This is a genomic window from Iodobacter fluviatilis (assembly GCF_900451195.1).
In the GTDB taxonomy this organism is placed as follows: Bacteria; Pseudomonadota; Gammaproteobacteria; order Burkholderiales; family Chitinibacteraceae; genus Iodobacter; species Iodobacter fluviatilis.
The window spans coordinates 1,266,101-1,381,443 of record NZ_UGHR01000001.1 but is presented as its reverse complement, the minus strand read 5'-3'; the positions used below and the strand labels follow the sequence as shown (position 1 = coordinate 1,381,443).

The window sequence follows — 115,343 nt, the reverse complement described above, 5'->3', positions numbered from 1 at the left end:
ACTCTGCACGAAAATCGTCTGTTGAGATGCCCGCGACGCGAGAAGTCAAGCGGGACGCTGCAGAGCTGAAAACTGACAACACTCCTTTAACCACGAGAAAACTAGAGCTGCTCTGTCTGGCTGCAGTGTAAGCATCCAGCCGACCCACGTTGAATAGCGTTATCGTTCCTTGGGATGATCGTGTCCACGATAAACTTAGGTGGACACATGGACGCTATACTCCCACTTCAATCAACACCCCGCAGGTCTCGTCGCAAGCACAGCCCCGAGTTTAAGTCCGCTGTGCTGGCGGCTTGTCACCAACCCGGTGTTTCAGTCGCAGCCATCGCGCGCCAATATGACCTCAACGATAACATCGTGCATAAATGGTTGGCCGATGCGCGCCGCAGTACAGATCCAGAGTCTTCGTCGTTAACGAATTCTCGTGACGTATCTCCAGCCTCACCAGCATTGACCTTCATACCGATCCAAATCGCTGATACGCCAACGCCAGCATCTGCACCAATTCGTTTGCACCTTCGCCAAGGTCAACGCGATTTAAGCGTTGAATGGCCCGCCGATCAGGCGCAGGCCTGTCTGGCTTTAATTCAGGCTTTGTTGCGATGATTCAACCCGAACAGGTCTTCTTGCTGGTCACGCCCGTCGATATGCGCTGGAGTATCGAACGTCTGTCATTGCTGGTGCAACAAACGCTGGGGTGCTCACCCTGTGATGGCACTGCCTATGGGTTTACCAATCGATCCCATTCGCGACTGAAGTTATTAATCTGGGATGGCAATGGCGTCTGGCTCTGCCAGCGCCGTTTACACTCTGGGCGTTTCCACTGGCCGACTTTGGGTGAGGCTACTTTTACAATGCCCAGAGAACAATGGCATTGGCTCGTCAGCGGTGTGGATTGGCAACGTTTGTGCGCTACGCCGCCAAGTCATTGGCAGGTCTAGCTGGTATCGCTCGAGCCCAGTAAAATAAGGGTATGACACTCGCGCCCAATCATCCCACTATGGCTACAAATTCGCCCTCGCTGGCGGAGGCTCAGGCTTTGGTGGCGCAGCTGCAGGCGCAACTTGCAACTCGTGATCAGCACATTCAATCTCTGGAGCTAAAAAACCAGAAGCTGGTCATAGAACTGGCGCATTTAAAGCGCATCCGCTTTGGCACCAAGAGCGAAGCCCTGTCGGTCGAGCAAAGCAGCTGTTTGAAGATGATGCGGATCAGGATCTGGCCGCCATCACCGCTGAGCTGGATGAAACGCCAGCCAGCAACGATGCCCCCGTTTCCCGCCTAAAACCACGCCCACGTGCGGGTCGTCAGCCACTGCCCGAACATCTGGAGCGCGTCGAGGTTCGGCACGAACCCGAGCAATGCACTTGCGGGCAATGCCAAGCCAAATTGGTTAAGATCGGCGAAGACGTGAGCGAACAGCTGGACATCGAACCAGCCCGTTTCTTTGTGGTGCGCCACATCCGCCCGCAATATGCCTGCCGCCAGTGCGAAACCATCACCGCAGCGCCAGTCCCTCCCGCCGTGATTGATGGCGGAATGGCGACGCCGGGCTTATTAGCCTGGGTGGCGGTGAGCAAATACCTCGATCACTTACCGCTGTACCGCCTCGAACAAATTGCTGCGCGCCAACAAGTCATTCTGGCGCGTAGCACCTTGAGTGAATGGATCGGCCGGATTGGAGTGGCATTGCAACCACTCGCAGACCGCCTGAGTGAGAAACTGCGCCAGCAAACCAGCCTGCATGCGGACGAAACCCCGGTGCAGCAGCTGGATCCCGGTAAAGGCAAAACCAAACGTGCCTATTTATGGGCGTATCGCAGCAATGATTTGAGCGGCAGCCCACCGATAGTGGTGTTTGACTATCAAATCAGCCGTAGTGGGCAACACGCCGCCCATTATTTGCAGCATTGGCGCGGCACGCTGATGGTTGATGATTACAGTGGCTACAAAGCTTTGTTCGCCAATGGCGTGCGAGAACTCGGCTGCTGGGCACACGCTCGACGTAAATTCTTCGAGCTGCATGCTGCGGGCGGGCATCCGGTGGCGGCAGAAGCCTTGCAACGTATTGCGCGCCTGTACGCCATCGAAGAACAGGCCAAAGATCAAACCGCAGACCAACGCGCACAAAGCCGCGCCCTAAACAGTCAGTCCGAACTGCAATCTTTGCATGATTGGCTACTGAAACTGCGCCCGAATGTGGCCCATGGTGGCGGCTTGGCCAAAGCCATTGACTACACGCTACGCCGTTGGCCTGCTTTGATTCACTATGCCGGAACGGGCGATCTGCCGATTGACAACAATCCCATCGAGAACGCCATCCGCCCCATTGCGATTGGCAAGAAGAATTGGTTATTTGCCGGTAGCGAACGTGCAGGCAAACGCGCTGCAGCGATCCAAAGTTTGTTGGCCACAGCCAAGCTCAACGGGATAGAGCCATCGCAATGGCTGCAGGCTACCTTGGAAAAACTGCCCACCTGGCCCAATAGCCGAATTGATGAATTACTGCCGCTGCACGGCTAATCCAAATCGACGCGATCGACTAGGTGGACACGCTGGACGCATACGCTGCAGTAGATTCTCCTTTCCAGGAATTAAGGGGATTACATTTCCGTCTGCATGAAAACGGTCAGGAAAATACAGCATTCTCCTCTGACAGATCAAACCATTGGCAACATGGCAGCGCAATCAAGGATGCAGACTCAGGCAAATTCACTGAGATTAACTATGTCACATCCGATGATGAGACGGTGTCGTTTCAGGTGAAAATTCATAATGAATGGTGCGATGTTACGGGACCGGATGCATTCTTTCAGGCGTTACTTGCTGCTAAGCAGCAGGTCCATCCTTCCGAATTAGGCGCGAATGAAGCCAGCAACTTGCGCGGCAAGCTGGCTGACTATCTGGAGAAGCATGCTGCAAAACTGGGCCAGTCTAGGATTACGGCGAACAGCCAAGATTTGACGCTCGATGGCACATCGACTCAAGACCCGATTGATATAGTACTGCAGCGTGGCGCAGATCTGATGGAAAAGTGCACACTGCGACAGCAAGAACTCCAACGCAGGAACCAAGTTGCGTTGGTGCCCCCTATGGCAGCCACAGGAACAGTAATACTGAATCTTGTTAGCTTGACAAATCAATACCTTCCCAACTATCCACAGGCATTGCCATCTGTAAAGAGCAGTACATCGTCACCATCAAATACAATCGTTACTAATGCTGTTCCATTCTCCGCACCCCTAGCATTGCCCAGCATAGCAGCAATGAGTAAATCGCCCCAGATCTCGATGGAGCCACAAAGCACATTAACTCAGATAAGTAAGGCAGCCGACTGGGTGATTAGCTGGGTGCCTAATCTGCCAAGGGTTTTACCAGGAGCGGACGGAGCTCCTCTCCCCATCAAACTGGGTCTTCAGGGGAGTGATACCGATATGGATGGTATTCCTGATGCCTGGGAGAAAAATGGTTATACCGTAGCCATACAAAGTGACCAGAGTGGGATAAGACGAAATATTTTAGTGCAATGGGAGGATGCCATACATAAAAATCAAACAGATACATCGGGGCGGTTTTATATAAAGTACAAGTCCGATCCAGACCACTGGAGTAGCACACGAGATCCCTACAGTGATAGCGCAAAAGTTTTAGGGGACATTGATGCCACAGTTCATCGTGTTGCTCAGAATCCATTAGTCGCCACAATGCCAGTTCTACAGATGGAATTGGAAGATTTTTCTGTTGGCGCTGTTGATATCGTAAGAAACTCTAAGGAGACTGGGAGTACCCTCTATAAAGGCACCTCAAAACAAACCGGAATAAGTCAAACTACGGAATGGAATGTGCACGGGGGGCTATCGTTTGGCTTCGAAGGAAAAAACCCAAAAGCAGAAATTTCAATCGGAGGGTCGTATGGTGAATCTACTACAACTTTCAACATGATGGAAAAAACCGAGTCATCACAAACATCACAGGCGGCCTCTAATTCTATCGAGTGGAACACGGGAGCACGAGCAACAGCCTATGGCGCAGTGCGATACTTGAATATTGGTACCGCGTCAGCGCATAGGGTTATACCGACTGTTACCGTTAGTTTACCGATAAGCAAAAATTATCCGCAGATGCATGATGTTGTTGGGACACTCGCTGGTGAAGTAAATCAAGGACAAGGAGCGAACGTATTAGTTCTAGGCGAGGTTTACCCAGACAACAGTAAAGCGCCTGTGTTTTATAGTGACTTCAGTAATTCTCGAGTTGGTAGTATTACGTTACTAAAAAGTCAGTATGATCGTTTTATAAAAGATCAACAGCTACAATTTGACTTGCAACAGTACAAGGCGGAAGTTACATCATCAACAACTGAAGTGCTTCCTGATGGCAATAATTGGAATCATTATGTACCACAAATACTAAGTGTCACTGCTCAGCTGAAGTACCGTCTCCCCGCCAACAAAATGCCACAGGGGAACCAACCCTTACCGCGCAATCCAACCATGGATGAACTTGAAGTTCATGTATTGGCGACATCAAGAACACCTAACCGAGAGCTAAATCGACCGTTGTTGAGTGTGGGTGAGGCCATTGATCATTCATCACCTTTTGAGTTCAACAATGGTGTATACCGGCATGGTGATTTTTCGTTTTCTGAGATCGCTATTCATTTCGACAAAAATAGTTTACCGCAGAGTGAAAGAAAGAAAATCGAGGGCAGTCAAGGGGCGGTCGATCCGACCCTATTCCAGGGCATGAAGTTACTCATTACACCTAAAGGGTGGGTAAGCTCTCCCAGTACAATTTTTTTCTATAAAAATGGGCAGGCCTTAACTGGACAGCATCAATTACCTAGTCAGGATGATCCAAGTGTAATGAAGAGTTATACATTCGATGAGTACGGTAAAATTCTTACCAAGGAAACCACTGGAATGCGGATCGATACGTTTGGAAGAGAGAGCTACCTAGGTACTGGAGAGGATGGCACGGGGTTAGCATTGGGCGAAAAGGCAACAGGTTGGAAGACGATCAACGAAACGCAGTATTATTTTGGGACTTCAACGGACAGAACTCATTTACGCCAAGGAGAGCTTGCCAAAAATTGTGACTTGGAGCTAGGTGGGAAGAAATTTCAGTTTTCATCGACCGGTCTGCTTCTACCACCTACGGGAGAATGGAGTAAAAGTAAATATCAAGATGTTACTTATAAATTTACTAGCGGTCACCAACAGGGAGAGTACGCACGTGGTCAGGTCAAGATAGATGGGAAATCGTATGATTTTAGGGAAGTTAATCACTATCAACATCCATTGCCGTATATCTTTTCTAGCGATTCCCCGCTAGCAGAGATCTAGCTTCACTAACGCCATTGAATTAAAGTCTAGAAGTTCAGACACGATCTGACAGTCCCCATTTTGATTCGGGCCGGATTGTCAAATTAATTCAAATTGTCGACCTTCTCCTTCCTGAACGATTTCCATTTTCTGGTTTTTTTATTTATGCCTTTATACAAAATTAGTCCTCAACAAGTTGTCATCCCGCCGCAAAGTAAGCCTACTCAGGTCCAAAATAACGAATCTTGCGTAATTTCAAATCTGAGTAGTTTGTTAACCAATAAAGAGGAGGTGATAAGCCTTTCTGGTTTGGTTCCTCGTCATTGCATTGCTCTACAAAAAGTTGCTATTGAGAGTGGTTGTATTATTGCTTTCAGGCCTGTAGAACCAATTTCAACGCAGTTGATCGACGAAAATTACCCTACCAAGAATTTTCATATTAAAGGAAAAAGTTCAACGTGGGGACCTATGGCTGGTTTTATCACGGTTGATCAATTATTAAGTAAACAGGAAGGGAGTGATAAAATTGGATCTTCTAATCAAAAAGTGCAAGAGTGTCTGAAGGATGGATATGCGGTATCTGGCCACTTGGAAATTAGTGCTGAACGTCTGACATATCTGATAAATGAAGGTGTGTTGCAAAGGCAGGGTGATACTCTTTATGCCACTGGCCCGAGTGGTACAAAATATGAATTTAGCGTATGCGCCAATAAGGATAATGGCATGTTGGCTATTACGCACCGTGATGAACCAGTAATGGTACTTTGCGATCCAATAAGCAAAATGCCGTTAACTGCTGACTATGACCTGATGCTAATTGCAACACCATTAGAACAATATGGATCCAAGGATATTCCGCCAATTAGTGATGTCAGTCATCGCGTTTTTGTTAAAAGAGCAAATCTCTATAAAAAGCCACTTTCCCTTGAGTTGCAGGCGCAAAAAGATTCTCCTGCCCTGTTTTATGAAAAGGAAGACAAAGATTTAGGAAATATCAATCAACGGGTACGCGAACTTATCCCGCAGCTTAACAAGGCTATGGGTTGCCTACTGGGCAGAGAGGTTGTTCATCATAATATGGATGCAACTAGTCCAGCTGCCGATCCTAGTTCTAATTATCCAGTCACTTTATTTTTACCACGTAAATTGAATGGAATATCAGAAGTCATGATACTGGCCAGAAACAAGGAAGAATTGGCAGAAATAATTGTTTTGGCTAAATCTGAAGGTTTTTATGTGCCACTTAATCCATTATGGGAGCCAGAGATAAACAGCATTCTGCGACCTAACTTTGTGGAAGCTCGGCTATGTTTCGCTAACCATAAATTAAAATAGGAAGTACGATAACGGTAATTGTCAAAGTAGTTGAGATATTTTTACGATTTAGGCGGCCTTTAAATCCTCGCTTGTTTTAGGCTCCATGACCCGGTCCGGGTTGAGTTGCACTTCGTTTTGCCAGCCCCAGTTTCGCGTCGTGTTACGCCATCGTTCCGGCCGCGCTTGGCGGGCCGCTTGGTAGACGGCATGGCGTTTTGCTAATAGCGCTTTGTCTTGGCCCTGATGCCGTTGCGATGGCGTAACGAATTGAATGCCGCTGTGCCGGTGCGTATGGCTGTACCAATCCACAAAGCGCCTCACCCATTGCCTTGCTTCTTCCAGACTGGCAAAGCCTTTGTGCGGCCAGGACGGCCAGTATTTCAGCGTGCGGAACAATGATTCTGCATACGGATTGTCGTTGCTGACGCGGGGGCGGCTGAATGAGGAGGCGCTCCCCAGCATCTCCATCTTGGCTTTCAGGGTATAACTTTTCATCGGCGCACCATTATCTGAATGCAACACCAGCGGATTCATGCTGCAGCGCTGGCTGAGCACGCTGCGTTGTAATAACTAGGCAGCGAGCTCCCCTGTTTCTTCTGCGTGCACTTCCCAGCCCACTGGGGTAAGCCCCCAGCGCTCCCGTTCCATTGTGTCCTTTAAATCTGGCATCCTGCATTTTTTCAATGTGGGGCCGCATCATGACTCATCAGCAGCGTCGGGCACTTTGGCTTGAACGGGTTCGGGATTGGCGTGCTAGCGGTTTATCGATGGCGGAATTTTGCCGGCGGCACGATTTAAAACGCCCCACCTTGGCGGCTTGGGTTAAGCGGGATTTGCCGCACGCGGCCTGTGAGCCGAGCGACTTCATTGCGCCCACCTCTGCGCCTGTGTCATCGGCAACACAGGCCCCGTTAGTACAATGCGCCACAGCAAATCCTACTCGCATGGCCACAACTGTGGCTGGCGCGCCATCGCCGGCATTCACGCTGGTCGCTACCGAATTACCCTTAAACGCCCATTCCGCCTCGATGTGTTTACTGCTGCCCGGTGGTGCGCGTTTGACTTTGCCGATAACAACTTCGGCCGATTGGCTGGCTACGCTATTGCGGGGTTTGCCATGATGCCCGCTTTGAATTCGCTGCATTTGATCGTCGAGCCGGTCGATATGCGCTTGGGCATTGAGGGCTTGTCGGCAAAAGTGCACGCCGCCTTGCAACGATCCCCTTGTGATGGCGCGGCGTATGCGTTTCGCAATCAGCGTAGTAATCGACTCAAAGTGTTGCTGTGGGATGCCACAGGGGTGTGGCTGCTGCAGCGACGTTTGCATCAAGGGCGTTTTGTGTGGCCGCAAGCTAATGAGGCGGCATTTGTACTCGATGCAGCGCAGTGGCAATGGCTGACGATGGGGGTGGATTGGCAACGTTTATCACCCCCCGCTTTGGGCGTACGTTTGTATTGACGCTGGGTCAAATAGGGGGCGATGTGTTGCCTTGAAAGCCTTGATTGATATGGTTTACAGGGACATAAACAGGCAAAATAACGGCATGAATCTCGCTGCCGAACTCGCCCACTCCAACTTATCGCCCGCTGTCCGCGCGGCGATTTTGGCGCAGGCAGAATGGGTTCAAGCGCACACCGATTTGGCTGTCAAAACCGTCGCGCAGGCGGCGCTGATTCAAGCCAAATCCTTACTGATTGAGAAGCTGGAATTTGAACTGGCCTATTTGCGGCGCATGCAGTTCGGTGCCAAGACCGAGGCGATGAGCGCCGAGCAGCGTAGCTTATTTGATGAAGAGTTCGAAGTCAGTGCTGCGGCGCTCGAAGCACAACTCGCCGCAGCGCGCCCCGATGGCGACAGCACGCCGGTGCGCCAACCGCGCATGCGTGCCGGTCGCCAAGCCTTACCCGCCCACTTGCCACGCACCCTCGTTGTTCACGAACCGGAGTCATGCACTTGTGGCGCATGCGGCAACGATTTGCTCAAAGTCAGCGAAGATGTGAGCGAGCAATTGCACGTGCAACCAGCGGTATTTAGCGTCATTCGCCATATTCGCCCGCAATACGCCTGCCGTCGTTGCCAAACCATGACTGCCGCGCCCGTTGCGCCGAGCATCATCGACGGCGGCTTGCCCAGCAACGCCACTGTGGCGTGGGTGATGGTGAGTAAATACGTCGATCATCTGCCGCTGTATCGGATTCGGCAGATTGCCGAGCGCAGCGGAGTGAATTTAGCCGAATCGACACTGGGCAATTGGGTAGGAACGACGGGTTGGTGGCTGCAAATGCTGGCGGATCGGCTGGTTGAGCGATTGCGGCAGGAACCTACGCTGCACGCCGACGAAACCCCTATCAAACAGCTTGATCCGGGGAACGGCAAAACCAAAACCGCCTATTTATGGGCGTATCGCAGCACGCCATTGAGCAACTGCGCGCCGATGATCGTGTTCGATTACCAAATCAGCCGCGCGGGTCAGCACGCGCGCGATTTCCTGCAAGATTGGCAAGGACAATTGATGGTCGACGATTATGGCGGCTACAAGGCGCTGTTCAAAGCGGGCGTCACTGAGCTCGCGTGCTGGGCGCACGCGCGGCGCAAATTCGTTGATCTGCACAAAGCCAATCAAAGCCCGGTGGCGTTGGAGGCGATGCGGCGGATTGCGGAATTGTACGCCATTGAAGCGCAAGCCAAAGAGGAGACGGTTGCAGAACGGCATGCGCTACGCCAACAAGTAGCCAAACCTAAATTGACCGAATTGAAAGCGTGGCTCACTGAAACCTTGCCAAAAGTGGCCCCGAACGGCGCGATCGCCAAAGCGATCCTGTACAGTCAGCGGGCAGCGGCGATTCAAACGCTCTTGGGCACGGCCAAACTCAACGGGCTCGACCCGCAAGCGTGGCTGACCGACACCTTAGAAAAACTCCCCACCTGGCCCAACAGCCGCATCGACGAGCTCCTTCCCTTGCTGGCGCTAGCAGAAAAATAAGCCTAGCGTTAATGGGATGACTGGGGGTTTACGATGAAAGAGCTGGAGGATGAAAACAAGCGCCTTAAAAAGATGTATATCGAAGCTCAGATGCAAGCAGATATTATCAAGGAGGCCATGTCAGAAATCATTAGAAACATCTCAGCGTCGCGAGATGGCTCATCTGGGCCGTTGAAACCAAAGCCTTGTCTATTCGTGCGGCTTGCGCTAGTTTTGCGATTAGCACAACTTGCTATCGCTATATTCGTAAGCTGGATGCCGAAAACGCTCAAATCGCTGATTCATTGGTCCAGCTCACGGAAACACATCGTAACTGGGGCTTTGGCCTCTGCTTTTTGCATCTGCGCAACGTCAAGAAAAAACACTGGAATCATAAGCGGGTCTACAGGATTTACTGCGATTTAGAGTTAAACCTGCGGATTAAGCCTAAAAAGCGCTTAGAACGCGAAACGCCAGAGCCATTAGCAGTGCCAGAGGTAAAAAATGAAACTTGGTCGATGGATTTTATGCATGATCAATTGGCTGATGGCCGCAGCATTCGCTTATTCAATGTGATTGATGATTTTAATCGGGAAGGATTGGGCATTGAAGTCGATTTCTCTTTGCCAGCAGAGCGCGTCATACGCAGCCTGAATCAAATTATTGAATGGCGCGGTAAACCCAAACGAATCAGGTCTGACAATGGCCCTGAATACATTAGTCACATATTAAAAAATTGGGCAGAACAACAATCGATTGAATTGGCCTATATTCAGCCCGGCAACCCGCAGCAGAATGCGTATATTGAACGCTATAATCGCACTGTTCGATATGAATGGCTGGCTTGTGATGATTTTGAAAGTATTGCTGAAGTACAAGAAACCGCAACGCAATGGCTTTGGAGTTACAATAACGAACGCCCACATATGGGATTGGGTGGCATCACCTCAAAACAGAGACTGGCATTACATGCCTAGCCTCTACTTTTAAGTGAGCTTTACAATAATCTGACAGTCCGGCACTAATCGAAAAGGAGGACTGCCAGATTAAATCTTAACTTCTATTCAGCTTTACGCCGCTTCGCAAGCCTAGCTGCCAATTCTTCCTGCAGATTATTTTGACTGACGTTTTGGGGTTTCGCTAACTTTACATGGCGCTCTGCCTGATCTGGTTTATTTGCATTTACGATGCCCCAACTCTTCGCCGGACCACTTACTGTTAGTAGTGGTGGTAGTGGTAGTGGTGGTGGTGGTGGTGGTGGTATTGCGCCAGGTGCACTAACTTGCACCTTAATTGTTTCCTTACTCGCATCCGGCTTCTTAGTGTCGCTGTCGTGTTGCACCTGAGCTTGTTGCACCTGCACCTGAGCTTGTTTCTTCTCTTTATTTTCTACCACTTGCTGGTGTGGGGTTTTCACCCCACCAAATAGCGTTTCAAGATTAGAAAAATTATCCATCTTTAACTTGCCTGGTGTGCTTGGCTTCGAGATTGACGTCGCCTTTGTTTGAAAGATGCTGGTTGTGCTGGAGTCATTAGGTTTTACAGGTAAATTTTCAGCATCCGGCTTCTTAGTGTCGCTATCGTGTTGCACCTGAGCTTGTTTCTTCTCTTTATTTTCTTCCGCTTGCTGGTTTTGGGTTTTCACCTCACCTATTTTCTTTTCAAAAACAGAGATAGAAGCACCAATCTTTAGCTGGCCTGGTTTCGAGATTGACGTCGCCTTTGTTTGAACGATGCTGGTTGTGCTGGAGTCATTAGGTTTTACAGGTAAATTTTCACCCAACGCATCAGTGCCTAGCTGCAACTCCGCAGCAAGTTTATCTTTGCCTATGTTTTGAGAGATAGGCTCTGCAGCCCCTTGTACGCTTGTGGCTTGCTGTGGCAGCACAGTTTCATTAGCGTCTATCGATCTAGTGGGCGCAAGCTCGGTTTCATTCTTTACCGGCATATTTTTTTGCTCCTCAAGTTTCAAGGCTTGCGCAAATTTGCTCGTACATATTTCTAAAAAATACTTTTTAGAGGCTTTGGGGTCAAAATTATTATAAGCAACAATCTGAGACCCGTAATTTTTTTTATAACGTTTAGTTTCGCTTGGGTGTAATATAAAAGATCGCCCTTTGTAGAGTACAACTTTCCCCATTTTATCGAGGCCGACCTTGGCATTGGTGCCAAATCCACTCTCAGTTTTAAGTCGAGCCAGCTCAGCACTTGTACATTTAAAAATGCTGACGCCTGTTTCGTACCTATTAGCGGATGATAGCATGCTACATGCTCCTTAAAAATGAGGGCCTGCCAAGCAATGAGGGGTATGCCCAATAAGGCATCATCCCTCCATGGCAAAGCCCTAGTGGATAAATTAAATCGGTTTGGAGAAATGGCCGGGGGCGACGTCGGCGACAGCCAACCATTGCTCGGCATGCTGAATCAGGACGTCAAAAGCCTCGATCAGCGTCGGCAGCTCATTACCCTCTAAGGGAAGGCGTAACCAACAGCTCAAGTGGTCTTCGGGATCGAGCGCCCATACCGGTTGCCAACGCTGCGCCGCCATTTGATTGTAGCGCAATGCTTGCGCATAAAGCAGGCCGTCCCGTTCGGGATGGCTACTACCCAGTTCGGCCAGCAGGCACCAACTGGCTTGGTCTACCCATGCCAGGTGGACAGTAAATTGCTGTTCCACCGTCAGGCTGATGACTTCTTGCTCTGGGTGTATAGCACCGATGTCAAAGCCCAAATGGCTGAGTAATTCACCAACGACTTGGTGAAATGGCTGTAAATATGACATAAATTAGGGGCTCCTGATGTGTACTTTGTCGTGTCCGTTGACAAGCCATTTTTTCACTGGGGCATTAATTAACAACCACTCATGGCTTATTTTATCCCTAGGAATGAAGTGAAGCGTCCCCGTCATGCTTGCCATCATTTAGATGCTTGATAAATTATCGATTATGGCTCATCAGTTTTAATGGCTGAATCTGATCTGCGGGCATTCTCGGATAAATTGCAAGTACTCTTGAGGGGAAACTGATTTTCATGTCGATTTCCAAAAATAAAATTTTATAGCCTATGCAATTTTATAACTATCAAAAATCGCCTTTTTTAAATAGTTCAGCAAAATAAAACACCCCAGCTCTTCAAATACCCAAGCCATTAATCCGCTCTTGCAAATTGTATGTGTCCGGCGAGACCACCTAGTCGGGCGCTCTGATTTGAATTAGCCGCGCAGCAGCAATTCATCAATCCGGCAATTCGGCCAGATCGGCAGTTTTTCCAGCGTTTCTTTGAGCCACTGCGATGGCTCAATGCCGCTTCCTTAATGATGTCTGCCTGCATTTGGGCTTCGATATACATTTTTTAAGACGCTTATTTTCGCCCTCCAGCTCTTTCATGCGCGTCATCATGGAAACGTCCATGCTGCCAAATTTAGCACGCCATTTATAGGAAGAAGCCAAGCTCATACCGTGCTCGCGGCACAGATCGGGGACGGTTGAACCGGCTTCGGCTTGCTTTAAAATCGCCATAATCTGGCGTTATCAATTGCCCACGGCTTTCATGTAGAACTCCTCAAACACTGCGAAAAAATTCTACTTAAAAATGAGCTGAACTTGTCAGGGGGATTACCCCCTGTGTAACTTATTTGGGTTGCGGAACCAAGCGCAAATAAGGCTTAACGGCGATCCATTCATTAGCAAATAATTGCCGAGCCTCATCGTCTCCTACCGAAGGCACAATAATCACATGATCACCCAACACCCAATTGACTGGCGTTGCAACTTGGTGACGGCTGGTCAGCTGAATTGAATCAAGTGCGCGCAGAATTTCGTTGAAATTGCGCCCCGTTGTCATCGGATAAGTCATCATCATCTTGATTTTTTTATCCGGCCCGACAATATAAACCGTACGCACGGTGGCATTATCCGCAGCCTTACGCGCCCCCGCCAAACCATCCTCACACTCTGGCAACATTTGATACAGCTTGGCAACAGCTAAATTTTCATCCGCAATTAAGGGAAAATCGACCACGCAATTTTGAATGTCTTCAATGTCTTTTTTCCATAGCAGGTGATCGGCCAGCGAATCAACACTCACTCCAATTAATTTGCATTGGCGCGCAGCAAAATGAGGTAGCATTTGTGCGGCGGCGGCCAGCTCGGTGGTGCAAACTGGCGTAAAATCTTTGGGGTGAGAAAAAAGCACCGCCCAGCCTTCGCCAATCCAATTATGAAACTGAATTTCACCTTGCGTGCTTTCTGCACAAAAATCAGGGGCAAGCGAATTAATACGTAATGTCATGATACTATTCCTATAATTTAATGTTTAAATAAGACGGAATTGATTTCTTATGTGAATTAGCCCCCCCCCCCCCGACAAGACGCGAGAGTAGCATGGAGAAACGAAGCAATGCTGCGGAAAATTTTTACTTTACTAATTTCTTATTTGGACAGCACCCAAATGATTCAAAATAACCTGCAGCTTCCATGTAGAAGCCCCTCAAAGGCTACGAGGAAATTTTACTCAAAAACAAATGGGGTTTGTGGGGGGATTACCCTTTCCAAGTAATAAATTAGAAATAAAAAAAGACAAAGTACATTTACGTGATTTTAATTAATAGAAAAATTTATTACCTGAAAAATACTTTATTGTTTTCACTAAAAATCGTTTCCATCGCCACTCTGGAATTGTAATGATCGCCGTGGACGGGTGATCCAAGTGTATTTATGCCACTTTTAGCCAGAGCTACTCTCATTTTTTCACCTTCAGCCCCAAGCCCTTCATCATCTGTAATCAGCATGATATTTGCAGACGAGTCAATACCCTTCAGATTCTCTTGCACATCAAACTTACCATTAATTGATGATGAAATTAATCCGACCACACCTAATGGATTAAGCACCTCATGTGCAACAATTGCAGATCTCAACTTGGCATTGGCCTATCCAGTATTAATCCAGCTGTTTTTAAACCTGACGATTCCAAGTGCTTATATAGATTTGCCGCAACCGGCCCACCTAAGGAATAGCCGTGGATTAATATGTCACCCACTGGAATACCTAATGTTTGATGCACATAGTCAAACATTACTTGAGCATCGCTATACATTCCTTTCTCTGATGGCAAACCGTCACTTTTTCCATAACCTCTCATATTAACAGCCAGAACGTCATATCCATTATTGTTATAGGTCTCTGCTAGGCTGCTAGATTGCTTATCAGCTGATATATTTTGAGTTCCTCCATGGATGAAAATCACTGTTTTTTTATCTTCAAGATTGCCTGTTTTATATAGCCGGCCATTCAACTGGCCAGCGAAACCATCCAATGAAATTGGATCTGCATTTGCTGACAGATCACTTGATGTAGATCTACGGTCTTCTTCATCCCCAAAAAGCGCATTATTAAAAATTTTAGACACCACATTAGGCGTTCCGCCAAAATTAACAGGCTCACTTTTTTGAGAGTAATCTGAATTTAGCCTTTGACTGAGCTGTTTTGAAAAAGGGCTTGACCCTAGTACAGAAAAAAACCGCTTAGAAAACCCCTCAGTACTATAGTCTCTCTTAACAATGTATTTACCATCTTTATCGGTGCGAATGTTTACTACTTTTCCCGCGATCTTAAAGCAGGCAAAGCCATTTTTTTTATTTTCATTCAAAGTGGACTTAATTGAATTTACATCATTACGCAGGCACAATAATTCTTTGCCCCCCCTATTCCATTGAACATTTAATAGATCAATCACAGCAACACCTCAATGAAATAAAATAATCGATTCAATTTTATGAATCAATTATGACAACATCACATCAATAAAAAAACCAAATGATGCTACAAAAAGGATCGCACTTTGCGTACATAAGCCTGGGTCTCCGGATAAGGAGGAATCACGTTACCGTATTTACGAACAGCTCCTTCACCGGCATTATAAGCAGCCAAGACTAATGATAAATCAGCTAGAAAGGCATTATTTAGCCATTTAAGGTAGCGCGCTCCTGCACGCACATTCTCCCTCGGGTCGAATGCATCACTCGCGCCAAAACGACTGGCAGTGGCAGGAATTAACTGCATTAAGCCGAGCGCCCCTTTAGGTGAGCGAGCCCCTGGATCATACTGCGATTCAACCCGAATAACCGCATGCAATAAACGCGGATCCACCCCCTCTTCTTGTGCAATTGCATCAATAATGGGAAATAGCTGACGTTTCTGTTCAGAAAGCTTAATTACTTTAACAGAGGGTTTTGATTCCATAATACTTGAGCGGTAAGTCTTGTGAGGATTGAAGCGTTTAAACCTTGAATCTACCGCCTCAGCGTTAAGATTCAATTGCCCATTCTCATCCACATAAGCATAAATCCCCGCATGTACTAGCGAACTACCCCAAAACATCAAAACAAAAAAGATAACTTTACTGATAAAGAACAATATAAATTCTCCTGAAAAAGCACTTACCAATCAGATTCCAGCTTAATACCACCATTATCTTCATCCGGAAAAAAAGTCATATCAGAGAAACGGTCAAAAAAGTAAGCTGTCGCTGTTAATTGGGTACACACCCCTAGCAACAAACCTTCCAGCTGTGTCATAGGGGCTTTCTGCCCATCACCAGCCTTAGCACGCCCCTTACAAAAGGTAAATGCGCTCTGTAAATCCACCGTCCGTGGGAAGGCAAGTTGCCCATCAGGCCCCTGCATTGACTTTGCGAAGCTAATTATCTCGTTAAAGGTTAGCGGTCGCCCGAGCTTAGTTGCAGCAGCAAATTTGTTCTCTAATTCTGCATAAAGCTTCTCATATAAGATCTGCTTTGGCCCCTCTGGTGTAGTTGTGCTAAGCACATTGCTTATTTTGCCTGCTGCGCCAGCATGAATACGAGAAGGGGGCAGCTCCACATTTGCCAAACGAGCGGCCGCACGGGTAGCAAGGTCTTGAATACCGCTTGGCATCGCTTGCCTAGACGGAGGCTGCAAGTTTATAGGCATAACTTTAAATGCTGACATGAACATCACCTACCGCTAACTGCGAAGTTGCTTTATGCTCCTCTAACTGGCATAGCCAAGCTTGAGTCGATTTCACCCGAAGCTCTTCACAAAGCCCTGTTAAATTCAAAGCCTTTAAGGTTTGCTTAAGTTTATTATCCATCTCATTCAGCACATTTGAAGGTAAAAACTCCTGTACATGCTCACCATATTCAAGCATGAAACGCTCACCTGTATCGACTTGAATACAAGGCTCAAAACCCAGTACTTCCCTTACCCGCCGAGCCATTTGAAGAGCTTGAGCTTTGCCACGCTGCGGTAAAACAATACGGAGCGCGGTTACCCTAGGCGCTTTGCTGAGCCAATCTTCCAAAAGTTGCAAAAGCAAAGAAGGCACATCCAAAGCATCACTCAAAGCCTTACGCACATCATCTTTAATGCTGCTTTCAATGTGTGCTTGTAACTGAGCACTACCCTGCAAGTACCCATAAACCTCATCCAGACTCTGTGCCAAGCCCATACTAAATCCATCGGTATAGGCCACCTGATAAATTGCCTCCGCTTGTTCACTAGCCTCACGCAATATGCTTTTAGCACGTGACCGAGCCTCGCTTACGGTAGCATGGCTGCGTTCACTATCGACTAACTGGCGACGTCGTATAAGCACATCCTGTTGAATGTGACTATGTGGGTTAAGGGTAATTTGTCTTGGCATAATCGATGGCAAAATTCAGTAAAGTGTAGTTAGGCTCAAGGCCGGACGGCATCGCAATATTGAGCTGCTCTGGTGCAAATAGCAGCGGCAGCCTCTGCGCAAGCGGCAGGGGTAATTGGGGTACAAACAACAGCAAATAACTTGCCCCAAGTGCTTGCGCACGGGTTTGCGAGCAGCCTTGATCAGGAAGTGCGATTTGAGGAGTAATGATCGGCAATCCCAAGTAACGCTGCTGCATCAAGCTAAGCGAGGCCAATTGTCCACTGCGCACGAAATCAGCCCGCCCAAGCTTACAACCAAGCAAAGTAGCGGCTACTCTTAAATACCTCCAATTACTGACCAATGTACGCATTAATACACTGGTGGCCGCAGTGGGCAAATCACTACAGAGCCCAAAATGGGCTAATATATGCGAATTTAATAGCTGCTGCTGAACTGGCCCTTGTGGGCTACCTAGAGATTTAAAACGCTGTGGATGAATATAATCAACAGGCGCATAAAGCACACTTAATAACTGCTTCATCACTGCGCTTCCCGCTTCGACTGATATAAGCGCCGTCCGAATTTAATCCAGCACAGTGTCAGAACTACACTAATTAGACCGAGAAAAAGTACGCAAAGCCCCCCCAATAACCAAGGTGAAAGCGCTGTTTTCACCAAAGGTGAGGAATGTTGAGCAAGCGGCTTTTTAGCAAGTACCACAGAAATATCATCGTAATTTACAGTTTGAAAACTGTTTTTCAGAAATCGCTTAATTTCATTAATCAATAAGGATTCATTCACATCATTTTGGTAAATCACCAAGGCTGATAAATGCACTCCACCAGCTTGCTTACGTGTATCCGCCCCTTCCACGTCATAACTCAAATGCAGGCGCGCAGAAACAATCTCGGGCATCGTAAGCAAAGATTGCTCAAGACGCTGCTCAATGGCTGAATACAGACGCGCTTTTTCAGCCCGAGGGGAAGAAACAAGTGATTCGGCGGGGAATAACTGACTGATTTCAATACGTGCCCTTGATGGCAAATCTCGCGTTTTAAGCAGATCAACTGCAGCACTAAAATCTTTTTCATCGACCCAAATGGCATATCCAAGCTTGCCAGCATCTTTTTTATTTGCTGCTATATTGGCCTGCTGCAAGACAGCCAACACCTCATTGGCCTGGCGCTGATCCAGAGATTTTAATAGCTCTTGCTCACAGCCCGCCAACAATACACAACACGCCAGCAAGCAGGCACGTAAACAATTAAACATTACTGTGCCTTTATCAGCGTTTCAAGAGCACCCACCACCTTACGAGCCAGCACACTGGCAAGTGACATATCGAGAGTGTAATCAGCAATCGCCTTTTGCATTTCATAAAGTTGCGCGGGATCGGTCACAGCAGCACTATTGATGCCATCAGTCACTGCGCCACGACGCATATCAGCATTCACACTCATACGAGCAAAGGCTTGGCTGGCACGCTCAGCCAAACCCATACTGGGCTCAGCAATAGGCATACTACTATCAAGCGACATCGATACAGGCGAAATGGGTACTATATTCATTGTATTTTTTACTTATAAAATGGATGGGCCAACCTTGTCATCGATCTCCCCTCCACAGGTCATATAACTCACACTCCCCAGCAGAGAAACAGGGGAGTACGCAAATTTTCCTGTCGTTCAACGACATCCGTCATACATTAAAAACATTGTATTAACGGAAGTTTTGCACAGTACCCGCAGCGATATCCTTAAAAGCCTTAGAAGCATTGGATTGTGCATTACGATAAATCGTATATTCACTCAAAGACGATTGCACTTTCGCCAGCAAAGATGGGTCGGTCGGATTAGCTGTAAGCTCCTTGAGCGCCGAGCTGAGCGCTGCATTTAAATCCTTTACACCAGAATTAAACTCACCTGATAGCTGATCAACAAACCCAGCCCATTTGGCGCCATTGCCGGCATTAACACCTGCTTCAACATTGGAGACCAAGCCTGAATGGCCAAAATTAGGCATTGCCATGATTTTTCCTTAATTAATAATCAGAGAGATACCATGCTAGATAAATAGCAGGCATACACCACAACCGAACACTAGCGTAAGTTTTGCGCGGCAGAGGAGGCAATATCTTTAAAGGCCTTACTCATATTGGATTGCGAATTACGGTAAATGGTATATTCGCTCAGCGCAGATTGTACTTTGGCAAGTTTGGATGGGTCGGTAGGGTCATTTTGCAACCCGGCTGTCGCTGCAGATAGCGCTTTATTTAAACTTTGCACACCTTCATTAAAACCAGCAGACAGGGTATCAATAAAACCACTCCACTCGGCACCTTGAAAGGACAGTACATGTGTGCTTTTTACTGCCAATAACAACTCAGCATAACTAGGGTGACCTTTAGCAGCGGCCATACCTGCAGCTTCTGCTGCAGCGACTAGCGCAGGGCTAATGGGCTTACCAGCCAAGTGCGCATCATAAGCTTGTTTATATGTATCCTGACCTACCTGCGCTTCCAGCCTTTTCAGCTCTTTCAAAGCATCTTTTTCAAGTACCTTTTCATTTTTTGAAAAGTAGTCCGCCAATACACTACTTGGATTTTTGGCCATATTAAGACTCTCAGTAGCGACCTCTCTCATTGCTTGACTATTTGAAATCATTCCGCTGTGACCAAAATTAGGAATTGCCAATTTTTATTACTCCAATAAAATTAATAAGATGCGCCAAACAAGGGACGCTCAGAGAAAAGCCCGTTCTAATCGTTGAGCTGTACTGTATTTATGCCGGAAACCGCATTAGTAGCAACGATTTCTTCAGAGGTTTTCACTGCAGTAAAAAACTCAGAAACCATAGGGTCACCAAGTCTTAAACTTGCAAAGCGTTTCTTAATACGCTTTTTTAACGATTTTTTATATGTATCTTGAATTACCCTTTCTCTCTGCTCTTTCAAAGCTTCTGTTTCAAGGGTGACTACATTCTCTAGAAAAAAATTAGCCAATTCACTACTTGGATTTTCTGTCGTATTAATATTTTGAGCAGTGACCTCTACCATAGCATGTCTATTTAAAATCACTCTACGATGACCAAAGTTAGAAATTACTATTTCTATGACTCCAATGAAGTTAATAAGGCGAATAAAAAAAGGACGCTTACAGAGATAGATCCAGTTCATACGGACACAAGGCCAAATTTAAACCAATTATCTTAATAACACATGGAGGTAATTATTTTCGTAATTAGAAAACCATGTTTCTAACTTGAATAACCTACTGGCTCCCCAATTAGCCAGTGCGAAGGGCTCATACGCACATAACCCTCTTGGCCATATTTAAATGATTTATCTTTAAGCCAATCATCACGTAATTCAGCATTAAAATGAATATAGCGATCGCCCCAGGTAGCGTAAAACGCTTCAGTGACACGCTTAAACTCAGCCAGACGTACATCACCTGCATATACTGAACTAAACAAACCGACCTCTTTTTCACCCTGCTGCAGGTGATACTCAAGACCAATCCGTTTAAGGCTGTCTTGTGCAGCCTCAGCAACTACTAGGTCGCTATGCCACTCCATACTCACCTGCTCGGCATAAGGCATAACCTGCATAAGCAAACTACGAACTCGTGTTTGGGTACTGGAGTCATTACTCATACGAGTACTACTCAATAATATAGTGGGCTGCAGCGGAGCTTGAAAGCGCAGGGTAAAGAACACAATCCCTTCACGCTCTAGCAAAGGACTTAAACGCCTTCTTTCATCCGAAGCCGTAGTCACTCGCCAAGCAGTGTGCAAGCTACTGCGCATCAGAGCTTGGCGCGCCCATAATGCGTCACGTTCAGTCTGTGCAAACACAGTGTATATCTGATCACGTCCGAAACTCACCGTATAGGCATTGCTCGAACCATGTAAAATATTATAAATATTCTCCACTTTTGGGGAGGATAATTTGGCATTCCACGCTAGCGCACCACCACCCAACAACAACAGAATAAGCAATACAACCAAGCCCCAGCCAAACCCACCTAAACGCCGCACCCAAGCAGTCCTACCTGTTGTGGGCGAACAAGCAAGCTTGCTTGGCTGAGCTGCAGCAACCAGCAACTGCGGGCCTCTCCCTTGCAATACCTCATCACACCATGGCTCGTCGGAACGCTTGATAGCAAATTGCAAGCCCCCAACGGCCTGTATTTCATTGTGCTTAAGACGAATTTTTTCATGCTGAGCCGAGTAATACACCGTAACGCTAAAAGCATCCTCTGCGAGATCTTCATCCAAATGCAGCGTGAAATTAATTTGTGGTGCACTAGCTAGCACAAACAAGGTGCGCTCAGTCAGCGCCAGACTAGCAGCCAACTTAGCATCCCCCTCACCCTCGGCGCCAACACAAATACAGTAGGCCTCACGGCTAAGAGAAAACTCCACTCCATTAAGCGGACCAGACAAGGCTTTGAAAGTAAAACTCACGAATTACCCTAATTTATTAAGTTAATTAATTTCACATTAAACCCGATTGCCTATTACAACCAACGAGCTTATTAGCGGCCCCAAACATTAGCCTGTTACAACACAGCACACTCACAACGAGCACACATTGTGCCTTCCAAATTGAGCAAAACAAATCAGACAAGTACGAAACTCGTCAGGAACACACAGGATCCACTCTACATTTCAGTCAAATCGACGCCATTGGCGACGGTAATTGTCAAAGTAGTTGAGATGTTTTTACGATTTAAGCTGCCTTTAAATCCTCGCTTGTTTTAGGCTCAATGACTCGGTCCGGGTTGAGTTGTACTTCGTTTTGCCAGCTCCAGTTTCGCGTCGTATTACGCCACCGCTCTGGCCGCGCTTGGCGGGCCGCCTGGTAGACGGCATGGCGTTTTGCTAAAAGCGCTTTGTCTTGGCCCTGATGCCGTTGCGATGAATCCATAAAGCGCCTTGCTTCTTCCAGACTGGCAAAGCCTTTGTGCGGCTAGGACGGCCAGTATTTCAGCGTGCGGAACAATGATTCTGTATACGGATTGTCGTTGCTGACGCGGGGACGGCTGAATGAGGAGGCGCTCCCCAGCATCTCCATCTTGGCTTTCAGAGTATAACTTTTCATCGGCGCACCATTATCTGAATGCAACACCAGCGGATTCATGCTGCAGCGCTGGCTGAGCACGCTGCGTTGTAATAGCTCGGCAGCGAGCTCCCCTGTTTGTAAATCAGCGTGCAAAACTTTCCAGGTTTCCGGGGTAAACAGCGTCCAATAGTTTCCACCCCGGTTGTGTAACCATCCGGTATTTCGCCGGAGAAACCTGGGGTGTTATCCATGGACATCATTGCCGAAATCCGGCGTCGTCATTTCATTAGTCACGAAAGTATCAGCGCCATTGCCCGTGACCTTAAACTCTCCCGTCCTACCGTGCGCAAGCACCTTAAAACCACCGCATCTCCCGCCTACCAGCGTGCCCGGCAACCCCAGCCTAAACTCGGCCGGTTTCAATCCATCCTGGAGCAATGGCTGGAAACTGAACGGCACCTGCCCAAAACACAGCGCAGAACCGCTCAACGACTCTTTGAAGGCTTGCAAGCCGAGGGCTATGCCGGGGCCTACGACAGCATTCAGCGTTTCGTCAAACAGTGGAAGTCCAGCGCCGTCGCCCCCGGCAGCAAGCAGGCCTTTGTTCCCTTGGTCTTTGCGCCGGGCGAGGTGTGCCAGTTTGACTGGAGTCATGAACAGGTCGAAATCAATGGCGTCTTTCAGACCATTAAAGTGGCGCATTTCCGCCTGACAGCAGGCAATGCTTTGTGGTGGCCTATCCCCGGGAAACCCAGGAAATGGTCTTTGATGCGCATGACCGGGCCTTTGCCTTCTTCGGTGGCGTGCCATTGCGGATGGTGTATGACAATCTGAAGGCGGTTGTTGATGCGATTCTGGTCGGCAAAGAGCGGCAATTCAACCGGCGGTTTATGGTGCTGGCCAATCATTACCTGTTTGAGCCGGTGGCCTGCACACCCGCATCAGGCTGGGAGAAGGGGCAGGTTGAGAATCAGGTGGGCAATATCCGCGAATGGCTGTTTACGCCGCTGGCCCGGTTTGCCAGCTTTGCGGCACTGAATGCCTGGCTCAGCCAGCGCTGCCGGGAGTTAGGCGCTCGCCAGCATCCGGTTTACGAGGGCTCCATTGCCAGTCATTGGGAGTCCGAACGCACTGCTTTGCGCCCCATGTCGGCGGCATTTGATGGTTATGTCGAAGCCATGTTGCGTGTTTCCAGCACTTGCCTGGTGTGTGTGGACCGGAATCGTTACAGCGTCCCCGCTATCCATGCGGGCAAAGCGGTATCGGTGCGGATCCGGGCCACGCACATTGAGATGGTGGCGAACTCCATCCAGGTTGCTCAGCATGCGCGTTGCTTTGGCCGGGACCAGCTGATTTGTGATCCCTGGCATTATTTGCCCATTCTGGAAAAAAAGCCGGGTGCTTTGCGGCATGGTGCACCCTTTGTGCAATGGGAATTGCCGCCAGCGATACAGCAGGTACGGGATCGGATTCTCAAACAAGCAAAGGGGGACCGGGCCTTTGTTGAACTACTGCAAATGGCACGTACAACGGGGCTGGATATCTTGCAAGTGGCGTGTGAATTAGCACTGGAACATGGCGTGGTGACCGCAGCAGTGGTCTTGAATGAAATGCGCAGGCTGATAGCACCCGCCCAGCCGGCGGTACTGAATCTGCCGGATCAGCTGCAACTGAAGCATGCCCTGCAAGCCAACTGCGCCCGTTATGACGATCTGCGAGGTGGCCAACATGTCCTGCATTGATCGTAGTTTGCAGTTAAAGCAATTACAGCTCTACGGCATGGCTGCGGCCTGGACGGAATGGCAAGCCGAAAAGATCCGCAAACCCGCCACGATAGAAGCCTGGCTGGATCATTTGATTGCCGCGGAAGCGGTCGATCGGGAAGTGCGCAGTTTGCGCTATCAGCTCAAAGCAGCCCGCTTCCCGATTCACCGGGATCTGCTGGGCTTTGACTGGGCAGAAAGCCCCTTGGCCGCCTCCCAGATTGAGCAACTGGCCACTGCTGCGTTTATGGAGCATGCGCACAACCTGATTCTGGTTGGCGGCACCGGCACGGGCAAAACCCACCTTGCCACAGCACTGGGCGTTGCTGCAATTCACAAGGGCAAACGGGTGAGATTCTTCAATGCAGTGGATCTGGTGAATTTGCTGGAGAAAGAAAAGGCTTTGGGCAAAAGCGGCCATCTGGCAAGGCAGCTCAGCCAGATTGATGCGCTGATTCTGGACGAACTAGGCTATCTGCCCTTTCCTGCTTCGGGTGGCGCTTTATTGTTTCATTTGCTCAGCCAGCTGTATGAAAAAACGAGCCTGATCATCACGACCAACCTGTCATTTGGCGAATGGGTCACGGTATTTGGTGACGCAAAAATGACGACAGCACTGCTGGACCGAATCACACATCACTGTGAAATTCTGGAAACGGGCAATGATTCGTTCAGGTTTAAACAGCGTAAAAAGGGGCAGAAAACGGGCTGACAAACTGGAAACTTTTGGACGCTGACGGGTGGAAAGTATTGGACGCTGATTGACACCCCACCTGGCCCAACAGCCGCATCGACGAGCTCCTTCCCTTGCGGGCGCTAGCAGAAAAATAAGCCTAGCGTTAATGGGATGACTGGGGGTTTACAGCAGAACGCGGTAAGCATCCAGCCGACCCACGTTGAATAGCGTTATCGTTCCTTGGGATGATCGTGTCCACGATAAACTTAGGTGGACACATGGACGCTATACTCCCACTTCAATCAACACCCCGCAGGTCTCGTCGCAAGCACAGCCCCGAGTTTAAGTCCGCTGTGCTGGCGGCTTGTCACCAACCCGGTGTTTCAGTCGCAGCCATCGCGCGCCAATATGACCTCAACGATAACATCGTGCATAAATGGTTGGCCGATGCGCGCCGCAGTACAGATCCAGAGTCTTCGTCGTTAACGAATTCTCGTGACGTATCTCCAGCCTCACCAGCATTGACCTTCATACCGATCCAAATCGCTGATACGCCAACGCCAGCATCTGCACCAATTCGTTTGCACCTTCGCCAAGGTCAACGCGATTTAAGCGTTGAATGGCCCGCCGATCAGGCGCAGGCCTGTCTGGCTTTAATTCAGGCTTTGTTGCGATGATTCAACCCGAACAGGTCTTCTTGCTGGTCACGCCCGTCGATATGCGCTGGAGTATCGAACGTCTGTCATTGCTGGTGCAACAAACGCTGGGGTGCTCACCCTGTGATGGCACTGCCTATGGGTTTACCAATCGATCCCATTCGCGACTGAAGTTATTAATCTGGGATGGCAATGGCGTCTGGCTCTGCCAGCGCCGTTTACACTCTGGGCGTTTCCACTGGCCGACTTTGGGTGAGGCTACTTTTACAATGCCCAGAGAACAATGGCATTGGCTCGTCAGCGGTGTGGATTGGCAACGTTTGTGCGCTACGCCGCCAAGTCATTGGCAGGTCTAGCTGGTATCGCTCGAGCCCAGTAAAATAAGGGTATGACACTCGCGCCCAATCATCCCACTATGGCTACAAATTCGCCCTCGCTGGCGGAGGCTCAGGCTTTGGTGGCGCAGCTGCAGGCGCAACTTGCAACTCGTGATCAGCACATTCAATCTCTGGAGCTAAAAAACCAGAAGCTGGTCATAGAACTGGCGCATTTAAAGCGCATCCGCTTTGGCACCAAGAGCGAAGCCCTGTCGGTCGAGCAAAAGCAGCTGTTTGAAGATGATGCGGATCAGGATCTGGCCGCCATCACCGCTGAGCTGGATGAAACGCCAGCCAGCAACGATGCCCCCGTTTCCCGCCTAAAACCACGCCCACGTGCGGGTCGTCAGCCACTGCCCGAACATCTGGAGCGCGTCGAGGTTCGGCACGAACCCGAGCAATGCACTTGCGGGCAATGCCAAGCCAAATTGGTTAAGATCGGCGAAGACGTGAGCGAACAGCTGGACATCGAACCAGCCCGTTTCTTTGTGGTGCGCCACATCCGCCCGCAATATGCCTGCCGCCAGTGCGAAACCATCACCGCAGCGCCAGTCCCTCCCGCCGTGATTGATGGCGGAATGGCGACGCCGGGCTTATTAGCCTGGGTGGCGGTGAGCAAATACCTCGATCACTTACCGCTGTACCGCCTCGAACAAATTGCTGCGCGCCAACAAGTCATTCTGGCGCGTAGCACCTTGAGTGAATGGATCGGCCGGATTGGAGTGGCATTGCAACCACTCGCAGACCGCCTGAGTGAGAAACTGCGCCAGCAAACCAGCCTGCATGCGGACGAAACCCCGGTGCAGCAGCTGGATCCCGGTAAAGGCAAAACCAAACGTGCCTATTTATGGGCGTATCGCAGCAATGATTTGAGCGGCAGCCCACCGATAGTGGTGTTTGACTATCAAATCAGCCGTAGTGGGCAACACGCCGCCCATTATTTGCAGCATTGGCGCGGCACGCTGATGGTTGATGATTACAGTGGCTACAAAGCTTTGTTCGCCAATGGCGTGCGAGAACTCGGCTGCTGGGCACACGCTCGACGTAAATTCTTCGAGCTGCATGCTGCGGGCGGGCATCCGGTGGCGGCAGAAGCCTTGCAACGTATTGCGCGCCTGTACGCCATCGAAGAACAGGCCAAAGATCAAACCGCAGACCAACGCGCACAAAGCCGCGCCCTAAACAGTCAGTCCGAACTGCAATCTTTGCATGATTGGCTACTGAAACTGCGCCCGAATGTGGCCCATGGTGGCGGCTTGGCCAAAGCCATTGACTACACGCTACGCCGTTGGCCTGCTTTGATTCACTATGCCGGAACGGGCGATCTGCCGATTGACAACAATCCCATCGAGAACGCCATCCGCCCCATTGCGATTGGCAAGAAGAATTGGTTATTTGCCGGTAGCGAACGTGCAGGCAAACGCGCTGCAGCGATCCAAAGTTTGTTGGCCACAGCCAAGCTCAACGGGATAGAGCCATCGCAATGGCTGCAGGCTACCTTGGAAAAACTGCCCACCTGGCCCAATAGCCGAATTGATGAATTACTGCCGCTGCACGGCTAATCCAAATCGACGCGATCGACTAGGTGGACACGCTGGACGCATACAGAACGCGTAATACGCAGCCTGAATCAAATTATTGAATGGCGCGGTAAACCAAAACGAATCAGGTCTGATAATGGCCCTGAATACATTAGTCACATATTAAAAAATTGGGCAGAACAACAATCGATTGAATTGGCCTATATTCAGTCCAGCAACCCGCAGCAAAATGCGTATATTGAACGCTATAATCGCACCGTTCGATATGAATGGCTGGCTTGTGATGATTTTGAAAGTATTGCTGAAGTACAAGAAACCGCAACGCAATGGCTTTGGAGTTACAATAACGAACGCCCACATATGGGATTGGGCGGCATCACCCCGAAACAAAAACTGGCATTACATGCCTAGCCTCTACTTTTAAGTGAGCTTAAAAATGGGGGGATTACCCTCCACCGCCATTACAGCGGTTTCATCACTACTACGAGCTGCTCCGCCCCTTGGTGGCGCATCGCTACTATCAGCCTCGCCTTGTCGGCTTGTGCCTTTCGCTTGCCATCGCCACCGAAGGTTCCCGCAGTTCAACATAAGAGCCCGGATTACGCTGACGCTGCCTCTATGCCGGACACCGCTTGACCCGTAAGCAGGTAACGGCCAAGCTAATCCCGGAGCAACATCACTCCCCGGTTTTGATGTCATCTGAACACTTTCGACACTTGAACGGCAGTTCACGGTTGTTCGCCTTCATTAATCCATACCTGACGCCTCAACGGACGCCTTTTCCGTAACGCTCACGACACAAGCTTTTGACTTGTGCCGCTTACGGTGGTTTGCCACCTGCTCCTGCAAGCCGATGGCGAGGGGCCATACCCTCATCTCTTACGCCGCTTGCTGCGGCACACTGATGTCACTCACCCAGACTTGATTCGGGGCGGTGGCGGTGAAGCTGGTCGGCTTAGCTTTACGTACCGCTTTGGCAGCCCGGCCGCGATGCTGCAGCTGATGGGCTTGCCGCAGCACACGGTACATGGTTGATTCAGACGCTAAATAGCAGCCTTCATCGCTCAGAATCGGTACGATCTGGCTGGGCGGAACGCTGCTAAAACGCGGGCTATTACAGACCGATAAAATCATCTGCTGCTCCGTTTCACTCAGCTTGTTCGCCGGATCATTCCGCTTGACCAAGGGCCGCTGATCCGCAAGCACCTCGCCAGCAGCCTGCCAGCGATACCAGCTGTGCACCGAAATACCGATGGTTTCACAGGCACGATATAAGCGCGCACCGGCATGGCATGCCTGTCTGATCCACGAGGTTAGCCGCTCTCGTTGCTCCAGTGAGGTCAGTCTTCCTCGGGTTCGCCCCAAAGGGCGCGCAGCTTTTTTTGCAGAATCAGCAACGCGGCCGCCTCCGCCAGCGCCTTATCTTTACGCAGAATTTCCCGCTCCAGCTGCTTGTTTTGCTTGCGCAGCGTTTTGTTTTCTTGCGCCTGCTCCGGCGTGCTGGCTTCAGCCTGGCCCTGCGCCTGAATGGAGAGATCGCGCCATTGTTTGACCTGCTCTGGGAATAAACCCTTGGCCCGACAATATTCACTCAGCTCGATTTCTGACATGGCAAGGGTTTCGACAACCACGGCAAAACGGGTTTGAGCAGACCAATTTTGAGGATTGCGATGATGTTCGGGCACGGGGCGGCCCTCCTGACGAAGTTGATTGCGCCAATTGTACAGCGTGGCTTCGGAGAGGTTTTCTTGCAGAGCCAACTGGCGGATGCTGACCGGATGAGGTGCACGCATTTTGCTTAGGATGGCCTCTTTACGAGCCTTGGGAATACGCGACATGATGAGTAACCAGCCCCCTGAGTAAGTTGGAATCCCTGAAAAGGGAATATCTCAACTAGACACAGGGGGGCAGCCTAAATCGTAAAATATCTCAACTACTTTGACAATTACCTTTAAGGAGTTTACCCCGAAATAAACCTATCCACTCTCCGATAAGCATACTGATTTAATGTAAAAATTTTCGCACATCGCTCCATAAACAACGCCTCAAGATTTGAATCTTCTGGCATCAGCAAGGAGTTAGTGATAGTAAAGGCCTCAGAAACATTACTTGTGGTTACCGAGGCCTCAGAAATATTACTTGTGGTTGCCGAGGCCTCAGAAACAATCTCGTTCAATGCCATTTTCATACGAAGTTTAAACGCTTCTACTTGGGCATCTGACAAGTTCGGGTCCTGAACACCATAAAACCATTGATTTCTCTCTAAAAAATCATTGACGGATAGCTTTTTCAAAGCAAACAACATTACATCTTTGAAGTCCGGGTAATCCTCATCTACTCCATCCGCAGAACGACGGCTTCGTGAAAGATGCATTTTATAGAACATTAATAAATAATTCCAAAACTCATGCTTTCTGACATGCTCTCTACCCATACTCTCCAAGATTTCTTGATGATTATTTGTACTTGTAGGAACAGGCTTAAATTTAACTTTATTCAAAAAATCATCAGCAGTTGCAGCGCTATACCTCCAACGATAAGCAGTCACAGAGATGTCAAATTCATTAGCCAAAATTTGCCCTGTAGAATACCTCCCAAATGCCCCAAAGCAAGAGTTTAATTCAATATGCCGTACTTGATCCAGTCGGCTTTCTTTACTGATCATTAAACCTTTTATGATATTTGCAAGCTCTTTCGCATCCATATAATTGGTAATGCCAGGCGCACCATGAGCAGTAATAGTCAACGTATGCTCATTAAAATTAAAAGAAGCATCACGACCAAGTAATGAAGCCACCCTTAATTCATTATGCACATTAGCCTTGCCAAATAAAAATTCAGACTCCAGTGCAATATTACTAGATGAGATGATCTTTGTTTCTGGCACCCCCATATTCATCTTAAACGACAAAAATTTATCCCCCCCAAAGTAACTAATATTGATCTACTAGAGGTTTCTTTGACCAAAACAATGGTTCCTTGTGGGAGGTTTGCTAACCCTGCTTTTTGAATATTTTGCGGTTTATGAATTAGTGTTTTCCAAGCCTCCTCAGACTCAAAATGACCAGACATTAAGACAGACTTTATTCGCAACTGGAACGCAGCAGCTTGCTCTGATGAAAGCTCACCGGCCCCCTCCATAACGCTTATTAGTTTTCTCAATCCATCTTGCCTCGGAGAAAGAGCCATTTCTGTTTGCGCTATCGCTAAAATTGATGTGGTACTTGGAGTAGCACCGTTTGGGGCCCCTGCGTACACCTGTAGTTTTGAAGTGTTTATGGCCTTTTTCAAAGCCCTACTATCGTCCCACCGTTCTAGGCCAGTTTCACTGAAAGTGCCCAATTGCTCTGGAAGCACAACCTGTCTGGTACTGTCTAGAAACGGGCTTAGAATATTATTATTTGCTCCCACTAAACGACCATTACCCAAAGAAACCATGACATGGAGCAGCTTTCCATCTTGCATAAAGACCACCAACTCACCCGACGGTATCCGTAAAGCAGCATCAAGGCTTGTGATCAAACGGGATTTCGTAAATATTTTATTAACATCAGAAACGACCTCGGGCAACATTCTTTTGAATTCTTGGTTCAGACTGGAAGTTTGAGGCACATTAAGAATCTTTGCTTTTTGCAACATCTCCGTAGCATATTCATAACTCTTAGTCTGCTGACGAGAGAGTATGCTGCTTCTTACTGCCTGCTCTAAAGGGCTACGACGACCAAAAGCAACCGGCATCTTTAAAGGGGCCACAGGCGCACCTACGTATCGGGCACGATACCAGCTCGGTGCCACCAATATTTGCGTTCCACCCATCACCTCAAAAAGACTACTCTGCCCAGGAAGGGAAGCAGGAAACCTATTAGAAGCCTCATTTATGGTATTAAAATCCCCATACTTAATAAGCTTGCGTGTCCATGTAGTTTGGTAAAGTGCCTCCCATTTTCCCAAAGACAAAATTTGGGGCCCGTCAATGCCAGGAAATTGCCCTGCAGTCAGATCAAAAACATAGTCAGCCCCGTTTAAGCGCCCTATGACAACAAAGTGATTCATAGGCATTTCATCGCTACCATTGACCCACATATACAGTCCACGGTATTGAATACTCGTCATCCCTTTGCTCAACATAAAATCCGCAGTCGGTCTCAGAATTGCAAAACAATTCTCCTTAGGGCTTGCCATCATGGCACTGATCACTGGATTTTTACGCAAAGCCTCAAGAGAGTTTATGAGCGGCACAGGCAATACTGAAGATGAGCCGACACTAACAAGTTCCCGTATTGGCTCGTGAAGAACCACATTAGCAACTTGGGACGGCCTATTCGAAAAAAGTGGGTATGTTCTTTTATATTCAGTCATTAGTCTATTAGACTGATTCACCACACTGCGTTCTGATGATATATAGCCTAAAGATAAGGGTGAATGTAACTGATCGTTCAACAATCTTAAGGTACGATCTTTTCCAAGGATGCGAGAAAACGAAGTCACAGCAAAAGTATTCGTATTTAGTTTTGTATATTTTTCATGAAGGGTTGACGTTTGCCATAAAAACCCTCTTTGAATTGTTTTTTTCATTAGCATTGCCGTGGATTTTATAGTCAAAAATCCCCTCATCATTCGTGCAGGGTTTGTAAGTGTGTTTACAACACGAATACCAGGAATAAGACATAGTGGGGCTAATGCGACTGATCCAATTAAATTGGATGTTGCTTCATCACCGTTCGCGTTTATATAATCATCTACAGCAAACCCAATATGCCCTGCCGTAATGCCACCGCTAATAGCAGCAACCCCCATCACACCTACTAGGCCCAAAGGCAAGCAAGCGACTGCGGATACTGGAATAGCTAGCCCGCCTAAAATCACCTTCCCTATCACCACTCCACGGTAATGAAACTCTTCATTCGAAGTATAAAACAAAGTATCAACATTTAATTTAGTATATTCAATTAGAGTACTGGAAAACATTTCTGCTAGTGCATTTATATCAGTTACTTCTTTAAAACGTACTGGGCTAGAAACGTGTTTTCTAGGCGTTAGTAGGTTAAAACCACCCATATCAGTCATTTTGTAATGCAAATCCTTTTGTAAATCAGATTTATTTGGAAAAACTTCCTTCAAACTAAAACCACTAGAGTATTTTGTATACATACTAACAGGCAAACTTTCAGAGACCCATTCTTTGAACTCTTTGCCTGATAAAGTGGCCTCCAATGAATGGATATCTTTTATTAAAATAATTTTATTAAATTTCAAAGAAATTAAAATGCCTTCACTAAAATAATCATAAAAGTACACTCCATCTTTCATTTTTTCATGTTTGAAATCAATAGATCCTGAAGGAATAAAAAAAACATTATTGAGCACGGTATTGTCGACACTCACCTCCATGGGCTTAACCTCACCCTTTAATAATTTAGTTATTAATTTTTTTTCTTTATCATTTACTGATGAATCACCAATAAAACTTAGGCACTTATCAAATATCAACGACTTAAGAACCAACCGCAATGCAAGCATTCTATCAAAATTATTCTTATAATTATTTATTTCATTTATAAAATCATACTGTAAATTTCTTATTTTAGTACTTAATTTCGTAATTACTTCTGCATGATTATCATTAGAAACACTGAGCAATTGAAAATATGTTTCCCTTGCAAACGCCCCAGTCAACAATTGAAAAACAGATACAGTGTGCTCTCCCTCAACAAAATCCGATAGATTAGCGTGGGCTGTCTTAATTGTTAGCAAGCTATCAGCTGTTAAACCAGTTTTCACTACCTTATTTCTTTCTAATTTCCCAAGTTCATTATTTATGACATCTTTAATGTAAGTTACTGGTTCAAAAAAAGGGGAGTGTGCCAACGCCAATTGCTTTTTCAGGTAAACAGGGGCAATCGTCTCTAAGACATAATCGTCTCTCGACAATTTTACTCCATTAGACACATCATCAATAAGCTGCTGCAACAATAATACTTCTTCACTTTTATATAGCTGTAAATTATTTTGAAATTTGTAAAAAAATGGCACGTACATTCCGAAAGAAACATTAATTTTGGCTGGATTAATATATTCCCATATTGTGTCTACAATAGGTTTTTCTCCCGATAGGGTAAGCATCGGCGTGTACGGTTTTCCCTTTTGTGGGCCAGCAAAAATCCAATCACCCAACTCTGACTCATATCGTGGACACCCAGCTCGAGCTTTTGATTTGAATTCTTCATTTTTGGAGTAGTCAAATATATCCTGTGTATGATGCTTCACCCTAACATACCTATGCATATTGACGCTGTAACCATAAGTCCTAGTCGAATATGTATGCTGAGTCTTTGGAATGAAGGTATGCCAATCCTGAGATACACTAAATACAACAAGGCCACCTTGATACTCTATCGCAAATAGATCAACCATAAGGGCATTCCCTCTCCAAATAGTTACTCCGCCTTTATTTTCATAATAATATTTAGATACGGCATCTCTACGTTTCTGGTCCTGGTTTGTATCAGCCATGAAACGGTAACATTTTATTCTGATTAGCTCATAAAGCATATCTCGACTTAAATCCAAAGAAAATACCGAGGAACTTGTATCAACTACTTTACTTTCAGTATTTCGCATAGTCTCCTCAGTTTTTGAGACAGCTATTTCATTTTCAGTCGACCCCGTAATATTCTCGGCTCTAATGGCGGTGTTATTTGTTGTCACTCTCTCGGTAAGCGTACTTATCAACGACAGTGCCTGACTTTGAGTGCTGTAAGCTTGGAGGGGCAGTGCGTCAGTTATATAAGTTATATCTGTGCTCTTAGGGGGAAGTAGATACCCATCAGCGATAGGAAATACCCCCATCAAGCGACTCAACATATGGTCCATGTGCTTGACTGGCTTGCTTAGGTGCTCTTCCAACCAGTTATAACCCCACCCCCAGTAAGATGCCGCCTGTACTGCATTATTAGTCTCTACGAGCGGAGCAATCGGTGAGGAGTTGGCAGCAAAAATCTGCGTTGCTTGGTATTGGCGTGAAGAAAACTCGTCTGCTTGGCTGGGGCTACTCTTATAAACGGCGTATCCATTCCCGCAATCAGCGTTCCTACCACTAAAGGCTTCAATAGTCTTATCTGAATGGAGATATACCAACACTTCAAATGCTAGCTCTATATTCAGACTATTGAAGAAAGTGTCTGTTAACTTGGCAGAGAGCTCTCTCCCTTTGTTCAAGACTCCATGATAAGCCTCTGGTGTTTTTTCCAGACTCAATTCCAAATGATCAAGTGCGCTATTAAGGTCATTAATTAGTCGTTCTCGATTGATCGCTTTATTTATAAAGTTATATGCATACCTAAAATCATCCATAGGTTCCAAAGGCAGCACTGTCTTTTTCACCTCTGGAGGTGAGCCCAATACAGGCACTCCTTGGACATAACGATGCACGAACGGCATTCCGCTATCAATGAGCTTTACCAAGGGCTCTAACCAAGCCCGCGTGGGCATGGGTTGCCATTCAGTTATTTTTCTAACACTCTTTTCACGATCCTCTTTGCATTCCTTGTTATGTTTAGCCCAACGATTGTCATCCTCCTCTTCATTATCACTTTCATAATCACTCAGCTGCTCAGGCAAGGACGTTAAAGTAGAGGGCGGATTGCAGTCATGAGCATCGGCCGCACACAGCTGTTTATTTTCATTTTTTAATACTGAGAAGTCATCAGGGGGGCCTCCATTTTTCAGCATCCAAAATAATCTGCCAAAGACGTTTGCAGGGAAAGTTAATAGCGAGGAGTAATTAGCAAATCGAAATTCAGCAGCAACCCCTCTTAAGGCATCTGACCATGTATGTCCTGACCAAGAGGGAGAAACTCCACCTACTACATTCTGAACAGAGGTTAGGTTACTCATCGTTGTAAACCTGACAGTATCCACACCAGCATGGTTTAAATGTATTTTCACATCAGTTTTACCAAGCTGGTAGGGTGATAAATCAGTATTTAATGCGCGTATTTTTGTCATAAAAACCATAAAGTTAGATTAATTTTTAGTACTGGCGTAAGGCCTTAGTGCAGATGAGTTTTACGTATTGATCAGGCTCTCTAGCTGTCAAGTCTCGCTAGGTAATTCCCCCACAAAACCAGCTCATTTTTAACGTTGATTCAGCTCACTGAAACGAATCGAAACTGGGGCTTTGGCCTCTGCTTTTTACATCTGCGCAATAAAAAATGCTGAAACCATAAACGCATTTACCGGATTTACTGTGATTTAAAGTTAAATCTGCAGATAAAGCCTAAAAAATGCATATATCGTGAAACGCCAGCGCCATTAGCGGTGCCAGAGGCAAAAAATGAAACGTGGTCGATGGATTTTATGCACGATCAATGGGCCGATGGTCGCAGCATTCGCTTATTTGACGTAATTGATGATTTTAATCGGGAAGGATTAGGGATTGAAGTCGATTTCTCGCTGCCAGCAAAACGCGTCATACGCAGCCTGAATCAAATCATCGAATGGCACGGTAGCCTAAGCGAATTCGATCAGATAATGGATCTGAATATCTTAGTACCTCTTAAAGAATTGGTCAGAGCAAAAATCGATTAAATTGGCTGATATTCAGCCTAGCAATCCACAGCAAAACGCATATATTGAGCGCTATAATCGCAGCGTGCGTTATGAATGGCTGACCTGCGATGACTTTGAAAGCCTTGCTGAAGTGCAAGAAACTGCAACGCAATGGCTTTGGACTTACAATAGCGAGCGCCCGCATATGGGATTGGGCGGCATCACCCCAAAACAGAAACTGGCATTACATGCCTAACCTCTACTTTTAAGTGAGCTTAAAAATGGGGGGATTATCATAGATTACCCACCACTAATGGCGCTGACGCTTCACGGGCAAAAACTATCAGGACTGATTCCTGTGCAATACAGAACTCAGCCCTTAGCTTATTTATACCCACCTAATGGAGGTCAGCTTGGTTTTTTTATAGATGCGTTGAAAATTCTAAAGATTCTTCTAGCTTGATCTTCATTGCCTTAAGAAGCCCAATTCTATTAGCATCATCCCCTATTTCCCCCAAAAAGTTTTCAAGCGTAAGTTTAGAATAAGCATCGAAAGCACCAACTGAAAACGCTTCAAAAATAATTTTCAACTCTGCTTTTATTTTATTCGGCAATAAAATACCACTCTCTAAAAGAGACCCAATCGCATCGAGAGCAGCATTATTTTTTTCTATTTGTAGGGGATCAACTTTTAATTTTGATACAGTCATCATATGTTTTTTGAACTCTGCGTAACCATTAATATGACCTTCAGCGCCACCTGCACGTTTAGATGCTACTAGTGCTTTCTCCATTGGCTCAGCCATCGACAACACTTCTACATCAACATTAACTTGTTTAGGCTCAGTAGGGTTAATTTCAACACTCTTATTCAGAGCATTAGCCATTGTCAGTTTCTGCTCAACATCGATAATTTTCTCATTTATTAATTTTTTTATTTCGTCAAAATCAGATGTCATTTCTTCACGATTCTTCAACAAAGACACTGATCGCCATACTTCAGCCGTATAGGAGTCTCTCGTGAGAAATACGACATTCATTTCCTTTAAAAAGGTTATCCTTTCGCCTGCGACACGATCTTTTTCTACAAATACTCTCTCTGGCCCTTGGATGTTCAAATCGCCCTCAGGAAACCGAGACCGAGCAAATGCATCTATAGAGGTGAGTGTTTGTTTTAAATGTTCTATCTTACAATCTTCTTTAAAACGCATAGCATAAAATTTACTGACCCTAGTAGGCGTACCGCCCATACCCTCCATTTTTTTCTGTACTAACGCCTCCATACCCAAGCCCAATTCTAGGCGCTCTTCTCCTGAAAAGGAAGTATTTAGCGCGCATAGTGCATCCATTGTTGGGATGTGCTCCTCGGAAAATACCAATTCCATATTATTATGGAATACTATATCGTCGACGGGCTGAGGATTTGATAATACCGAGCGATTTATTAGGTTATCTTGAATGTACCTTAATGTCTTCGTCAAATCTTCTAGCTTACATTCAGGCTTAAATGACATATTCGCCAAAAGCCTCATCACCTTTAAATTCGGCTCACGCCTATCTATGAACTCATTCAACGCGACAGGAAAATTAAATCCGCGATCTGGACAGTCATGTGACACTTCGAAATTAAGAAATTTATAATCAAATCCAAAAGCTTTGTCATATGGCGACGCTTCGTTTTTAGCTTCAATAAATTCAAAAATTCCAACCCATGGGAAGCCATCAAAAGAACTAGCCATATTACTCAGCACATCGCTTGAAATTGAAGTTTCCCTTACCAAGGTATCATTTATTTTAAAACGAAGGACCAAGTCATCATTTTTTTCAACTCCTTTTTTTTCAACTTCTATCTTGACGCATGAACCAACTTTATCAGCGCTACCCGCTGATTGATACATCCCCTTTACCGCAACGTTCAAGTCATTGCTAAATATGTTGGGCCCTATATGAAATTTACACTCAGGTAGAATAGATTCTGCCAATCCAACACATTCACTTTCATCACCAGACAGAGGATATTCTGCAATACTATTATCGCCCACGAAAAATTTTAAATGATCGCCCTGAACCTCCATTCGAAATTTTTCAGGGCAAGCATACAATGACTTCAACTCATTGAAAATTTCTATTGCCTTTTCAGGGCTTGTGAAACTTGACTTATTTTCACAATAGTTAACCAATGAACGTAATCGTTCATCAGATGTTTTTAGTAGCGTAGATTTGACACCACCGCAAAAAAAATCTTTCACACTATCTAAGGGGGTCATTTTAGAATCTTCATCACTTTTATTAGCCATTAAGTGCTGCACTCGCCCAGCATTTAATTGTGGAGATCTACTAAATAAATTAACGGTCATAATAGCTATTCCTTCAGGATTTAAACAATAAAAAAATTAGTAATTGGATTTACTAGATACCTAGAAAAATATCGGCACAAGGCTGAATCCATAAAAAACAAACCCACAGCACACATAATCAGGTAAAAAAAGTGCATTATGTCGATACTTTTGGCATTTAGCTTTCAAAAAACGATCATTTAACCGAGGAGAGGGGTGCCATAAAATGGAAAAAAATTATTTATTTTTTTGATTGCACAGGCCTCAAAGAAATGAATGGTCTCCATTTAAAACTGGCGATTGCATTGAATCATTTCCTTATCAAATTTGGTGACCGCCTTAACGGCCACCAACAATCTCATTTGCAAATGTATTTGAACGGAAAGATTTACAGGTTTGCCTAGCCGTCTGCTAATGAATCAAAATAAGATTTACCAGATAAGTCTAAACTTCTAAAACTACTGAATCTCCATTCCTCGAACTCTACCTGTAAACTTTAATCTTTCTTCCTGCCACAGCAGGAATTGTCGCTCTATTAATTTTTCCAAGCATTCCTGTGCTAACTTACGATTATCTTGATTATCAAACTTCACAAAACTGAGCATATTATTGAAGAAATCTCGGGAAAAATGATCCTCTGAGCCTAGACTCTTATCTTGACTGCTGAGAAAAAATTTAACTTCATGATGGACCGCTGATTCTATGTTACATAAATTACTTGCCAATTTTAGAAACAAATCCTCACCAGTAGGTGACTTTTTATATAAGCATGTATTTGATAGAGCCGCCCACCTTGAACTTTCATCAATTGCTTTTAAATTGGTATAATGCATCATTGGTGCGCTGAGACTATTCTCCCCCCAGCGTTCTAAAAGCACATGGCTAGCCGCATTACTCAGCCGCCCCCCTATATCGATCATGAGGCCTGCAACGGGAGTAGGAATCGACACTGCACCCGCTAATTTAACACTCCGCTCCGTACTCACTCGAGTCAATTGCAGCTGATACCCTTTGGCCTTATCAGGAAATCCCTGTGCTTTCTGATAATTGGGTTGAAAAAATCGAAACATAACTTTCACACCGCCCTCTAACTCACACTGCAAGCTTCCTGATATTTTTCCAAGTTCGGCAATTAGTATATCGGCACTAATTCCTGGTAAATTAATTTGATTTGCCAGTTTTTCTGCAATTTTATTCAGACCACCAGCATCTAATAAGGTGCCTGTTAGTGTTAGCGTCAGATCCCGATAGCTCCCTGCACGATACATATTGGGATTACTCAAGCGAGCTTCTGTAAGCATTGCCTTGCCCTTAATCCCAAGAACAGGCATACCTGCAGCTAAGTTAAGCTCCACAATCCGTGAATATTTCTGTACTTTTAAAATATCAGTAAAGCTTGTTTGCTTAGAAAACACCTTTTTGTCAAAAGAAATAGGAGGCGAATATAATTGAGCGCCCATGCTCTTTAGCCGAGCCAACACAGCCTCATGCGAATCACACTTAACAACTTGATGAAGCAGAAGAGCATGCAGTTTACATAAATCAGCGAGCACATGTTCTCGGCAAGTCTTAAATTCACTGTCCCATATCGCCTCATACTCATCTTTTATTAACTTACGCTCACTTAAACATGCGGTGTCAATTGCGTGATCATATTTCTGCACTTTAAGGCAGAAACTATTGAATTGATCTTCAAGTACATTCGTTAAATTATTTAACTCAGCCTCAGAAACAGATTTGTTAGCAAAAAACCAAGATCTAAAAATGGGCCTTACGGCAGGAAACCTTTCATATGCAGCACTGTATGCAGACTCCAGTACAAGCTCTAGCCGTTCTTGCTCTAAATCCTTAGCTTGGCTTTCAATAATATTTTGCAGGGGCACCGGCACTTTTACTTCAGTGCTAGTTTCTTCGACAGCTCCACCCATACTTACACTAAATCCAGAAACCTCAACACCCAGCTTAGCTGCCAACTTAAATGTTCGCGAATTAGCCTCCACCGGGGGGGCTATAGAATTTTTTCCAATGATGGAGTCTGGACTCGAAGGAGAGAGCTCCAAGATAGTAGGCGAAGTAAGCCTGTTTATTTCCTGCTGCAAGCTTGGCGTCCAGCGAAAACCTTTTGGAAGCGTGCAACCGACAGGGGCAAGGGCCCTCCTACTAGGGTAGGAGGAACAGAAGAAATCAGTGCTATCCCTCAAAGGGGGCATGGCGGCTTTCTGATTGATGGCAGCCTGAATTATATCCGGATACTTATCCAACTCGTTTTTTTCAAAAAGACCTAAAAATGCCCTACTTTGCCCAGCACTCTTTTTACGCGAGCCGCAGATATTCTTGTTTAGGGCATAATGCTTACTGCTATTATATTCACGTGAATGAGTACCTTTTACTTCTCCTTCTACCCCTAGGCTCCCCACCCCAGCGATGCCCCCCACAGAAACTCCGAACGTGCGTCGCTCCCCTACTGAAACGCTACCATCATCATTACTTCCCATAAAATGAGCAAAGCCTCCCTTCACCCCTCCTTTCACTTTACCCCCTACTCCAGCCATTTCTAAGCCAAACCCTACCCCAACAACTAACTCCCCGCCCTTTTCTTTATATATGCCTGGTTGATCAAACTCATGATATTTTCTCTCAAGATGAGATTGCTGTTTTAGACAACATAACTCAGCCCACTTAGCCTTCATCTCCACCTCTAAATAACGACTCAATGAAATCAAATCTTTAGAGACTTCCTGATTACCACACTTCAAAAACTGTTTCTTTAATTCTTTAAACTTTAGCGAAAGCTCGGCATATTCCTTTTCTCCCAGTTCGAATTCTCCACTAACAAGAATTGTGTCAACCTCCTTGATAATTTGTAGGCATTTATCACTAGTTGCGGCCCCCATCTCCCCCTTTTGTTCTGTAAACTTGCTTTTTAGGCGGTCTAACAAATCAGCATTCTTTTGCACATCGTGACTAAAATTTTCACTTGGCAAAACCATCTTAACGCCAATTAGAGGCAGCCTTGACTTTGGGCGAAACACTAAAGGGGAGCAATGGCTCGGTGACACACTCTCCATTTTATTTGCAGATAAAAGTCTTTTAGGCATAAATAAGGTCCTTATTTTTACTATTTAATTATCAATTGACAATAATCTAATCTTCAATAAATCCTAAAAATCAATTATTAACATTTAAATAATACTTAATTTCTATATCTAGCGTAGTTCACCAGCCAGTTCAAGTTCAATTTACTGTAACTGGATTTGGTTAACATAATCCCCAGTAGCAATGGAATCAACAGTGCCAATGATTCCCCTGATAGATTATTATTTTTTATTTGATTATCCAAAAATAAAGCAATCAATGGAAATACCAAAAAACAGATAGAAGCCTTAAATGGCGTGGCTTTTTCATTCAACTTAAAATATGCCAAGATGCCCCCCACACCAGCCACTAGCCCAAGGTACGCAACTGCTCCACAAGAGCGGGCACTAAAGGCACTTACATCTGGCATTTCAATGAAAATGCTTGCCAAAATCAACAGCACAGCAGCCACCCCACTTGGAACAGCATTGTAGGTAATGACGTGAATTCCCTGACAGTATTGCCGCACAACCACGTAGAGCACCGCATGAATCACTACCGCCAATGCGAGAAACACGATGCCAATCCAATTTTGACCATCGGACAGCGCGGTTTCATTAAACAGGATTTTAATCAAACAGCCTATCGCGAGTAACAAACCTAAATACTGTAAAAAACTAAATCGTTCTTTTAGAAAAAGAATAGACGCAAGCATGACTGCGATAGGCATATTGGCAAATATGACGGCAGCCAAACCAGATGAAACATAGGCTTCGCCAAATATCATCAACCAAAACGGCACGGCAAAATACCCAATGGCGACCACTGGCAACAGCCAACGACGACCCAGAGGAAAACCTAGAGAAACTTTATTATAACGCGCGAGAAACACTAGCAAGGGGCAGGTCAACAGAAATCGTAAGCCAGTGGCAGCTAATGGTGGAATGGATTCTAAAGCGAGTGCCATTGCCATCCAAGTAGTACCCCAGATCAAGCAAACAGAAAAAAACAAAACGGGTATAGTGGTCAATAAAGGCATAGGAGTGTGAATTACCTTTTATTAGTAGATTTTCGGTCAATTGCCAAATTAAAAAATCGCTGCTTATTATCAAAGGCGCTCATTAAACACCAATCAGCCAACATATATCGGAGAACGGGCAACAAACAGCGCTACTTTGCCGTGCTGACTAATCTGCACCTCAGAGAAATGCCGTTTGAGCCCCTTGGTCAAGTTGTCCAGCGTATCTTCTTGATTTCCAAAAATACCCTTGTGATTATAAAAGCTCATCAATTTACGCCCTAAACAATTATGCTTAACTGAATCCCCTAAAATAGTTGCACCATAGAGTACGCCGCCTTCACTCAGATATTGTTTCAAATGCTCAAATACTCGCTCTTTGTCACGCATATTTCCCGGCAGGCAGTGTAGTAAATAAAACAGTGAAATCGAGTCATACTGTCGTTCATTCAATACAGTGAGCGGCTGCATCACATCGGCCACAAATAACTCTATATCTGCTGGCCCCATCCGCTGAGCGGCTTTATGCAAACTATGTTCATTCAAATCTAGTAATGACACCTCATGTTGCTCTGAAAATGTGCTATTTACGAGATAAAACCCCGTGCCCACCCCCACATCAAGATGACGTTTCCCTATATGCATATGATAAAACGGCAATAGGACACGACGGGTAGGGCATTGCCAAACCCAGCGATTAGAAAACCAGAGCACCCACATATCGTAAAGTTTGAGTACCGAAGGAGAGTAGACGGCTATACCGGCTTGGGTGTTTAGATTTGGAGGTGTAGATAAAGGCATGGTGTATAATTAGGGATACCTAGAGAAAGTTATTAAGAAACCTCTGCACGAATCAAAACCCCTTGATCGACGCACAATTAAATCAATCACTTACAATGGTCTAATGTACGAAAAAAGTATTCGTGCAGAGGTTCCTTAAGTAAATTTAACGTTAATAACGACCACCTGAGTCGTCGTCATTAACAATTTATAGTGCAGCTAATACTTGACTGTAATTAGGCTCTGATGTAATTTCAGCAACTAGTTGCACATGTTTTACTATGTTCATTTCGTCCAAAACGATCACTGCCCTTGTACATAATCCTATCAATGGGCCACTGACAATTTCCAAACCATAATCACGAGCAAAATTGCCAGAACGAAATGTAGATAATGTTTTTACATTTTCAATTCCTTCTGCAGCACAAAATCTCGCTTGTGCAAACGGCAAATCAGCAGAAATAGTCAACACAATAGTATCAGCGTGACTGACAGCAATCTCGTTAAATTTTCGTGTTGATGCAGCGCAAACTGGCGTATCAATACTCAAAAAGACATTGAGTATTTTTTTCTTTCCCACAAAATCTTGCAATGTAACCTGTGATAAATCATTAGCAGTTAATACAAAATAGGGAGCTGTGCTGCCAATAATCGGCAATTGACCAGCTAAACTTACCAGATCGCCATTCAATTTCACGTTATTCATATTGTTTTTCCTTAGTAAGGAGTTAATAACTCTATTTTTAAAAACACAAAAAAACACGGGTAAAACAGACCGCACGTACTCAGTAAAAACTGCACACGCGATGACCACAGCAGTAGCACCCAATAAACAAAATATAAATAAAAAACAGAAACTATCAGGTCAGATTTACTTAGGTAAACGCTGATATATTTATTCAGCTTCGCTATTCTCACCCAGTATTTATGCGGGATCTCCAATAAAAACTCAGGGATGACGCCTTATTTATATTATTCCAAGATCAATACTACGTGCAGTTTTCTTCAAAAAATAATATTGCACCAGCAATATATAATCCTAAACTCAAGCCAATCCACTCATAGCATATGCCCATCAATTAACAGGTCTATAGAAATTTCATTGCTTCATAATTTGTCTCAAATGGCACATATGGAGCACCAAACAAACTTAACTTCATCCCTTGCTCAGTTTTTTTAATTAACTCACATTGAACAAGATGAAAAGCAAGACCTATTGCCTGATAAGAATCCTCACCACAAACATGTAAATCATCAACAATTTTTCCATAGCTAATGTGAACAGGGCATCGCCAAGCATTGGCGCCAAGGGTAATGACATCATTTACAGGCAAACCAATTTCAATAGTGATTTTTTTGATGACGTCACCACATTGCACTTCAAATTCCCGCGAAGCGATACAAGTTGTAAATTGTGTCGATATAGGTGGCAATGAATTCATAATGTATATATTTCCCCCAAAGTAATGGCCTACATTCAGCCCAGCAATCCGTAGCAAGATGCGCATATTGAGCGCTATAATCGCACTGTGCGTTACAAATTACTGACCTATGATGATTTTTAGAGTATTAAAGAAGTACACTAAATCGTGGCGTAATCGCTTTGGAGCTACAGTCCCCTTTCTTCATGGCTTTCATATAACAACCAATTAGGGGTGGGTCAATTCTTTTCATTCGCGATCAGGGTTAACAGGCTTAATAAAAATTAAATGCTTATTAATACCCTGTGCCTCGTAACTTGCCACCCAAGCTCACATTCAAAACACCCTCAATACCAAATTCGAATATAGTTTTTACGGGCATCTGGATAGCTGGCAAATTCCTGAATGGCCAATCGCGAACCACTACTATCATTAAACTGATAAATCACGATGCTGCGCATGCCCACACCATCAGGCATCAGCATGCTATTACCATGGGCCATAAACTGGAGCTGAGCAGCTGAAAACCTTTCTGCCCCTAGAAGAGACTCACTAGAACCCCCATTGAAATGGTCGCCCCCCCCTCTGCATCAAAATTTAAATAGCGTGAATTACCAGAGCACGCATTAAATTCATGCCTTGGGCTCCGCAAAGTTCGATTAGCAAACAGCGATAAGCTCTCGCTAGATAGCGGCTTTGCATCAGCATTGATTAGAGAATAGCGCTGACTAGGACTACATAGGGCAATATAATCTCGAACCGCTACTATACTATTAGAATCACCAGCTCCAATCTCAGCCAGCGATTGACTATCAGAATATTCTATATAATTAACCCGATTACCATTTGAAGCTAACATGCTCCTTGATGTTTTATAAGAGTTTTCAATCCAAGGAACACCCGCACTAAATGCTAATTGCCCCCTTTCCACTGCCCTAGCCTGAAATTTTCGTTCTACCCCATCCAACATTACAGCCCCATCAACATGGGAAATAGAAACCTCTATAGGGTTATTCCCCGTTTCTGGCTTTGTTAATAAAAAACGTTTGGGGCCAATCCAAGGCTGTGGTGAAACGGGTGGTGGTTCCGGATTAACAATAGAATCATCACTACTGCCTCCCCCGCCACCACAAGCAGTCAATAACAATAAAGCAAAAAAAGTACTGCTACTTATAATCATTCTATTTAATGACATAGATTTCATTATCTTCATCCTTTACTCAAAATAATTTCAATTGCTATTAAAAAACAAGTACGAGTGCCATATAACGGCTTTAACCTACCCTCATGCCACTTAACTACTTATTGACACAAGCCAAACCGCTCCCCATAAAACATAGCTAACTATATTTCCACTAAAGATGCCCACTTTTTATTTGGTTTTGCTTTTAAGTACCAGAAGCTGTTAACACTCTCCAGCGACTAATTTGTCTGCAAAATCACTCAATAATTCCAGCTGCTCATACAAGCTATCATCACTGGCATGATCCAATAGCTGACGGCTCCATAATACCCAGTCATTGCTATGCGCATCCTGACTAAGAATGGGTTTTAAACAATTCTTATCAAATAGATTTAATTGCAATAGCGATAATGAATCGATAATTTTTGCACTATCTATACAACAAAACATTAAAACCATCTGCGAAGGCTGCGCAGTAATATGAATCGCGTGCTCTCCAATCGATAAATTAACAATATCGCTGTGCTGAACAGTACGTGGCAAATCAAGGCGAAGGCAAAGGCTATTAATAGCCTCATTAAAATTAGCAGGCATCACATATTTTCCAGAGTAAATCAATTAAAAAATCTTACAGTGCAATATTACTCACCACAACAAGTACTGGACTAAGGGCGCCCAATCAAACCGAAGCGCCCCTTTAAGCGCCTTGAAACTTAAATCAGCGGGCTTACTGCTACCGAGTTCAATAACATGGATAAAACGCCAGCAGCAATTTTATTGTTAGCGGAAAAAGTTTTCATAGCCTCAGTGCCCCCCCAAGATCAAGGGGCGGCATCTTCGCGAGCAAGCAAGAGGCAACGGCAGTATCAAAAACAGTCTTGTTGTACTTTCCTCCATTAGTAGGTGCTAGCGCATAGCATTGGGAAAATATATTTAAAAGCTTAGATGCCCTTTCAGTATCACCGCTATTACTCACAAACAACTGGACGGCAGATTTGGCATAAAGACGCTGCTTTTCTAAATCATTTTCTCCATCCATTTCTTTTTTTAAAGCAACAAGGCCATCAAACGTCTCCCTATTCGGTGCCAAAGATTTAAGCTCATCTTTTAAATGTGAAGTAATTTCATCGCGTATATCACCAGAAACCGTCCGCTTCCCCTCCGGGTTTTTGCTCAACACGCGCTCAAACTTCGCACGTCCTGTTTCCCCTGGAGAAAGCCTAAACAATCCAGCGTTGTTATCAGTCGCAGCTTCAACAACTACCTTCCCCATCTTTTCCAGCACAGAAAGTGGAACCAATGTCAATCCCTTAGTAGCATTCTTACCGCCATTACGATTCCTTAAGCCAGTCGCTCCTTTTTTTATGGAACTTACAAAACTAACCGCTTTATCTTTCAAAAATGAGCCCGCGCCCTTAACACCACTCGAGCAACGCTCAATCAGCCCACGAGCATCCTCACTAGCGGAACTTAATTTAGCCCCTTTCACCAAAGTATGATCATCTAGTCGCGTAGTATGAGAGAAAGACCTAAAACTGACATTAATTGCATTAAAAATTCTCATAATTGCAACCTATAGTTTGATATTAAAAATCAACTTGACGTACGAACAATTATAATAAAAATCTGAATAATAAAAATTAAATGCCATACATCAAATCAAGAAGAGTTTTAATTTTAAGTACATCAAACATACAACACCATAAGACATGTACTAAAAAAATCCAAAATTCACACGCCCAGTGCGAATCTAAAATTCAATTGCTAATCCCCCCACAAAACCAGCTCATTATTAAGTAGAATTTTCTCGCAGTCTTTAAGGAGTTCTACATGAAAGCCATAGGTAATTGATAACGCCAGATTATGGCGATTTTAAAGCAAGCCGAAGCCGATTCAACCATCCCCGATTTGTGCCGCGAGCACGGCATGAGCTCTGCCTCTTTTTATAAGTGGCGCGCCAAGTTTGGCGGCATGGACGCCTCGATGATGACGCGGATGAAAGAGCTGGAGGACGAAAACAAGCGCCTTAAAAAGATGTATATCGAAGCCCAAATGCAGGCGAATATCATCAAAGAGGCCATGTCAGAAATCCTCTTAAACATCTCAGTGTCGCGAGATGGCTTAATGGGCTATTGAAACTAAAGCATTGTTTATTCGACAAGCCCAAGCGAATCAGATCTGACAATGGTCCTGAATAAATTAGTCATCTATTCAAAAATTGGGCAGAACAACAATCGATTGAATTGGCCTATATTCAGCCCAGCCATCCGCAGCAGAATGCGTATATTGAGCGTTATAATCACACGGTGCGTTATGAATGGCTGGCTTGCGATGATTTTGAAAGTCTTACTGAAGTGCAAGAAACTGCAACGCAATGGCTTTGGACTTACAATAACGAGCGCCCGCATATGGGATTGGGCGGCATCACCCCGAAACAAAAATTTGCATTACATGCCTGACCTCTACTTTTAAGTGAGCTTAAAAATAGGGGGGATTACCATAATCAGCTAATGATAATTTTTTCACAATAGATAAAAAAACAATATTATTGTTACTGCAGAGAGTATTTATTTACATCGACACAATATAACATGCAAGTTGCCTCTCCATTTGGTTTTATAAGAAATTTGGCATTCATATTTAGTTTGCTTGGTGATAAGCCATTCTCTAAATATGTTTTAATTGCAGAGTGATCTAGATCAAGGTCATAATTAACATCGATGATTAAAGTGTATTGCCCATTACCATCATCATTGGCACTGATAATGTAGGATTGCTGACCACTACCAACAGTATCAATATTAAAGCATTCAAGCGTATCTAAGATGCCTTTTTGTGTTGAAAACTGCCCAAGCGATACAATCTGCGGGTTATCTCCCCCCGTAAAGTTATTATGAGATTTAATTTCCTTTAAGAAAGACGCCATTAAAGTTTTTTTATAATCATCAGGATGATCTCGATAGGGAATATTAAACTCCAAACCATTTAAGAATAGTTTATATTCACAGCCACTCGTATCGCGGAGCATTTGGTTCTCAGCCTGAGCCTGCGTTATTGCATGACTTTTAATACTACAGGTAAGCGCCTCAGGTTCACCAGCTGCGCATTCAAATTTCCCTGAATCTCTACAAAGGACAGAAAGCCCTTCATGCTTTTGTGCTGTGCTTTGAATTTCATTAGTGGGTACCAAGCTAGTGCCATTACCAACCAAGCGGGTGGACTGTAGCTAGGCTGACGAGTAAAGTATTTAAAAAATAATTTCATGCTTACATTGACTCCGAAATTTCACATGGAAGGTTTTAAAATCAATATTTTACCAAAAAAAAATTGTGCTCTTTCAAAAAACGACTATTCACTGTAAATCATAAGTTCACAAAATATGTGACCGATACTCTAATATAAGTAAGCTTATTATGGATTATTCAAAGACAACACTTATTTTGGTCTATTTCGTAATAAATACGCACCCAAAAAATCATTAATTGGCTCAGCTTTTCCAAAGAGCCAACCCTGCCCCCATTGCACGCCCAAATCTAGTAGCGCTTTATGCTGCTCTTTCGTCTCAATTCCTTCTGCAATAATAGTTAAGTCTAATTTATGTGCCATAGCGATAATATTGGGCGTCACACTGCGGCCGATTGCATCGCTACATAGCGTAGCCACAAAACTACGGTCAATTTTTAGCAGGTCAAGTGGCAATGCGTGCAGGTAGCTTAGGCTTGAGTAGCCCGTTCCAAAATCATCAATGGCCAAACGATAACCAGCACAACGCAATGCGTTCAATTGTGCCAACATCTCCTTATCCTTGGTGATGCCACGCTCAGTGAGTTCTAACTTAACTTCGGCAGGTCGCAAGCCATACTGTACTTCCAATTCCTGTAAAAAAACTAACAACCAATCATCTTGCAAATCCTGAGGAGCAACATTAATCGAAACACTAAAATCTTGAAAATTTTCCCGTAAAACGACCATATCTTTTGCCGATTTTGTTAGTACAAACCGGGTTATGTCACTGATTTTCCCCATTAATTCTGCTTGTGAAATAAAATAGTCAGTATTTATTAATTGGCCATCAAAATCCCAGCGTATTAATGCTTCTGCTCCTATTATACGTTCAGTTTTCAACTCAACGATCGGTTGATAAAGAACATGAAACTCATCATCTGGAAGCCCGCGGCTTATTAAATGATCTAAACTATATTGGCTTTGCACCCTAAAAAAAATATAAATAAACCCAATAAGAATGATTGCTAAATTAGCAGGCAAAAAATAAATCCAATAGCGCTTCCATGCTGATTTAAACTGAGCATTACTTATTCCCATTTCTACAAGATACTGGCCCGAAAAAATATTTTTTTCATAGTAAAAAGCGAGGTCTGCATAGGGTAGTGGCTCAGTGAAACCCACATAATACTCACCGTGCCTAATAGATAGCAAAGGCTTCAACTTCTGGTTTATATCAAGGGAACTTAAAATACTAAGTGGATTAAACTCAACAATATAAGCCCCCCGCCCAGCGACCAAGTGATTTAACCCATAAAGAGTAGCTGAGGGCCAATACCCCCAAATTCGCACTCCATTATCCATAGTAATGCTTGGGTCGGTAGGTATGCCGTAATTTTTTATTCCCTTGTTATTGCAAACAATATTCCCATCAACGACATATGAAATTGACATAACATGAGAGGATTTATATAACTGTTGATTAATATATTGCAGATGACTTTTTGAGCAAACTTCAAATTCTTCAGGGTGCGTCCCTAACTCTCTCATTACATTAAATGCACGTATCCCATTTAAATACAATTGATTGGAATAAGTATTCAGGTATTCTTTAAAGGTGTAATAAGTCCAGCCCCATGAACAAAAAAAGCTTAATAAAAAAACAGTAAAAAAACACAACATATTATATAATAAAACATTTTTAAATGCTTGCTGACGTCGACAGTTTGAGCTGACCATTTCCGAAAAAAATGGCCAATACATTTTTTCTTTCATATATTCTATGAGCTTTTTCAACATAAGCAGCATTGTAATTAAAATTATTTAAAAAAATACAAATACTTTAACCAACAAACAAATTATGATAATGCTGTTAATTTTAAAAAAATCAATTTATTGAGTTTTGATTAAATTTAGCACACTCATTTCTATCTGTGCTACTAGTTAAAGTGCTCAAGGAACAACAGTCTAAATCAATAATAAATTAAGAATAATTAACCTATTTTCTTAATTTATTGATCGGTCTAAAGTTAAGAGAAACGATACCACCGACAATACCTTGTACCACCTAAGGAGTTGGCATGATCACGCAACCACATCACTACAAAACAATAGAAAGAGGCATTCCATTATGAAATTAAGATGTAACTGCTTAGAGTAATTTACTTGGTGCGGCACCAAATATTTTTTTGATATCTTGAGAAAAGTGCGAGGCCGAATCGTAACCATTATCTGCTGCAATCTTTGTGCAAGCATCTTTGCCTGCCAAGGAGGAGAGCATGGAATCCATCGCACGCCAACTCATTAGCTCAGTTTTTACCCTCCCCCCCAAAGCTTTCTTACTCAATTTTCTAAAGTAGCTGCTTGATAAGCCATAAGATCGCTGCAATTCAACCATTTTGTGCTGACCATAGTTTTTAAATAAAAATCGCACCAGCTGATAAGCTTCAGATTTTCTTAGCAAAGCAGCCAACTGTAACTGCTCAGGCACTGCGTGTAGTACACCGGTAATAAACCATTGATCTAGTGCTTTACGTGAAGACAAACAATCAGCGGGCAAACTTATACATAGCCCGGCTGATGGAGCACTCACCATTTGAGCACTAAACCCTAAATCCAGAAAAACCAAGCATTTCGCCAACACATGCATCGGCAACAGAGCGTACTCTCCCCCCTGAATGCTTAGCTTGCTTATTCCATTATCAGGATACAGCTGCAAAAGAACGGTATTGGATGCTGCATCTTCTAGCGGCGGCAACAACTGTGCATTCAATAGCAACGGAGCTGGCGACTTTAAAGACCTCAACAAAATCATTTGAGTAGTATGGAGCATGACAGTAGTGCGCGGTAATGACTTCCATTGCAAATTTAAATCCATGTCACCTCCTAAGGAATATCTAAAACAAAACATTTAATCAGCTATTCCACCCTCAAATGACGCTGATATACAGATGAATTACATCCACATAATTTCAAGCAAACAAAACAAATATTTACTTATCGAGTCCACCCGTAGTAACAAGACCGACTTCTACCGCATATTTATATAAATCACCATCACGCTCGGTATTCAATTTGCGCATAGCACTATTTTTTTGTGAACTAATCGTTTGCTTGCTCCGATGTAACTGTGCGGCAATTTCATTTACCGACATCCCGCCTACGAATAGTCGTACAACTTCAACCTCTCTATCAGTCAGCACAGGCACTCTGTCAAAACTCGCTGTCTCATCATTAATTTCGTTCAAAACTCGGGCCACCGTTGTCGAGAAATGGCTACCACCACTATATGCCGCGTAAATAGCTGGAGCCAAATGAGATAAATCATCTGACTTACTCACAATGCAGCGCACTCCCTGAGAAAGCAAACTACGCAACACCAAACTACTGTTCACTGAAGTCATCACCACAATGCCCAATTTAGGATAGCGGCGCTTCAAAGTACTCAACATACTACTTCCATCGCCATAAGCACCACCCGGCATTGAGTAATCGCTCACCAAAACGCTACAGTCATGTAACTCAAGCAACTGAGCGATCTGGGTCGAATTACTGGCGCACCCTTGAACTCGGATGCTGGGTGCATCGCCCAAACTCGCGATTACGCCCATTAAAATGGCCGGATGATCATCTGCAATAATAATATCAATCCCAAACGTAGCCATGCCTACGCTCCTTGTAAAAATCGAGCACACATCAAGTGTCGTATATTTTTTATCAATTCCAGAACTAAGATCAGTAATTGGTAAAGCCAGCTTTAGCACGCTCAACAGCACCCAACTCCCACTCTAGCGTCAGAAAAATTTTTAAGTTTCCTGTCTAGCAATAGCTCGTTCATCTCAGCGTACAATTTATTCTTCTCCACAATCAATACTGTAATATTTCATAGCTTAGTTAAGATACAGGCAGAACGAACCCACATCTGTATTTCTGCGAGGATGTATGGCTCCCTTCGGGCTTGTGAATTAATCTAGCTCAGATTACTATCCTAGATAAAACAAAGAAAATAAGATCATACAAATTTTTCCTTACCATACAGCCCTGCTGTACTCACAATTGCTCCTAAGTCAACAAGCAATTTAAAAATCAAGTATATCGAATGATACGAGCAAAAAACACGGGACAAATCTTAAACAAAATTCAATTGGTACTGACTAGTACGAAGAGCAAATTTATATACTAAATATTAGTAAAAAATCATAAATGGGTTTATATTTTAAAAAAATATAATAAAGCCATCCATAATACTCCCTCTCCCAATGGAAATTAATAGTAACCCCCGTATTTTTAATTAAGGTTAAAAGTAGAGCGATGCAACAAACGCCGATTTCTATTCAATAATTTAGTACTGGCTGTGCACCACACGCCCTGCATGTAAAGAGAAATCAACTTCATTATCTAATTCTTCATAATTAAAATTATCAGTCACGTTGAATAAACGAATACTTTGCATCAGCATGGAAACGATGATGCAGCAAAACTTAGCACGCCACTTAGATGAAGAATGCGGAACTCAGGTAATCCCCCCACAAATCAGGCACCGTAGCATCGGCTTCGGCCTATTTTAAAATCGCCACAATCTGGCGTTATAAATTACCCGCGACTTTCATGCAGAGTTCCCCCAAAGAAGCAAGGAAATTCTATTTTAAAAATGGGCAGGTTCTTTCTGCAAGGGGCTTACCGAGAAGGGGCTACCACATAAACATTCCTGATTATGTCTCTTGCTCAGTCAAGAGCGCGTACCGCCATTACCTGGATTTAGTAAAGAGCGCACGGAATAATGGCGCACAACCAATTTACTCCCCCGAAGTAGCTACGTTGTGCTAACAGCTAAATCAAGGGTTCCGGAGCAAGAGACATAATCAAGTAAACATTTAAACTGGAAATTTAAGTAATTCAAACCAATACTACTGCATGATTACTATCTTGAGGCTTGGTCATGCTCACAAAAAAAAAACTCAGAGGGCGGGAAGCCATCCAATATATTCATCTATCACTCAGCTTTTTAATTATATGCACTGTAGGCCTTTTATTTTGGCAACACTATGGTATGAATAATTTTTTACGATTAGACCCTTTGAATTTTCATAAAGTAAAAGCAAATGATGACAGAGAAGATAACCAGCTAGGTAGAAGTATTGCCAAACTAACCACAACCCCTGATTATTGGAGATTAGACTGCCAGCTAAACCCTGGCCATCGCGTACCATATTGCTCAATAGACCTCGATCTCAGCCAAGGCAACCATGGTATTGATATCTCTAAATATGACAAGCTCACAATTCATTATCGTTATCAAGAAGTTCAAGAGCAAATTGTTTTACTTCTTATCAATTTTAACCCTGATTATAGTACAAGCAACGATTATCGTAGTCATAAATTTAATCAAGCTTTTCTTCCTGGAGCCATAGGCTGGAGCACTAATTCATTAGTAGGAAATCAATTTAATGTAGCATCATGGTGGATTACTGATAAAAAAATTCCACCTAAATGGACTCATAACGAATTTTCAAATATACGCGAAATACGTTTAACAACAGGACGACACCTTCCCCACGCTAACCGTCAAATCGATTTAGCTTATATCGAGCTTAGCGGAAAATATATCAATAAAGATACCCTACAACTATTACTACTCTTAGCATGGGGAGGCAGTGCTGCACTCTGGTTAGCAATTGAATTACGGCGGGCAATATGCGCTTTACAACGTAGCTCTGAACGGCAGCAACATTTAGAAAACGCTCAGAAAAAATTACAAGAAATAAATAGCTTACTTGCAGAACGAAACATGCACGACCCATTAACACTCGCGCTTAACAGAGAGGGACTTAATATATTACTCAGCAATATATTGCCACAAGCGCAACTCAGTATTATTTTTATTGATATTGACTATTTTAAAAAAATAAATGACACCTATGGCCATGGCATAGGGGATCAAGTTCTTTGTCAGCTTGTTGAGCAAGTTCAGCAACGGATTCGGCCTAACGACAAATTAATTCGTTTAGGAGGGGAAGAGTTCATTTTGCTCTGTCAGGGTAGCGGATTAACTCAAGCAGTAAAATTAGCAGAAAAACTACGCATATGGCTATACAGCAACCAAGCTTGGCCTGCCGGAATCACCTTTAGCTGTAGCTTCGGTGTCTCTGAACGACAAAATAATGAATTATTTGAACAAGCGCTACATCGAGCCGACAAAGCCCTTTACCGTGCAAAAACAAGTGGACGGAATCGCGTTGAAATTGCAGAGGAAGCCAATCAACAAAACATAAACTAAAGTAGTCAGAGTTTAGTGGGCACGCCAGTTTGGAAAAATTGAGCAAGGTAATCCTCCCATTTTTAAGCTCACTTAAAAGTAGAGGTCAGGCATGTAATGCCAGTTTTTGTTTCGGGGTGATGCCGCCTAACCCCATATGTGAGCGCTCGTTATTGTAAGTCCAAAGCCATTGCGTTGCAGTTTCTTGCACTTCAGCAAGACTTTCAAAATCATCGCAAGCCAGCCATTCATATCGAACGGTGCGATTATAGCGTTCAATATACGCATTTTGCTGCGGGTTGCCGGGTTGAATATAGGCCAATTCAATCGATTGTTGTTCTGCCCAATTTTTTAATATGTGACTAATGTATTCAGGGCCATTATCAGACCTGATTCGTTTTGGTTTACCACGCCATTCAATAATTTGATTCAGGCTGCGTATGACGCGTTCTGCTGGCAAAGAGAAATCGACTTCAATGCCCAATCCTTCCCGATTAAAATCATCAATCACATTGAATAAGCGAATGCTGCGGCCATCGGCTAATTGATCGTGCATAAAATCCATCGACCACGTTTCATTTTTTGCTGCTGGCACCGCTAATGGCTCTGGCATTTCGCGATCTAAACGTTTTTTAGGCTTAATCCGCAGATTTAACTCTAAATCGCAGTAAATCCTGTAGACCCGCTTATGATTCCAGTGTTTTTTCTTGACGTTGCGCAGATGCAAAAAGCAGAGGCCAAAGCCCCAGTTACGATGCGTTTCCGTGCGCTGGACCAATGAATCAGCGATTTGAGCGTTTTCGGCATCCAACTTACGAATATAGCGATAGCAAGTTGTGCTAATCGCAAAACTAGCGCAAGCCGCACGAATGGACACGGACTTGGTTTCAACGGCCCAGTGAGCCATCTCGCGACGCTGAGATGTTTCAGAGGATTTCTGACATGGCTTCCTTAATGATATCCGCCTGCATTTGGGCTTCGATATACATCTTTTTAAGGCGTTTGTTTTCGTCCTCCAGCTCCTTCATGCGCGTCATCATCGAAACATCCATGCCGCCAAATTTAGCCCGCCACTTATAGAAAGAGGCCGAACTCATGCCGTGCTCGCGGCACAGATCTGGGACGGTCGAGCCAGCTTCGGCTTGCTTTAAAATCGCCATAATCTGGCTGTCGGAATAGCGTGCTGCTTTCATGTAGAGCTCCTCAAACACTGCGAGAAAATTCTACTTAAAAATGAGCTGGTTTTGTGGGGGGATTACCGGGATTACAAGCCCCCTCACTCTTAATTCGCCGGAGAGATGGCTATATTTACCGCCCTCACTTCTGAGGCAAAGGAGTTGGGGAATACATATACTGCCAGCTTGTATTTTTTTTCTCAACGGCTGCCGGTGCACCTAATGCCCTAGGGTAGTAGGATTTAGCACGAGCCTGAACAAAGGGGCCCTGCGAATTACCACTTGCAGACATTAAATCGACAGCAGCTGCGCCAGTTTCCCCAAAAATATTAAAAGTTGATCTTTCTGCCGAAATCGAAAATGGTGCACTACCCCCCCCCTGCTGAGCCATGTTAGATTCTACACTCGCCAAGTTGGACACATCACTCTGCCGCAAGTCAATGTCATTTAGAGCCGATAAATCCTCAGCACTAACACTATGTTTTTTAGTGGCAACAACGGGTGAAGAGTCCGTAGACACACTAGAGCCTTTGCTAAAGGAAGCTCTAGCATCCTTTGTAATCTTAAGCTGATTTTCGCTAGCATTCACCTGCCAATTATTTCCAAGACCACGCACTTTCCGCAGCACAACCACATCCTCCTCCTTCGAGAGGACCAAGGAGGGCACGATAGAGCTCGATGCTGTTTCACTCGCACTATTAGCCACTGTACTGAAATCCAAAATTTCGACTATTGAAGACCCATGCTGGTCAGAGGAGGATGGCTTATCCTGCAAAGTCTCATTATCATGCTCGGCGATATAGGGAGAAGCTTCGCTTTCTTCCTTCTTAAGAACAGTGGCAGGACCCTCTTCAAGCATCACTTCATTCACTACCTCCCCGCCCTCTATTCCATTTGCATCTTTTTTTTCAGAAACAGGCAAATTAGCAGCGATCTCAGGCATCCAGACTGACACATTTTCGGATGCCAATGTCTCCACATCGGATACATGCTTATCCTCCCCCTTCTTGCGAACCATGACACCCCCCCCTGTCAGCAAGGAAGATGAAGTTTCGGCTGGAAGGTTATCCATCTTATCCAAGAGAGTTGTGTCTGAATTATATTGACTTATCAAAGATTCAGAACTCTCGGTAAAAACTTCATTATTATTCACCTGAGGGGAATTTGTATGTGCACCAGATTGATCTACCGAATCATCAGCAGAACTCTCAACACCCACCATGCGATCCACAAGATTAGACTGTTCTGCTGGCGCCTCTTCAACAAGCAAATCGGGGATATTGAGGGCTGCTTTCACCGCATCGGCCAAAAAAGTCAAACGATTAGAGCCACCCTGATCACCACACGAGCTCTTGATAGCCCCCCCAATGAGATTTTTTAACCATGGTGATTGATTTTTCTCCAAGTCATCAAGAGCATTGTAGCGCCTAGGCATGACATACGTACTCTCAGCCAATTTGATGAGACTAGTATGTTCTTTATACGATGCGCTTCCCTTACTAGGATCAATCAACTTAAGAAGAGCTAGATCAAGATTCTTGAGTTTAATAAAATTTTTACTATTTTTTGCAGAGTATGCTTGAAAACCGCTCGCCTTTGGGTTTTTAGAGTGTTCTTCAATAAGCGAGTAATACTGCTTCTCGAGTTTGTCAAGCTGAGCTAATGCCACACTATTGTCCGTCAATTTCTCTCTAGCTAGCATGCTAATCAAAAAGAAGTTTTTTGCACGCCCACAACCAAGGCCATCATTAGGCAATCGATTAAAGTCATCCGCTTTCAGCCCCCCTCCTTTAATGATCCGGTCAAGGCATTTTTTAACAACAACTGGACTCAAACTAGCCCCATTCCATTTTAGGAGCTTTGCCTGAGAAGAAGAGGGACTCGGCTCATTACTGACCGAAGTCAATGGCAACAAACTCGACCTCGTTTGCAGTGACGGTGTGACTCCAGCCACCAAAGGATCCAATCGGCCAGAATTAGAGGAAGCTACTCCGCCCGAAGTTGATGGCGTTACCACATATTTACCCGCCAGACTATGGAAATAATTTTTCACAACAGAAAAAGCTGAAATTATTGTCATATTTAATTTCCTTATTGGTAATGTAATTTAAATAATTGATAAGAAGGTGCCACTGTATATAAATCTCAATAAAAAACAATTCTTAACAAGATACGCTTTTCAATATACTATTTTTTTAGATAAACATATAAACTGTGCTATACAGCGCACTTAACAAAAGATATATATTGCTTGTAAAATTCAAGAGAGCCATAAATTTATCAACGAGCCTTCCTACCGCTCATATATTTTCTAGCACGCCTCACAAAACAATCACATTCCTGATTATGTCTCTTGCTCAGTTCATTGCCCACGCGGGCATGGTGTAGCTATTAGTAAGGCATGTAGCATGCGCGGAATAAGGGCGCATAAATCAAAACGCCGATTAAATCGATATTGCATCTCCGCCAAATAGCGGCCTGCATATTGACTGTATTTAAATGCATGATAAGTGCCAGATTGTGCCGTTTTTAAATTACCCAGCATCACATTCAGCCATTTAAATGCATCAATCTCTGTGCCAACCTTGCCTTTGGGCGCTTGAACAACTTGATGCTTAAATCCCAATTGCCGTACCACCTCAAAACCAAGCAGGCCGTCCGAAGTGACCGTACTCCCCAGTGCCAAAGCCTTTTCTGGCCATGGTTTGAGCGCTTCGAATGAAAAGCCTTGTACCGGATCAAAACGCAACCGATGAGGACGCCCATCTCGCATTTCAACCGCAGCCACAAAAGCGACCTTATTTTCAGATCCACGTCCACGCTTGCCACCGTGCCGCTCGCCGCCCAGATAAGCATCATCGATCCGAACATCACCACTCAAGGGTAGATTGACCTCTCGTTGTCTCATGGCCTCCATGAGCTTATGTTTCAGCAGCCATGCGGCTTTCCAGCTAATGCCCAGTTGCCGGCGCAGCGATAAAGCAGCGATATCTGTTTTTAATTGCGTCACCAGATAAATGGCCAGAAACCACTTAGTCAGGGGGAGTTGCGACTGGTGCATCATGGTTCCTGCTGTCAGGCTGGTTTGGTGCGCACAATGATCACAATCCCACAGCCGGGTTTTGCCTCGTATAAATGTGCAGGCATTCTGTCCATGGCACTTGGGGCAACGAAAGCCTTGTGGCCAGCGCGCTTTTTGCAATGCGGCTTCGCATTGTTGCTCTGTACCGTACAACTGGATGAACTCAGGCAAAGACAAGCCCTTTTGCATCTGGATACCATTGATTGACATGATCCACCCCCGCAAAGCAGAACGTTCGTTCACTTTACGCCGCACGAATAGCTAAATCAAGGGTTCCGGAGCAAGAGACATAATCAGGTTAGTAATTAAAAGCGCAAAGCATTTTTTGCAGCTTCCTCCAAAGAAGAAGTCATGCTACTCAATACTTTAACAATATTGTCGTATAGTGAATTAGCACGTCCAAATTTTTCAGCCAAAACTTGCACCGTACTTTGGATCTGTTCTTTTTGAGTGCTATGGGCCGTTTGCCAACTCTGAAAAATGGTATTATTTAATTTAGCTTCACGGGCATCCGCCCAACGTCCACTATTCATTGTATAAGCATCAGAACGAATAGCACCCGCCACACCATATTTCGGAGAAAGACTCATTGGAACCTTTGTACCGCTGTTATTGTAATTACTCGCCACAAGAATCTGCACCAAAGGCTCCAGATTAGGATACACACACCATTTTCTATCTTTCATCTTTACATATGCTGGACGTGAGCTCCCTAAAATATCTGCATCAGCAGCTAAACCCAACTCCTTAGCCCAATACTTTGCCTCTTGCTCTGTATCACAACTTACTAAGGCCTCGTTTTTGTGCTTTAACATAACGTCTAATAAATCATTTTGCAATGAATCAACATTAACAATCATATCAGTTGTATCTCTTGCTGAAAAATAACCAGCCAACTTGGTAATCGTTGTACTAAAATCTTTAAAAAAATCAGCATATTTACTAGTTGCATTCGCAAATATTTTTTGATAGTTTCCTTTTATATCGACCATATGGTCGCTAATCATCTCCAAAATTTCTCGATCACTCATCAACTTGAACATGCTGTCAGCGTTTGAGCGCAGCCCCCCCTCATGCTGCAATGCCCGCAACTCAGGCGGCAAATTATCGCGAAGGTAAGCGCTCTCAGCAGGCAGCTGGCTATACACTTCGCGAACATTCCTCTGCAGCACCTGTTCTGCGGAGGCTTGCTCCTCTAAGGCAACTTTTAGGCCTTCTGGCCGTACGGCGATATTGTGCAAAGCCTGCTCCACGCGAGCAACACTGCCCCCCCATGTTTCCACCCCGTCCAATTGCGCTAGCGGCGTATCGAAGACAGGATTTTCTATGTGCGTTTGCTGGCTTGAAAGTGAGGAGGCATTCCGCCTTAACTCCACAGCACTCATTATGGACATCATGTTTTCCATTTAAAATAAAAGCTGCACGGCACAAGAGAAAATTTCACTCCTTCTAGCCGTGCAAACCATAAAATCCGTACCTGACTTAAATTTTACTAGCCACCGCAGCAAACGCATCACGTTTACTTTGCACATAGTCACGCAACATGGCTTGCAATTGCTTCGCTAAATCTAAGCTGCCATTACCTACATCATCCGCATTTTTGCTCGCCTGATTGATTACATTCACACCTGCATCAACCATGGTGCGCAAGGCATCTTCATTCTTTTGTACAGTTTGTCCAGCCCCATCAACGAGAGTTCCTACTGGCAGAGTGGCAATCACTTGGGCTTGGCCAGACAACTTACCCGCACGACTTACTTCCAGTTGATGAGCCTCTTCATGGCTACGAACCATATGCATCTTAGACGCACTCTCCTTAGACAACGTTGCTTTAGTTCGAGGGGGCATTTCTGGATGCTGACTAAGACGCAATTGGTTTTTCTCTACCTCCAACTTCAGTCCATTCGCTTTCCCTTGATTATTTATCAGAGAATTTTTATGGGTCTGATGTGCTTTCACACCTTTGCCTAACGACACACCTGCAAAACCAATACTTACAGCAGCACTGCTAATGGCAGTTCCAAGTGCCGCACTACCAGACAAACGTTGCGAATCAGCCGATGCCTTAGAGCCATCAAAGCTCAATACGGTAAGCTTTCCCCCTAGATTACGTTCACTTGCACTTTGTTCCAATTGCAAAGCCTTCAGTTGTACAATTAAGGCGAGCAGTAAATCGCTATCCATAGGTACGCCGCGCATTTTGTCGCTGCTAAACAAGGTGTGTAGCGCAAAACTCTCATCTTGCGGGGCTTCCACTACGGCGTCTAAAGCGTCAAAAACTTGCTTAGTAGCCGCTCCATCCAGGCTCAACTCCGGCGCACGTAAATCAGGTGCACCTGCCATGATGCTGCTACGTGGAACGGCATGAGGTAACGCTGCAGCCTTTTCTTCAAATCCTGCACTCAGTTTCTTACCCTCGGCAGTCCCTTTTACATCAGCCACGCTTTTTAGTACTGCTGCGGAAGTAGAAAATACAGGGGAACTTTTAGCTGCTGAAATCGCTGTCGTCATACAATCACCTTTGAAGTAAATTACTGCTTAGGACAAAGCTGCCCTATTTCATTTAAAAAATATGCAAGGCTTAGGCCACACGTGTTCTTTGCGAAATAAATTGTGCAGTTGCAAGCTGCTGCTCACCCGCTATAGACATATGTTTCATCAAATCATCAACAACCGACATTTGCTCGCTCATTTGCTTAATCGCGTCAGTCATAGCCCGCTTGAATACATCTTGGCTAGCGCGGCTTAAAGTAATGTCAGCAAGCGCATCACTCGCATTATTTTTATGCACCCCAACGCCAATTTGACCGCCAGCCTGTATGCTCTGCTGAGCAAAACCACCGACTACTTGCGCCGTTTTTAAACGCGTGGCATTCAGCGCCACATCTCCAACGTTAATATGCGCGCGCTTAGCCAACGTCACTAAAGATTTCGTCACAGACTTACCTACCCCTTTAAGGCCTGCTTGGGCCGCTGCCGCAAACTGCTTAATGAGTGCAGGAATCATCTTGGAAATGGTATTTGATATTGCTGCACCAAATTTTTCAGCCACTTTTGCCGCCGCCCCCTTGCCAACTATCGCTACAAGAATCACCGCAAGTACCAAGACCGCCGCGGCAAGCACTGTTCCTACAATATCGGCAATCTTTTTATCCACTCCCAGACCCTGTAGAACGCCACTTATTAACTTAGTCAGCGCTTCCAACAAAGGCTTAATCACCGCATTCATCACCGGGTTTAACACTCGCTCAGTCAGGCTTTTTCCTGTAGTGTATTCAAGCACCGTGTCCAACACCATGAGTGCAACGCCAATTGCAGCCAATGCTAAACTGGCTCCACCAGTAAACAAGGCCCCCGCTACCGCAACAAGGGTCAATAGAGCCCCCAAAATTTTACCTACGCAGCCCATGACATAGTTAAGCTCCTCTGCTTTTCGCTGCTCGGCAGCAGCTTCCTCAGCTTTTTTTTCTAAATCCTTAACCACCTCAGCCTGACGCGCCTTCATTAATGCCAATTTATCTTGCATTTCTGTTTCGCTGGTTTGACCAATGATGTCCTGTAAGACACCCAATAGGAAAGTCAGCTCAGCCGCCCCAGTACGTAGCTGCCCCAAATTTTGCACAGCGCCCATACCCCCCTTCTCTTTGAATTGTGAATGCAAAGAAACAAGATCAGCCTGTGCCTGCTGTGCTTCAGAGCCCGCATTTAGCACCAACTGAAGCTGTTCTTTAGCGGTATTCCACGCTGCTTTAGCTTCACTCTCGACCTTTGTCAAGCCAAGCAAACCATTATCCAAAGCTTTAGAGGCATCGAGAATCATTGCTGCAGCTACAAGCGAATCTGGCTTACTTACATCACCCGAGAACGGCATAGCTTGGCCATATTTCTCAATAAAAGCCTTTTTAAGATTTTCCAGCGTATTTGAAAGCTCATTTTTTGCTTGCTCTCTATTCTCAACCGCAAGCTGCAAGTTAGCCTCAAATCGCTTTACTTGCTCCGCTGTTGGCTGGCGACTCGCCAGATCTTTTGCCTTCTCATGCAGCGTATCGGCCTTTGTTTGTGCCTCGCCAAGAGCCAAACCCATTGTCGCCAAAGCCGCTTCACGTGCATCCGCACTTTGTTTAAAAGCTTCCAATTTTGTCTTTAAGCCATTCACTGACATGTCTTGCATGATTTCCATTAATTGCGCCATTACCGCAACAAGTGACAAATCTGGCTCTGCTTGACGTTGCGCCACCGTCACACTTGGTGGCGTCAACTGTGGCGCTTTACTAGATCCAGTGGGTTTAGCCGCCCCCAAATCCATATCCGCACTTTGTGCCAGCAGCTCCATCTTCGCTAAAGAATCATGAATAGCACCTAACGCCTCCATCGGTCCATTGATCAAATCTGGACTGATCTTTAACGCCTCAGGATTCACGTTATAACGATTTGACTGAATCAGTATTTCGCTCATAATTGGAAAAACTCCTTCATTTCATTTTCAGCTTCATTTTCAGCTTCATTTTCAGCTTCATTTTCTGACTGCACATTTTGCATCGCCTTTAAATAAGCTTGTGCCCGTTCAGTTAATGGCCCCTTCGCCCCATGCAACAGCACCGTCTCAAAACACTGCTTTGCCTTACTTACCTTTTTCAAATGCAAATTACACTGACCCGCATAAAACATCGGGCGGTAATCATTTTTTCCTAAAGCAAAAGCAAGTGAATATGCACCAGCCGCCTTCAGATACTCTTTACGCATCTGAAAAATAGCCGCTAAGCCCATCGCATAGTCTGGGTCATACATATCGTACAAACACAAAAACCTAAAAAATGTTTCTGCTTCATCCAAGCGCCCCTGCTGATAAAACTCAAATGCATAGGCATAAATCCCCTCCATTACATTACTGGGAACACCCTGAATGTCTTTAAGTGCCGCACCATTGAGTATGGCTTCCCACAAGATCTCAGCAGCACCATCATCCATTAAGTCTTCATTCATACTATTCATCTTACTTTCCTTTAATCCGCCATTTGCAATAGGGCTGACGGTGCTAATTAAACCACGGAGGTATATTGCTCACTATTAAAAAACGACACTCCCCCTCTTCGGGAAAGTAGCTTAATAAACAACTACGTCCCCTTTTGCTTAAGGCGACGCTTAATACATACGAGGAGTTAATGTAAAAGACTATATTTCCTACTGACTAACATCTCATCTAGCAAACCTTCTTTAAACTAGCAAACACAGGTTGTAAGCTATACAAATCTATTTCACAAAATCACGAAATTTTCTCTGATTTACAGATGGTCTATTTAAATTGAAGAGTTAAACTGCAGACAGCAAAGCCCATATCCTTCATGTTTAACATGAGGTATCTGTTCTAATTTAAAACAATCAAAGTCTTTGAAATATATATTTTCATAAAAAAACGAAACCAAGAACAAAATCATCATCATTTAACGAGCGCTAGCGCCGAATGAACTTTGTTTTTTTGACCTGCAGATTTACATCTAGGAAGATGCCTTACATTGAATGAGGGATCTTGCTGAGCATATCCATACTTGCTCTCTTTTGTTTAGTCTCGATACCGTAGTAAGGGGACATTTATTTTTTACCTAGCTTTTACCATGCATAGTGGCACAGGTTTAAATTAAGGCAAATACCCCCTCATGCATGACCTTTATCATGAATCGAACGTAAGCGAATCCCCATTTCCTGCACGGGCCTTTTCGACTTCTAGTAACCAAAACAGCACCTTGTACACCTCTTCAACCAGCTCATAAGGCACAAAGGTATAACGCGTTGCCACTTTAAAAATGGCACGAGTTAAACGAATATCACGCACCACAGGTATCCCAATTTTTTCTGCATAAGCAATCACCGCACGCGCTTTTTGCTCTGTTTCCAGTACAGACACAAAGGGCAACGGTAGCGACTCCGTATCCATATACACACCAATTGCAATATGGGTCGGGTTAGCAAGCACAAACTGTGACTGCGCCACATCACTTTTTATTTGCTCGGACAACAACTCCTCATGCACCTCACGACGCCGTGACTTCACCTCCCTACTCACTTCAGCCTGCTTATGCTCTTGCTTTACCTCATGCTTTTCCATCTTGAGGTTTTTGATATACAGTAAGTAATCTACCCAGGCATCCATACCAATGATAAAAATAAATGCCGCCACACAATAGAACACAAGAATCACACCCGCTTTAACCCAAGCCGCCCCTGCCTCTGCAGTTGAAACATAGAGTTGAGCCAGCAGCATATGCCTTTGAAAAACCCAAAAGGCATAAGCCACTGTAATAGTTAGCAATAAATAGAAAACTGCCTTTACCAACTCTTTTACCGTTTTCATACTAAACAGCTTCTTAAAGCCAGAAACCGGATTCAAAGCACTAAAATCAATTTTGATTGCCTCAGTTGCAAACACAAGGCGGCTTTGCCATAGTGATGGCAATACAGTGGCAACTACGCAGGCCAAGATAATGGGCAAGGAGAGAGTTAAAAATGCAAAAACAAGCTCTCGTGCCGCATCCGCCGGAGGTGTTTTAAAACCCTTCTCAATAAAACCACAATACATTTCTACTACAGCATTAAAAGAGCGCGTTGCGGTAAAACCAACTCCTGCAACCAAAATACACAGCACGACCATGTCGCGGCTTTTATAAGATTGACCCTTTTTAGCCGAATCAAGTAGTTTTTTAGCCGTTGGCTTTTCAGTTTTTTCCCCGGCCATTAATGCCCACCCTTAACAAATAATTCATAACCAGCAAAGTCGCCCATCATCTTCATCATTTCACCCGGAAATACAGGACCGAAATAAATCATAAAAATAAAAAAGGCAATCATGCTCTTAATCGTGAGAGACACTGAAAAGGCATTCATTTGCGGAGTAAAGCGCGACAACAAACCCAGTAACACTTCAGACAAAATAAGCGTTAGCAATACAGGAGCCGCCAACATAAAACTATTTGCCACTAAGCGCCCTAAATAGGGGATCAAGGTTTCTAAACGGATTTCGATGCTATTGAGCAAACCGACTTGTTGATAACTATCTATTAACAGCGATAACAAGAGCTGCATACCGCCAGCCTCTAAAAAAATCACCCCTGCAAATAAGTTCAACAGATTGGAGGTTTCTGCCGACTCCAATCCATTCACCGGATCAATTGAACTACTGATAGTGGCCCCACGCGCCACATCGATATAAGCGCCAATCGCATGAAATACCCAAAATGGAAAAGCCACCATACAACCCAGAGCCAAACCAACTACAGCCTCTTTTAAAGCCAGTACCGCATAATCCCCCCCATTCACCTGAGATACATCTCCCCCCACTAAAGGCCACAATCCGAATATCAGCAGTAGAATCACCGCATTACGCGTTACCATATGTCCGAGTACGTTATTATTCAAAAAAGGCAAAAATAAAAAAATCACCGCAATCCGCGCGTAAATCAACGCGGCCGCCAACATATATTCTTGCCAGCGCGAAAATAACTCATACATCAACATAGGCTATGACAATCTGACCATATAAAATAATAGCTCAACATTTCCTTTACCCCTACCTCGCTAACAACAAATTAGTGACGTGGATCCAGGGCCAAATGCATCAATTCCACCGCATAGCTCAGTAGGTGCTCACCATACCAACCTGAAAACATAAATAGACACACAATCACGGCGATCAACTTTACCCCAAAAGGCAGCGTTTGCTCTTGCAATTGAGTTACGGTCTGAATCAAACCCACTAACAACCCCACCAACGTTGCCACTGCCACCGGAACCGCAGATAAAACGAGAGTCAAATACAGCGCCTTATTACCGGCATATACCAAATCATCCATATAACCTGTCCTTTATTTCTATTTCTGCTTTGGATTACCGGAAAGAAAAAACCTTTAACGTCAAGCTGCAAGATCGATATATTGCATGACCAGCCCCTTTACCAGCAGAGTCCAACCATCCATTGCCACAAATAGAATTAACTTTACGGGCACCGAAATCGTTACTGGACTCATCATCATCATGCCTAATGACAATAAAATGCTGGAAATCACTAAATCCACAACAATGAAAGGTAAATATAAATAAAAACCAATCTTAAATGCTTCCTTAATTTCAGTTAATGCATAAGCTGGCAACAGGGCAATAATGGCCGGCTCAGACTCTGGCTCTGCTATTTTTTGTGTATTTTTCTTAGCTTCGCCTAAGCGTCCTGCTTGTGCCTTTTGAAAAAAATCGACCAACTCCGGATCTGAATATTTTTTTAAATACGCACGATACCCACTCAGCCCACCATCCATGAAATTGACAACAGCCTCTACACTCTCCAGCTTCACATTTTCAGTTTTATAATAATCGTAGGCTTGCTGCCCTACTGGCATCATTACAAATACTGAAAGCAACAATGCAATGCCATTTAAAGTCATATTAGAGGGCACCTGCTGCACCCCCAACGCATTCCGAATCAATACAAATACAATCGAGAACTTAACGAAACAAGTGCCTGATGCCACTAAAAATGGGAACAAAGTAGCAAATGACAGCAGTGCAATAAGTGAAATATCATTCATTGAATCATGCCGAACGTATTAAGCGCTGAATTTCTACGCCCAAACGTCCATCGTCCAATTGCACTAATTCCCCACCTGCAAAGCACATGTTATTAATATAGATTTCAACATTTTTTTGTGCCTCTACCGGCAAATCAATCACATCACCTAAATCTATAGACTGCAATTGAGCCATGCTGAGCATTTTTTTGAATAATACAAAAGTCAATTCAACGGGTACTTTTTTTAAATCTAAGAGCTGATTTTCTGGCACAGGTACAACACCTATACTCTCCTCTTGTTCTGCGTAATCCTGCAACATTAACTTCTCCTCATAAAGCTCAAACGTAAATAGGGGATGAGTGCCACAACTCAATTGGCAATCGATTTCTTTAATTAATAAAACGTCTCCCAACACTAAAGTCGGGATGGTCTGATAGGCTAAGTAACTACGCCCTAAATTAGCGGCCAACTCAATTTTTACTGCGTTAAAATCAAAATTCGCACCAAGCGGGTGAGCTTCCTGCTCTAAAGCCTCCACAAATAAGCCCCCACTCAGCATGCTCACACAAGGTAGCGTATGCTCAACTAAAGGCGTACTAAGCAGCTCCAGTACCTCGATATGCGTTAAGTCAAGCCCATGCTCTGCACAAGTGAGTTGAGTTAATTCCTCGACCAATAAATTCCACAACAACTTTTCATCCACGCAGTGCCAAGCAATGCCAGCCAAGCTTGGCATACTGTGGCCCGCCCAAGCGTGCACATCCAACAGGGCAATCACGGATGCAACGCCAGCTAGGTCGCCTCGCAAGCGAATATAGCGCGCGGTGCCAAGCGGTAACAAAACAGCTTCGGTATAACCTGCACCACGCAAGCGAATCAGAACACGGCTTCGCTCTAAACTTGCAACATCTACCTTACGCAAACTACTCAATGGCATCATTCTTCATTTTCCTCTTCAGCTAATTGAGCACGTGCCTGTCTGCGTGGCATATCATCATCACGGCGCTCACTAGCCTCAATCCGCCAGTGCTGCGGCATATCATGATCCTCTCCATACGTTTGCAAGGTATGTTGAACCTTGACATCAGAGGGCACAAATCGCACATCACCAGCACTGAGCGTGTTAACGTTTACAAAGGCATCATTACCCCAACTTTTAAAATGATAGGTGAGCCCTTGCTGCTCCACAGGGCTAGGAATCACTTGCAGAACAGGAGCTGGCATAGGCCGTGCACCAGGATTACTAACAAACTCATAATGTGGGCCATTCAAATTTGGCTCCGGCAGCATCTGTAATGAGGCACTCGTCACAAGCTCTTGTGCACGAACAGGTCGCTCAGCCTGGCCCGCTTGTGATGTGCTCGCAGGCAGCTCGGAAGCAGAGTCATTTCCTACAAAAACAGGCAGAACCGCAGAAACCTTCGAGCCTCGTGCAAGCACAAGCGGCCCAACTATCTGCTCCTCCACTGAGGAAGGGGCCAGCATAGCCAGCTCTGACTGAGCGCCCACAGCAAGTGAACTATCAGGTACGCCCCCAACAACTGATGGCGTAAAGTGCTCCATAGCAGCTAAAACCATAGATTCAGAGCCAAGCTCTACTGAACTTGATGGACTATGCACACCAGACATCGTTACATTTAAAGCCGGACCGACACCTTTTGTCTCGTATGTGCCAGCCAAAGGCAGTGTAGGCGTAGAGGCCGCGGGCAATGCCGCAACAAAGTCCCTATCCCCTTCGCCAATAGACATCGGCACCTCAGTAGGTTCACTGAGTTGGTTTATGATTGGAAGAAAGGAGAATAGGCTTGATAACCCTCTTTCCTCTTGTTCTTGCAATCGACTGACTTTTCGCATTGATTGAGGCGTATTGTGCAATCGTTCCACGTCTAACCTCTTTGCCCCTACAACACTGGGCGGCACCACGGATGTCAATAAAGATAAAGTTTGAAGGGATACAAGTGCATCTTGTCCCCCAAGCGACTTCATTTCACCTTTAGCAAGAGGGTCTAAACTCAGGCATTTCCCACCGACATTCTGCTTTAGCTTATCTCCCAGCAAAGATGTTGATTCACCCACCCTTGCCTGAGGCAAACCCAGCACGCACAGAGAATCCAAGACTACAATTAGATTTGGAGCCCAAGAAAGGGGTAAAGCAACACCTAGATCTGCCGACGAATCCGTCTCAGACTGGGCATTGACACAATTAATCTGGCAATCTGGCGGTGCTAAATCCATGCCTAAGGTATCAAGTAACGGTGCTGGGTCTGTATCTTGCAACCCTTGAAGCATAATCTTCAAGGCATCGGCGTCGGCAAATTTAGCATGTGCATTGAACACTAGTTGCGCATGCGCACTCGCCAGAGCATCCCCAACGCCAGTACTCCGCTCTTCTAGACCTAGGTGTTTGCCACCAAGCGAGTGAATTTTCATTTACAGTGATTTCCTTACGATGAGCGCGACCCCCATCCTGTCCAATATCAAGCGAAAAATACCCAGTCAAACACCACACTTAAATGCAGAAAAATGATGCTTGGTCAGATCTCATTTGCACCAAACGGCACACCTCTAGAGACCACACTATTAAGGCCTAGATTATCTTCATCACCCCGGTTTAAATAAATGGGACAAGTACGATATCGTTACCTAAAAAAGGCATGACTCGTCAGTTTTATTACATAACCGAAGAACAACTGATGTAGGCTGCTAAATATGGACACCTTCAATGTAAGCCCCCAGCGCTCCCGTTCCATTGTGTACTTTAAATCTGGCATCCTGCATTTTTTCAATGTGGGGCCGCATCATGACTCATCAGCAGCGTCGGGCACTTTGGCTTGAACGGGTTCGGGATTGGCGTGCTAGCGGTTTATCGATGGCGGAATTTTGCCGGCGGCACGATTTAAAACGCCCCACCTTGGCGGCTTGGGTTAAGCGGGATTTGCCGCACGCGGCCTGTGAGCCGAGCGACTTCATTGCGCCCACCTCTGCGCCTGTGTCATCGGCAACACAGGCCCCGTTAGTACAATGCGCCACAGCAAATCCTACTCGCATGGCCACAACTGTGGCTGGCGCGCCATCGCCGGCATTCACGCTGGTCGCTACCGAATTACCCTTAAACGCCCATTCCGCCTCGATGTGTTTACTGCTGCCCGGTGGTGCGCGTTTGACTTTGCCGATAACAACTTCGGCCGATTGGCTGGCTACGCTATTGCGGGGTTTGCCATGATGCCCGCTTTGAATTCGCTGCATTTGATCGTCGAGCCGGTCGATATGCGCTTGGGCATTGAGGGCTTGTCGGCAAAAGTGCACGCCGCCTTGCAACGATCCCCTTGTGATGGCGCGGCGTATGCGTTTCGCAATCAGCGTAGTAATCGACTCAAAGTGTTGCTGTGGGATGCCACAGGGGTGTGGCTGCTGCAGCGACGTTTGCATCAAGGGCGTTTTGTGTGGCCGCAAGCTAATGAGGCGGCATTTGTACTCGATGCAGCGCAGTGGCAATGGCTGACGATGGGGGTGGATTGGCAACGTTTATCACCCCCCGCTTTGGGCGTACGTTTGTATTGACGCTGGGTCAAATAGGGGGCGATGTGTTGCCTTGAAAGCCTTGATTGATATGGTTTACAGGGACATAAACAGGCAAAATAACGGCATGAATCTCGCTGCCGAACTCGCCCACTCCAACTTATCGCCCGCTGTCCGCGCGGCGATTTTGGCGCAGGCAGAATGGGTTCAAGCGCACACCGATTTGGCTGTCAAAACCGTCGCGCAGGCGGCGCTGATTCAAGCCAAATCCTTACTGATTGAGAAGCTGGAATTTGAACTGGCCTATTTGCGGCGCATGCAGTTCGGTGCCAAGACCGAGGCGATGAGCGCCGAGCAGCGTAGCTTATTTGATGAAGAGTTCGAAGTCAGTGCTGCGGCGCTCGAAGCACAACTCGCCGCAGCGCGCCCCGATGGCGACAGCACGCCGGTGCGCCAACCGCGCATGCGTGCCGGTCGCCAAGCCTTACCCGCCCACTTGCCACGCACCCTCGTTGTTCACGAACCGGAGTCATGCACTTGTGGCGCATGCGGCAACGATTTGCTCAAAGTCAGCGAAGATGTGAGCGAGCAATTGCACGTGCAACCAGCGGTATTTAGCGTCATTCGCCATATTCGCCCGCAATACGCCTGCCGTCGTTGCCAAACCATGACTGCCGCGCCCGTTGCGCCGAGCATCATCGACGGCGGCTTGCCCAGCAACGCCACTGTGGCGTGGGTGATGGTGAGTAAATACGTCGATCATCTGCCGCTGTATCGGATTCGGCAGATTGCCGAGCGCAGCGGAGTGAATTTAGCCGAATCGACACTGGGCAATTGGGTAGGAACGACGGGTTGGTGGCTGCAAATGCTGGCGGATCGGCTGGTTGAGCGATTGCGGCAGGAACCTACGCTGCACGCCGACGAAACCCCTATCAAACAGCTTGATCCGGGGAACGGCAAAACCAAAACCGCCTATTTATGGGCGTATCGCAGCACGCCATTGAGCAACTGCGCGCCGATGATCGTGTTCGATTACCAAATCAGCCGCGCGGGTCAGCACGCGCGCGATTTCCTGCAAGATTGGCAAGGACAATTGATGGTCGACGATTATGGCGGCTACAAGGCGCTGTTCAAAGCGGGCGTCACTGAGCTCGCGTGCTGGGCGCACGCGCGGCGCAAATTCGTTGATCTGCACAAAGCCAATCAAAGCCCGGTGGCGTTGGAGGCGATGCGGCGGATTGCGGAATTGTACGCCATTGAAGCGCAAGCCAAAGAGGAGACGGTTGCAGAACGGCATGCGCTACGCCAACAAGTAGCCAAACCTAAATTGACCGAATTGAAAGCGTGGCTCACTGAAACCTTGCCAAAAGTGGCCCCGAACGGCGCGATCGCCAAAGCGATCCTGTACAGTCTGCGGCGCTGGGATGCGCTTGAGCGCTATGCCGACAGCGGCCTCGCGCCGATTGACAATAATCCCGTCGAAAACTGCATTCGGCCGATTGCGATTGGCAAGAAGAATTGGTTATTTACCGGCAGCGAGCGAGCGGGTCAGCGGGCAGCGGCGATTCAAACGCTCTTGGGCACGGCCAAACTCAACGGGCTCGACCCGCAAGCGTGGCTGACCGACACCTTAGAAAAACTCCCCACCTAGCCCAACAGCCGCATCGACGAGCTCCTTCCCTTGCGGGCGCTAGCAGAAAAATAAGCCTAGCGTTAATGGGATGACTGGGGGTTTACGCTGGACCGAATCACACATCACTGTGAAATTCTGGAAACGGGCAATGATTCGTTTAGGTTTAAACAGCGCAAAAAGGGACAAAAAACGGACTGACGAACTGGAAACATTTGGATGCTGACAGGTGGAAACTTTTGGATGCTGATTGACAGCCCTGGCTCTTCAGATCCAGCCAAGCGGCCGCCATCCCATGCAAGCGCAAGGCTTTGAGTTCAACACTCATCTCATGCATGGCTCGACTCCTCGTGGTCGCTGTCGAGCTCGCTCGCTGCACGCAAGCCGTCGTAACGCTGGGTGTTCGCCTGCGGTTCTTCTGCTAATTGCAGCTGCGTTTCAGCGCTAATAGCGGCCGGTGGGTCATTCAAGCGCGCCACCACATTCAGAATGTGTTCAATGCTGATGACACCTGACTCTAATACCAACTCAACTGCAACCAGTACCGCATCCAAACCCGCCACAGGAACCGTGGCCAGCACTTGCGCCATCACCTTGTCTCCCCCGTTACGTCGTAACAACCTTTCCTTAAGCTGCAATAAGGGCGCACCATTGCGTAAGGCACCCGGCTTACGGGCAAGAAGCGGAATATAGTGCAGCCAATCAAAGCTCACCTGCTGTTGCCCCGTCAGCCGCTGATGTCGGGCCATGATTTGATCATTCGCCACCACCACGACTTGCGTGGGATACAAGCGCACACTCACACGCTGCCGCGACCATTCACAAGGCACCGAGTAACGATTGCGCGCGACGGTGATTAAATAGGTACTGGAAACCCGAGCCAGATGCTCAACGTAACCATCAAACGGGGTCGGCATCGGCATCATTTCCAAACGCTCTTGCTCCAACATCTCGGCAATGCTCAGACCTTTGAATTCGGGATGCCTAAGCACTCCCCATAAGACGTGACAACGCTCGGCCAGCCACGCATTCAACGCTTCAAAGGTAGCAAACTTGATGCTTTGCGCCTCCAGCCAGATTCGCCGCCGACTATCTTGTACATTCTGTTCAACCACGCCCTTTTCCCTGCCAGAGGCCACATTGCAGAAGTCGGGATCAAACAAATAATGGGCGCACATCACCGAGAATCGGGCATTCACGATCCGACCTTTGCCTTTGAGCACCTTATCAACAGCGGTCTTCATATTGTCGTAAATGCCTCGGCGCGGCACACCCCCTAAAGCAGCAAAGGATCGGGTATGCGCATCGAACAACATTTCATGCCCTTGGCTGGGATAGGCCACTAACCAGAAGGCGCGACTGGCACACAATTTCAGATGGGAAACTTGAATGCGCCGATAAATACCACCAATAAGCAGATGCTCCTCACTCCAATCAAATTGAAAAGCTTCGCCCAAAGCAAATTGCAAGGGAACAAAACCCTGAGGGGTCTTACCGGCTTTGCCACGCCAAGCACGAACGAAATCAGTGACGCCACTGTAAGCCCCTGTATAACCCTCAGCCTGAATCTGCTCGAACAAGGCTTTGGCGGTGCGACGATTCTGCTTGGCGCGGAAGGAGTCAGCAGTCAGGGCTTGTTCTAGGGAGGCATGATAGGGAGCCAGTTTGCCAAGCTTACGCTGCCGTACGTATTGCGGCTCAGCCTCGGCAGCGGGTTTGCGAACCCAAGCACGAATGGTGTTTCGCGCCAGCCCCGTGCGCTTGGTGATTTCGTGCAGCGACAGATTATCGCGAAAATACATCCTACGGATTTTGCCCATCATTTCCATGGTGATCACCTTTTATCCTCTGCTCAAGAGTTAAGCAGAATAAGTAAAGCACCTAGGTCAATTTTGAATCGGCAGAACTAGCTGTAGTGGGTTAGTTTTCGGTCGGCGTCAACATGGCTGGCCTGCGATGATTTTGAAAGTCTTGCTGAAGTGCAAGAAACTGCAACGCAATGGCTTTGGACTTACAATAACGAACGCCCGCATATGGGATTAGGTGGCATCACCACGAAACAAAAACTGGCATTACATGCTTGACCTCTACTTTTAAGTGAGCTTAAAAATGGGGGATTACCCTGAGTAAGTTGGAATCCCTGAAACGGGAGTATCTCAACTATCCTGACACAGGGGGCAGCCCTCATTGTGGGGAATCACCTGTTTGGTGTGATCATCTGAATAACTGCAAAGCATCTGAGATGCGCTCACTCATGCTTGGCCAAGTTTGGCTAAAGGTTTTCAGATCACCTGCTTTTACGCAGATTTCCAGTTCTATACAAGTATTCAGAAGGGTATCTAACCCTGCCAATCCAAGACCGCCTTGGAGTTGATGTAATTCGAGTGCTAGCACAGTAGTATCCTCTCCTTGCAGGGCTGAATCTATTCGTTTAATTGATTTTAAGCTAGCTTCCTGCAACGCAACAAAAACATGAGGGGCAAGAGGCTGTCGCTCCGCAGGATCGTGAAGCTTGACTTGTTTGGGCATGTTCTTTGAAATGTGTTGGCGCATGGCCCGTGACAGACAGCTTAAGCTTAAAGGCTTTAGCAGCAAGGCATCTATTCCTGCTTTTAAGCAGGCTTGGTGTTCTTCTTCTCCGGCGTAGGCTGTCATGCCCACGATGGGGAGTTTGGCTCCTTGTTCCCGCAGACAGCGGGCCAAATCTAGTCCTCCCATTTCTGGCATGGATAAGTCAGTAAGGATTAAGTCGTAATGGGTTTCTGAATAAGCCGCCAAGGCTGCTCGCCCAGAAGCCACTATATCCGCAGCATAACCTAACATGCTTAGCTGGTCATACAGCAATGCCTGGCTAGCAGGATGATCTTCCGCTACCAAGATGCTCGACAATGGTGTTACAACTGACGTGGGTACCTGCCGTATCGGTTGCATTGCCTCTATATGAGTGGTGTTAAATGCCTCGCATGGAGGAGCATGTACACGTAAGCTAAATATACTTCCTTGCCCCAGTTCACTTTGTACGCATACCTCTCCCTTCATGAGCTGTGCTAGACGTAAGCATAGAGACAGACCTAGTCCGCTGCCGCCAAAGCTATGCTGAATGCTGGCATCTGCTTGTACAAAAGGATTGAATAGGATTTGTAGTTTATCGGCGGCAATGCCAATGCCAGTATCGGCCACACTCAATACATGTTGTTGAGTGTTTTCATCAAAATATAAAGTAGTAGTGATTTTGCCTGTGTGTGTAAATTTCAAAGCATTACTGAGTAAATTAGTAAGAATTTGGCGCACGCGCTCGCCATCAATCCAGTAATGGCCTAGTGCATTTGGTGCTATTTCATAGGCAAGTGCTATTTTTTTTGCGGTGGCCAGCGGTTCAAATAAATTTGTTAATTCTTGCACAATATTACTCAAGTCATAGCATTGAGGGGATAAATGCATTTGATGTGCTTCGGCTTTTGAGAAGTCAAGAACAGTATTTAATAAATCAAGTAGTGATTTGCTTGCATTACGACTCGCCGCTAATTGTTTTTGAGCCTCTTCAGGTAATGGCTGATAAGTCATCAATTCTAAATTACCCAATATTGCATTTAAGGGAGTCCTTATTTCATGACTTATGTTTGCTAAGAAATCTGATTTTAGCTTGCTGGCTTGCTCTGCATATTGCCTTGCTGCTTTCAGCCTAGCTTCAATTTCAAATTGCTCGGTAATGTCCTCCATGCAGCATAAAATAACATCTTCATTGTTATAACGTTGAAGATCAAAGGAGCACTTAAAATTTATTTTGTTATTGTTTAGTGATAGGCTGATGTAAATATTTTGTTTTGATGCAGTTATTTTTTCTTTCCATTTTGTAAATAGTACTTGCCACAGCTCTTCATTAGTAGAGCTGTTTGCATAGCTGGTAATACAATCATTAGCCATTATTAAACCACCAGTTTTTGCATGGATTAGACACAGTCCTATCGGTACATTTTGCATGATAACTTGAGATAGTTGTTGGCTTTCAGCGGCTTGCTTTGCACGATGATAAATTGGTTGTGTAAAACGCTTGTGGAGAAATAAAATAAAAAACCAAAAGCTGAATAATATAAATACCATATAAAAGAATAACTTAAGCAAAGTATCGCCACGGGCAATGAAAAAACTGCGCCAGTCATAGGAATATACTAGGCTCCATCCTTGATTCCCAATGGGGGTAGATAATTGAATTTGACCAAATTCACTATCTTCTTGTATTTCATTTTTATTTTTATGAGGTACTGGAGCCTTGTGATTTAATTTATCCCTCACTGCTGAAGTAGAGTTCTTTTCTGATTTTAATTCGTTTAGGACATCTCTTCCTTGTGAGTCAAGTAATTTGAAATTACCATCGTGCCTTTCCCATTGTAGGGTTTGTTTAAGTAAATCTATAGACATGATACGCCCCACTACTAAAAATACGTTGTCTTTTTCAAACGCAGGCATCCATAGCTCTAGCCCGCCAATAGGTAGAGATAAATTTCCTTCAAAGGGTATCCAAATACTCTCTCTGGATTTTTTTAGCTCTGTTTTTTTGGTTTTGTCACTTATTTGTGGCAATTGAGGGGCTAAGTGTTTAATTAGATCATAGGCTTTTATATTTGAAACTTTTCTTAGCTCTTGAGGTGAAGGAGCTGGCCAAGTGCCTAGAAAAGTAAAATCAGGTGAAAAAAATACACCGGTTGTTTCTGTGATTAATTGTGAGCTCGTAGTATGTACAGTTCCAGAATAAATAGATATATAGGTTAAAAAATCAAGCAAACCTTGATTTAATTCTTGAGTTTTATGATCTGCTATTACCCAAAGATTGCAGCCGTAAGCAAAGTCTGAATATATGACTGTGTTGCCTTTGCTATGGCATTTTACTTTTGTATTTAAAGGGAAAGGGGGGGAGACAGCAGCAAACCTCTCCGCCAACAATACATTGGTGAGTAGATTTGTTTCTCGGCGCTGAATCTCATATTGTAAAAGATGTTTTCCGTTAATTAGTGTTGAGCGGGCTTGGGCCATGTAATTGTCAGCAGTCCATTTCGTCTCAAGAATGACTAAAGTAAGTAGTAGTAAGCTAAAACAACCGCCACCAATAAAAATGGCAATGCGATAATACTGTCCCAGCAGTTTTAGTGCGACACTATTTTGTTGCCTGATATGTTTCCTTACGTTCAATTTAAGCTCCTTGCTGGGGTTTTTCTCTCTACTGGGGGGGAATGTCTTTTAATGGGATCCTCAAATACCTCGCGGAGCTCCTCTATTAAACTTGAACCTTACAAAAAATCCGGTTTATTGAGTGATTGCTTGTTGGTCTATGCAGAAGTTTGTGTTCTTTATTGAATTTCTCCACCCCTAGGTAACTTAAGCTCCTTTTGGGGCATCACAACGTCTAAAAGTTCATTTCCTTTAACTGGGCTAAATACTTCATCTGGAGCGCCATCATCTTTAGTGCGAAGCATTCGCTAATGCGGATTGCTGAGCTATAGCATCAAATGCATGCGAGTCTTGGTAAGCCGCTGATAGGGGGCTGACATTCAGACCGCTTTTGTTTTTTTGCCTTTATGTTGAATCGTTAGTGGCGACAATTGTTGGTGTTAAGGCACGCTCCGCACTCGAATACTGTGATGTTGCTTAGCCATATGGAGCGTTTGTCCATCGTGATCGGAAGCATGCAGCAATGGGCTACTCATGCCAAGTGACAGGTTTTGTTTTTTGTTGGCTGAACGGTGGTGCATATTGCTACCTTATAAGTTGTGTGCAGTTTAAGTCTAGATGACTGGCTTGCTTGGTTTTGATCAAGGACCTTTTTACCGAGGTGCACGATTTGACAGGTGTTTATGTTGTTGAACGGGGCTTGATGATTTGTAGTCTGAGTAAAATGTCATGTCTAGACGTTGATTGCGTTTCAATCCTATTTTGAAAATCTCTATAGTTTGGGGTGACTTAATGGGGTACCGGGCTCTCTTTATAGACGTTTCTTAACGCTTGCAAGAACGCCCACTTAGACTGGGCTGAGGAGTGAATGTAGCAAGATTTACGTGGTGTTGATAGCGTTGAATTTGGGACAAAACTTTACTGGAGTGGCCGCAAATCGTACTAGTCAGATTTTCCTGCTTAGGTGATGGCGTAATAATACAACTCAATCTTGTGGCGAATGGTTTTCCTACGAATTTAGATGGTATGGTGCAGCTGCTAATGGTCTTAAATAAATCTTGAGCAAGATTGTGTGGCTTAAATGAGTGAATACATTTTATTGGGTAGCACATTTTGCAGCAGTTATACAAAGAAATCGGTATTTTGCCGAGAGAGTTTTTGGAACGGAATGTGTTAATGAATAAGTTTAAAGTCTTTAGTATTGCATTTCTTTTGTGCGTAATGACGCTGGAATCGCAGGCTGATCCTCTAGTGAGTAAGGTGCAGGATAGTCGTGGGCGGATTGGATATGTTTCAAAAAATGAGAGTGTGCAATTGCTGCTTAATGCATTGGCAGCGGATATTAAAAAGCCATTTATATTAAGCCCCAAGGCCATGAAAAAGACGGTAACGGGGGAGTTTGATTTCTCGCAGCCGGTGCAGCTATTACATAAAATATCAAATCAAGTCGGTTTGATTTGGTATGACGATGGTGCGAGTTATTATGTTTATGATAACAGCGAGGTAAAAAATGCAGTGCTGTCTTTGCGTAATGCGTCGCTAAATAATCTTAGCGAATTTATGCGACGTACCGGCTTGCTTGATAAGCGCTATCCAATTCGTGGAGATGCAAAGAGCAACACGTTCTATATATCGGGACCGCCAGTATATGTTGATTTGGTCGCAAATGCAGCAGGTTATTTGGATGATTTATATAAGAATGTGGATCTTAATAAGCAAAAAATTGAGCTCATTCGGCTGCACAACACATTTGTAAATGACCGCTCTTTTGATTTGCGTAGTGAAAAAGTAACCCTACCTGGTATTGCTTCAGTGGTGGGGCTTATGCTGGCGGCCGATGGGGCTGAGCTCATTGAGCATCCCCGAGAAAAGCCCCCTGTAGGTGTTGAAGCCGCTCCATTAATTGCTGCTGGCCAAACTTTGGATGGCAAGACATTTAATACTTCGCAGGGGCAAGTGAAAATAGCTGCTTATGCTGAAACTAATAGTTTATTGGTAAAGGGGACCCGTGAGCAGGTAGATATTATTCATGGGTTGATTACGCAGCTGGATGTACCTAAGCGCCATATTGAATTGTCGTTGTGGATTATTGATATATCTAAAAGTAATCTGGATCAATTGGGCGTGAATTGGCAGGGAGCTATAAATCTAGGTAATCAAGTGGAGGTTGCCCTTAATGCGGGTAACATGCAATTAACTGGTGGAAATACATCTGTATTAGATGGGGCAAAATTTGTAGCGTCTATTATGGCATTGAGTCAGAAAGGTCAAGCGCAAATTGTTTCCCGCCCAATTGTATTGACTCAAGAGAATGTACCCGCCATTTTTGATAATAACAGTACTTTTTATACCAAACTTGAATCTGAGCGTGCAGTGGCTTTGGAGAGCGTCACCTACGGCACACTTATCAATGTCTTGCCAAGATTTAGTGAGGAAGGCGAAGAGGTTGAAATGATTCTAAATATTGAGGATGGTAGTGCAGCCTCACCTAGTAGTAATGGTCTAAATAATGTAAATGGCATGCCTGTAATTACACGCACTAAGATTAATACGGTAGCACGGGTGCCAAAAGATAAGAGTTTATTGATTGGTGGTTATAGTCTTGAGCATTATACAAAGACTGAAAGTAAGGTGCCATTATTGGGTGATTTGCCTTGGGTTGGTGGTGCGTTTCGCTCGACTAAAGAAGATGTAAAAAAAATGGTGCGGGTATTTTTAATTCAGCCACGACCTCTCGATACGGGGAGCACTTGGAATGCTCGACAGTTTATAGCCCCAAGTGTTTTGTTCCCTGATGCGGCTTTGGATGAAGTAGTTCAGTTGCTGAGACAATCCGTTGGAGATAAGTATGGCGGCCATTGATGGGGTTTCATTTCAACGTCATAGGTTTGAGCCAAGGCGGACGGAAGTTCAGGTAGAACCTGAGCAGGCGGAGGGACGTGAGCGGAGCGATCAAGAGTTGCTGCTGCTGATTCAGGACGATTTATCTGCTGTCCTGACTCAATTTAGGCGCCAGACAGCTTCTGATAAAAAATCTCAAAGAGTCTCCGAGCAATTTGAACGTATTTTAGAAGACGATGCAGAGCCCAAGGTAGCCAAGGTTTTTGCTTTATTGCGTAGCCAGGGGATGAGCCCCGAAGTGCTGCTGGCTTATGCACGTAGTTTATTTCCAGATGACAGTGATCTGGTTCTGGTCTTGCGCGAACTATTAAAAAAGCGTGCTCTTGAAACTGTGCACTCTGATATTTTGGAGCAGGCTCTTGAGCAGGCCTTGATGCACGCTGATCCGCAACGATGTCAGGCGGGGATTAATGTTGGATTAAAGGCAAAGTTGCACGGCGCACGTATGAATATCTGCCCAAAGGCGTTACGTGCAACCTATCGTGATTTCTTAGGTAGCGTAGAAAATGAGGTTGCGCAGTACGAGCAATGGGTGGAGCAATTTGGGTCACAAAAGCGTGGTTGGGTATTGGAATTTTTGGAGTCCGCTTTGATTTTTGATATTCAGGCACATGACCCAAGTTGCGCGAGAGAAGAGTTTGGGCGCTTGCTGCACCACACTGTGAAATTGAAGCGTGTGAAATCTAGCGAGTCTGAATTTATTGGTGCATTCAAAGGTCGGGATATCGCCACAAGGGCAGGGCTTGATGAGATGAGCTTATTGTCTTGGTGGTTTGATTTTGTGCGGCGGCCGTTTGAATTTGAGACCTCAGTCAGCCAAGCGATAGCAGCAAGTTTGTTGACATTTTCTATGGCAGATAAAGCACAATTGTTGCAAATGCTTTTAGCTTCAGTACGAAGTATTGATGAGCAATTATTTTTTGATCCTCAGAGCAAGCAGTTGATTCTAGATAAAATTTTAGACTGGGCCAGTGATCATTATGTTAGGGAGGTGCAGGTAGACCATCAAAAGCGTTTTCAAAATGGTTTGATTGCAGCTACTGAGTGATTTGAGGACATTTAATTGCTATGCATTGTCATAGGGGGCTGAACAAAGCTCTTCTTTTATCCACATTCTGCTTGTGCTGAGAAAGGTTGTGCTCCTAATGCATGGGGGATTGGGTTTGGTTTGTGTTTTAATTTTAAAAACATTTGGCCAAATCAATTAGAAAAGGTTAGGCATGTTAAAAAGAACTTGGGGGGCTTTGGCAACGCGGCCAGAGCTGATTATTTTGGCGTTGATCGTCATTATTATTGCAATGCTGATTGTCCCTTTACCGACAGTCTTGGTGGATTTACTCATTGGCGTCAATATTGTAATTTCATTATTGATTTTGCTGGGGTCGTTTTATATTGAAAGAGTTTTGAACTTCTCATCGTTCCCTTCATTGCTTTTGATTACAACGTTATTTCGCCTAGCTCTATCAATTAGCACAAGTCGCTTGATTTTATTGGACGCCGATGCTGGGCATATTGTGAGCACTTTTGGCGAGTATGTTATTGGCGATAGTTTGGTAGTGGGGTTTGTGGTGTTTGCAATTGTCACGGTGGTGCAGTTCATCGTGATTACCAAGGGGTCGGAACGGGTTGCCGAAGTGGCTGCCCGCTTTTCTTTGGATGGTATGCCTGGCAAGCAGATGAGTATTGATGCGGATTTGCGCGCTGGTATTTTAGATGCCGAAAGTGCAAAGGAGCGGCGTGCGACGGTTGAAAAAGAAAGTCAGCTTTACGGCTCGTTTGATGGGGCGATGAAGTTTATTAAAGGTGACGCCATCGCAGGTATTGTTATTATTTTTGTGAATTTTATTGGTGGTATTACCGTTGGTATGGTGCAACGTGGCACTTCGTTTTCTGATGCTTTGAGTGTTTATACCAAGTTGACCATTGGGGATGGCTTAGTTGCACAAATCCCCGCTTTGCTTATTTCGATTGCAGCAGGTTTTGTGGTGACCCGTGTCAATGGGGAAAGCAAGAACTTAGGGCATAGCATTGTAAGTCAATTATTTCAAAATCCATTCGTGATTTTAGTGACCGCTATTTTAACCCTTTCAATGGGAATGTTGCCGGGCTTTCCGCTTCCTGTGTTTATTGTTCTTTCGGGGGCGATGGCGTTTTTGTACTGGCGGCGAACTCAGGCAGCACAGGTACAAGCATCTTCAGAAGGGGGGGCGGCTACTTTCATTGATGAGCATGGTAATGTGGAAACCGATCAATCAACTCTTGATACGGGCAAGATGAGTGCCGAAACAGTGCCTCTTATTTTTGTGGTGGCGGAGCGCAATAAATCTTATTGGGTTAGTAAAAATATTTTACAAAATATAACAAATCGTTTTTTCCTAGATTATGGAATTCGTTTGCCTCAAGCGGTTGTGAGTTATTCGGCATCTGCTAATGAGGATAAGGTTGGGGTGTTTGTAAATGAAGTGAGGGCTGCCGAGTTTGATAGTCCATGTGGGCAATTTCATATTATGGATTATCGAGATGAATTAAGTCAGCTAGATATCAACGTAAAACTTATACAAGGTAGCGCACACTCCAGTGCTTGGGTGAGTGAAGCGGATGCGCCTCAGGTGGAAAAAATGGGCTATGCCCTGCGCAGTGATGTGGATGAGTTGTATCAAAATGTGGCGGGGCTGTTGGCTCGTAATGTGCAAGAGTATTTTGGTATTCAGGAAGCAAAAAATCTATTAGATGAGCTTGAAGGAAAATACCCGGAATTACTGAAAGAAACCTATCGACATGCTTCTGTACAAAAGATTTCAGAAGTATTGCAAAGGTTATTGCTGGAACGTATTTCTGTCCGGAATATGAAGTTGATTTTAGAGTCTCTGGCGAAGTGGGCTCCGAAAGAAAAGGATGTAATTACCTTGGTGGAACATATCCGCTCGTCTTTGGGGCGTTATATCTCGGATAAATTTGCTGCTCAGGGAAAAATCAGGGCCATTGTTGTGTCGCCAGGGGTGGAAGAGATGGTGCGCAATGGCGTGAGGCAAACCAATGCGGGAGTATTTTTAAACTTGGACCCAGCAGAGGCGGAAGAAATCATGGATTTATTTGCGGTGGGGCTAAATGGGCTCTCTATTGCGCATAAAGATATGGTGTTGCTGGCGTCGGTGGATATTCGACGTTTTGTGAAACGCTTGATTGAAAGTCAATATGGCGAATTAGAAGTATTATCGTTTGGCGAAATAAGCGATTCAATATCAATTGATGTTTTAAGGACGATTTAAGATGGATATGCAGAATTTAGATATTGCTACTTTGGTAAAGGCCGCGCTGCAGCATTTAGGTTTCCCTGGGGGCCTAGTTAAGGATATTGATGGACATTCGACCATCTGTTTTAATTTTGATAATGCACCAAGTATTTACTTGGTCAAGGATGAATATAGTGTGTGGTTATGGAGCAGGATCTCCGAATTTAATGAAAGTGCTATGGCCCAGTATGGTAGTGATTTACTAACACACTTAATGGAGCCACAAGCCTATTTGCAAATGAGGCAGCCTATGGTGGCTGAGCGGGATGGCTATTTGGAGTATCGCGGCACATTACATCAGGACTTTTTGCAATCTCCAGAATCTTTCGCCTTTTCCTTACAGAGTTTTTTTAATTCGATGTCTGATGCCCACGAGATTGTAAATCGATGAAATTTACATCGTTGTGGTGTCACTATGCGCATCCACATCACTTGCGCGGACCGATGATCGAGGCGCCTTTGCCTGATGTGTTTGTGGGGGAGCTGTGTGAGTTGCGCGACTCCCTTCTGGCTACTCAGGTCAGCGTTCGGGCCCGTGTGGTCGGTTTTAGCGGGGATCAGACCATGCTTAGTGTCCTTGGCTCTACAGCGGGCCTGTCGCGTCAGATGCTCGTAATGCCTACCCGTAAGAGCCAATGTATCGAAGTGAGCGATGTAATGCTGGGGGCGGTGCTTGATGCCAATGGCGACATTGTGGAGCGCCTCAGTCCTGAGCGTGTTTCTTGTGCATACACCCGTCAGATTGATGCTTTACCTCCGAGTTATTTGGAGCGGGCATCCATTGATGCCGTCTTACCAACAGGCATACGCGCTTTAGATAGCTTGCTTACTTGCGGCGTAGGACAGCGAGTGGGAATTTTTGCACCTGCCGGCTGCGGTAAGACCACCTTGATGAATATGCTTATTGAACACGCTGACGCAGATGTATTTGTGGTGGGGCTCGTTGGAGAGCGTGGACGAGAGGTCGCAGAATTTAGCGAATGGCTGCGAAATACTCAGCATAAAGACCGCACGGTTTTGGTGTACTCAACTTCAGATGCGGCCTCGGTAGATCGCTGTAATGCGGCACAGATCGCTACAACAATCGCTGAGCATTTTCGAGATGAAGGCAAAAAAGTCATCTTGCTTTTGGATTCATTAACTCGGTATGCACGTGCTTTGCGTGATCTCGCCTTGGCGGCAGGTGAAATGCCGGCTCGTCGCGGCTACCCTGCCTCAGTGTTTGATGCCTTACCTAAGTTATTAGAGCGTTCAGGCAAGACCCTGCATGGCAGTATCACGGCGTTTTACACCGTTTTATTAGAGTCGGAAGAAGAAGCTGACCCTATTGGAGATGAAATTCGCTCTATTTTGGACGGGCATATTTATTTGACTCAAAAATTGGCGGGGCAGGGACATTTCCCTGCGATTGACGTTTTACGCAGCAATAGTCGCTTGTTTGCACAGATCACTACACCAGCCCATCAGGCTCTGGCCGTGAAAGTGCGTACGCTTTTAACAAAGCTTGAAGAGATGCAGCTTTATGTAGATCTCGGCGAATATCGAGCAGGAGAAAATGTGGAAAATGACCGTGCATTTTCTTGTAAGCCTGCACTGTTAGATGTATTGCGTCAGCCTATGCAAGAGCACAGCGAGTTTGATCACACATTAAAGGCGTTACATGCCGCTGTGGCATAAGGGCCGAAAACTGCTGATGCTGTCTGAGCGAAAAACTCAAATACAGCAGCGTCTGTTGAGTTTGCAGAGGCAGGCGCTGGCCTCACAGGAAGCTCAACTGCTCGTTATTGAGGCTAGTTTGCAAAATGTGCAAACAACTCTAAGTGCTCAATATCTAAATGCGATTGCTGTGAGTAAAGCTCAATTGTTTGAGCAGCGTCGGCAACAGGCTGTGTTGCTCTGTGAAATCCAAAAATTACGCCTCGAGCATTTGCAATGCAAGCAGCAGTGTGAATTACTAAAAGAGCAACTGGGAACGATTCAAATCCGCTTGCGTGAGCTGGATCATAAGGCACTGAAGTTTGAACGTTGGACGAAAGGCGAAAAACAGCGTTGGAATCTGCAAGCGTTGAGTAGCGAGGAAGCAGAAGGGCAAGAAACAATGCCTTGGAGTGGGCGGTTGTATTAATTTAACAAGGTTCTGTTGCTAATTTGCAAGAGCGGATTAATGGCTTGGGTATTTGAAGAGCTGGGGTGTTTTATTTTGCTGAGCTATTTAAAAAAGGCGATTTTTGATAGTTATAAAATTGCATAGGCTATAAAATTTTATTTTTGGAAATCGACATGAAAATCAGTTTCCCCTCAAGAGTACTTGCAATTTATCCGAGAATACCCGCAGATCAGATTCAGCCATTAAAACGGATGAGCCATAATCGATAATTTATCAAGCATCTAAATGATGGCAAGCATGACGGGGACGCTTCACTTCATTCCTAGAGATAAAATAAGCCATGAGTGCTTATTAATTAATGCCCCAGTGAAAAAATGGCTTATCAACGGACACGACAAAGTACACATCAGGAGCCCCTAATTTATGTCATATTTACAGCCATTTCACCAAGTCGTTGGTGAATTACTCAGCCATTTGGGCTTTGACATCGGTGCTATACGCCCAGAGCAAGAAGTCATCAGCCTGACGGTGGAACAGCAATTTACTGTCCACCTGGCATGGGTAGACCAAGCCAGTTGGTGCCTGCTGGCCGAACTGGGTAGTAGCCATCCCGAACGGGACGGCCTGCTTTATGCGCAAGCATTGCGCCACAATCAAATGGCGGCGCAGCGTTGGCAACCGGTATGGGCGCTCGATCCCGAAGACCACTGGAGCTGTTGGTTACGCCTTCCCTTAGAGGGGAATGAGCTGCCGACGCTGATCGAGGCTTTTGACGTCCTGATTCAGCATGCCGAGCAATGGTTGGCCGTCGCCGACGTCGCCCCCAGTCATTTCTCCAAAGCGATTTAATTTATCTACTAGGGTTTTGCCATGGAGGGATGATGCCTTAATTGGGCATGCCCTCGTTTTTAAGGAGTATGTAACGTGCTATCATTTAATACGAAAATAAAGATTACTGAGTGTACAACTCAACAACTGAGTCAATTTAAATTAACTCACAATTTATCGCCCAATGCCAAGGTTGGCGTCGATAAATACCATAACGTTGTACTCTACAAAGGGCTATTTTATGCATTTCACCCAGTCCAAGCTTGTCGTGCTAAGATTTTAAACGCGAATAATCAAATTAAAGAAAATGATAATAGAAGATTAGTGCACGAGTCCCCTAGATTGCAACAGACAGCAGCACCCACTTTAACCAATGCAAACACATTTTCTCCGCAAGCCTTGAGTGTCGATAAGGGTAGTGACGATGTCACAAAAGTATTATCAAGTGTAGCCAATTTAAAATTTGTGTCTACCGCCCTGCAAGAAAATGCTAAAGAATTAGTGTCAAAAATTGATGACTGTATAAATAACATTCGTTCGGGTGCAGCAGGTGAGTTTATAAAGAATATAAGGTCATCTATGGCACCTTTTTTTGAGCAAGAGACAAACAGAAGATATGTTTTTCGTAAATTAAGTTTTTCAAGCAACACTGTGCAAGTGGCTATCTTGGAGGCAATAAAAACGCATATAGAAAACAATATTGATTCTCTATCTAAATCTAATCTAGTCGTGGGTGCTCCAGCATTACCAAATACTGGAAATAGCGCCCAAATTGCTCCGCAAGCCATAGTTGCGAATGTGCAAGAAAATAGATCATTAAATAATGAAGTCGTGCTTGCGACCACGGTATCAGCAGAGACTAATACAAAAGACATACCGCCACAGCAAGCCACAAGCGTATTAGAGACTGCATGGCCTAGCGCTCAAGGCCTAGATAAAAATGAATTTCTTGAGAAGATACACCTAGGTGTTGATGCGTATAGAAAAACATTTTATAACGGTATAAATTCTTCTTGCATAGCGGATGCATCCTATCTGGCGTATTATGCAAAATATAAAGAAGAACCCAAAGCATTGAGTACTGCAATTTCCGACTGGTATACAGTATATGGAGATAATCAGTTTGACTTAGATAATCACATTTTAATGAATAATATAGGAGAAGACGACCATAAAGTAGTTATTGATGAGGCGTATAGGCTAGAAGTGGATGTAGATATCAAGTCTTATCATGCCAAAAACGAGATGAAAGGTGTTAGAGAACAGCCGAAAGTAATATCAACCCAAGTAGCTATGTATGAATCTGACATTGGGAAATCATTTGAACATGTATCTTGTAATGCTAAGGTGGATGAAGTTGCTAAAATAAAGTTAGCACTAGATTCATACGAAGATGGATGTCTTGTATTAAGGAGAATGTCCCCAGATGCTCCAAATGGGCATTATAGTTTTTATCATAAAGATTGGGGGTTTATTACGGGTGGGATAAATGCATATAATGCCAGGCGTAGCGCTCTTAGTCTTGAAGAATTTATGCGTGATTTCCCTCGGGAATCTACCGGTCAAATTTTTATGTGGGATATGGATAAATTGGGTCTTCTTGCCGCATCGGCCCCTGCGGAAACCTCGGAACTAGCACAGGTAGTTGCACTTGCCCCTGCGGAAACCTCGGAACTAGCACGGGTAGTTGCACCTACCATCAAGAAAACCTTGCTACCACAGGCAGTTGCAGGCAAACCTTTTAAGCTAGATTTAAATAATGTACTGGGAAAGGACTCCGATGCTGTTAAGAAGTTAACAGAAATGCTGAATACGTACACATTTGAAACTGATGCTCAGTTAGATTTCTTTGTCAAACAAGGAGGCAAAATTGCTGATATAAAAGTTAGTGAATTGAATGATTTGTCTAAGAATAATATTGAACGAAAAATTGAGGTCATTAGAAATCTTTTAGGTGATGGTGGTGCTTATCTGAACAATTTCTATATTCTTGTTCACTAGAATGGAGACAGGGCTCACGCCATGTTCGCGGCCTAAATTGGGGGCGATTGAACTGGCTTCGGTTTGCTTTAAAATCGCAATAATCTGACGTTATCAATTTGCCCACGGCTTTCATGTAGAGCTCCTCAACCACTGCGAGAAAATTCTACCGGTAATTGTCAAAGTATTTGAGATGTTTTTACAACTTAGGCTACTTTCGGAAAAAACATACAGGACTATTGAATTTGTGTGGCTTAGGCACATTGAAGCTAGGTAGTAAAAAGTGAAAAGTTGCGTTAATTGTCAGATCAATGAGGGGTAGCATGTTGCTACTTATGGGCCTGTAGCTCAGTTGGTTAGAGCAGAGGACTCATAATCCTTTGGTCCACGGTTCAAGTCCGTGCAGGCCCACCAATAAAATCAACGGCTTACGCAATCTATGCGTAGGCCATTTGATTTTGTGGATCAGAAAAAGTACATTTTCAGTACAGTAACGATCCGCGAGACCCAAATGGCTACCTTTACGAAGACCCCTGCAGGGGTAATCCCCCCATTTTTAAGCTCACTTAAAAGTAGAGGCTAGGCATGTAATGCCAGTTTCTGTTTTGGGGTGATGCCACCCAATCCCATATGTGGGCGTTCGTTATTGTAACTCCAAAGCCATTGCGTTGCGGTTTCTTGTACTTCAGCAATACTTTCAAAATCATCACAAGCCAGCCATTCATATCGAACGGTGCGATTATAGCGTTCAATATACGCATTTTGCTGCGGGTTGCCGGGCTGAATATAGGCCAATTCAATCGATTGTTGTTCTGCCCAATTTTTTAATATGTAACTAATGTATTCAGGGCCATTATCAGACCTGATTCGTTTTGGTTTACCACGCCATTCAATAATTTGATTCAGGCTGCGTATGACGCGTTCTGCTGGCAAAGAGAAATCGACTTCAATGCCCAATCCTTCCCGATTAAAATCATCAATCACATTAAATAGGCGAATGCTGCGGCCATCGGCCAATTGATCGTGCATAAAATCCATCGACCATGTTTCATTTTTTGCCTCTGGTACCGCTAATGGCTCTGGCGTTTCGCGTTCTAAGCGCTTTTTAGGCTTAATCCGCAGATTTAACTCTAAATCGCAGTAAATCCTGTAAACCCGCTTATGATTGTCAATCAGCGTCCAATACTTTCCACCCGTCAGCGTCCAAAAGTTTCCAGTTTGTCAGCCCGTTTTCTGCCCCTTTTTACGCTGTTTAAACCTGAACGAATCATTGCCCGTTTCCAGAATTTCACAGTGATGTGTGATTCGGTCCAGCAGCGCTGTCGTCATTTTGGCGTCACCAAATACCGTGACCCATTCGCCAAATGACAGGTTGGTCGTGATGATCAGGCTCGTTTTTTCGTACAGCTGGCTAAGCAAATGAAACAGTAAAGCGCCACCCGAAACAGGAAAGGGCAGATAGCCTAGCTCGTCCAGAATCAGCGCATCAATCTGGCTGAGCTGACGTGCCAGATGGCCGCTTTTGCCCAGCGACTTTTCTTTCTCCAGCAAATTCACCAGATCCACTGCATTGAAGAATCTCACCCGCTTGCCCTTGTGAATCGCAGCAACACCCAGTGCTGTGGCGAGGTGGGTTTTGCCCGTGCCGGTGCCGCCAACCAGAATCAGGTTGTGCGCATGCTCCATAAACGCAGCAGTGGCCAGTTGCTCAATCTGGGAGGCGGCCAAGGGGCTTTCTGCCCAGTCAAAGCCCAGCAGATCCCGGTGAATTGGGAAGCGGGCTGCTTTGAGCTGATAGCGCAAACTGCGTACCTCCCGATCAGCCGTTTCCGCAGCAATCAGATGATCCAGCCAGGCTTCTATCGTGGCCGGTTTTCTGGTTTTCTCGGCCTGCCATTCCGCCCAGGCCGCAGCCATACCATAAAGCTGTAATTGCTTTAACTGCAAACTACGATCAATGCAGGACATGTTGGGCTCCTCGCAGATCGTCATAACGGGCGCAGTTGGCTTGCGGGGCATGCTTCAGTTGCAGCTGATCCGGCAGATTCAGTACCGCCGGCTGGGCGGGTGCTATCAGCCTGCGCATTTCATTCAAGACCACTGCTGCGGTCACCACGCCATGTTCCAGCGCTAATTCACACGCCACCTGCAAGACATCCAGCCCCGCTGTGCGGGCCATCTGCAGCAGCTCAACAAAGGCCCGGTCGCCTTTCGGCTGCTTTAGAATCCGATCCCGCACTTGCTGTACCGCGGGTGGTAATTCCCATTGCACAAACGGCGCACCATGCCGCAAAGCACCCGGCTTTTTTTCCAGAATGGGCAAATAATGCCAGGGATCACAAATCAGCTGGTCCCGGCCAAAGCAACGCGCATGCTGAGCAACCTGGATGGAGTTCGCCACAATCTCAATGTGCGTGGCCCGGATCCGCACCGATACCGCTTTGCCCGCATGGATAGCGGGGACGCTGTAACGATTCCGGTCCACACACACCAGGCAAGTGCTGGAAACACGCAACATGGCTTCGACATAACCATCAAATGCCGCCGACATGGGGCGCAAAGCAGTGCGTTCGGACTCCCAATGGCTGGCAATGGAGCCCTCGTAAACCGGATGCTGGCGAGCGCCTAACTCCCGGCAGCGCTGGCTGAGCCAGGCATTCAGTGCCGCAAAGCTGGCAAACCGGGCCAGCGGCGTAAACAGCCATTCGCGGATATTGCCCACCTGATTCTCAACCTGCCCCTTCTCCCAGCCTGATGCGGGTGTGCAGGCCACCGGCTCAAACAGGTAATGATTGGCCAGCACCATAAACCGCCGGTTAAATTGCCGCTCTTTGCCGACCAGAATCGTGTCGACAACCGCCTTCAGATTGTCATACACCATCCGCAATGGCACGCCACCGAAGAAGGCAAAGGCCCGGTCATGCGCATCGAAGACCATTTCCTGCGTTTCCCGGGGATAGGCCACTACAAAGCACTGCCGGCTATAGGTCAGGCGGAAATGCGCCACTTTAATGGTCTGAAAGACGCCATTGATTTCGACCTGTTCATGGCTCCAGTCAAACTGGCACACCTCGCCCGGCGCAAAAACTAAGGGCACAAAGGCCTGCTTGCTGCCGGGCGCGGCGGCGCTGGACTTCCACTGTTTCACGAAGCGCTGAATGCTGTCGTAGGCCCCGGCATAGCCCTCGGCTTGCAAGCCTTCAAAGAGTCGTTGAGCGGTTCTGCGCTGTGTTTTGGGCAGGTGCCGTTCAGTTTCCAGCCATTGCTCCAGGATGGATTGAAACCGGCCGAGTTTAGGCTGGGGTTGCCGGGCACGCTGGTAGGCGGGAGATGCGGTGGTTTTAAGGTGCTTGCGCACGGTAGGACGGGAGAGTTTAAGGTCACGGGCAATGGCGCTGATACTTTCGTGACTAATGAAATGACGACGCCGGATTTCGGCAATGATGTCCATGGATAACACCCCAGGTTTCTCCGGCGAAATACCGGATGGTTACACAACCGGGGTGGAAACTATTGGACGCTGTTTACCCCGGAAACCTGGAAAGTTTTGCACGCTGATTTACAGTCAGTGCCTTCGCCACACCGGTAAAGCACTTTTTGGCAAAGATCAATGAAAGAAGAAAGCCTGTTTGCGTTGTCTTGGCTGCAATGAGCTTCTTGATGAACTCATGAAGCGCTTTGCCTTCAACCTCTTCGATGGAAGAGAAGCGGCCAGCCAAGCTCTGCGCTAGATTGTGAGTTTTATTCTTTGATTTTTGGTCGCCGCCATGAAGGGCAATCACGCAGTCGTTGTGCCCCAGCAGCCCCATTAGCGCGTAGTACTGTTTTTGATTGAAATTTTCAGGTGTGGAGTGGATGACCTGTCCTGACAACAGTAGACACACCCTCCTCAAATCCCAGCCGCTTGCCTGCTAAATTTTTGTGCAAACGTGACCGGGGATAGATTGCCCAAGCGCGTGTGGCGCCGTTGGCGATTGTAAAAAATTTCGATGTATTCTCGAATCGATGCTTCTGCCTCAAACCCGCTGCAGTAACGGTGATGATGCACCAGCTCATTCTTCAAGCTACCCCAAAAGCTTTCCATCGGTGCATTGTCGTAGCAGTTCCCTCGCCGCGACATCGATGCCTGCAAACCAAACTGCTCAATCAGCTTCCGATAGCGATGCGAACAATACTGGCTACCTCGATCTGAATGCAGGATTAGGCCAGCTTGCAGCCGCTTCCATTTCACGGCCTTCCACAGCGCTTGGCCGACCAATTCCTGAGTCATACGTGACCCCATGGCATAGCCGACGATCTCACAGGTAAAGACATCCTTGATACCCGCCAAATACAGCCAGCCTTCACCCGCCGGAATATAAGGGTGAGTAGACCGGGGGAATTTCACCCCCAGCCCCTCGCAGAACCGGACGTGAGCCTCTCAACTCATCCGGCTCCCATCATCCAGCCTTCGGCACAAATCCCATTTCCCAATGTACAAATGCGTTAGGAAACGCCTGCGCAAGTCGGCCAAGTGCACGCCATGCTCGAGTTTTATGCCGGGCAAGATGCTTGTACTTGCGCATCAACCAGCGCACCAGATAGCTATTCATGTGCTTCCAAATGGCCGACATCGCCGAGGCATAAAACCGACCATAATAACGCTGCCAGCCACGCAACACTGTGTTAAACATCGCCGACAGGTCGTCGAGTTTGCAATCACATTTCAATTGCAAGTGCCATCCCCGTATCGTCTGTCGCATTGCTTTGAGAGCATCACGACTGACTGCCGGTGAGAAATTCACATAAACTCGGCCATACTTATCCACCGCCTTACGCGGTCGAAACGTATAACCCAGAAACGTAAACTGCACGCAGTCGAACGCTTGCTGCCGATTAATATCCTGACAGTAAACGATCTTGGTTTTCTCTGGATGTAATTCAAGCCCACACTGTCGAAATCGCTCACCAATCTTGTCAAGCGCAAATTGTGCTTGCGCCAAACTCTTACAATGCACCACGCCATCGTCAGCGTAACGACAAATCCGTACGCTGCGCAGATGCTGTTTAACCCACACATCAAAGGCGTAATGCAAAAATAAGTTGGCCAGCAGCGGACTGACTACGCCACCTTGCGGTGTACCGCGTGTTCGCGCCAGAATTTGACCGTCTGCAGTTTGCATCGGCGCTTTAAGCCAACGCTCGACATACAGTAAAATCCATGGCGTTTTACAGTGCTTCTTAAGCGCACGCAGGAGTAAATCATGGTCGATGTTATCGAAAAGCCCTTTTATATCGAACTCCAGAACCCAGTCGTACTCCCAATTTCGCCGCCTTACCAAGGCAATCGCATCGTGCGCTGAGCGCCCGGGACGATAACCATAGGAATTGGGGTGAAATAGTGGATCAAGCTCTGGCTCAAGCAAAAGCTTGGCCGCAGTTTGCGCCACCCGGTCTGCCACCGTCGGTATACCCAGCATGCGTACTCCCCCTGATTTCTTGGGAATCGCAACACCTTTGACTGCCGGCGGGAAATAACTACCCGAACCAAGCCGATTCCAAAGTTTATACAGGTTGTCACTCAAGTTAGACTCAAATTGTGCAATCGACTCCTGATCGACGCCAGCGGCTCCGCCGTTGGCTTTTACACGTTGAAAAGCTCCCCAGATTAACGCTTTGGGAATGTCATAAGGCTTGGTCATGGCCGAGTACTCCTCCCACTTGCGTGGTTGACACCCAACCAGACCGGGATGACGCAGCCCCTTCGCTCCACCGCCATTACAGCGGTTTCATCACTACTACGAGCTGCTCCGCCCCTTGGTGGCGCATCGCTACTATCAGCCTCGCCTTGTCGGCTTGTGCTTTTCGCTTGCCATCGCCACCGAAGGTTCCCGCAGTTCAACATAAGAGCCCGGATTACGCTGACGCTGCCTCTATGCCGGACACCGCTTGACCCGTAAGCAGGTAACGGCCAAGCTAATCCCGGAGCAACATCACTCCCCGGTTTTGATGTCATCTGAACACTTTCGACACTTGAACGGCAGTTCACGGTTGTTCGCCTTCATTAATCCATACCTGACGCCTCAACGGACGCCTTTTCCGTAACGCTCACGACACAAGCTTTTGACTTGTGCCGCTTACGGTGGTTTGCCACCTGCTCCTGCAAGCCGATGGCGAGGGGCCATACCCTCATCTCTTACGCCGCTTGCTGCGGCACACTGATGTCACTCACCCAGACTTGGTTCGGCTCAGTGGGTTTAAACTATTGATTCAGCAAGTTATCTGCGATCGGCAGAGTGTGGTTTGAGTTCGTCGTCGCTTTGAATTTACGCTTTTGGATGCAACGAATACCTTCTTCACGCCTCAGCCGGGCGATCCGGTCACGATCCGCTTTAATTCCTTCTTCTGCCAGTTCCTCCTGCAAGCGCTTGGCGCTATAAGTCCGGCGAGTCCTGTTGTGTGCGGCCCGAATCTCTACCCGTAAACGCTCATTCTCCAGCGTGCGGCGGCAAGGTGGCCGTTTTTGCCAGGCGTAAAAACCACAGCGAGACACCGCCAAAGTCTGGCACAACAGTTTGACCGGATATTGAGCTTGCCATTGCTTCACGAACGCGTACCGGGCAGTGATTCCCTGGCAAAGTACGCCGTCGCTTTTTTTAGGATATCGCGCTCCATCCGGGCTTCGGCCAGTTCTTTGCGTAATTGCCGAACCTTAGCCATCAAGTCAGAGGCATCGGGCATCCCGGTCTGCGCGGAGGTGGTTTTGTCTGCCTTGCGGGCTTGTGTGACCCAATACGCCAGCGTGCTCTGCTTCATATTCAAACGCGCAGCAGTCTCGGCCACCGAAAACCCCTGCTCAAACACCAGCTTGATCGCTTCCGCCCGAAATTCCGGCGTATGGCTTTGCGTTATTCTTTTGCTCATTTCTCACTCCTGTTGGCTCAAAGTTTACCAAACAAGCGTGTCTACGGAATTCAGGCTACCTCAAAATAAGCCTAGCGTTAATGGGATGACTGGGGGTTTACAGTAAACGTGATCTTGCCACTCCCTGAAATCAGATAGACGTTTCCCACATTATTACCGGAGCTGCCACCGGCTTCTCATATTTCGCTGCTATTTTCGCCAGCGTAGCATCGAACTCAATTAGGGAGGCTTTGCCGCTCTTTCTGGCATATGGCTCTACGATCTCCAGCAGCTTGCTGTGCACATAGTCAGCGTTCGATTTTATCTGTTCTGGTGTTTTACAATACTTAGGAAACTTGCTATTCACAGGAATCATAATGCCATTTGCTATGCCGTTGGCGCCAGCCGCTGTGGGAGTCCATATGCCGTTCTTTTCACTGCAGGACAATCCCGCCTTATGTGCTGCCTCGCCAATTTCACGGAAATAATCCTCAGGAATCGCTTTGTGCCCTTGCTCTAGCAGGCGCTGACAACATTGATCTTTTGCACGACTGTAGACAGCGGCAAGACTCATTTGGACTGTTTGCGTTACAGTTTCAGGGTCTTTAACCGCATCTTTCGCCAGTTTTTTCTGAAATTTTCCCAGCTCGGCCTGTAAGGGTTTTGTTACAGGTGAAAGAGGAGCAGCCTTGTGTGGCTTCTTGGTGAATGGCGGCGCTGATTGAGAGCGAGTTTCTTTCTTCTCTGGTGACATCTCGAATGTGCGTCCTCGGTAAGAAACTAGGGTGGGTGTGCTGGCATCCAAGTCATTATGGCTAAGACTGCGGAAAGTTCTTAAAATTGCACCAGCAGTAATTTTCGGGAACGGCATGGTATTTCCTTTACGATGAGGTGAAATGTTAGATCAATAGACTGAAGTCAGGCGCAACCTGGGGTTTTCTTCAGGGAATTGATGGTGTGTAGATGCTGTTAGTAGTGTTTCAGAAAGTGCCAGTACTTCATCAAATGCGCTCAATAAGACAGATAAATCAGCCGCTGGTAGTGATAACTTGAGCCAGCAGACAAGCTGCTGATCCTCAGTGAGCGAGACGATGGGCTGATAGTTGTCAGAACTGATCTGATTGTGTTTCAGGCAAAGATGGCTGAAGGCTAGATCTTCCTCTGGATAGCTGCCAAGATTGGCTTCCAGTAGCAAGGTATCCGGTGCAATGCTTTCAAAATAGATACTATAGCTGTCATCGATCAACAGCCCAACTGGGCCGCCAAGCATGGCATCCTGATCGACAGGAAGCTCGAGGTATTGAAATAACTCGCAGATCAGCTGATTACATTGTTCGGATGGCATGTAAGTAGTATTCATCTAAGATAGCCAGCTTGTAATTTATTCATATAAATTGGCTGGGGCGTCATACATAGATTTTCCTGATTATGTCTCTTGCTCAGTTCATTGCCCACGCGGGCATGGTGTAGCTATTAGTAAGGCATGTAGCATGCGCGGAATAAGGGCGCATAAATCAAAACGCCGATTAAATCGATATTGCATCTCCGCCAAATAGCGGCCTGCATATTGACTGTATTTAAATGCATGATAAGTGCCAGATTGTGCCGTTTTTAAATTACCCAGCATCACATTCAGCCATTTAAATGCATCAATCTCTGTGCCAACCTTGCCTTTGGGCGCTTGAACAACTTGATGCTTAAATCCCAATTGCCGTACCACCTCAAAACCAAGCAGGCCGTCCGAAGTGACCGTACTCCCCAGTGCCAAAGCCTTTTCTGGCCATGGTTTGAGCGCTTCGAATGAAAAGCCTTGTACCGGATCAAAACGCAACCGATGAGGACGCCCATCTCGCATTTCAACCGCAGCCACAAAAGCGACCTTATTTTCAGATCCACGTCCACGCTTGCCACCGTGCCGCTCGCCGCCCAGATAAGCATCATCGATCCGAACATCACCACTCAAGGGTAGATTGACCTCTCGTTGTCTCATGGCCTCCATGAGCTTATGTTTCAGCAGCCATGCGGCTTTCCAGCTAATGCCCAGTTGCCGGCGCAGCGATAAAGCAGCGATATCTGTTTTTAATTGCGTCACCAGATAAATGGCCAGAAACCACTTAGTCAGGGGGAGTTGCGACTGGTGCATCATGGTTCCTGCTGTCAGGCTGGTTTGGTGCGCACAATGATCACAATCCCACAGCCGGGTTTTGCCTCGTATAAATGTGCAGGCATTCTGTCCATGGCACTTGGGGCAACGAAAGCCTTGTGGCCAGCGCGCTTTTTGCAATGCGGCTTCGCATTGTTGCTCTGTACCGTACAACTGGATGAACTCAGGCAAAGACAAGCCCTTTTGCATCTGGATACCATTGATTGCCATGATCCACCCCCGCAAAGCAGAACGTTCGTTCACTTTACGCCGCACGAATAGCTAAATCAAGGGTTCCGGAGCAAGAGACATAATCAGGTAGATTTTTAGGCATAATTAATTCCTTTTAAAAAGCGTATTGAAAAACTAACTATTAAAAAAATACAATCAACATAAATAAAAAGTTTTTAATTACGCCTAAGAAGTATAAGCAAGTCAAATAAAAGCAAGCAATGAGACGGGTACAATCTTAATGTTGTAGTGGTGCAGATTTGTACGGTAACTCCACGGTAATCCCCCCGTTTTTAAGCTCACTTAAAAGTAGAGGCTAGGCATGTAATGCCAGTTTCTGTTTTGGGGTGATGCCACCCAATCCCATATGTGGGCGTTCGTTATTGTAACTCCAAAGCCATTGCGTTGCGGTTTCTTGTACTTCAGCAATACTTTCAAAATCATCACAAGCCAGCCATTCATATCGAACGGTACGATTATAGCGTTCAATATACGCATTTTGCTGCGGGTTGCCGGGCTGAATATAGGCCAATTCAATCGATTGTTGTTCTGCCCAATTTTTTAATATGTGACTAATGTATTCAGGGCCATTATCAGACCTGATTCGTTTGGGTTTACCACGCCATTCAATAATTTGATTCAGGCTGCGTATTACGCGCTCTGCTGGCAAAGAGAAATCGACTTCAATACCTAATCCTTCCCAATTAAAATCATCAATCACGTTAAATAAGCGAATGCTGCGGCCATCGGCCAATTGATCGTGCATAAAATCCATCGACCACGTTTCATTTTTTGCCTCTGGCACTGTTAATGGCTCTGGCGTTTCGCGATCTAAACGTTTTTTAGGTTTAATCCGTAGATTTAATTCTAAATCACAGTAAATCCGGTAAACGCGTTTATGGCTCCAGCGCTTTTTCCTGACATTGCGCAGATGCAAAAAACAAAGGCCAAAGCCCCAGTTGCGATGCGTTTCCGTGAGCTGGACTAATGAATCAGCGATTTGGGCATTTTCTGCATCCAGCTTACGAATATAGCGATAGCAAGTCATGCTAATTGCAAAGCTGGCGCAAGCCGCACGAATAGACAATGCCCTGGTTTCAACGGCCCAGTGAGCCATCTCGCGACGCTGAGATGTTTCTAATGATTTCTGACATGGCTTCCTTAATGATATCCGCCTGCATTTGGGCTTCGATATACATCTTTTTAAGGCGCTTGTTTTCATCCTCCAGCTCCTTCATTCGCGTCATCATCGAGACGTCCATGCCGCCAAACTTAGCGCGCCATTTATAAAAAGAGGCAGAACTCATGCCGTGCTCGCGGCACAGATCGGGGACGGTTGAACCGGCTTCGGCCTGCTTTAAAATTGCCATAATCTGGCTGTCAGAATAACGTGCTGCTTTCATGTAGAGCTCCTCAAACACTGCGAGAAAATTCTACTTAAAAATGAGCTGGTTTTGTGGGGGATTACCGTTGCTGCAAGGCCAAGATGCATCACGATCAGTAACATCGATAAGCTACTCGGCCAGATTCGCCCATATATGGCTTGGCCAACATGGTGGCGCTGGCCATGTGCGGCAACTTGATTTAGCCAGCAAGCCGCTTGCTTGAAAAGTGATGAGATTGAAATACAAAAAGAGCTTAGGGTGCGCCAAATTGCTGCGCCCCCTAAGCCCCACCTGCAAGTCTGCTCGGGCTAAACCTTACTTAATCAAATGCCCAAGGAAAGCATAAGCAAAGCCAAAGTAAATAAATACGCCGAGTAAATCCATGATTGAGGTAATTAAAGGTGCGCTCAGTGTGGCGGGATCAGCACGCATCAGGCGGGCACCGAAAGGCAGCAACGCACCAATAATGCCGCCTGCGGCAGTACAAACCATCATGCTCAGACCAATCACCATCAGGATGTCGAAATTCATTGCATCCTTGCTGAAATAAGCCAGTATGGTTTCTAAAATACCAATCACCACCGCAATCGCCAGTGCAACAGGGATTTCGCGCTTAATCACAAACCAAACATCTTTCCAGCAGAGGCGGACCTCACCCAATGCCATGGCACGCAGCACCAGGGTGGCAGACTGGCTGCCGGTGTTACCCCCCATATCCACAATCGGAGCCAGAAACGCCGCCAGAATAATCACTTCGCTGATTAATTCTTCCTGCTGCGATACAAAGGTACTGGTGATGATGCCAAAGCCAGTCAGAATAATCAGCCACAGCACCCGCACCTTAAATAATTGCTTGATACTGGATTCCCTCAGGCTAAGATCTGCCCCGCCACCAGAAGCCGTGCCGCCAAATTGGGATAAACGTGTTACATCCTGCTCCTTTTCAATATCCATCGCATCATCAACGGTCATGATGCCGATCATGCGCTCGCTCTGATCCAGCACGGGTATTGCCAGTAAATCATAGCGGCGGATCAGCTCGGCCGCGTCAACGGCTGGCCATTCTGCGCGGGCAAACACCGAGTTCGTTTTCATCAGCTCATCCACCCGCATCCCGGGCTTGGCCAGCACCAATTCCCGTAAAGAAACCGTGCCCAATAATTGCCTGTCTTCATTCACCACATACACCACATAAATGGTTTCTTTATCCGGCGCGCCCTGGCGCAGGGAGAGCAAAGCCTGCTCTACCGTCTGCTGAGATGTGATGGTGGCATATTCAGATGTGGTGGCCGAGCCGACCGAGCCTTCGGGAAATGATGCAAACTTTAAAATATCGTCGCGCTCTGCCTTAGCCAACGCAGGTAAGAGCAGCTCTTTTCTTTCTGCATTTAAGCGATTAAAAATATCAGCGCGCTTATCTGAAGGCAGCAGCTCAAACAAATTGACGACAATATCAGCCGGTAGGGCAATAAGGATTTTATCTTGCACGGGAGCGGCAAAATGAGAAAACAAGGCACTACGAGGGCTAGGGTCCAGCGAGCGCAGCAGCCGGGCAATTTGCTCAACTGGGTGCTCTTCCAGCACATCGGCCATATCCGCTAGGGGCGTGGTGCGGGCCAATTTGGCAAATGCATTGCTATCGTACAGACGCAGCATGGTCTGGATGGCGTTTGATAATTCTTGATGCTTCATAGAGTCGAAATCCTTCAGCGGCAGCGCGCTTCAGGAAACCACTCAATTTTCAAACGAGGGAAACCCTTCCACGCAATGCCGGAATAATATTAAAAAGTGAATACCAGTCAAAACAACAACTAGGGGGCTCTGGGTCCATCTTGCTACGGGTTTCCTTATTAAAAAAATGGCTGGTTTTTGCTATAAGCAGGAATTAATCTCATTCAGAACAATCCCACGGGGCGCTTTACATCATTGTTTTTACTTAGTCCGGTAGGCGTATTAATACCACTTTTAACAATACTGGCTAAATGACTATCATATTGTGAATATCGCCAAAATATTCTTTAGCCGGCAACCCAATTGGCATTTATTAATTTTAAAAATCAATACGTTATGAAACATAGATAATGCGAAGCGGGTATTTAATTTCCAAGAAAACACCCCGCCAAATAGCAAGCTTCAGCGTCAAACTAAGATCCAAAAACCTACTCCACTGCAGGCTCCAAAAAGAAATGGCGACACCATAGATGACAAATTAAGAATAATCATGGATTAATTTAATCAATAGATACCAAACACCTGCAAAGCAAACAGTAAATCGTGAAGACTGGTTGCTTTTGGCATAACCACATCAATAAATCGATGCAGCAGCTACTACGGCTACCGAGTTAAGCCAAGCAACATATGGGGGATGGCGTTTATATCTTAATGAGTCGCGGCCATCACGATATCTACGAATTGATGAACAAGTTTGCAAGACCGACGATTGCTCACTCGAAATGTCACAACATCTCTGGGTAAAAGCAGTGCACGCGCTTAGCCAACCTAATACTCGCAGAGCATTCCCAATCACATATGCAAAGAAGCATGGGAGCCGGTAGCAATGAGCTGCGATCAACAGCAAAAATTAAATAGGCAAAACAAAATACCAGCTAGCTGATTGCCTCATATTAAATACGATATGAGCCACACAGTTGGAAGGCTAACTTCGTTTGACAGGCTTTTTTGAAGATAAATAAAGGGATTTTAACGCGTGTAGCAGCGCAAATTTTGTCTATTAAAAAACATCATCTGGCGAAGAAAAAACGGGTGGATTTACTGAATAATATTAGACAATTGTCTAATATCGACAAAAAGAAAAAGGGCTTAGCATAAGCTAAGCCCTTTATCATATTGGTGCCGACGGCAGGAATCGAACTCGCGACCCCCTGATTACAAGTCAGGTGCTCTACCAACTGAGCTACATCGGCGTTATTTCACAATAACTAGTTATTTCAGAATTCTTCTTCTGCCCAAAAAAAACATGAACATTGCACAGTCGCGTCGGTCGGCGAATAGCTCGACGTCAACTATACAAGCTCCCTGTAAGCAGCAAAATACGACGTGGATACTATACCATTTAAAAAACGAACGCAAATCTGTTTGCACTTAATCCGTAATATTTCTGACGTCAAACCATTATGACGCTTGCTTTATTCAATGCCATAGCCATTGTTGCGTGATCAGCTTCAACATACCCCGCCGTCACCTCAATGCTTGAATGACCCAAAATTTCTTGAGCAATCCGAATGTTTGAAACATTATTCACCAACACAGTAGCCAGTGTATGCCTATACCGATGAGAGCTAATTGGGGCGTCAATTGAGGCAGAAATCCTACGAAAAAAACTTTTAACCGCTGCCCGCGTCATCTTTTTTCTAAGAATATTTTTACTGTTATGGTCATGCACGTTAAAAACTTGTCGATCGTAGCCAAACAACCCCACTGATTTCACATGCCACAATAACACCAGCAAGGATGGCTTCAATTGCTCTGGAATTGGCACATACCATTCTCGGTGATTTTTACTTGTCTCAGACTCCAGCCTAATTTGCATCATTTCAAAATCAACATCGTCCCAAATAATTCCTACCAACTGCCCTAACCTCATACCTGTCATGGATAGCGTCATGACAGTCGCTCGCCAGAAATACTGGGGATAAAAACGGGAAACGTCACCCTCATCTGACTTTTCTTCTTCTGCATCTAAACGATGCAAAACTCGTTGCCTTGCATGAACAGGAATTGTTTTCTTACCCCGCTTCCCGATTCGAATCGACTTAAACCCCTCGCAAGGCGACTCCTGAATTACTCCTGCCCGTACTGCAAATCCCATCAGAACTGAAAAATGCCGGTAATACGTATTCCATGAAATCGGCTTGCATCTTAAGAGAACCGCGTCACGCCACGCAATCAAGTGCTTCCGAGCAATCTTATCTACATCAATATGGCCAACGTCTTTTGAGAACAAATGAGCAACCAAAATATAGTTATCACGGGTTGCGGGGCGCAAATACTTTTCTTCTAAGTACATTTGAACTAAATCAGACAAATTTATCGACACTTAAGTACCCCTAAAATCCACAGACTTACAGCACTAAACAGCTAGAGAAAATTGTTAGTATTTCTAAGGCTGCTAAAAAATTAATCGAAACCACACAATGACTGAACCTCTTATCCTGCCAGCATCAGAACAACTTGAACTGATTAGTTTGGCAAAACGCCTGCTCGGTGATCAGTTGCGCTCAATCACGCCACTTCTAGAAGACACAGACGTTTTAGAAATAATGATCAACGGGCATAACAATATTTTCGTTGAAAAAAATGGCCGTATTGAAAAATCCAACCTTGTTCTTCCAGAAGGTTCATTGATCGCGGCTATTAAACTGATCGCTAAACAGAATCGAAAAGAGGTCAGAGAAAATGGCAGGATCAGTGAACATTTAATTTTGGATGCGGAACTACCAGGTTTGCGCATCGCGGCGGCCCTGCCACCAATTTCATATTTTGGTCCCGTCATGGCGATCAGAAAACACGGGCGTCATGTTAGGACCCTTGATGATTATGTCAATGACGGATCATTTAACCCTTCCTACGAAGATACCGGCGAAATACTGACTGCTAGGCCTGCAGATCATTTAGTTTCACAAGGTGGAATACACCTAAAAAATTCGTTGGAATGGATGAGGGACACTCATCAGAATATTGTAATTTCAGGCGCAACATCTAGCGGTAAAACAACTTTTCTAAATGCATATCTACAGGGGCTCTCCCCTTATGAGCGCATTCTAACTATCGAAGACACTAAAGAGCTCCAAATAAAAGTTCCTAACTGGGTAGCCCTAGTTAGTAATCAAGCACTTGGTGTCGATACTCACTTACTCCTTAGATTGTGTTTACGCATGCGACCTGATCGCATTGTTGTTGGAGAGGTCCGAGGTGCAGAAGCTTGCGACTTGATGGACGCTTTAAGCACTGGCCATTCAGGTGGAGCCGTTTCATTACATGCGGAGAATGCGCATTCCGCCCTTTCTCGGTTAGAAAATATGATGCGCAAAAGTCCAGATATGCGAAACACGCCTATTGAAGTAATTCGAGAACAAATAGCGCAAACAATTAATTTTGTTGTACACGCCTCCAGGCGAGGAGGGAAAAGAGCACCTGAAGAGGTAATTGAAATACTTGGTTGTGAACACGGTAAATACATTACTAAAACTCTATTTAAAAAACAAAGGATCTCTACATGAAAAAGCAATCCATAGCATTAATGTGGTCGGCACTATTCTTAATTCATTCAAATGCAGATGCGGCGGATACATTTACCGGCCTATGCAAAGTGATGACCGATACAAGTCCAAAAATTATTGGACTAGTTGCATTTATTATGATTGTTGTTTTTGGATTAGGCCTTGCACTGGCCAGCAAAATGGATGGATTCATTGGTAGAGCAATTCAAATCGTATTAGGTGTTGGGATTGCGGCATCAGCGGCACCCTTTGTAACAAGCATTTTGGGCATTAGCATTCCATGTGGCGGAAGTGGGTCTGGGATTGTGGTTAATGCAATTGAATATTTAAACACCTTTATGGCAATTGCATAAATGAGAGAAAATGAACTCCCTGAATTCATGGATGTGCCAAGAACAATATATGGAGTTCACTGGATTTTGTTTGCTATTAATATGCTCACCGCAGGCTTAATGGTTATTGGTTTTGAGCTGTATGCTTTTATATTATGTAGTTTAATCGCTCATTATATATTGAAATCTATTACTGAAAAAGATTCACATTTGGTGGCCAGCTATTATGGCTATTTTTATCAGGCTGACTGCTATGAGCCGTGGCCTAGTAATGACAATATTCGTCCTGACGGATTTGGAAATAAGGTGTTAATGTGAAACGTGCCTCATGGGGTAAACTCATTCCGTGGTTAATGATGGTACGTAACGATGTTGTTATGTGCAAAGATGGTTCATTGCTCGTTTGCTACGAAATAAAAGGGCAAGATATTGGCGGACTCACGGAAAGTGGTGAAGATGACTTATCGTCAATTAGCGATGCTGCATTTTCAGAGTTCAAAAATATGCCCATTACCATTTGGACGCATTTAAAAAGAAGGTATTTAAAAGGGATTTCAACAACAAGTTTTAGCAATCCAATCGCAAAAATGTTAGAAACTGAATTTAATACAGTTTTTGAAAATCTACATCCAAGATTTTCGAATCGACAATATTTATCCGTATTGATTTCTCCATCTGATCAAAGCTTCCTTAATCGAATTAAAAATGCGGTTGGAAAAGATGAGCCTATCGCAGCCATTTTAACAGAAATGAAATCTATTTTTAACCCTGGAGAAACGCTTAAACAAGAAGTTTCTCACATTACCGAGTCAGTTCTTAAAATTGATGGGATGTTACGTAGTTTTGAACAAACATTAGAGCGTTCAACAGGTTTAAGACGCTTGCATGATAAAGAGCTCATCAACTATTTGGGCGGAACTATTTCTGCCAATGATTCGAACCAAATTAATTGGGCAATGGATGTTGTCGCGGGTGAATTACTGGACACAGCATTACCAAACTCAACTCTGCAGGTTGCATCTGAGCATTTGGTTAATAGTAATGCTATGGATACAAAGTACATCACAGGTTTGACTGTTATTAAGGCGGTTAAATCAACTCCATCAAAGTTGAACTGCTTATTAGGGATTAATGGAGAACTGGACTCCATTCAATTATTTAGAATAATCCCGCAATCAAAAGCAACAATGATTTCTAAACGTGCTCAGCAATTCTACAGTCTGTCGAGTATTAATATAGGTGAGTATTTCAGGCTGGCAATGAAAGGGAAAAAAGGCAATCCTGACGACGTGCAACGAAATGCGCACAAAATGTCTTTAGTAGAAAAATGTAAAACTATTGAATCAAAAATTGACGCTGGCCATTTATACGGCTGGTACTCATCAATTATTTTATGCAACGGCCCCACTCTTTTAGAGTCAAAAAGGGTGGCTACAGAAGTTCAAGAAAAATTAAAAAACTCATCTATTAATTCTATTTCAGAACAATTGCATTTGCTTTCTGGGTACTCATCCTCCATCCCCGGCCAATGGCGTCAAGTGCAACGCTGGCTTTATCGCCCTATTTCAGCATTCTCTGACTTTGCTCCATTCAAAACAGTCAATCCAGGCTCTGCCAAAAATGACTATTTTTCCGAAAGCATGGACAAGCATTGCCCTGCCCTTGCAGAGCTACCGACCGAATATGGAGTCCCATACAGGTTCAACTTTCATCTCGCAGATTTAGGCAATGCGATGGTGATTGGTCCATCTCGCACAGGTAAATCAACGCTACTTAATTTTTTACTGTCTCAATTTGCAAAATACCATGGCCGTTTAATTATCTTTGATAAATCGTATAGCTGCTGGATCCCTACAATCCTACAGGGAGGCAAGCATATTGACTTTCAACCTGGCAGCCAAAACCACTTAAATCCTTTGCTTATGCTGGATGATCCTGATGCTTGGCCATTTCTATCCAGCTGGATAGAAAAGCTCATTTGTGCACGAGGCTACTCGCTTCAAGCTGATGATGAAATGGAAATCAACTCGTCAATGCGTCATTTAAAGGGATCAGGTAAAGACTCTTGGCGTCTACACGCTCTATGGCATTTTCTCCCATATCATTTACAAGCTGAGCTGGCCCCTTGGGTTGGAGATGGGCCATTAGCCTATGTATTTGATCATATGGATGATTCATTTGAGTTTGCCAATATTACGTGCATGGAAATGGGCGAACTCCTTAAAGATGAAAGATCACGTAAGCCAGTAATGAGCTATGTATTTTATCGAATTGAGCGCGATATAAAATCCACTCGAAGAAGCGTTATTTACCCGACAACTATCTATGTTGAAGAAGGTCATTACTTACTTTCTAATCCTGAATTCACTGCGGAATTTGACGTTTGGCTACGCGATATCGCCAAGAAATTAGGGCATGTCATCATCACAACCCAATCACTCGGCGAGTTAGCGAAATCAGCTGCATTTGAAGGAATTATAGATAATATTCCTACAAGAATATTCTTACCAAATCAAAATATTGAATCCCATTTGAATCTATACAAAGGGATATTCTTGCTGAATGACAAGCAAATCGAAATGATTAAGTCTGCTATTCCTAAGCGAGAATATATTGTAATTCAAGGTGATATTACACGAAAAATATTACTGCCATTACCTCCTCGCGTTTTGGCCTGCTGCCGGTCTGATTTAAAAGCAATTAGTATATTTAATAAACACTGGAATAACGGCAAGCCAAACAATGAAAATTGGCAAGAGCGTTATATTGATGAAGTTTCTCATGTGAGTATTGAAGAAGAGGAAAGTGAATATGCGTAAATATATTATTTCTTTTTTACTGGCATCAAGCATTAGTAATGCTTGCTACGCATATGCTTATGCGCTGGAATTCACGCAATGGCTAAACAATTTCGAGCTTGTGACGTCAAACTTATCTCAGGCAGAATTAGTGGCCGTTCAAGCAAAAGAATACGCACTACAGTTAGAGCAACAAATTGAACGAATAAAAAACATGGCGAATGTGCCAAGAGATGTGATCCAGAAGCAATTACAACCCTATATTAGAACAGCCGAAAAAATCAGGGAATTGCGTGATCATATTCAATCTTTCAAACGCTCTGTTGAAGATGTAAGAACCGTGTATACACGACGTATTGAAGAAATGAAAAACTTGAATTTAAATCCTGAAGAATATATGCGAGCTGAAATAAATCTTGCTAAGGTCCGAGGTGGAGAATACAAAAAATCTCTTGATGAAGACATGATCTCTTTAGGCCGTGTAGCGGAAGAAGCCCAAGGTCTACAAGAGTCACGTTCTCAAATAGAAGGAATTGATGGGAACTTAAAAGGATTTAAAGTCCTAGCACAACAAAGCCATATGTTAGCGTCCATTATGATGGACGTAAAATCCAGTGTAATTAAAGCTAATTCATTGAGCAATGAAAAAGCAATCAATGAAATAAGCAATGAAGAACGTGACAATATGATGAGAGAGCTAAGAATAAAGAAAAACAATGAAGAGCGTGAAAAAATAAAAAAATCTTTCAAATTGTAGCATGACCAATTCTTGGAGTTAGTCATGATTAAAAAATTCATCATTCGTCGATTTAAAATAAGCGATTCTGAGTTCGAAGAAATAAAATTATTAGCAAACATTAAAGATAAAAACGAAAGAACACTCGCTCTATCTGCTCATGAAGTAAAAAGTAAAAATTTCAAGCTTGCTTATATTTTTTACTCCATATTCACAAGGCATAAAAACCTTGTTGTTTTTGGAACGCTTATTATTTTATTGCAACTATATATTTTTATAAAAAGAGTGTTTTTATGACAACTGGTGCAATGGATTACGCTGCGATACTTAAGCAATTAAGTCTTTCAATTGTCAGTGAATCAGAGAAATTCTCTACTGTATTTATTTTAAATGGACAAGAATTTTTGGCCATCCTTTTATTTTCTGTGATCGTATTTAATGCACTTGAAATTGCATTGGGTGGTGGGATGGATGCATTTGTTGAGCTGATCGTCACTGTAATACAAGCATGCGTTGTTTTATCACTCATTATGAATTACCAGTCAGCTGTAATTGATAGTATCACTTCCATATTTAACGGCCTGCAACTTGCCGCGACTGGGGGACAAAGTGGCGATGCGGCAATGGAATCAATTGTTAATTTATTAACATCAACATCAGGGAAACTATATGTTCAGCTACTAGATAACACTAAAAATAGTCTTCTTTCATGGAAATCACTCATTCCAGGTGTTGCTGCTGCTCACATGCAGGAAGGACTTGTTGGGTTATTGTATATAACCATTGCATCGATATTACTTATGCTCTCCGCAATTGTTGTGATGTGGTATTGGACATTAGGATCCTTATTGCTAGGAATTTCACTGGCATTCGGTCCATTAATGATTCCATCAATTATTCATGAACGTGTCAGTTTTATATTTGATGGTTGGTTTAAATATACTATTGGAGCAGGATTCCTAAAATTAGTTGCTATTGTTGTTATTACAATAACAGCAAACGTATTAATTTCAATGCAATCTCATTTGGAAATAAACATCACGAATGGTGATGCATTACCAATTCAAGCATCCATGACCGCTGTACTGCTAGCACTTACGGTTTTATTCCTTTGCATGCAAATACCTGACATTGCATCCGGTTTATTAAGCGGTGCAACTAAAGGAGCAAAAGGCTCTCTTCCAGGCGCAGGCCTGGCAAAAAACGCATTAAAGAGCGTAAAGCTCTAATTTAGTAAACATAACCAATAGCTCAACCCAAGGAGACTGAAATGAACTCGAATGAAAACTTAAATCCAGAATTAGGCACTGAAGATACTTCTCTTTCAGCAGAAAACCAGCTAATCGAAGAATCTAATGCGTGCCCGGTAAGCACAGCTGCAGATGCCACCACACCTGAAAACAATGCCGCTACGGTGATGAGCCGAGCACAGCAGAAGGAAGTAAGGGCGCTGGAGCGCCGAAGACTGGGGAAGGTAAGAGCAGAACGACTTGCTGAAACAAACACGACTATTCGTGAAAATTGGTTAAGCCGAATCAAAGGCGCTGTTGGCCGCATGCAAAGAGATTTGCCCAGTCAGCCTCTCCAACACTTATTCAACCAAACATTCTACGTAAACTCCAAAAATGTTTTTTTCATTGGAACATATGGCCCGGCTATTTTACCGGCTAAAGATATCGAACTGGTCGTATCCATCATCAATGGCTGGATTGATGAGTTTGAAATTGAAATTACCAACCTACACGCCCCTATCAAAAAGCTCCTCGAAACTCTACGTAGCAAGCAGGTAGACAGCGTGTCAAAAGCCGACCGGCTAATTGAAGTTTCGTATCCAAGCGAAGATTCAGAAGAAGTGATCATCACCAGCCCGATGGCCACAGCTTACCTTCGGTTGTTATGGCGAATCGAAGAGTATCTTTTTGATTTAAATGTCTTAATGTTGAATCGTTTTAAAACTCAAAAAGAGTATAACCAGTCATTTTATAAAACAAAAATAAAATTAAGAAAGTTATCCATTGATATTCGGAAGCAAGCAATAAGCGTACAGCAGAAGTACACTGCTCAGCAAAAACATAATAAAGAGCTATTAGACATTGCTGCGGATCTTGATCCGCAAAAAAATGCCGAACCAGATTTGGAATTAAGCGAAGCCTAATTTAAACAAAAGTGATTGTTCATAACTTATTGAACAATCACTTCAATCTTTAAAAAATCCTGTTGATAACATAGAGTGTTAGCGATCATGAACCTAAAAAATATTGTAGCAATATTTAAATATAATTATTCTTATATTAAGGCCTGCAGTATTTTAGGCATCCTAACCCTCCCCTATGGCTTATTTATCGGCCTCAACCTAAGCCATCTCACCGTATGGTTAGGTTATGTATTAATATTTTCAGTTGGAGGGTTAATACTCAACAACGCAATAAAAAAACGAATTTCTAACTTAAGAAAACGTATTGAAACTAGCTCCCCTATTTCATGGGACGTGGCCCTCAACAACGTGAAAATTGGTGAAATTAGTGATGAAAAATATGCCTATATTTGTTTAAAAACCTCAACTGACAAAAAGATATATATTGCTCAATTTTTAAATGCTCTTTGGGTTTGGTTATTAAGAATTAACGATTTTATTTTCACTATACCTGTCGCTATCTTTTGGATGTTATTCATATTTGCTATATTTGAACCGGATACTTTGCTAAACATATTCTCCAATTTTAGTAAGGAATCTTTAGCATTCCAACCTTATAGTCACTTTGCGAATCTGTGCTATAGCTGGTTAGTTTTATATATTACTTTTACTGGCATAACCATATTTCTTGGTCATCAGCCAAGAGGCTTCATTAATCATTTTGCGAACCAAAAAAATAAATCAATTCGGGAATACTTAGGCATAGCAGCAGAAGGCAATCTTATATTAAGAAGTTTTAGCTATACCGAAACCGATGCTAATTCGCAGTCAGGAATTTACACTGAAATTAGGTTTCGCCCTTAAAAAAGCAACACCACTCTATTTATTTATAATTCTTGGCTCTTCACTTCGTCAATAGCTAAAGAGCAGCCAATCATATTGGCTGCTCAGTGAACCATAGCTTTGTTATAGCGACCAAACTCATCATGCTAAATATCAACCAAGAACAAGCTATTCATGCATCAGGTAATTTGGCGGTTTTTGCATGCCCTGGGTCAGGAAAAACACGAACGCTAATTGAAAAGGCAGCGCACTTAATTAGCCCAGATCATGATGATCGCATTCTCATTGTCACTTTCACAAAAAAGGCAGCAGGCGAAATCAAAGAACGGATTAATAAAAAAATTGGCCCTCTTTCATCACGCATATCTGTTGGCACGTTTCACTCCGTATGCAAACAACAACTTGAGAAAGGGCTGAGTAAAAAGTTTAATTTAGTTACGGGCAGTAAATTAATTGCATTAGTTAAAAGGGCAATGAAACAAGTCGATTTTGAAGGTAAGGCCGATGATGCTCTGCAAAAAATTGATGCCGCTAAATGCAGCATTACTGCCCCAACGGATGCTGCCATAAATGATTTGTTTGAAGCTTACCAAGAGTTGCTGCGACGTGATGGCAAGCATGATATGCACGACCTCATTTTAGATGCCGTGGCTGAAATGAAAGCAGGCCGACTCCGGCCATTTGGGCATAAATGGATTTTTGTTGACGAATTTCAGGATACTGATCACGTTCAATTCGAATGGTTAAAATTGCATAGAAACCCTAGCCGCTCTATCACGGTTGTCGGAGATGATGACCAGTGCATCTACGGCTGGCGAAATGCTCTAGGCTTTCAAGGTATGGAGCGCTTCGTTAACGAGTTTCAAGCTGAAGTTGTCACACTTGGTATAAATTATCGGTCTTATAGAGAGATCGTATTCCCATCTGCTTGCCTCATTAATCTTAACCAGGACAGGATGCTAAAGGCTCTTGACCCGGCAAGGGGAAGAGGCGGGCGTATTGCATGCAATCGATTTTCGACAGATCAAGATGAAGCTGAGGCTTTAGCAAATGCAGCCACCCAAGCCCCTTCTGAATGGGCCGTCTTGGCTCGAACAAATATGGCGCTTGATGTTATTGAGTTAGAGCTTACTGCCCGCCAGATCCCTTATACACGCCACGGCGGGAGTGGCGTTTGGTCCAAGCTTGCAACGCAAGTTTTACTAGATCTATTGCAAAGTATTTCACGGCAATCTAACGGTGGATATGACTCTCTTCTTCACTGGATGGGTGTTCCTGAACATGAACTATCTCAACTGCATCAGCATGGGCAGATTAGCTACGTTGGTGCCAGCTATCCAGATGGGGATGGCATAAGTGCCTCAACGAAGAAGACAATAAATAATCTGGCCATTAAGTTTCTTGATTGGCAAAATCTGGCCAAAAACAAGCGGGAAGAATTACTGCTTATTGGGGTATCTGAATTTCTAATGCCTGCAGCCAGTACTTGGGATAAAGAAATACTTGCTCGAGCAATCTCGGTGCTACAGCGCTTGAAAGGTTCAATATCACAGCGGATCGCACTCGTTCAGCGAAAACAAGAAGAAGATATCGAAGGGGTCGGACTTTTCACAATGCATGCAAGCAAGGGGTTAGAATTTACCAATGTCTGGATTATTCGAGCAGAAGAAGAAGTTATCCCTAGCGAAAGATCTCCAGAAAGCGAAGAGAGACGACTCATGTACGTCGCAATGACACGAGCTCAGAATAGGCTTGTTATTTCCGCCACATCACTAAATAAGCCTAGTCGGTTTATTTCAGAAGCAGGCCTTTCCATGCCCAAAGTCGGCTCCCCAATTAATCTCTAACTATCAATTTCTCCCGGATACAGTAGGGCTAATTTTTAAGTACTGAAAACCAGCTCTGGTAGCAGGACAATGCACCTACCTGAGCTGGTTTTTATATCTATATCGATTGTCTTTCACCTGCCCTCTCTTTTTTCTTGGTTAAATAACTCAATTCCTAAATAAAATATAACACGTCTTATCCATATACGACATTTTCATTAAACCTCTTGCAGATGAAATTGCAGATAAATTTAAACGTTCCTTAGAATATTCTCTCGCATGTAGCACATTCGTTTTTCAATGCATAACTATCAGCACAACGCTCCACCTTATAAAATACTACGTCATTACTACGTATATCAATGGTCACTAAAAAAGTGATACCTATTAATTACTACGTAAAGTTAACGTAGTAATTAATAGGGAGTGCCTTAAGCTTTTTCATTTGCAATGATAAATTCAGATATAAAATACTGGACACTTTGCAAATCCTATTGAATAATCAAGATTCATCAGCTTTTATCGTAATGACACGCGAACTGAACGTGAGCTAAAACGCAGTACCATTAGCCCTTTTTGGCTTAACCCATTCGTATTCAAACGAAATTGATGTACTCCACACAAGCTTTACCTTAAAAAAGGACGCCGCATAGCGTCCTTTTTTATTATCAAATCTTAAGATATTTTGGTTTATGTCTTGCAGAAATATTGCACGGCAAATCAGATATTCAATTTTTATTAATTAACCACATAAAAATCATGAAATGGTGACGCCAAGTGGCGTCATTTTTTTGTGCAGCCTTTCACTCAGGAAACAACATTTTTCACCCAAGCGGGCCCCCCCGCTTGGTGGGGCTCCGCTCACCACGGAGCTTTTAACATGCGCAGTCATAATCAATCCAATGCCTATGCCAGTACCATGCGTAAAAATGGCCATGGTCAGGCGGCTACACAATTTCTTGCCTCAGAACACAAACGACATTTACAAAACTCGCTTGTCTCCGGCGTCGCTTACAAAACCTACATTGATGTCCCATACGTAGATAAAGAGCAGGCAAAAGCATTTGGTGCTCAAGCAGAAAAAATTGGAGCGCAATGGCGCTGGTTTATCCCTGCTTGGAAGCCATTAAAAAACTTTATTAAATGGATGAAACCTGAAGCCATCGAGTCATTTTCGCGGAATGGCATTTCAATCTAAATCACATGACCCTCCTTTATTTTGTGCATGAAGGCTCATTTATCATGTTTTTTTTAAAAAACCATTTTCAGAAATAACCAACCTAAAAAACCACTCTTTGAGTGGTTTTTTTTCATCTAAATACTCCATTTTCTTTAGGTTTTGGATGCCTAAGTACTACCAAAATCTGCTG

99 protein-coding genes, 2 tRNA genes and 12 pseudogenes are annotated in these 115,343 nt (G+C 44.9%); 43 read left to right on the top strand and 70 right to left on the bottom strand.

Features of this window, described 5'->3' with window-relative positions; all coding sequences use genetic code 11:
* The first annotated feature begins 174 nt into the window (after positions 1–174).
* From DYD62_RS24400 to DYD62_RS06310, 5 genes and pseudogenes are all read left to right on the top strand, one after another.
* On the top strand, positions 175–606 hold the full coding sequence (locus DYD62_RS24400; RefSeq protein ID WP_115226548.1) for a transposase: 432 nt from the start codon (positions 175–177) through the stop codon (positions 604–606).
* Entirely contained in the window at positions 549–941 is a 393-nt protein-coding gene (gene tnpB / locus DYD62_RS06325; RefSeq protein WP_207916847.1) for an IS66 family insertion sequence element accessory protein TnpB, read from the top strand. The genes DYD62_RS24400 and tnpB (DYD62_RS06325) overlap by 58 nt, the downstream gene beginning before the upstream one ends.
* A gap of 59 nt (positions 942–1,000) precedes the next feature.
* Positions 1,001–2,523: pseudogene (gene tnpC, locus DYD62_RS06320) on the top strand (IS66 family transposase).
* A gap of 23 nt (positions 2,524–2,546) precedes the next feature.
* Complete coding sequence (locus DYD62_RS06315; protein WP_115226565.1) at positions 2,547–5,345, top strand: binary toxin-like calcium binding domain-containing protein; 2,799 nt, start codon at positions 2,547–2,549, stop codon at positions 5,343–5,345.
* 144 nt (positions 5,346–5,489) lie between these two features.
* Positions 5,490–6,659 (top strand): anthrax toxin-like adenylyl cyclase domain-containing protein, encoded by a 1,170-nt coding sequence (locus DYD62_RS06310; RefSeq protein ID WP_115226564.1) that lies wholly within the window; start codon positions 5,490–5,492, stop codon positions 6,657–6,659.
* A 48-nt stretch (positions 6,660–6,707) separates the two neighbouring features.
* Here DYD62_RS06310 and DYD62_RS06305 read toward each other — a convergent pair.
* Positions 6,708–7,259 (bottom strand): annotated as a pseudogene (locus DYD62_RS06305) (transposase); the annotation flags it as partial.
* A 65-nt stretch (positions 7,260–7,324) separates the two neighbouring features.
* Here DYD62_RS06305 and tnpA (DYD62_RS24505) point away from each other — a divergent pair.
* The 4 genes and pseudogenes from tnpA (DYD62_RS24505) to DYD62_RS06285 form a co-directional block, all read left to right on the top strand.
* A complete protein-coding gene (gene tnpA, locus DYD62_RS24505) occupies positions 7,325–7,762 on the top strand; it encodes an IS66 family insertion sequence element accessory protein TnpA (protein WP_115226511.1) in 438 nt (145 codons plus the stop codon).
* Entirely contained in the window at positions 7,759–8,100 is a 342-nt protein-coding gene (gene tnpB, locus DYD62_RS06295; RefSeq protein WP_207916849.1) for an IS66 family insertion sequence element accessory protein TnpB, read from the top strand. Before tnpA (DYD62_RS24505) ends, tnpB (DYD62_RS06295) begins: the two co-directional genes overlap by 4 nt.
* 85 nt (positions 8,101–8,185) lie before the next feature.
* On the top strand, positions 8,186–9,625 hold the full coding sequence (gene tnpC / locus DYD62_RS06290; protein ID WP_115226563.1) for an IS66 family transposase: 1,440 nt from the start codon (positions 8,186–8,188) through the stop codon (positions 9,623–9,625).
* A 33-nt stretch (positions 9,626–9,658) separates the two neighbouring features.
* Positions 9,659–10,581: pseudogene (locus DYD62_RS06285) on the top strand (IS3 family transposase); the annotation flags it as partial.
* Between the two features lie 83 nt (positions 10,582–10,664).
* Here the strand turns inward: DYD62_RS06285 and DYD62_RS06280 are convergent.
* The 19 genes and pseudogenes from DYD62_RS06280 to DYD62_RS24385 all read right to left on the bottom strand — a co-directional run bounded on the left by DYD62_RS06280 (position 10,665) and on the right by DYD62_RS24385 (position 22,486).
* Positions 10,665–11,867 carry a hypothetical protein gene (locus DYD62_RS06280; protein WP_115226561.1) on the bottom strand — a complete coding sequence of 401 codons (1,203 nt, stop codon included), beginning with the start codon at positions 11,865–11,867 and terminating at the stop codon, positions 10,665–10,667.
* Positions 11,868–11,960: 93 nt separating this feature from the next.
* Positions 11,961–12,386 (bottom strand): CesT family type III secretion system chaperone, encoded by a 426-nt coding sequence (locus DYD62_RS06275; protein ID WP_115226560.1) that lies wholly within the window; start codon positions 12,384–12,386, stop codon positions 11,961–11,963.
* Between the two features lie 429 nt (positions 12,387–12,815).
* On the bottom strand, positions 12,816–12,875 hold the full coding sequence (locus DYD62_RS24395) for a hypothetical protein (RefSeq protein ID WP_373280367.1): 60 nt from the start codon (positions 12,873–12,875) through the stop codon (positions 12,816–12,818).
* Positions 12,876–12,907: 32 nt separating this feature from the next.
* A pseudogene (locus DYD62_RS06265) lies at positions 12,908–13,122 on the bottom strand (transposase); the annotation flags it as partial.
* 112 nt (positions 13,123–13,234) lie between these two features.
* Positions 13,235–13,894 carry a peroxiredoxin gene (locus tag DYD62_RS06260; RefSeq protein ID WP_115226559.1) on the bottom strand — a complete coding sequence of 220 codons (660 nt, stop codon included), beginning with the start codon at positions 13,892–13,894 and terminating at the stop codon, positions 13,235–13,237.
* A 328-nt stretch (positions 13,895–14,222) separates the two neighbouring features.
* A complete protein-coding gene (locus DYD62_RS06255; RefSeq protein ID WP_115226558.1) occupies positions 14,223–14,522 on the bottom strand; it encodes a hypothetical protein in 300 nt (99 codons plus the stop codon).
* On the bottom strand, positions 14,519–15,340 hold the full coding sequence (locus tag DYD62_RS06250) for an alpha/beta hydrolase (RefSeq protein WP_115226557.1): 822 nt from the start codon (positions 15,338–15,340) through the stop codon (positions 14,519–14,521). The genes DYD62_RS06255 and DYD62_RS06250 overlap by 4 nt, the downstream gene beginning before the upstream one ends.
* A gap of 86 nt (positions 15,341–15,426) precedes the next feature.
* Positions 15,427–16,020 carry a lytic transglycosylase domain-containing protein gene (locus DYD62_RS06245; protein WP_218586912.1) on the bottom strand — a complete coding sequence of 198 codons (594 nt, stop codon included), beginning with the start codon at positions 16,018–16,020 and terminating at the stop codon, positions 15,427–15,429.
* A gap of 23 nt (positions 16,021–16,043) precedes the next feature.
* Positions 16,044–16,592 (bottom strand): hypothetical protein, encoded by a 549-nt coding sequence (locus tag DYD62_RS06240; protein ID WP_132038792.1) that lies wholly within the window; start codon positions 16,590–16,592, stop codon positions 16,044–16,046.
* A complete protein-coding gene (locus DYD62_RS06235) occupies positions 16,579–17,286 on the bottom strand; it encodes an HrpE/YscL family type III secretion apparatus protein (RefSeq protein ID WP_115226555.1) in 708 nt (235 codons plus the stop codon). The genes DYD62_RS06240 and DYD62_RS06235 overlap by 14 nt, the downstream gene beginning before the upstream one ends.
* Positions 17,264–17,809, bottom strand: a complete 546-nt coding sequence (locus DYD62_RS06230) for an OrgA/MxiK family T3SS sorting platform protein (protein WP_115226554.1) — start codon at positions 17,807–17,809, stop codon at positions 17,264–17,266. Before DYD62_RS06230 ends, DYD62_RS06235 begins: the two co-directional genes overlap by 23 nt.
* Complete coding sequence (locus DYD62_RS06225; protein WP_115226553.1) at positions 17,809–18,540, bottom strand: EscJ/YscJ/HrcJ family type III secretion inner membrane ring protein; 732 nt, start codon at positions 18,538–18,540, stop codon at positions 17,809–17,811. Before DYD62_RS06225 ends, DYD62_RS06230 begins: the two co-directional genes overlap by 1 nt.
* A complete protein-coding gene (sctI, locus tag DYD62_RS06220) occupies positions 18,540–18,836 on the bottom strand; it encodes a type III secretion system inner rod subunit SctI (RefSeq protein WP_132038794.1) in 297 nt (98 codons plus the stop codon). Before sctI ends, DYD62_RS06225 begins: the two co-directional genes overlap by 1 nt.
* A gap of 151 nt (positions 18,837–18,987) precedes the next feature.
* Positions 18,988–19,296 carry a type III secretion system needle filament subunit SctF gene (gene sctF / locus DYD62_RS06215; protein ID WP_233702878.1) on the bottom strand — a complete coding sequence of 103 codons (309 nt, stop codon included), beginning with the start codon at positions 19,294–19,296 and terminating at the stop codon, positions 18,988–18,990.
* Positions 19,297–19,367: 71 nt separating this feature from the next.
* Entirely contained in the window at positions 19,368–19,961 is a 594-nt protein-coding gene (gene sctF, locus DYD62_RS23975; protein WP_233702877.1) for a type III secretion system needle filament subunit SctF, read from the bottom strand.
* A 65-nt stretch (positions 19,962–20,026) separates the two neighbouring features.
* Positions 20,027–20,443 carry a hypothetical protein gene (locus tag DYD62_RS06205; protein WP_115226551.1) on the bottom strand — a complete coding sequence of 139 codons (417 nt, stop codon included), beginning with the start codon at positions 20,441–20,443 and terminating at the stop codon, positions 20,027–20,029.
* An 80-nt stretch (positions 20,444–20,523) separates the two neighbouring features.
* Positions 20,524–21,735 carry a PrgH/EprH family type III secretion apparatus protein gene (locus DYD62_RS06200; RefSeq protein ID WP_115226550.1) on the bottom strand — a complete coding sequence of 404 codons (1,212 nt, stop codon included), beginning with the start codon at positions 21,733–21,735 and terminating at the stop codon, positions 20,524–20,526.
* Positions 21,736–22,000: 265 nt separating this feature from the next.
* The gene (locus DYD62_RS24390) at positions 22,001–22,198 is read right to left on the bottom strand and encodes a hypothetical protein (RefSeq protein WP_207916839.1); all 198 of its coding nucleotides are present in this window, start codon (positions 22,196–22,198) and stop codon (positions 22,001–22,003) included.
* 42 nt (positions 22,199–22,240) lie between these two features.
* Positions 22,241–22,486 carry a DDE-type integrase/transposase/recombinase gene (locus tag DYD62_RS24385; protein WP_218586911.1) on the bottom strand — a complete coding sequence of 82 codons (246 nt, stop codon included), beginning with the start codon at positions 22,484–22,486 and terminating at the stop codon, positions 22,241–22,243.
* Between the two features lie 87 nt (positions 22,487–22,573).
* Between DYD62_RS24385 and istA (DYD62_RS06190) the strand changes: the two are divergent.
* The 6 genes and pseudogenes from istA (DYD62_RS06190) to DYD62_RS06165 form a co-directional block, all read left to right on the top strand.
* Positions 22,574–24,075, top strand: a pseudogene (gene istA / locus DYD62_RS06190) (IS21 family transposase).
* Positions 24,062–24,808 (top strand): IS21-like element helper ATPase IstB, encoded by a 747-nt coding sequence (istB, locus tag DYD62_RS06185; RefSeq protein ID WP_115226549.1) that lies wholly within the window; start codon positions 24,062–24,064, stop codon positions 24,806–24,808. Before istA (DYD62_RS06190) ends, istB (DYD62_RS06185) begins: the two are co-directional and overlap by 14 nt.
* A gap of 209 nt (positions 24,809–25,017) precedes the next feature.
* A complete protein-coding gene (locus DYD62_RS24380; protein WP_115226548.1) occupies positions 25,018–25,449 on the top strand; it encodes a transposase in 432 nt (143 codons plus the stop codon).
* Positions 25,392–25,784 (top strand): IS66 family insertion sequence element accessory protein TnpB, encoded by a 393-nt coding sequence (gene tnpB, locus DYD62_RS06175; RefSeq protein WP_207916847.1) that lies wholly within the window; start codon positions 25,392–25,394, stop codon positions 25,782–25,784. Before DYD62_RS24380 ends, tnpB (DYD62_RS06175) begins: the two co-directional genes overlap by 58 nt.
* A gap of 59 nt (positions 25,785–25,843) precedes the next feature.
* Positions 25,844–27,367, top strand: coding sequence for an IS66 family transposase (gene tnpC, locus DYD62_RS06170; RefSeq protein WP_115226546.1), 1,524 nt, complete (start codon positions 25,844–25,846; stop codon positions 27,365–27,367).
* A 33-nt stretch (positions 27,368–27,400) separates the two neighbouring features.
* Positions 27,401–27,757, top strand: a pseudogene (locus tag DYD62_RS06165) (transposase); the annotation flags it as partial.
* A 468-nt stretch (positions 27,758–28,225) separates the two neighbouring features.
* Here the strand turns inward: DYD62_RS06165 and DYD62_RS06155 are convergent.
* The 4 genes from DYD62_RS06155 to DYD62_RS06140 all read right to left on the bottom strand — a co-directional run bounded on the left by DYD62_RS06155 (position 28,226) and on the right by DYD62_RS06140 (position 35,353).
* Positions 28,226–28,711, bottom strand: a complete 486-nt coding sequence (locus DYD62_RS06155) for a helix-turn-helix domain-containing protein (RefSeq protein WP_132038783.1) — start codon at positions 28,709–28,711, stop codon at positions 28,226–28,228.
* Entirely contained in the window at positions 28,687–29,184 is a 498-nt protein-coding gene (locus DYD62_RS06150) for a transposase (RefSeq protein ID WP_115226543.1), read from the bottom strand. Before DYD62_RS06150 ends, DYD62_RS06155 begins: the two co-directional genes overlap by 25 nt.
* 122 nt (positions 29,185–29,306) lie before the next feature.
* Entirely contained in the window at positions 29,307–30,239 is a 933-nt protein-coding gene (locus tag DYD62_RS06145) for a hypothetical protein (RefSeq protein WP_147288263.1), read from the bottom strand.
* 2 nt (positions 30,240–30,241) lie between these two features.
* Entirely contained in the window at positions 30,242–35,353 is a 5,112-nt protein-coding gene (locus DYD62_RS06140; protein ID WP_172476481.1) for a hypothetical protein, read from the bottom strand.
* A gap of 135 nt (positions 35,354–35,488) precedes the next feature.
* Between DYD62_RS06140 and DYD62_RS23965 the strand changes: the two are divergent.
* Positions 35,489–36,152: pseudogene (locus DYD62_RS23965) on the top strand (IS3 family transposase); the annotation flags it as partial.
* A 166-nt stretch (positions 36,153–36,318) separates the two neighbouring features.
* Here DYD62_RS23965 and DYD62_RS06125 read toward each other — a convergent pair.
* The 10 genes from DYD62_RS06125 to DYD62_RS06085 form a co-directional block, all read right to left on the bottom strand.
* Positions 36,319–38,253, bottom strand: coding sequence for a hypothetical protein (locus tag DYD62_RS06125; protein ID WP_115226538.1), 1,935 nt, complete (start codon positions 38,251–38,253; stop codon positions 36,319–36,321).
* Between the two features lie 437 nt (positions 38,254–38,690).
* On the bottom strand, positions 38,691–41,222 hold the full coding sequence (locus DYD62_RS06120; protein WP_115226537.1) for a hypothetical protein: 2,532 nt from the start codon (positions 41,220–41,222) through the stop codon (positions 38,691–38,693).
* Between the two features lie 203 nt (positions 41,223–41,425).
* Positions 41,426–42,346: a DMT family transporter gene (locus DYD62_RS06115; RefSeq protein WP_115226536.1), complete on the bottom strand. Its 921-nt coding sequence runs from the start codon at positions 42,344–42,346 to the stop codon at positions 41,426–41,428.
* A gap of 93 nt (positions 42,347–42,439) precedes the next feature.
* A complete protein-coding gene (locus DYD62_RS06110) occupies positions 42,440–43,126 on the bottom strand; it encodes a class I SAM-dependent methyltransferase (protein ID WP_115226535.1) in 687 nt (228 codons plus the stop codon).
* Between the two features lie 187 nt (positions 43,127–43,313).
* On the bottom strand, positions 43,314–43,811 hold the full coding sequence (tpx, locus tag DYD62_RS06105; RefSeq protein ID WP_115226534.1) for a thiol peroxidase: 498 nt from the start codon (positions 43,809–43,811) through the stop codon (positions 43,314–43,316).
* A gap of 382 nt (positions 43,812–44,193) precedes the next feature.
* The gene (locus DYD62_RS06100; protein WP_115226533.1) at positions 44,194–44,613 is read right to left on the bottom strand and encodes a DUF6968 family protein; all 420 of its coding nucleotides are present in this window, start codon (positions 44,611–44,613) and stop codon (positions 44,194–44,196) included.
* A gap of 260 nt (positions 44,614–44,873) precedes the next feature.
* On the bottom strand, positions 44,874–45,011 hold the full coding sequence (locus DYD62_RS23590; RefSeq protein ID WP_172476480.1) for a hypothetical protein: 138 nt from the start codon (positions 45,009–45,011) through the stop codon (positions 44,874–44,876).
* 53 nt (positions 45,012–45,064) lie between these two features.
* Positions 45,065–45,730: a hypothetical protein gene (locus tag DYD62_RS06095; RefSeq protein WP_115226532.1), complete on the bottom strand. Its 666-nt coding sequence runs from the start codon at positions 45,728–45,730 to the stop codon at positions 45,065–45,067.
* Positions 45,731–45,931: 201 nt separating this feature from the next.
* Positions 45,932–46,303 (bottom strand): CesT family type III secretion system chaperone, encoded by a 372-nt coding sequence (locus DYD62_RS06090; RefSeq protein WP_115226531.1) that lies wholly within the window; start codon positions 46,301–46,303, stop codon positions 45,932–45,934.
* A gap of 202 nt (positions 46,304–46,505) precedes the next feature.
* A complete protein-coding gene (locus DYD62_RS06085; protein ID WP_115226530.1) occupies positions 46,506–47,273 on the bottom strand; it encodes a hypothetical protein in 768 nt (255 codons plus the stop codon).
* Between the two features lie 299 nt (positions 47,274–47,572).
* Between DYD62_RS06085 and DYD62_RS06080 the strand changes: the two are divergent.
* Positions 47,573–48,168 (top strand): annotated as a pseudogene (locus DYD62_RS06080) (integrase core domain-containing protein).
* 92 nt (positions 48,169–48,260) lie between these two features.
* On the opposite strand, the gene DYD62_RS06075 reads toward DYD62_RS06080, so the two are convergent.
* From DYD62_RS06075 to DYD62_RS06060, 4 genes are all read right to left on the bottom strand, one after another.
* A complete protein-coding gene (locus DYD62_RS06075; protein ID WP_132038773.1) occupies positions 48,261–48,899 on the bottom strand; it encodes a hypothetical protein in 639 nt (212 codons plus the stop codon).
* 245 nt (positions 48,900–49,144) lie between these two features.
* Positions 49,145–50,707, bottom strand: coding sequence for an EAL domain-containing protein (locus DYD62_RS06070; RefSeq protein WP_165928803.1), 1,563 nt, complete (start codon positions 50,705–50,707; stop codon positions 49,145–49,147).
* A gap of 376 nt (positions 50,708–51,083) precedes the next feature.
* Positions 51,084–51,809 carry a helix-turn-helix domain-containing protein gene (locus tag DYD62_RS06065; RefSeq protein WP_165928802.1) on the bottom strand — a complete coding sequence of 242 codons (726 nt, stop codon included), beginning with the start codon at positions 51,807–51,809 and terminating at the stop codon, positions 51,084–51,086.
* Positions 51,810–51,924: 115 nt separating this feature from the next.
* The gene (locus tag DYD62_RS06060) at positions 51,925–52,596 is read right to left on the bottom strand and encodes a response regulator (RefSeq protein ID WP_115226526.1); all 672 of its coding nucleotides are present in this window, start codon (positions 52,594–52,596) and stop codon (positions 51,925–51,927) included.
* 1,274 nt (positions 52,597–53,870) lie between these two features.
* Between DYD62_RS06060 and DYD62_RS06055 the strand changes: the two genes are divergently transcribed.
* Positions 53,871–55,208 carry a GGDEF domain-containing protein gene (locus DYD62_RS06055; protein ID WP_115226525.1) on the top strand — a complete coding sequence of 446 codons (1,338 nt, stop codon included), beginning with the start codon at positions 53,871–53,873 and terminating at the stop codon, positions 55,206–55,208.
* 85 nt (positions 55,209–55,293) lie between these two features.
* Here DYD62_RS06055 and DYD62_RS06050 read toward each other — a convergent pair whose 3' ends face one another.
* The 14 genes from DYD62_RS06050 to DYD62_RS05990 form a co-directional block, all read right to left on the bottom strand.
* On the bottom strand, positions 55,294–56,148 hold the full coding sequence (locus tag DYD62_RS06050) for an IS3 family transposase (protein ID WP_233702933.1): 855 nt from the start codon (positions 56,146–56,148) through the stop codon (positions 55,294–55,296).
* A complete protein-coding gene (locus tag DYD62_RS23960; protein ID WP_233702875.1) occupies positions 56,114–56,380 on the bottom strand; it encodes a transposase in 267 nt (88 codons plus the stop codon). Before DYD62_RS23960 ends, DYD62_RS06050 begins: the two co-directional genes overlap by 35 nt.
* A gap of 124 nt (positions 56,381–56,504) precedes the next feature.
* A complete protein-coding gene (locus DYD62_RS06045; RefSeq protein ID WP_115226523.1) occupies positions 56,505–58,442 on the bottom strand; it encodes a hypothetical protein in 1,938 nt (645 codons plus the stop codon).
* 282 nt (positions 58,443–58,724) lie between these two features.
* On the bottom strand, positions 58,725–59,654 hold the full coding sequence (locus DYD62_RS06040; RefSeq protein WP_115226522.1) for an IS1595 family transposase: 930 nt from the start codon (positions 59,652–59,654) through the stop codon (positions 58,725–58,727).
* 95 nt (positions 59,655–59,749) lie between these two features.
* Complete coding sequence (locus DYD62_RS06035; RefSeq protein ID WP_115226521.1) at positions 59,750–60,850, bottom strand: IpaD/SipD/SspD family type III secretion system needle tip protein; 1,101 nt, start codon at positions 60,848–60,850, stop codon at positions 59,750–59,752.
* Between the two features lie 76 nt (positions 60,851–60,926).
* Positions 60,927–61,955, bottom strand: a complete 1,029-nt coding sequence (locus DYD62_RS06030; RefSeq protein ID WP_115226520.1) for an IpaC/SipC family type III secretion system effector — start codon at positions 61,953–61,955, stop codon at positions 60,927–60,929.
* 70 nt (positions 61,956–62,025) lie between these two features.
* Entirely contained in the window at positions 62,026–63,900 is a 1,875-nt protein-coding gene (gene sctE, locus DYD62_RS06025) for a type III secretion system translocon subunit SseC family protein (RefSeq protein WP_115226519.1), read from the bottom strand.
* Positions 63,897–64,436, bottom strand: coding sequence for a type III secretion system translocator chaperone SicA (gene sicA, locus DYD62_RS06020; protein WP_115226518.1), 540 nt, complete (start codon positions 64,434–64,436; stop codon positions 63,897–63,899). The genes sctE and sicA overlap by 4 nt, the downstream gene beginning before the upstream one ends.
* A gap of 676 nt (positions 64,437–65,112) precedes the next feature.
* Complete coding sequence (locus DYD62_RS06015; protein ID WP_115226517.1) at positions 65,113–66,174, bottom strand: EscU/YscU/HrcU family type III secretion system export apparatus switch protein; 1,062 nt, start codon at positions 66,172–66,174, stop codon at positions 65,113–65,115.
* A complete protein-coding gene (gene sctT, locus DYD62_RS06010; RefSeq protein WP_165928810.1) occupies positions 66,174–66,947 on the bottom strand; it encodes a type III secretion system export apparatus subunit SctT in 774 nt (257 codons plus the stop codon). The genes DYD62_RS06015 and sctT overlap by 1 nt, the downstream gene beginning before the upstream one ends.
* Positions 66,948–67,024: 77 nt before the next feature.
* Positions 67,025–67,288: an EscS/YscS/HrcS family type III secretion system export apparatus protein gene (locus DYD62_RS06005; RefSeq protein ID WP_115226515.1), complete on the bottom strand. Its 264-nt coding sequence runs from the start codon at positions 67,286–67,288 to the stop codon at positions 67,025–67,027.
* Between the two features lie 60 nt (positions 67,289–67,348).
* Positions 67,349–68,017, bottom strand: coding sequence for an EscR/YscR/HrcR family type III secretion system export apparatus protein (locus DYD62_RS06000; protein ID WP_115226514.1), 669 nt, complete (start codon positions 68,015–68,017; stop codon positions 67,349–67,351).
* A 4-nt stretch (positions 68,018–68,021) separates the two neighbouring features.
* On the bottom strand, positions 68,022–68,939 hold the full coding sequence (locus DYD62_RS05995; protein WP_115226513.1) for a FliM/FliN family flagellar motor switch protein: 918 nt from the start codon (positions 68,937–68,939) through the stop codon (positions 68,022–68,024).
* Positions 68,936–70,429, bottom strand: a complete 1,494-nt coding sequence (locus DYD62_RS05990; RefSeq protein WP_115226512.1) for a SpaN/EivJ family type III secretion system needle length determinant — start codon at positions 70,427–70,429, stop codon at positions 68,936–68,938. The genes DYD62_RS05995 and DYD62_RS05990 overlap by 4 nt, the downstream gene beginning before the upstream one ends.
* A gap of 355 nt (positions 70,430–70,784) precedes the next feature.
* Here DYD62_RS05990 and tnpA (DYD62_RS24500) point away from each other — a divergent pair, with 355 nt between their 5' ends.
* The 4 genes and pseudogenes from tnpA (DYD62_RS24500) to DYD62_RS24375 form a co-directional block, all read left to right on the top strand.
* A complete protein-coding gene (gene tnpA, locus DYD62_RS24500) occupies positions 70,785–71,222 on the top strand; it encodes an IS66 family insertion sequence element accessory protein TnpA (RefSeq protein WP_115226511.1) in 438 nt (145 codons plus the stop codon).
* Positions 71,219–71,560, top strand: a complete 342-nt coding sequence (gene tnpB, locus DYD62_RS05980; protein WP_207916849.1) for an IS66 family insertion sequence element accessory protein TnpB — start codon at positions 71,219–71,221, stop codon at positions 71,558–71,560. Before tnpA (DYD62_RS24500) ends, tnpB (DYD62_RS05980) begins: the two co-directional genes overlap by 4 nt.
* Positions 71,561–71,645: 85 nt before the next feature.
* Complete coding sequence (gene tnpC / locus DYD62_RS05975; RefSeq protein WP_115226510.1) at positions 71,646–73,169, top strand: IS66 family transposase; 1,524 nt, start codon at positions 71,646–71,648, stop codon at positions 73,167–73,169.
* An 87-nt stretch (positions 73,170–73,256) separates the two neighbouring features.
* Positions 73,257–73,349: pseudogene (locus DYD62_RS24375) on the top strand (ATP-binding protein); the annotation flags it as partial.
* Positions 73,350–73,477: 128 nt separating this feature from the next.
* Here DYD62_RS24375 and istA (DYD62_RS05965) read toward each other — a convergent pair.
* Positions 73,478–74,977 (bottom strand): IS21 family transposase, encoded by a 1,500-nt coding sequence (gene istA, locus DYD62_RS05965; RefSeq protein ID WP_115226509.1) that lies wholly within the window; start codon positions 74,975–74,977, stop codon positions 73,478–73,480.
* 114 nt (positions 74,978–75,091) lie between these two features.
* On the opposite strand from istA (DYD62_RS05965), the pseudogene DYD62_RS05960 reads away from it, so the two are divergent.
* Positions 75,092–75,232, top strand: a pseudogene (locus DYD62_RS05960) (integrase core domain-containing protein); the annotation flags it as partial.
* Between the two features lie 130 nt (positions 75,233–75,362).
* On the opposite strand, the gene DYD62_RS05955 reads toward DYD62_RS05960, so the two are convergent.
* On the bottom strand, positions 75,363–78,335 hold the full coding sequence (locus DYD62_RS05955; RefSeq protein WP_132038788.1) for an ATP-binding protein: 2,973 nt from the start codon (positions 78,333–78,335) through the stop codon (positions 75,363–75,365).
* Between the two features lie 1,155 nt (positions 78,336–79,490).
* Between DYD62_RS05955 and sctC the strand changes: the two genes are divergently transcribed.
* The 9 genes from sctC to DYD62_RS05910 all read left to right on the top strand — a co-directional run bounded on the left by sctC (position 79,491) and on the right by DYD62_RS05910 (position 89,837).
* On the top strand, positions 79,491–81,176 hold the full coding sequence (gene sctC, locus DYD62_RS05950; RefSeq protein WP_115226507.1) for a type III secretion system outer membrane ring subunit SctC: 1,686 nt from the start codon (positions 79,491–79,493) through the stop codon (positions 81,174–81,176).
* Positions 81,163–82,263, top strand: a complete 1,101-nt coding sequence (sctW, locus tag DYD62_RS05945; protein WP_115226506.1) for a type III secretion system gatekeeper subunit SctW — start codon at positions 81,163–81,165, stop codon at positions 82,261–82,263. Before sctC ends, sctW begins: the two co-directional genes overlap by 14 nt.
* A 172-nt stretch (positions 82,264–82,435) precedes the next feature.
* A complete protein-coding gene (locus tag DYD62_RS05940; RefSeq protein WP_115226505.1) occupies positions 82,436–84,484 on the top strand; it encodes an EscV/YscV/HrcV family type III secretion system export apparatus protein in 2,049 nt (682 codons plus the stop codon).
* Position 84,485: 1 nt separating this feature from the next.
* On the top strand, positions 84,486–84,899 hold the full coding sequence (locus DYD62_RS05935) for an InvB/SpaK family type III secretion system chaperone (protein WP_115226504.1): 414 nt from the start codon (positions 84,486–84,488) through the stop codon (positions 84,897–84,899).
* Between the two features lie 53 nt (positions 84,900–84,952).
* The gene (gene sctN / locus DYD62_RS05930) at positions 84,953–86,185 is read left to right on the top strand and encodes a type III secretion system ATPase SctN (protein ID WP_276527785.1); all 1,233 of its coding nucleotides are present in this window, start codon (positions 84,953–84,955) and stop codon (positions 86,183–86,185) included.
* Positions 86,169–86,633, top strand: coding sequence for a SpaM family type III secretion system protein (locus DYD62_RS05925; RefSeq protein WP_115226502.1), 465 nt, complete (start codon positions 86,169–86,171; stop codon positions 86,631–86,633). The genes sctN and DYD62_RS05925 overlap by 17 nt, the downstream gene beginning before the upstream one ends.
* Before the next feature lie 405 nt (positions 86,634–87,038).
* Positions 87,039–87,464: a CesT family type III secretion system chaperone gene (locus DYD62_RS05920; protein WP_115226501.1), complete on the top strand. Its 426-nt coding sequence runs from the start codon at positions 87,039–87,041 to the stop codon at positions 87,462–87,464.
* Between the two features lie 75 nt (positions 87,465–87,539).
* Positions 87,540–89,444 (top strand): hypothetical protein, encoded by a 1,905-nt coding sequence (locus DYD62_RS05915; protein ID WP_115226500.1) that lies wholly within the window; start codon positions 87,540–87,542, stop codon positions 89,442–89,444.
* Positions 89,445–89,760: 316 nt separating this feature from the next.
* Positions 89,761–89,837, top strand: a tRNA-Ile gene (locus tag DYD62_RS05910).
* A 165-nt stretch (positions 89,838–90,002) separates the two neighbouring features.
* Here the strand turns inward: DYD62_RS05910 and DYD62_RS05905 are convergent.
* From DYD62_RS05905 to DYD62_RS05830, 16 genes and pseudogenes are all read right to left on the bottom strand, one after another.
* A pseudogene (locus tag DYD62_RS05905) lies at positions 90,003–90,590 on the bottom strand (IS3 family transposase); the annotation flags it as partial.
* A 54-nt stretch (positions 90,591–90,644) separates the two neighbouring features.
* Positions 90,645–91,391 (bottom strand): IS21-like element helper ATPase IstB, encoded by a 747-nt coding sequence (istB, locus tag DYD62_RS05900; RefSeq protein WP_115226499.1) that lies wholly within the window; start codon positions 91,389–91,391, stop codon positions 90,645–90,647.
* Positions 91,378–92,883: an IS21 family transposase gene (istA, locus tag DYD62_RS05895; protein ID WP_115226498.1), complete on the bottom strand. Its 1,506-nt coding sequence runs from the start codon at positions 92,881–92,883 to the stop codon at positions 91,378–91,380. Before istA (DYD62_RS05895) ends, istB (DYD62_RS05900) begins: the two co-directional genes overlap by 14 nt.
* A gap of 64 nt (positions 92,884–92,947) precedes the next feature.
* A complete protein-coding gene (locus tag DYD62_RS05890) occupies positions 92,948–93,295 on the bottom strand; it encodes a hypothetical protein (RefSeq protein ID WP_207916835.1) in 348 nt (115 codons plus the stop codon).
* Positions 93,296–93,312: 17 nt separating this feature from the next.
* Positions 93,313–93,783, bottom strand: a pseudogene (locus DYD62_RS05885) (IS3 family transposase); the annotation flags it as partial.
* Positions 93,784–93,862: 79 nt separating this feature from the next.
* Complete coding sequence (gene ltrA, locus DYD62_RS05880; RefSeq protein WP_115226497.1) at positions 93,863–95,104, bottom strand: group II intron reverse transcriptase/maturase; 1,242 nt, start codon at positions 95,102–95,104, stop codon at positions 93,863–93,865.
* Positions 95,105–95,664: 560 nt separating this feature from the next.
* Positions 95,665–96,009 carry an IS3 family transposase gene (locus tag DYD62_RS05870; protein WP_165928813.1) on the bottom strand — a complete coding sequence of 115 codons (345 nt, stop codon included), beginning with the start codon at positions 96,007–96,009 and terminating at the stop codon, positions 95,665–95,667.
* A complete protein-coding gene (locus tag DYD62_RS05865) occupies positions 96,006–96,326 on the bottom strand; it encodes a transposase (RefSeq protein WP_115226494.1) in 321 nt (106 codons plus the stop codon). Before DYD62_RS05865 ends, DYD62_RS05870 begins: the two co-directional genes overlap by 4 nt.
* Before the next feature lie 130 nt (positions 96,327–96,456).
* Entirely contained in the window at positions 96,457–97,176 is a 720-nt protein-coding gene (locus DYD62_RS05860) for a hypothetical protein (RefSeq protein WP_115226493.1), read from the bottom strand.
* Between the two features lie 33 nt (positions 97,177–97,209).
* A complete protein-coding gene (locus DYD62_RS05855) occupies positions 97,210–97,665 on the bottom strand; it encodes a CesT family type III secretion system chaperone (protein WP_115226492.1) in 456 nt (151 codons plus the stop codon).
* Positions 97,666–97,749: 84 nt separating this feature from the next.
* Positions 97,750–98,679 (bottom strand): IS1595 family transposase, encoded by a 930-nt coding sequence (locus DYD62_RS05850; RefSeq protein WP_115226491.1) that lies wholly within the window; start codon positions 98,677–98,679, stop codon positions 97,750–97,752.
* A 316-nt stretch (positions 98,680–98,995) separates the two neighbouring features.
* Positions 98,996–99,850 carry an IS3 family transposase gene (locus tag DYD62_RS05845; protein WP_233702932.1) on the bottom strand — a complete coding sequence of 285 codons (855 nt, stop codon included), beginning with the start codon at positions 99,848–99,850 and terminating at the stop codon, positions 98,996–98,998.
* Positions 99,777–100,082 carry a transposase gene (locus tag DYD62_RS23955; protein WP_233702874.1) on the bottom strand — a complete coding sequence of 102 codons (306 nt, stop codon included), beginning with the start codon at positions 100,080–100,082 and terminating at the stop codon, positions 99,777–99,779. Before DYD62_RS23955 ends, DYD62_RS05845 begins: the two co-directional genes overlap by 74 nt.
* Positions 100,083–100,379: 297 nt before the next feature.
* A complete protein-coding gene (gene mgtE, locus DYD62_RS05840; protein ID WP_115226489.1) occupies positions 100,380–101,756 on the bottom strand; it encodes a magnesium transporter in 1,377 nt (458 codons plus the stop codon).
* Positions 101,757–102,912: 1,156 nt separating this feature from the next.
* Positions 102,913–102,988: transfer RNA gene (locus DYD62_RS05835), tRNA-Thr, on the bottom strand.
* A gap of 200 nt (positions 102,989–103,188) precedes the next feature.
* Positions 103,189–104,121, bottom strand: coding sequence for a tyrosine-type recombinase/integrase (locus DYD62_RS05830; RefSeq protein ID WP_115226488.1), 933 nt, complete (start codon positions 104,119–104,121; stop codon positions 103,189–103,191).
* Positions 104,122–104,218: 97 nt separating this feature from the next.
* Here DYD62_RS05830 and DYD62_RS05825 point away from each other — a divergent pair, with 97 nt between their 5' ends.
* From DYD62_RS05825 to DYD62_RS05775, 11 genes are all read left to right on the top strand, one after another.
* The gene (locus tag DYD62_RS05825) at positions 104,219–105,304 is read left to right on the top strand and encodes a TadA family conjugal transfer-associated ATPase (RefSeq protein ID WP_115226487.1); all 1,086 of its coding nucleotides are present in this window, start codon (positions 104,219–104,221) and stop codon (positions 105,302–105,304) included.
* Positions 105,301–105,657, top strand: a complete 357-nt coding sequence (locus DYD62_RS05820) for a TrbC/VirB2 family protein (protein ID WP_115226486.1) — start codon at positions 105,301–105,303, stop codon at positions 105,655–105,657. Before DYD62_RS05825 ends, DYD62_RS05820 begins: the two co-directional genes overlap by 4 nt.
* Positions 105,658–105,954, top strand: a complete 297-nt coding sequence (locus tag DYD62_RS05815) for a hypothetical protein (protein ID WP_115226485.1) — start codon at positions 105,658–105,660, stop codon at positions 105,952–105,954. It abuts the gene before it with no gap.
* The gene (locus DYD62_RS05810; protein ID WP_132038700.1) at positions 105,951–108,455 is read left to right on the top strand and encodes a VirB4 family type IV secretion system protein; all 2,505 of its coding nucleotides are present in this window, start codon (positions 105,951–105,953) and stop codon (positions 108,453–108,455) included. Before DYD62_RS05815 ends, DYD62_RS05810 begins: the two co-directional genes overlap by 4 nt.
* Positions 108,448–109,191, top strand: coding sequence for a hypothetical protein (locus tag DYD62_RS05805; RefSeq protein WP_115226483.1), 744 nt, complete (start codon positions 108,448–108,450; stop codon positions 109,189–109,191). The genes DYD62_RS05810 and DYD62_RS05805 overlap by 8 nt, the downstream gene beginning before the upstream one ends.
* A gap of 24 nt (positions 109,192–109,215) precedes the next feature.
* Positions 109,216–109,467 (top strand): hypothetical protein, encoded by a 252-nt coding sequence (locus DYD62_RS05800; protein WP_115226482.1) that lies wholly within the window; start codon positions 109,216–109,218, stop codon positions 109,465–109,467.
* Entirely contained in the window at positions 109,464–110,399 is a 936-nt protein-coding gene (locus DYD62_RS05795) for a type IV secretion system protein (protein ID WP_115226481.1), read from the top strand. Before DYD62_RS05800 ends, DYD62_RS05795 begins: the two co-directional genes overlap by 4 nt.
* A 41-nt stretch (positions 110,400–110,440) precedes the next feature.
* Positions 110,441–111,325 carry a hypothetical protein gene (locus DYD62_RS05790; RefSeq protein WP_115226480.1) on the top strand — a complete coding sequence of 295 codons (885 nt, stop codon included), beginning with the start codon at positions 110,441–110,443 and terminating at the stop codon, positions 111,323–111,325.
* An 87-nt stretch (positions 111,326–111,412) separates the two neighbouring features.
* Complete coding sequence (locus DYD62_RS05785) at positions 111,413–112,168, top strand: hypothetical protein (RefSeq protein ID WP_115226479.1); 756 nt, start codon at positions 111,413–111,415, stop codon at positions 112,166–112,168.
* 86 nt (positions 112,169–112,254) lie between these two features.
* Positions 112,255–113,994 carry an ATP-dependent helicase gene (locus DYD62_RS05780; RefSeq protein ID WP_115226478.1) on the top strand — a complete coding sequence of 580 codons (1,740 nt, stop codon included), beginning with the start codon at positions 112,255–112,257 and terminating at the stop codon, positions 113,992–113,994.
* A gap of 859 nt (positions 113,995–114,853) precedes the next feature.
* Positions 114,854–115,171, top strand: coding sequence for a DUF5710 domain-containing protein (locus DYD62_RS05775; RefSeq protein WP_115226477.1), 318 nt, complete (start codon positions 114,854–114,856; stop codon positions 115,169–115,171).
* Positions 115,172–115,343: the final 172 nt, after the last annotated feature.

What these genes read in the sequence shown, in the direction of transcription:
- istB (WP_115226499.1), bottom strand. Translation starts at nt 91,391, where the DNA reads ATGTCCTGCATTGATCGTAGTTTGCAGTTAAAGCAATTACAGCTTTAT.
- DYD62_RS06280 (WP_115226561.1), bottom strand. Translation starts at nt 11,867, where the DNA reads ATGCTATCATCCGCTAATAGGTACGAAACAGGCGTCAGCATTTTTAAA.
- tnpB (WP_207916847.1), top strand. Translation starts at nt 549, where the DNA reads ATGGCCCGCCGATCAGGCGCAGGCCTGTCTGGCTTTAATTCAGGCTTT.
- DYD62_RS05935 (WP_115226504.1), top strand. Translation starts at nt 84,486, where the DNA reads ATGGATATGCAGAATTTAGATATTGCTACTTTGGTAAAGGCCGCGCTG.
- DYD62_RS06015 (WP_115226517.1), bottom strand. Translation starts at nt 66,174, where the DNA reads ATGGCCGGGGAAAAAACTGAAAAGCCAACGGCTAAAAAACTACTTGAT.
- DYD62_RS06125 (WP_115226538.1), bottom strand. Translation starts at nt 38,253, where the DNA reads ATGACCGTTAATTTATTTAGTAGATCTCCACAATTAAATGCTGGGCGA.
- DYD62_RS24400 (WP_115226548.1), top strand. Translation starts at nt 175, where the DNA reads ATGATCGTGTCCACGATAAACTTAGGTGGACACATGGACGCTATACTC.
- DYD62_RS06005 (WP_115226515.1), bottom strand. Translation starts at nt 67,288, where the DNA reads ATGGATGATTTGGTATATGCCGGTAATAAGGCGCTGTATTTGACTCTC.
- DYD62_RS06275 (WP_115226560.1), bottom strand. Translation starts at nt 12,386, where the DNA reads ATGTCATATTTACAGCCATTTCACCAAGTCGTTGGTGAATTACTCAGC.
- sctE (WP_115226519.1), bottom strand. Translation starts at nt 63,900, where the DNA reads ATGAGCGAAATACTGATTCAGTCAAATCGTTATAACGTGAATCCTGAG.
- DYD62_RS05790 (WP_115226480.1), top strand. Translation starts at nt 110,441, where the DNA reads ATGAACTCGAATGAAAACTTAAATCCAGAATTAGGCACTGAAGATACT.
- DYD62_RS24390 (WP_207916839.1), bottom strand. Translation starts at nt 22,198, where the DNA reads ATGGATTCATCGCAACGGCATCAGGGCCAAGACAAAGCGCTTTTAGCA.
- sctC (WP_115226507.1), top strand. Translation starts at nt 79,491, where the DNA reads ATGAATAAGTTTAAAGTCTTTAGTATTGCATTTCTTTTGTGCGTAATG.
- sctN (WP_276527785.1), top strand. Translation starts at nt 84,953, where the DNA reads ATGATCGAGGCGCCTTTGCCTGATGTGTTTGTGGGGGAGCTGTGTGAG.
- DYD62_RS06230 (WP_115226554.1), bottom strand. Translation starts at nt 17,809, where the DNA reads ATGAAGCAGTTATTAAGTGTGCTTTATGCGCCTGTTGATTATATTCAT.
- DYD62_RS06205 (WP_115226551.1), bottom strand. Translation starts at nt 20,443, where the DNA reads ATGAACTGGATCTATCTCTGTAAGCGTCCTTTTTTTATTCGCCTTATT.
- tnpC (WP_115226563.1), top strand. Translation starts at nt 8,186, where the DNA reads ATGAATCTCGCTGCCGAACTCGCCCACTCCAACTTATCGCCCGCTGTC.
- DYD62_RS05860 (WP_115226493.1), bottom strand. Translation starts at nt 97,176, where the DNA reads ATGCCGTTCCCGAAAATTACTGCTGGTGCAATTTTAAGAACTTTCCGC.
- DYD62_RS05800 (WP_115226482.1), top strand. Translation starts at nt 109,216, where the DNA reads ATGATTAAAAAATTCATCATTCGTCGATTTAAAATAAGCGATTCTGAG.
- ltrA (WP_115226497.1), bottom strand. Translation starts at nt 95,104, where the DNA reads ATGACCAAGCCTTATGACATTCCCAAAGCGTTAATCTGGGGAGCTTTT.
- DYD62_RS05775 (WP_115226477.1), top strand. Translation starts at nt 114,854, where the DNA reads ATGCGCAGTCATAATCAATCCAATGCCTATGCCAGTACCATGCGTAAA.
- DYD62_RS05820 (WP_115226486.1), top strand. Translation starts at nt 105,301, where the DNA reads ATGAAAAAGCAATCCATAGCATTAATGTGGTCGGCACTATTCTTAATT.
- DYD62_RS05990 (WP_115226512.1), bottom strand. Translation starts at nt 70,429, where the DNA reads ATGAAAATTCACTCGCTTGGTGGCAAACACCTAGGTCTAGAAGAGCGG.
- tnpB (WP_207916847.1), top strand. Translation starts at nt 25,392, where the DNA reads ATGGCCCGCCGATCAGGCGCAGGCCTGTCTGGCTTTAATTCAGGCTTT.
- DYD62_RS06090 (WP_115226531.1), bottom strand. Translation starts at nt 46,303, where the DNA reads ATGCCTGCTAATTTTAATGAGGCTATTAATAGCCTTTGCCTTCGCCTT.
- DYD62_RS23590 (WP_172476480.1), bottom strand. Translation starts at nt 45,011, where the DNA reads ATGCTGATGCCTGATGGTGTGGGCATGCGCAGCATCGTGATTTATCAG.
- DYD62_RS05795 (WP_115226481.1), top strand. Translation starts at nt 109,464, where the DNA reads ATGACAACTGGTGCAATGGATTACGCTGCGATACTTAAGCAATTAAGT.
- DYD62_RS06235 (WP_115226555.1), bottom strand. Translation starts at nt 17,286, where the DNA reads ATGCCAAGACAAATTACCCTTAACCCACATAGTCACATTCAACAGGAT.
- DYD62_RS06085 (WP_115226530.1), bottom strand. Translation starts at nt 47,273, where the DNA reads ATGAGAATTTTTAATGCAATTAATGTCAGTTTTAGGTCTTTCTCTCAT.
- DYD62_RS06000 (WP_115226514.1), bottom strand. Translation starts at nt 68,017, where the DNA reads ATGAATGATATTTCACTTATTGCACTGCTGTCATTTGCTACTTTGTTC.
- DYD62_RS06140 (WP_172476481.1), bottom strand. Translation starts at nt 35,353, where the DNA reads ATGACAAAAATACGCGCATTAAATACTGATTTATCACCCTACCAGCTT.
- DYD62_RS05940 (WP_115226505.1), top strand. Translation starts at nt 82,436, where the DNA reads ATGTTAAAAAGAACTTGGGGGGCTTTGGCAACGCGGCCAGAGCTGATT.
- DYD62_RS06030 (WP_115226520.1), bottom strand. Translation starts at nt 61,955, where the DNA reads ATGACGACAGCGATTTCAGCAGCTAAAAGTTCCCCTGTATTTTCTACT.
- sicA (WP_115226518.1), bottom strand. Translation starts at nt 64,436, where the DNA reads ATGAATAGTATGAATGAAGACTTAATGGATGATGGTGCTGCTGAGATC.
- sctT (WP_165928810.1), bottom strand. Translation starts at nt 66,947, where the DNA reads ATGTATGAGTTATTTTCGCGCTGGCAAGAATATATGTTGGCGGCCGCG.
- istA (WP_115226509.1), bottom strand. Translation starts at nt 74,977, where the DNA reads ATGGAAATGATGGGCAAAATCCGTAGGATGTATTTTCGCGATAATCTG.
- mgtE (WP_115226489.1), bottom strand. Translation starts at nt 101,756, where the DNA reads ATGAAGCATCAAGAATTATCAAACGCCATCCAGACCATGCTGCGTCTG.
- DYD62_RS05995 (WP_115226513.1), bottom strand. Translation starts at nt 68,939, where the DNA reads ATGATGCCATTGAGTAGTTTGCGTAAGGTAGATGTTGCAAGTTTAGAG.
- DYD62_RS05825 (WP_115226487.1), top strand. Translation starts at nt 104,219, where the DNA reads ATGACTGAACCTCTTATCCTGCCAGCATCAGAACAACTTGAACTGATT.
- DYD62_RS23960 (WP_233702875.1), bottom strand. Translation starts at nt 56,380, where the DNA reads ATGAAAGCAGCACGCTATTCCGACAGCCAGATTATGGCGATTTTAAAG.
- sctF (WP_233702878.1), bottom strand. Translation starts at nt 19,296, where the DNA reads ATGGCAATGCCTAATTTTGGCCATTCAGGCTTGGTCTCCAATGTTGAA.
- DYD62_RS05925 (WP_115226502.1), top strand. Translation starts at nt 86,169, where the DNA reads ATGCCGCTGTGGCATAAGGGCCGAAAACTGCTGATGCTGTCTGAGCGA.
- tpx (WP_115226534.1), bottom strand. Translation starts at nt 43,811, where the DNA reads ATGAATAACGTGAAATTGAATGGCGATCTGGTAAGTTTAGCTGGTCAA.
- DYD62_RS24380 (WP_115226548.1), top strand. Translation starts at nt 25,018, where the DNA reads ATGATCGTGTCCACGATAAACTTAGGTGGACACATGGACGCTATACTC.
- tnpC (WP_115226510.1), top strand. Translation starts at nt 71,646, where the DNA reads ATGAATCTCGCTGCCGAACTCGCCCACTCCAACTTATCGCCCGCTGTC.
- DYD62_RS06045 (WP_115226523.1), bottom strand. Translation starts at nt 58,442, where the DNA reads ATGACAATAATTTCAGCTTTTTCTGTTGTGAAAAATTATTTCCATAGT.
- DYD62_RS05850 (WP_115226491.1), bottom strand. Translation starts at nt 98,679, where the DNA reads ATGGCAATCAATGGTATCCAGATGCAAAAGGGCTTGTCTTTGCCTGAG.
- DYD62_RS06110 (WP_115226535.1), bottom strand. Translation starts at nt 43,126, where the DNA reads ATGCCTTTATCTACACCTCCAAATCTAAACACCCAAGCCGGTATAGCC.
- tnpC (WP_115226546.1), top strand. Translation starts at nt 25,844, where the DNA reads ATGGCTACAAATTCGCCCTCGCTGGCGGAGGCTCAGGCTTTGGTGGCG.
- tnpA (WP_115226511.1), top strand. Translation starts at nt 7,325, where the DNA reads ATGTGGGGCCGCATCATGACTCATCAGCAGCGTCGGGCACTTTGGCTT.
- DYD62_RS06260 (WP_115226559.1), bottom strand. Translation starts at nt 13,894, where the DNA reads ATGACATTACGTATTAATTCGCTTGCCCCTGATTTTTGTGCAGAAAGC.
- tnpB (WP_207916849.1), top strand. Translation starts at nt 7,759, where the DNA reads ATGATGCCCGCTTTGAATTCGCTGCATTTGATCGTCGAGCCGGTCGAT.
- DYD62_RS06225 (WP_115226553.1), bottom strand. Translation starts at nt 18,540, where the DNA reads ATGTTTAATTGTTTACGTGCCTGCTTGCTGGCGTGTTGTGTATTGTTG.
- DYD62_RS06145 (WP_147288263.1), bottom strand. Translation starts at nt 30,239, where the DNA reads ATGGGGGTGCCAGAAACAAAGATCATCTCATCTAGTAATATTGCACTG.
- DYD62_RS06310 (WP_115226564.1), top strand. Translation starts at nt 5,490, where the DNA reads ATGCCTTTATACAAAATTAGTCCTCAACAAGTTGTCATCCCGCCGCAA.
- DYD62_RS06100 (WP_115226533.1), bottom strand. Translation starts at nt 44,613, where the DNA reads ATGCGCATCTTGCTACGGATTGCTGGGCTGAATGTAGGCCATTACTTT.
- DYD62_RS05815 (WP_115226485.1), top strand. Translation starts at nt 105,658, where the DNA reads ATGAGAGAAAATGAACTCCCTGAATTCATGGATGTGCCAAGAACAATA.
- DYD62_RS06070 (WP_165928803.1), bottom strand. Translation starts at nt 50,707, where the DNA reads ATGAAAGAAAAAATGTATTGGCCATTTTTTTCGGAAATGGTCAGCTCA.
- istB (WP_115226549.1), top strand. Translation starts at nt 24,062, where the DNA reads ATGTCCTGCATTGATCGTAGTTTGCAGTTAAAGCAATTACAGCTCTAC.
- DYD62_RS06150 (WP_115226543.1), bottom strand. Translation starts at nt 29,184, where the DNA reads ATGTCGCGTATTCCCAAGGCTCGTAAAGAGGCCATCCTAAGCAAAATG.
- tnpB (WP_207916849.1), top strand. Translation starts at nt 71,219, where the DNA reads ATGATGCCCGCTTTGAATTCGCTGCATTTGATCGTCGAGCCGGTCGAT.
- DYD62_RS06240 (WP_132038792.1), bottom strand. Translation starts at nt 16,592, where the DNA reads ATGTCAGCATTTAAAGTTATGCCTATAAACTTGCAGCCTCCGTCTAGG.
- DYD62_RS06035 (WP_115226521.1), bottom strand. Translation starts at nt 60,850, where the DNA reads ATGGAAAACATGATGTCCATAATGAGTGCTGTGGAGTTAAGGCGGAAT.
- DYD62_RS05865 (WP_115226494.1), bottom strand. Translation starts at nt 96,326, where the DNA reads ATGAGCAAAAGAATAACGCAAAGCCATACGCCGGAATTTCGGGCGGAA.
- DYD62_RS06040 (WP_115226522.1), bottom strand. Translation starts at nt 59,654, where the DNA reads ATGTCAATCAATGGTATCCAGATGCAAAAGGGCTTGTCTTTGCCTGAG.
- DYD62_RS06095 (WP_115226532.1), bottom strand. Translation starts at nt 45,730, where the DNA reads ATGAAATCTATGTCATTAAATAGAATGATTATAAGTAGCAGTACTTTT.
- DYD62_RS23955 (WP_233702874.1), bottom strand. Translation starts at nt 100,082, where the DNA reads ATGAAAGCAGCACGTTATTCTGACAGCCAGATTATGGCAATTTTAAAG.
- DYD62_RS05920 (WP_115226501.1), top strand. Translation starts at nt 87,039, where the DNA reads ATGTCATATTTACAGCCATTTCACCAAGTCGTTGGTGAATTACTCAGC.
- tnpA (WP_115226511.1), top strand. Translation starts at nt 70,785, where the DNA reads ATGTGGGGCCGCATCATGACTCATCAGCAGCGTCGGGCACTTTGGCTT.
- DYD62_RS06055 (WP_115226525.1), top strand. Translation starts at nt 53,871, where the DNA reads ATGCTCACAAAAAAAAAACTCAGAGGGCGGGAAGCCATCCAATATATT.
- sctI (WP_132038794.1), bottom strand. Translation starts at nt 18,836, where the DNA reads ATGAATATAGTACCCATTTCGCCTGTATCGATGTCGCTTGATAGTAGT.
- sctW (WP_115226506.1), top strand. Translation starts at nt 81,163, where the DNA reads ATGGCGGCCATTGATGGGGTTTCATTTCAACGTCATAGGTTTGAGCCA.
- DYD62_RS06060 (WP_115226526.1), bottom strand. Translation starts at nt 52,596, where the DNA reads ATGGCTACGTTTGGGATTGATATTATTATTGCAGATGATCATCCGGCC.
- DYD62_RS05855 (WP_115226492.1), bottom strand. Translation starts at nt 97,665, where the DNA reads ATGAATACTACTTACATGCCATCCGAACAATGTAATCAGCTGATCTGC.
- DYD62_RS05805 (WP_115226483.1), top strand. Translation starts at nt 108,448, where the DNA reads ATGCGTAAATATATTATTTCTTTTTTACTGGCATCAAGCATTAGTAAT.
- DYD62_RS06120 (WP_115226537.1), bottom strand. Translation starts at nt 41,222, where the DNA reads ATGGTTTTGCCAAGTGAAAATTTTAGTCACGATGTGCAAAAGAATGCT.
- DYD62_RS05785 (WP_115226479.1), top strand. Translation starts at nt 111,413, where the DNA reads ATGAACCTAAAAAATATTGTAGCAATATTTAAATATAATTATTCTTAT.
- DYD62_RS06115 (WP_115226536.1), bottom strand. Translation starts at nt 42,346, where the DNA reads ATGCCTTTATTGACCACTATACCCGTTTTGTTTTTTTCTGTTTGCTTG.
- DYD62_RS06065 (WP_165928802.1), bottom strand. Translation starts at nt 51,809, where the DNA reads ATGGATTTAAATTTGCAATGGAAGTCATTACCGCGCACTACTGTCATG.